Origin of the sequence: Mycobacterium sp. OAS707 (genome assembly GCF_014873705.1) — a bacterium.
Classification (GTDB): Bacteria; Actinomycetota; Actinomycetes; order Mycobacteriales; family Mycobacteriaceae; genus Mycobacterium.
On sequence record NZ_JADBDS010000003.1, the window covers coordinates 1 to 113,625 of the forward strand.

Here is a 113,625-nt window from a genome sequence, read left to right on the forward strand (position 1 = left end):
GTCCTTTCGTCACCCCGCGGCGCCGATCGCGTTCGGTGTCGTCGGGTTGCGGCCCGTCCTGATCCAACAAAAACAGGATCCGCTCGGCGTTGTCCTTCAACTCCTTGGGGCCCACCCCGATCGCGGTGCGCACCAGATCCACTTCGATCTGCGCGCGGGTCAACGAATCGACCCCGGCCGGGAGGCGGTCCATCGCCTCGCGCACCACCTTGACGTGTTCACGATTGATCACCCCGTTGGCTTGGGCCAGCGCGGTGCACGCCAACGCGGGGTCCAGTGGTTCGCCGGTCAGTGTGCGCCGTGGGCCTAATTGAGCGGCCTCCTCGAGGCGGCGGCCGGCCTCACTAGTGGAGATGCGCCACCGGATGGCCAACACCTCGCGCCACGACTTGGCACCCATCTCGATGGCCGTGGTCTGCTCCTGCAAACGCGCCAACAGGCGATGGCGCTGAGCGGGCAACTGACACGACAGTGCCTCCAACTCATCCAGCGCAGAAATCAACTCCGACGTGCCCAGCGCCTCCACGGGCAGCGCGGCCAGGCCCTCGTAGGCGGCGCGCAGCGCGGTGACCGCCGTCTGCACCGCACCCCCATCCATGACTCGAACATATGTTCGAACTCTAAGGATTCACGGAAGCATTTCCGAAGAAAACCATGAGAGATTGTCGCTAAAATGTCGCTGGCTAAAAGCCTTGCCGCACAACCCAATCAGTCATCCCGCAACACCGCGAACGGCGCGGTCGGCACCTCGGCAATCGCCAACTTCGCCGCGGAATCCATCGGGATCACGTCGCGCGCCAGCGCCGCAAGCGCCTGTTCGTGCCGACGTCGTGGCCGGCCTGTTCGCTGAGCAGCCACCTCACCTCGAGCAGGTCGCAGTAGGCCTGGATCGGAGTGCCCTTGTTGCCGACGACGTCGTGTGCCAACCGCTCGTACGGAGTGAGCACCTCGATGACCCACAACCGAGCGGCAGTCGAATCGTCGACGTCATGACCCGCCTCCCGGCACAGCGCAGCCTGATACGCCTGCAGGTCGCCGAGCAGGATCTGCGCTTGTCCCTCTCCGACGTCCAAACCGGTGAGCTCCTGCAGACGCTGCGCGTGGTAGCGCCGATCACCAACGGCGACACGGATTTTGAGTTGGCTCGGATTGTCGGCAACCGGCTGCAGGGCGACTTCGTCGACCGCGAAGCCGAGCTCGTTCAGCCTGCGCACGGTCCCCTCGACACGGTAGCGGTCGGCGAAGTCGAACATCGGCTCGGCGTGCAGCGCGTCCCACAGTCGCTCGTAGCGGTTCCTGGTCTGCTCCGCCTCGGCGATCAGCACGTCCTCCAACGCCGACTGTTCCAGCCGTTCGGCGAGATCGACCATGCCCATCGCGACGTTCTCGACCATGATGTCGAGATCGTGCGCACGCTGACCGCGACTCAAAACGGGGTGCACTTCCGAGGTTTCGGCGTCGACGAGCCAGGCCTGAAGGATCTGGCCGTCGCGGGAGAACAGCGTGTTCGCCAGCGAGCAGTCACCCCAGAACACCCCGTGCCGGTGCAGCTCCACGAGCAGGCCCGCCATCGCGTCCAACAGCCGCTCGCGGTGCTTGCTCTGATCGGGCGGCAACCGCATGAACAACCGGCGATACTGCCATGACCCTTCGAGGTAGCGCGTGACCAGAATCGCGGTTTCGAATTCGGGTTGCAGCACCAGGCCCGCAGGGCGCACGGCGGGCAGACCCATTTCTTCGAGCCTGCGCAGCACGTCGTACTCCTTGGCGGCCACGCGCGGTGGCATGTCCTTGACGGCCCACAGCGTGTCGTCGGCTTCGACGAACTTCACCAGGTGGCGGCTGGGACCGACGGCGATGTCGCGCAGTGGGACATCGGGGACCGTCCATTCCGACAGCGGCCGGTCCCACGGCAGACCGAGGAGGCCGGGAGTCGGTGTCCGGAGCCGAAACTCCGGCGCTTGCATGGTCAGTTGATGCGCTCGCCGGTTTCCGGATGGAACAGGTGCACGGCACCCTCGGGATGCCTGCGCAGCCGCACCGTGTCGGCCAGTCTCGGCGCCGTGCGCGGATTGCACCGCGCCACCAACTCGACGCCGGAACCCGCATGCGTGTACACGTACGCCTCGCTGCCCAGGTCCTCGACCAGGTCGACGACGACCTCCACACCGCCCGAATCCGTGAGTTCCAGTTGCTCGGGCCGAATTCCGAACGTGACCTCGGACAGGCCGAGATCGCTCAGCTTCGTCATCTGGTCGCGTTCGAGTTCCAGCGTAGAGTCGCCGATCTTGACGCCGTCGGACGTCACCGGCAATGTCACCAGGTTCATGGCGGGTGAGCCGATGAAGCCGGCGACGAACGCGTTGGCCGGCTTGTCGTAAAGCTCATTGGGAGAAGCGAATTGCTGCAACTTGCCGAACCGCAGCACCGCGACCCGGTCACCCATCGTCATGGCTTCCACCTGGTCGTGGGTGACGTAGACGGTCGTGGTGCCGAGACGTCGTTGTAGCGCTGCGATTTGGGTACGGGTCTGCACGCGCAGTTTCGCATCGAGGTTGGACAGTGGCTCGTCCATGCAGAACACCTGAGGCTCACGCACGATCGCGCGGCCCATCGCCACGCGCTGACGCTGACCGCCGGACAGCTTGGCGGGCTTGCGGTCCAGAAAGTCGGTCAGGTCCAGGATCTTCGCCGCCTCCTCGACCTTCTTGCGCCGCTCATCGGCCGATACGCCCCGCAACTTCAACGCGAAACCCATGTTCTCGGCGACCGTCTTGTTGGGGTACAGCGCATAGTTCTGGAACACCATCGCGATGTCGCGGTCTTTGGACGGCACACCCGTCATGTCCTTGCCACCGATCTCGATGGCGCCCTCGTCGATGTCCTCGAGCCCGGCGAGCATGCGCAGCGCGGTGCTCTTGCCCGAGCCTGACGGTCCGACCAGCACGACGAACTCGCCGTCTTGGATGTCGAGACTGAGCGAGTCAACCGCCAGTTTGTCCGAGCCTTCATAGATGCAGGAGGCGTTCTTGTAAGTGATTGCGGCCATTTGGGTTTAGCTCCTCTACTTGATGGCGCCGAAGGAAAGACCACGGACGAGTTTGTTTTGAGCGAACCACCCGCAGAGAATCACGGGCAGCGCGGCCATGGTTGCGGCCGCCGACAAGACGGCCCAGTACTGACCCTCACCGGCAATGAATCCGACGAGGTACACCGGCATGGTCTGCGCGTTCACCGCGGTGAGGTTCACCGCGAAGAAGAACTCGTTCCAGGCGAAGATGACACAGATCAGCGCCGTGGCCGCGATACCCGGCGACACCAACGGCAGGATCACCTCGCGCACGGACCGCCACAGGCTGGCACCGTCGAGGCTGGCTGCCTCGAGCAATTCACCGGGCACCTCGAGGAAGAACGACCGCATCATCCACACCGCGATCGGAAGGTTCATCGAGGTGTACAGGATCACCAGAGCCCAGATGTTGTCCAGCAGACCGATATTGGACACGATCACGTAGAGCGGCAGGATCGCGGCGACGATCGGCAGCATCTTCGTGCTCATGAAGAAGAACAATGCGTCCTGGGTCTTGCGGACGGGCCGCAGCGACAGTGCGAACGCCGCAGGCGTGCCGAGCGCCAGCACCAGCAACGTCGAAACACCGGTGGCCCACACCGAGTTCAGCATCGCCGGCCCGATGCCCTGATCGAAAACCGCCTTGAACTGATCGAGCGTCGGCGTGAAGAACAGCTTCGGCGGGCTGGTCGCCGCGTCGCCCTCCTGCTTGAACGCCGTCAGCACCATCCAGAACACCGGGAAGAAGAAGCCGAGGCCGACGAGCCACGCCACCACGCCCCATGGGCTGAACGTGCGCCCCTTCTTCTTCGGCGCCCCAGCTGAATCCGTTGTTGCTGTTGTCTTTTCGGTGCCTTTTACAAGTGGAGTTGTCATCAGGCTGCCTCTTCCTTGCCACTGAACGACTTGAATATCAACCGAAGCGCGAAGCTCGCGATGATCATCGTGAAGATCACCACCACCACGGCGTAGGCCGCAGCCTGGCCCATGTCGAAGCCGAGGAACGCGCGCTGGTAGATGTAGAACGGCAGGTTCGCGCTGGCGATACCCGGCCCGCCCTGGGTCATCATGTAGATCGCGTCGAAGGTGTTGACCAGGTAGATCGCACCCAGCACTACACCCAACTCGATGAACCGCCGAAGGTGGGGCAGCGTCAACTCGCGGAAGAGTTGGAACGCGCCGGCACCGTCGACTCGACCGGCCTCCAGGATGTCGCGAGGCATCGACTGGAGGCCGGCGAGGATCAACAACATCATGAACGGCGTCCACTGCCAGATCAGCACGACCATCACCATGGTCAGCGGGAACTGGCCGATCCAGTCGACCTTGTCGATACCGACCAGCGAGAGCACCCAGTTCAAGATGCCGTTCGTCGGGTCGAGGATCGTGGTCTTCCAGATCAGCGCTGCCGCAACGGGTGTCACGAGGAACGGTGTGATCAGCAGCGTGCGTACGACGCCGCGACCCAGGAATGCGCGATCGAGCAACAGGGCGAGCAGCAGGCCGAGCAACGCCGAGACCAACACCACGACGACGATCAGGACGACGGTGTTCAATGCCACCGTCCAGAACTGGCTGTCCTTGACGACCGCGATGTAGTTGTTCAGTCCGACGAACTGGCGTGACCCGGGTCGAACCAGGTTCCATGACAGCGTCGAGTAGTACAGCGTGAACACGAATGGAATCTGGGTGACCACGATCATGAAGATCAGTGCGGGAAGCAACGGCCCGCGCCTGCGCCACCCTTCGGCGCGGCTGACCCCCGCATCCTGAGCTTCACGGATCTTGCGGACCCGTTCGGCCACTCCAAGCTGGCCGGCGTCAGCTTCGGTATCAGCGGTAACAGTCATCACTTCTCCTGATAGGTCCGGCCGACAACCTCGGCGTATTCCTGTGCTTGGGCGAGCGCATCATCCACGGACTTCTGTCCGGCGATCGCCGCGCTGATCTGTTGGCTCACCCGGGTACCCAGATCCTGGAACTCGGGGATCCCGACGAACTGGATGCCGGTGTACGGAACGGGCTGCACCGTCGGCTTGTTCGGTGTGGCACCTTCGATCGACTTCAACGTCAACGGTCCGTACGACTTCGAGATCGCCTGGTACTGCGGCAACTGTGTGTAGGTCGAGGTCCGACTTCCCGGTGGGACCCGGGCCCAGCCCAGCTTCTCCCCGACCAGCTTCATGTAGTCCTTGCTGGTCATCCACGAGATGAACTTCCATGCGCCATCGGGATTCTTGGCACCCTTGGGAATGCCGAGCGACCAGGTGTAGAGCCAGCCCGAGTTCGGCTTCTCGACGATCGGCGCGGGCAGATAGCCGATCTTGCCCACCAGATCGGGGTAGGTCTTCGGGTCTTCGAGCACCGAGACCGCCGACGTCGCGTCGTACCACATGGCCGTCTGGCCCTGTCCGAAGAGGTTGGCGCACTCCTGGAATCCCGTTGAGGACGCCCCGAGTTCGCCTGCCTTGTTGATCAGGTCGACGTAGAAGTTGACGGCCTTGCTGACCTCGGGACTGTTGAGTTGCGCGTTCCACTTCTCGTCGAACCAGCGCCCGCCGAAGGTGTTGATGACGGTGTCCAGCGGGGCCAGCACCTCACCCCAACCCGGCTTGCCGCGCAGGCAGATACCCGCATCGGAAACGCCTTTCGCCTTGATGGTCTCCGCCCACTGAGCGACCTCTTGCCACTGGGGCTGGTAGTTCGGCGACTGGTCGACTTTGATGCCGGCCTTCTCGAACATGTCCTTGCGGTACATCAGGAACGACGACTCGCCGTAGAACGGAACCGAGTACATGTTGCCCTGATAGGACAGCGAATCCCGCAGCGACGGGATGAAATCGTTCGCGTCGTAGCCGGGCGTCTTCTTCGCGTAGTCCGAAAGATTCAGCAGCCAGCCGTCTTTCGCCCACTGCGGGGTTTCGAAGTTGCTGATCATGACGACGTCGAACTCACTGCCGCCCATCGCGGTCGACATCGTGATCTTGGCACGTGCCTGGTTCTCCGAAAGCGTGATGAACTTCAGCTTCGTGCCCGGATTGGCCTTCTCGAACTCCGACGACAACTTCTGTGCATCCGTCATCTGCGAGTTGGACACCAGGGCGATCGTCACCTCGTTCTTCGAGGCTCCGAGGCTGCCCGCGCCCGCACAGCCGGAGGTAACCAGCAGCCCGAGGGCCGCGACACACGCTCCTAATTTTTGTAGCGCTCTCACCTTTACCTCACCTTTCACTGTGCCAATAACCAACGGGCACAATCGATGTCACACACCAGAAGTCGGGCGAGTTTGCCGCGCAACGCTCCGAGAGTGGCGTGATGCTTTGTCGCTCCGCTGGAGATCAGGATCGTCTTCTCGCAGGCCCGGATGTCTTCAAGGGGAACCGACACCGCGCGCTGTTGCAGTTCGGTGTCGACGGGCGAGCCGTCGCCGTCGAAGAAGCGGCCGCCGATCTCGCCTACCGCACCGAGCGAGATCAGTTCGTCGAGCATCTTGGTGTCGACGAAGCTGCCCTCGAACAGCGTCGTCGAGGTCGAAACCGCGCCGACGCCGAACAGCATCACATCGGCCTGCCTGCCGGCCTCGAGCGTGCGCGAGATCAGCGAGTCGCTGCGCATGGAGACCACGGTCGAGGGGTCTGCGTACAGCGGAGCGGGAAGCCGAATCGTGGTGGCCCGCAACATATCCGCGCATCGGCCGAGGATGAACTCGGTGCCGGTCTGATAGGCCGCCGTCGACATCGCGCCGTCGAGTTGGACCACGGCACGGCAGCTGGCAACACCAGGCGTGAGCGCATCGGCCACCGCGACCTGTTCGGGGCCCCAGGTGAATCCGAGGACATCGTCGGGCGACAGCCGGCGCATCAGCAGCGCCGCGGCGGCGCGGCCGACGCTGGCGTATGCCGCAGGACGACCGTGTGCGCCCACGTCGACGCCGTGGCCGGCCACCACGGCTTCGGTCAGGCCGTAACGCTGCTCGAGTTCGCGTTCCTCATCGGCATGGAGGTCGTCGCGCATGTCCGGCGGGACGACGACATCGATCCGGACCAGTCCGCGCGCCTTGGCCCGCGCGACGAGTCGGCCCGCTGTCGGGCGGGACACACCGAGGCGGGAGGCGATCTCGGCCTGGGTCAGGCCGTCGAGGTAGTAGAGCGTGGCTGCACGCAACGCCAGGCGCAGGTCCTCGGGCGTGGCTCCGCGGTCCCGCGCGTTCGACACGACCTGGGCGCCGATGTCGGCGACCTTGCCATTCGACGTCGGTGTGGCCACTGCCCCTCCTGTCCGACCAGTGAGCATATGCTCAGGGGTGCGAGTAGATGCTCATCACGTTAGCATGGAGAATGTGACGCACACAACACCCTCGCCAGATACCCGAATGCGGTCGGCCGTACTCATCGAGCCAGGCCGGATCGAAATGGAAGAGCGGCCGATACCCACGCCCGGCGCCGGAGACGTGCTAGTCCGCGTGTCGTCGGTCGGCGTGTGCGGGTCGGATACGCACTACTACCGGCACGGCCGGATCGGGAACTTCGTCGTCGAAGCGCCGCTGGTGCTCGGCCACGAGGCAGCGGGCACGATCGTCGGTGTCGGCGCAGGCGTCGACTCCTCTCGGATCGGCGAGCGGGTGTCGATCGAGCCGCAGCGGCCCGACCCCGACAGCGCCGAGACGCGGCGAGGTCACTACAACCTGTGCCCGCACATGCGCTTCTACGGCACCCCGCCGATCGACGGGGCGTTCTGCGATTACGTGGTCATCGGCGCTGGGTACGCCCATCGGGTGCCCGATTCGGTATCCGACGATGCCGCTGCCTTGTGTGAGCCGCTGTCCGTCGGCATCGCCGCAGTCCGCAAGGCGGGCCTCGACGGCGGTTCGCGCGTGCTGATCACCGGCGCAGGCCCGATCGGCATCGTGCTCACTCAACTCGCGCGGGCCTACGGCGCCACCGACATCGTGGTCAGCGATCCCGATGAAGCCCGCCGCGCGCAGGCAAAGCAATTCGGGGCGACGGCGGTAGTCGACCCGTCCGCCCAGCCGATCGGTGAATTGGGCGTCGACGCGTTCATCGATGCGTCGGGCGCTCCTTCGGCAGTCGTCGACGGTATCCGGGCGGTGCGGCCGGCAGGCACTGTCGTCCTCGTCGGCTCGGGTGCCGAATCGATGGAGCTGCCCACGCAACTGATCCAGAACCGAGAGCTGGTCCTCACCGGGGTTTTCCGATACGCGAACACATGGCCGACGGCGATCGCCCTCGTCGAGTCGGGTCGAGTGGACCTCGACGCGATGGTGACTGCGCACTTCCCACTGGAGAAGGCCGCCGACGCCCTCGACTCCGACCGCACGCCGGGTAGCGTCAAGAGCGTGGTGAGGGTGTCATGAAGTTGACCAAGTCGACACTGGCGCAGCTCTCGATCGACAAGCCGACCTACGACCGCGATGAGATCGGCATCGGCATAGTGCATTTCGGAGTCGGCGGTTTTCACCGCGCGCATCAGGCGATGTATGTGGATCGGCTGCTGGAGATGGGGCTCGCCATGGACTGGGGCATCTGCGGTGTCGGCGTGCTGCCCGCGGACCGCAAGATGGCCGACGTGATGGCCGCCCAGGACGGCCTGTACACGCTGCTGCTGGAGAACCCGGATGGCAGCCGCGACGCCCGAGTGATCGGATCGATCGTCGACTACCGCTACGCACCCGACGATCCGGAAGCGGTCGTCGAACTGCTCGCGGCGCCGAGCACCCGGATCATCTCGCTGACCATCACCGAGGGCGGGTACAACATCGAGAACATCGATGGCGTCAATGTGTTCGGTCTGGTCGCCGACGCGATGGCGCGACGGCGCGACCGCGGCCTCGGATCGCCGACGATCGTGTCGTGCGACAACATCGAGGGCAACGGGAACGTGGCGCGGCAGGCGTTCACCACCTATGCCGAGCGTGTGCACCCCGGCCTCGGCGAGTGGATGGAAGCCAACACCCGCTTTCCGAACTCGATGGTCGACCGCATCACGCCGGTCACCACTCCTGACGTGATCGCTGTGCTGGCAGACGACTTCGGTGTCGAGGACCAGTGGCCGGTGGCCGCCGAGCCGTTCACGTCGTGGGTGCTCGAGGACGACTTCTGCGACGGCAGGCCGCCGCTGGAGAAGGCCGACGTGTTGTTGGTCGACGATGTGACGCCGTACGAATTGATGAAGCTGCGGCTGCTCAACGCCAGCCACCAGAGTCTGTGCTACTTCGCGTACCTGGCCGGCTACCGGTTGGTGCACGACGCGGCCGGAGATCCACTGTTCGCTGAATTCCTGCGCCAGTACATGGATTCCGAAGCGACACCGACGCTCAAGCCAGTGCCCGGCATCGACCTGCCCGACTACAAGCGCACGCTGATCGAGCGGTTCGCCAACCCCGGCGTCAAGGACACCATCGTGCGGTTGTGCTTCGGATCCTCGGACCGGATTCCGAAGTGGCTGCTGCCGGTCATCAGGGCGAACCTCGCTTCCGGCGGTCCGGTCCGGCTGTCGGCTGCGACGGTGGCGAGCTGGGCACGCTACGCAGAGGGCGTCGACGAAGACGGGCAGCCCATCGACGTCCAGGACCAGCTCGCCGAAACTCTTGTGCCGCTGGCCCGCTCACAGCACCAGCACCCGACTGCGTTCATCGAAAACACGGATGTATTCGGCGATCTCGCGACGCAGCCACGATTCGTCGAGGCATACCTGTGGGCACTGGATTCGCTGCACCGCGACGGAGCGCGCGCGACGCTGGAGACGCTGCTGAAGGAGACGACATGACAGGGCCTGGCGTGCCGGAGCGGGCGTTGGTGATCGGCGAGGCGCTGATCGACATCGTCGAGCGGGATGGCTCGGTGACAGGCGAACACGTCGGCGGCAGCCCGCTGAACGTCGCGGTGGGACTGGCGCGGCTGGGTCGCGGCGCAGACTTCCTGACCCACATCGGCGACGACCAACGTGGCCGCCGCATCGTCGAATACGTCAAACAGTCTGGTGTGCAATTGGTTTCGGGCAGCATGACGGCCGAACGAACACCGACGGCGCTTGCGACGCTGGACGCCAATGGTTCGGCGCAGTACGTCTTCGACATCGACTGGCAGCTGTCGGGAACGCCGGAGGTGGCGCCGCCGCTCGTCGCGCACACCGGGTCGATCGCGACGGTGCTCGAACCGGGTTGCCGCGCCACCGCCGCGCTGATCGACACGTACCGACCTTCGGCCACGGTGACATTCGATCCGAACGTTCGGCCTGCGCTCATCGAGGACGGCGACATCGCCCGCGGCCGCATCGACCGCTGGATCGAACGCTGCGACGTGGTCAAGGCCAGCGACGAGGACATGCGCTGGATCGACCCCAACCGCTCTCCCGAGCAGATCGCCAAGACATGGCTGGCGCTTGGCCCGTCGATCGTCGCAGTGACGATGGGCGACGCGGGCGCGTTCGCGATGTGCGCCGCGGGCACGGTGCGGGTGCCCGCGTTGCGGGTGAACGTCGTGGACACCGTTGGGGCCGGCGACGCGTTCATGTCGGGCCTGATCGACGCGTTGTGGTCGTTGGGCCTGCTCGGGGCCGAACGACGGCCGCACCTGGCCCGCATCGACGTCGACGCGCTGACCGGCGTGGTGCAGACGGCTGCGCTGTCGGCTGCGCTGACGGTGGCTCGCGCAGGCGCTGACCTGCCTGATCGCGCGACTCGCGACGCTGCGGCGGCCGGGTCGGGCCCGTTGTTGCCTCAACCGGGTTAACCTGGGCTTATGCGTTCCATATGGAAGGGTTCCATCGCCTTTGGCCTGGTGAACGTGCCGGTCAAGGTCTACAGCGCGACCGAAGACCACGACATCAAGTTCCATCAGGTGCATGCGAAGGACAACGGGCGTATCCGCTACAAGCGCGTGTGCGAGGTGTGCGGCGAGGTCGTCGAGTACCGGGACATCGCCAAGGCCTACGAATCCGACGACGGGCAGACGGTGGTGATCACCGACGAGGACATCGCCACCTTGCCGGAGGAGCGCAGCCGCGAGATCGAGGTGCTGGAGTTCGTCCCCAGGGGCGATATCGACCCGATGATGTACGACAAGAGCTACTTCTTGGAGCCCGACGGCAAGTCGTCGAAATCCTATGTGCTGCTGACAAAGACGCTCAAGGAGACCGATCGGGTTGCGATCGTGCACTTCGCGCTGCGCAACAAGACGCGGCTCGCCGCGCTGCGGGTGCAGGACTTTTCCAAACGCGACGTGATGATCGTGCAGACGTTGTTGTGGCCCGACGAGATTCGTGATCCCGACTTCCCGGTGCTGGACAAGGAAGTAGAGGTCAAGCCGGCCGAGCTGAAGATGGCCAGCCAGGTGGTGGAGTCGATGACCGACGACTTCAACCCGGACCGCTACCACGACGATTACCAAGAGCAGCTGCACGAGCTGGTCCAGGCGAAACTCGAAGGCGGCGAAGCGTTTACCACCGAAGAGCAGCCCAAGGAGCTCGACGAGACCGAGGACGTCTCCGATCTGCTGGCCAAGTTGGAGGCCAGCGTGAAGGCGCGCCGCAGCGGCGGCGGTTCGGACGGCGACAGACCGGCCAAGAAGGCAGCAGCCAAAAAGGCGCCTGCCAAGAAAGCCGCGAAGAAAGCTGCAGCCAAGAAGGCGCCTGCGAAAAAGGCCGCCAAGAAAGCCGCTGCCAAGAAGTAGCTAGGCGGGCAGATTTACCCGCAGCGCCAGGTGCTCGTCGAGTATTCGGCGCAGCGCGGCATCCATCGGATGAGCCGATGCGAGATCACGGCCGAACCCGCTGTCCACCACGACCACTTCGTCGTCGCGCAACTCTGCGGTGTCGATCTGATCGACGAACGGATCGAACAACCCGGGCGGCGTGGCGAGGTAATACAGTGCCCGGCGCGACTCGTTCAACATGGCGGCATAGACCAGTCCATGTTGGGTGATCATGAAGAGTTCCGAACTGCGCCTGACGTTCGGGGTTTCGACCCTGCACCATGCCATCGCCGCACGCCGAGGCTGGGCCAATCGATCCGAGACGTCGTCCGTGAGCGTGAGCAGCTTCGCGACAAGTGCTCCACCCACATGCGGATACGAGTCGACCGCGGGTCCGAAGTACCGGTGGAAGATCTCACCGAAGAAGTCGTACTGTTGCTCGCTCATCGCGGCTCCCCAGATTTCGGACGTGCCTCCCTATTGTGCGCCTGAAACCGTCACCGAAGAAGGCGTTCCTGAGAAAACTAGAACGTGTTTCAAAAACCTCTCCCGCTGGACGCCAAGCCCTGCTAGCGTTCGCCCGGCAAGGGAAGAGAGGCACACGTGATTCTTGACAGGTTCAGGCTGGACGACCAAGTCGCGGTGGTGACCGGAGCGGGCCGCGGTTTGGGCGCAGCGATGGCCGTGGCATTCGCGGAAGTCGGTGCGGACGTGGTGATTGCCGCCCGCACGCAGTCACAGCTGGAGGAGGTCGCCGAGCAGGTACAAGCGGCAGGCCGCAAGGCGCACATCGTCGTCGCCGACCTCGCGCATCCCGACGACACCGCCAAGCTGGCCGGCGAGGCGGTCGAGGCGTTCGGGAAACTAGACATCGTCGTGAACAACGTCGGCGGCACCATGCCGAACACCTTGCTGACGACGTCGGTCAAGGACATGAAGGACGCCTTCACCTTCAATGTGCTCACCGCTCACGCGCTGACGACCGCCGCGGTTCCGCTCATGCTGGAGCACTCCGGCGGCGGCAGCATCATCAACATCACCTCGACCATGGGCCGGTTGGCCGGCCGTGGTTTCGCCGCATACGCCACCGCCAAGGGTGCGCTCGCGCACTACACCCGGCAGGCCGCCCTCGATCTCTGCCCGAAGATTCGGGTCAACGCGATCGCGCCGGGTTCGATCCTGACCTCTGCGCTCGACATCGTCGCCTCCAACGACGAACTGCGCGAGCCGATGGAAAAGGCAACGCCCATGCGACGACTCGGCGATCCGGCCGACATCGCCGCGGCCGCGGTGTATCTCTCCTCGCCTGCAGGCAGCTTCCTCACCGGCAAGGTGCTCGAGATCGACGGCGGGCTCAATATTCCGAATCTCGACCTGCCCATCCCGGACCTGTGAGGAGCTAGCTCATGACCATCAGAGTCGCGCAGATCGGCACCGGCAACGTCGGCCGCCATGCGCTCACCCAACTCATCAACGATCCGCGCTTCGAGCTCACCGGCGTGTGGGTGTCCAGCGACGCCAAGGCCGGCAAGGACGCGGCTGAGCTTGCGGGCCTTGACAATTCGACGGGCATCGTTGCGACCACCGACCTCGACGCAGTGCTGGCGACCAATCCGCAGTGCGCCGTTTACACCGCGATGGCAGACAACCGCCTGCCCGAGGCGCTCGAGGACTACCGCAAGATCCTCGCCGCGGGCATCAACGTGGTCGGCAGTGCCGCCGTCTTCCTGCAGTACCCGTGGCAGACGCTGCCCGAGGAGCTGATCGCCCCGATCGAAGACGCCGCCAAGGCAGGCAACGCAAGCATTTTCATCAACGGCATCGACCCTGGCTTCGCCAACGACCTGGTTCCGCTCGCGCTGGCAGGCACCTGCCAGAGCATCGAGCAGATCCGCTGCATGGAGATCATCAACTACGACACTTACGACAGCGCGACGGTGATGTTCGACGTGATGGGCTTCGGCAAGCCGCTCGACGAGCTGCCGATGCTGTTACAGCCCGGTGTGCTGAGCCTGGCCTGGGGCTCGGTCGTCCGCCAACTCGCCGCGGGCATCGGCATCGAACTCGACGAGGTCAAGGAAACCTACGTCCGCGAACCGGCACCGGAGGACTTCGACATCGCGTCGGGCCACATCCCCAAGGGCAGCGCCGCGGCACTGCGGTTCGAGGTGCAGGGCATCAAGGACGGCAAGGTCGCCGTCGTGCTCGAACACGTCACCCGGTTGCGCGACGACCTGCGGCCCGACTGGCCGCAGCCCGCCCAGGAAGGCGGTTCGTACCGCGTCGAGGTGACCGGCGAGCCGTCCTACGCGTTGGACCTGTGCCTGAGCAGCCCCAACGGCGATCACAACCACGCCGGACTGGTCGCCACCGCCGCGCGAGTGGTCAATGCTATTCCCGCCGTCATCGACGCCGAGCCCGGTATCGCGACGACGTTGGACTTGCCCCTTATTACTGGAAAAGGGCTGTACGCTGGCGGGTAACCCGGGGGTTTGCAAAAGAAGGGCTTGCCTATGCGGAGGACCAGGCACTTCACCCCGCTGATTGTCGCGGCAGGCGCCGCAGCGGCTTTGATTTCCGCGCCCGCCGCAATCGCCGATCCCGGCGATTCGTCCACCCTGCCGTCGTGCACCAGCGTCGGCGGCGTGACGGATATGGGCGCCGGGACGACCGAATGCGCCACACCCGGCAACGTTCAGCTGAACGCCACCCCGCCCGAACCGGATTACCCGTATCCGTGGGATGACGAGTTCTGGGGTCCGGCGTTGATCATCGGTGGCGGCGGGGGCCGTCGCTAGCCAAGTTGTTTTTCCGCGGCCCACTGAGGAGGCCAACAATGCGGACCAAGATTCGCTCTCTCACAACGCTTTCGGCGGCGGCTGGCGTTTGCACAGCCGTCGCGCTCGCACCGGTCGCCGCGGCCACACCGCAATGCACGACCACCGCTCCCAATACGACGCAGTGCCAGACGAACGGCAGCACTGCGATCGTCACCTCACCCCAGCAGAACAACTGGAACGGCGGCTGGCCGTGGTGGGGCGGGGGCGGCATCGTCATCGGCCTCGGCGGCTGGGGCTGGTAACGCCGGCCCGGCGCTAGCCCTTCCGAGAGGTTTCGGCTAACCTAACTTTTCTATTCGCAGCCCCGGATAGAAAGTGAGTTAGTTGATCCAGGACACCGCGCCACGGCTGCGGCCCAGCTGGTTGCTGCTTGGCCCTGCCTTCGTCGCGGCGATCGCGTACGTCGACCCCGGCAACGTCGCGGCCAACGTCAGCGCAGGCGCACAGTACGGCTTCCTCCTCGTCTGGGTCATCATCGTCGCCAACGTGATGGCCGGGCTGGTGCAATTCCTTTCGGCCAAGCTCGGCCTCGTCACCGGCCGCAGCCTGCCGGAAGCGGTCGGCGACCACACCCGCACCCCGACGCGCATCTGCTTTTGGCTGCAGGCCGAATTGGTCGCGGTGGCAACGGATCTCGCCGAGGTTGTCGGTGGCGCCATCGCCCTGCACCTGCTGTTCGATCTGCCGCTTCTGGTCGGCGGTGTCATCACTGGATTCGTGTCGCTGCTGCTGCTGGCCATCCAGAACCGCCGCGGCCAGCGCATGTTCGAGCGAGTGATCAGCGGGCTGCTACTGGTCATCGCGATCGGATTCCTGACCAGCCTGTTCGTTGAGCCACCTGCCGTCGGAGAGGTGGCGGCCGGCCTACTGCCGCGGTTCGAAGGCGCCGAAAGTGTGCTGCTTGCGGCCGCCATGCTGGGTGCAACGGTCATGCCGCATGCGGTGTACCTGCATTCCGGGCTGGCCCGCGACCGGCACGGTCACCCCGAGCCGGGCAAGCAGCGCCGCTTGCTGTTGAAGGTGACGCGGCTGGACGTCGGACTGGCAATGCTGGTCGCGGGCGCGGTCAACCTGTCGATGTTGCTGGTGGCCGCCACCAACCTGCAGGGCCACGACGACACCGACTCGATCGAGGGTGCGCATGCCGCCGTTCGCGACACGCTCGGGCCGACGGTCGCGCTGTTCTTCGCGGTCGGACTGTTGGCTTCGGGGCTGGCGTCGACGTCGGTGGGCGCCTACGCGGGCGCGATGATCATGCAGGGCCTGCTGCAGCGGTCGTACCCGCTGCTGCTGCGGCGGCTCGTCACGCTGATTCCGGCGCTGGTGATCCTGGCGATCGGCATCGACCCCAGCCGCGCGCTGGTGTTGTCCCAAGTCGTGTTGTCGTTCGGCATTCCCTTCGCGCTGATCCCGTTGGTGCGGCTGACCAGTAACCGCGACCTGATGGGCGACGACGTCAACCACCGCGTGACGACGGCACTCGGATGGACGGTCGCGGGCGTGATCAGCCTGCTGAACGTGGTACTGATCTATCTGACCGTGCGGGGGTAGCCCTGCCCTGCACCGAGATTCGCGCGTAGGTCGCCGTAGAGCGAATGAGGACGCGGTCCTCCGCGTCGAACACCGAACACTCGGCACTCAGTAGCGTCCGGCCGTTGTGCACCATGGTGGCCTCGGCACGCAGCGGACCATCGCGCGGTTGCCGGTAGTAGCGGACATGCGTGTCGGTCGTCACGGTGGCCTCGGATTGATCGTCATAGCAGCCGACGAGGCAGGTGGCGCATGCCGTGTCCACGAAGGTGGCAAGCATTCCGCCGTGAACCGTGCCTTCGAAGAGTCCACTGATGTCGTCGCTGATCGGCATCGACAGCACGATGAAGCCCGGCTTGTACTCCACGACGCTCATCCCCAGGTTCTTGTGAACCGGCGACCTGTGCAACAGCGCATCATCAATCATGGCGACCCCCCATAGGAATCGTGACATGCCCGACGGCCCCGTGGCCGTGGTTGCCGCAAAAGCCCAGGTCGCGCATCTGGGACAATGGAGGTGATGCGGGCAAGTCACACTTACTTCGCGTACGGGTCCAACCTGTGCGTGCACCAGATGGCGCGGCGGTGCCCTGGCGCGGTCAACCCCCGCCCCGCGAAGCTCGCCGATCACGACTGGCTGATCAACCAGCGCGGCGTCGCCACCGTCGAACCGTTCGACGGATCAGAGGTGCACGGCGTCGTGTGGCAGGTGACCGACCACGACCTGGCCACCCTCGACAGCGCCGAGGGCGTTCCGGTGCGATACCGCCGCGACCGGTTGGTCGTACACACCGACGAGGGCCCGGCCGAGGCATGGGTCTACATCGACCACCGCGTCGATCCCGGCCCGCCGAGACCGGGCTACCTGGAGCGCATCGTCGACGGCGCAGTGCACCACGACCTGCCCTTCCGCTGGATCGAGTTCCTGCGGCGCTGGGATCCGGCGAATTGGCCCATGCGTGCCAGCAACCCGAATTCCGCTGCACCGCAGTCGCTTTCGGAACTGCTCGCCGAGTCAGGTGTCATCGAGGACAGCACGCTACGCTCGCGTTTCGGTTTCATGGCCATCCACGGCGGCGGACTGGAGCAGATGACCGACGTCATCGCCGCGCGCGCCGCCGACGCCGCCGACGCGTCGGTGTATGTGGTGCGCCACCCCGATCGCTATCCACACCATCTGTCGTCGGCTCGCTACCGCGCTGAGGAATCCGAGCGGCTGGCCGAATTCCTCGACCACGTCGAGGTTGTCGTGTCACTGCACGGGTATGGCCGCATCGGCCGCAGCACACAACTGCTCGCCGGTGGACGCAATCGCGAGCTCGCAAACCACCTCGCCCACCACGTCGACGTGCCTGGCTACCAAGTCGTCACGGACCTCGACGCGATCCCCCGCGAGCTGCGCGGCATGCATCCCGACAACCCCGTGAACCGGGTCCGCGGCGGGGGTACCCAACTCGAGCTGACCCCGCGAGTGCGCGGCATCAGCCCCCGTAGCGGTCTTCCTGGCGACGACGGTCTGACGCCTGCGACGTCGAAGTTGGTGCAGGGCCTGGTCGCGACCGCGCGGTCGTGGCCACTAGTCTCGACGTAGTGCGCATCCCGAGTCTCGGTGCCATCCTTCTTCTCGTCACACTGACTGCTGCATGCGGCCAGCCCAGCCACGGCGTCAGCGACGCGTTGCGTCATGCGGTGACTCAGAATCAGTTGTCCGGCGGCGTCGCCGTCGTCCGCGACGACAACCTCACGCGATCGTCGGCCGGATACGCCGACATCGACGGCAGGACGACCTTTGCGCAGCGCACCCATATCCGGGCTGCGAGTATCACGAAAACCTTTGTGGCTGCGGCGATTCTACAGCTCGTCGCCGAAGGCAGGGTCAGCCTCGACACGCCGATCGAGACATACCTGCCCGGCAGGATCCGGGGCCGGGGCATCGACGCGCACGCCATCACCGTGCGTCAGCTGCTCCGCCACCAGAGCGGTTTGCCCGAATACTTCGACGCCGACACCCCGATACCAACCGAACCCGTGACCGGCGACCAACTGCTCGACGCCGCGCTGAAGCGCCCCGCGCAGTTCGCACCTGGCACCGCGATCCGATACACGAACACCAATTACGTCGTCGCCGGCCTGCTGATCGAGAAGCTGACCGGGCACCCCGCGGCCGAGGAGATCACCCGTCGGATCATCACGCCGCTGGGACTGTCCGACACGTACTTCCCGGCGGCCGGTGACACCGGGCTGCGCGCCCCGTTCGCGCACGGCTACGAAGCGGTCGACGGAAAGCGCAAGGACGTAACGAATTTCAACGCCTCGGCGGCGGGCATGGCAGGCTCGCTCGTCTCAACGGGCGAGGACACATCGGCATTCATGACGGCCTTGCTGGACGGACGAGTCGTCCCCGCTGCGCAACTGCGCGAGATGATGGACACCGTAGACTGGCCCGCCGCCGGGCCTGACTTTCACTACGGTTTGGGCCTCACCGGCATCGACCTGGACTGCGGAGTGAGGGTGTGGGGGCACGGCGGAGACATCGAGGGCTTCCACAGCCTGATGGCGAAAGCGTTTGCCGGGCCTGCCGTTTCGATAACCTTCACTCAAGCGCCGCCGGAGACCGAGATGCTCTCCGACGACCCGAGGGCCGCAGTGCTGAACTCGGTTTACTGCGCCAAGTAGCCGGCTACTCCTCCAGTTCGAGCACAGGTGTCGGTCGCTGGAAGCCGCGCGTCACCCACAACAGCCACAGGAACCCGAGCGCGAACCAGATCAATCCCACCACCAGAGCAAAGCCAGACAGGCTGAACCACAGCCAGACCGTCAGGCCAAGGCCGATCAACGGCAACACGGCGTTGTTGAAGAAGCCGCCGCCGCCGCGCTCGCCCGCGTCTATGAAGTAGTGCTTGAACACGGTGAGGTTAACAGCTGAGAATGCAACCAGCGCACCGAAGCTGACGATGGAACTCAGTTTGGTCAGGTCGGCCCAGATAGCGGCCAGCGAGACCAGCGACACCACGAGGATCGCGTAGGTCGGGGTGGTGAACCGCGGCGGAATGTGCCCGAACACTCGTCGCGGAAGGATGCCGTCGCGACCCATCGCATACAGGATTCGGGCGACCGACGCCTGCGAGGTAATCGCCGACCCGAGCGCACCGGCGACGTATGCGGCGGTGAAGAACGTCGACAAGAATTGCCCGCCAGCGGTTTTCATCACATCAAGAGAGCCGGAGTCCACATTCTCGAAATGATTGGACGGGAACACCAACTGCGAGATGTACGACAACACCACGAACATGACACCAGCCGTGACCGTGGCGATCATGATCGCACGCGGCACGGTGCGGGTCGGCTCGTTGGCCTCTTCGGCCAGGGTGGACACCGCGTCGAAGCCGAGGAACGACAGGCACAGGATCGCTGCACCAGCGAACACCGGATGCCATCCGGGCGCACTACCGTCACCGGTGAACGGGGCACTCAAATCGACTGTGCCAGTGTGTGACAACGTGACAAACGCAAGGACCAGGAACACCACGATGAAAACGGCTTGCAGCGCGATGATCAGGATGTTGGCCCGCGCCACCGACACGATGCCGACGATGTTGAGCACCGTGACGATGATGATCATCACGAGGACAAACACCCACGCGGGAACGGCGGGGATCGCGGCGTTGAGATAGATGCCGATGACGAGGTAGTTCAGCATTGGCAGCAACAGGTAGTCCAGCAGCAGCGACCATCCGGCCAAGAAGCCGATAGGTGCGCCGAAGGTGCGCTGGGTGTAGGCATACGTCGAACCCGCCACCGGGTAAGCGGCGGCCATCCGCGCATACGACCGTGCGGTGAACACCATGGCCGCCAACGTCACAAGGTACGCCAGCGGCAGTCGCCCACCGCTTTTCTCGACGACGATTCCGTACGTGGTGAACACCGTCAGCGGAACGATGTACACCAGCCCGAACAGAACCAGCGCGGGCACACCCAGGACGCGGCGCAGGTGACCTTCGCCCGGCGGGGCCGACGACACTGTCGACATGGCAATCCCTTTCACACAGCGGCCGAGTAGACCGACTTTCCTGACAGATACGTCGCGCGGATGCCGACGTCCGGCAGTTCCTCCGGTGGCGTCGTGCGCGGATCGGAGTCCAACCACACCAAGTCCGCGCTGGTGCCGGGCACGATTGCGCCCCAATGCCCATCGGCAAAGGCCTGTTTGGCAACACCAGCGGTGTACGCGCTCAGCGCGTGCTCGACCGTGAGGAGCTCCAGCGGTGTCCACCCACCCCGTGACACGGCAACCGCGATCCCGTCCAATGGCGCGCCCGAAGACACCGGCCAGTCCGAGCCGAACGCCAGCGGTGCGCCCGACTCGACGAGACTGTGCATGCGGTACTGCTTCTCGCTGCGGTCGGGACCGAGCCGGGGAATCGTCAGCTCGACCATCAACGGATCCAGTTGCGCCCACAGCGGTTGCATGTTGGGTATCACGCCCAGCGCCGCGAACCGATCCAGGTCGGCATCATCAACCAACTGCGCGTGGGCGATCACCGGTCGCCGGTCGCGTTTTCCATTGGTGTTGACCACATACTCGATCGCGTCGAGTGCCTGGCGCGCCGCCGCATCACCGATCGCGTGAATGTGGATCTGAAAGCCGAGCTCGTCGACGGCGCGTGCGGCCTCGGCAAGGTTGTCCCACACCTGCATGCCATGGTTGTGCAGGCTTCCGCAATACGGCGCGAGCAGCGCTCCGGTCTCGTTCTCGATCACGCCGTCGGCGAAGAACTTGACGGTGTTCGCGGTCAGCAGTGATGACGCGGCGGCCTGCACCCGGCGACGCGCGTCGACGAACTGCTCGAGTTGCGCGTCGAAATACCGCGGGTCGGCATAGAGGCCGAGGTTGAACCGGATGTCGAGGGCATCCTGTTGTGCGGCGGCCAAATACGTGTCCACGTCGGCGGGCTCGACCCAGGCGTCCTGCACCCACGTCACGCCCGCGGCCAGGTAGTACTGGGCGGCCGTGCGCAGCGCCCCGACGCGGACCTTGGCGTCGCGTTCCGGCAGCACCTTGAAGACCAGATCGACGGCGCCCCACTCTCGCAACGTGCCGAGCGGCGTGCCGTCCTCGCGACGCGGAATCTCGCCGAGCTCCGGGTCAGGGGTATCGGCATCGATGCCCGCCCGCTGCAGGGCGACGCTGTTGCACCACACGGTGTGGTAATCCCACGCGCGCAGCACGACGGGCCGGTCGGGCACAGCGGCGTCGAGCCACCGCGCATCGAAAAGCCCGCCAGGCGCCATGCTGCTCTCGTAGGAGGCGCCCACAATCCATTCGTCGTCGGGATGATCGGCGGCGAATCGCTTCACCTCGGCGACGATCTCGTCGACCGAGGTGCATGGCCGCACCTGCGGCCCGACCGCCTCGAGTCCACCGGGCAACGGATGGGCATGACCATCGCCGAAGGACGGCATCAGGAAGCCGCCGTCGAGGTCAACCTGAGCGCCTTCGTCGGCCCTGGCGCGTGCGGCTTCGCCGAGCGCCTGCACCCTTCCGTCGACCACTAACAAGGCGTCGCTTTGCGTCCCGTTGACGCCGGTCCAGATCGTTCCGCCATCAAAGAACGTCGAAGACACTCGGGGAACGTACCGCACCAATCCGCGCGCCGCGCGGTTCCGAATACCTGCTGTGGAACGCTTCTCGACCCCAGCGCTGTACCGGACCAGGATCACGCATTTGCGCCGCGCTCCGGTGCACCATTACTTCGAGCACCGCGGCTACTGCTGGTATGTCGACGTCGACCGATTGCCCACGCTGCCGCGCTGGCTGCGGCCGTTCGCCAGGTTCGAGCCCGACGCTCATTTTGACGGTGAGGCTGACGATTCGCTTCGCAGGCGCATCGATGCATTCTTGGCTCGACAGGGCGTCGACTTACGTGGCGGCCGCATCACCGCGCTCCTGCAGGCCAATGTGCTGGGACACGCGTTCAACCCAGTGACGCTGTACTGGTGTCACGACGTCGATGACGCGCTGCGGCACGTGGTGGTCGAGATGCACAACAGCACCGGTGGGCGACACGCGTACTTGCTGCCACCAACCTCCCAGTCACCGGCGATGGCGACCAAGAAGCTGGCCATGTCACCGTTCAACGGGACCGATGGCTACTACCTGGTGCGAGCGCCGCAGCCGGGCAACGATTTGGATGTGATGGTGTCATTGCACCGCGCGAATCAACCGGCATTCGTGGCGACGCTGCGGGGAACCCGACGTGCTGCCACGATTCCCGAGATCGTGTGGCTGCAATGTATTGCGCCGCTGGCGCCTCGGATTGCCGCCGCCGAATACCGGCTTCAGGCCCTCACATTACGGCTGCGGCGCGTACCATTAGCGAGCGCCAGAAACCGGACTAACGAAACTACTTCTGGCTCAACCCTTTTCGAGACCAGTACCCCGAGATCGTCATTCTCGTGCCGTTATTGACGCCCGTGGCTAGGCTACCGTTCGTGACCGCCGAACTCGACGCGCTGTTGCGCCGGGTGGCCCACCGGGACGCCGATGCGTTTGCCACCTTCTATGACCGCACCCGCGCCAGGGTGTTCGGCCTGGTCACTCGCGTCCTGCGCGACCCCGGCTACAGCGAGGAGACCACGCAGGACGTCTACCTGCAGGTGTGGCGAACCGCCGACAGGTACGACCCGGCCGCCGGCTCGCCGCTGGCCTGGCTGCTGACGCTGGCGCACCGGCGCGCGGTCGATCGGGTGCGTTCCGAGCAGGCGGCAGGCCAACGCGAATCGCGCTACGGCGCCGCCAACGTCGACCCGCCTTCGGATCAGGTCGCCGAATCGGTCATCCTCAGCGACGAGCGGCGCCAGGTCACCGACTGTCTTGGCTCGCTGACCGACGCGCAGCGCGAGTGCATCCAGCTCGCCTATTACGACGGGTTGACGTATGCCCAAGTGTCGGAACGGTTGTCGGCAAATCTTGCGACGATCAAGTCACGGATGCGCGATGCCATCCGCGGCCTGCGCAGGTGTTTGGGGGCGGCATGACCGAACCACATGATCCCGATCTGATCGCGCTCGCGACACCGTACGCGCTGCATGCGGTGCCCGACGCCGAACTGGCCGAGATCGAGCGGCGCGTCGCCGCCGCTCCCCCGGACGTCGCGCAGGCGTTCGCCGACGAGGTGCGCGCCGTCCGGGAGACGATGGCCGTGGTGTCGGCGGCCACTGCAGTCGAGCCGCCGGATCATCTGCGGGCGAGCCTGTTGGCCGAAGTGAGCAGCGATCCGGTGCGGACGCTTGGCCGAAGGGTCAACCGCTGGCAGACGATCGGACTGGCCGCGGCCGCCGCGGTGATCATCGGCCTCGGCGCATTGGGAGTTGGCATTGCGCTGCAGCCGAAACCGACACCGTCGACCGCCGAGGAGGTTTTCGCCGCCCCGGACGTGCGGACGGTATCCGGGGAGATTCCCACCGGCGGAACCGCGACGGTCGTGTTCTCCCGCGAGAAGCACGCCGGTGTGCTCGTGATGAACAACGTCGCACCGCCTGCGCCAGGCACCGTCTACCAGATGTGGCTGATCGACGACAAAGGTGCGAAGTCGGCGGGCACGATGGACGCCAAAAACGTTGCGCCGTCAACCACTGCGGTGCTGCCCGACCTCGGCGACTCGCGGACGCTGGCGTTCACCGTCGAGCCGCCGGGCGGCTCAACGCAGCCGACCAGCGCGCCGTTCGCCAAGCTCACGCTGGCTTAAGACAAGGTGGCGGCAGCCAACTCGGCGATGACGTCCCTCACGTCGTGTCGTCGACGCCACGCGCGCCGCTGCCGCATCGCGCCGTTGCCGTCGCGGTCCAGGCGCGCCAGCGCACTGTTCACCGTTTGGTAGTCGCCGACGTCTTCCAGTGCCGGTCTGATGTGATCGACCATGCGCTGCAACAACTCTCGGGCCGGAACGGGCGCGTGGCTGTCGAGCAGGTCGATCGCCTCGCCTTCCATGCCGTCACGAGCCGACTTCCAGTAGGCCGCCTTGAGTGCGTGCGGCGACAGCGGCGGACTCGGCTCACCGCGGCGGTCATCCTCTAGCGCGGTCATCACGCTGCCCCGAATCAGCATGGCCAGCAATACGGTTTCTTCCACCGTTGCGGGTACATCGGCGACGCGCACCTCAACGGTAGGGAACGTGGCCGACGGCCGGACGTCCCAATAGACCATCCCGTCGTCGAGCGCCGCTCCCGCCTGACGCAGCATCCGCACCATGCCGTCATACTCGTCGACCGAATCGAAATGCGGTGGCGGACCGGCACTGGGCCAGCGCGCCCACACGATGCTGCGCCAACTCGCATAGCCGGTGTCGGCGTCGCGGTACACCGCGGAGTTGGCGGTCAGCGCCAGCAACAGCGGCAGCCATGGCCGCAGCCGGTTGCTCACCCGAACGGCGACTTCCCGACTGGGCACGGCGACATGCACGTGCGCGCCACAGATGCCTTCCTCGGCGATCCGCCCGAACTTCTCCGCGATTTGCCGATACCGCGGGCTGTCGGTGATCGGAAACTCGTGCGGCCGCGTCGGCGGCAGCGCGGCGGCAAGCAGTTGCGCGCCGCTGGACTCGGCGGCTTCGGCGGCGGTGCGCCGCAGCCGGGTCAGCTCCTCCAACAGATCGGCACTGCCGCCGACCACCGCGCTGGTCGTCTCGATCTGACAGCTCGTCAGCTCGAGCTGCAACTTGACGCCATGCTCGGCGGCGTGACTGGCGACAGCCTTGTTCACGGCGACGGGTTCTCCGGTCGTCGGGTCGACGAGAAGAAACTCTTCCTCGACGCCAAAGGTGGGGTGGCTGGCCATGATGACGATATTGATCCGGCCCGTCGGAGTTCTCTCACGACGGGCCGGATCTGGCGGTAAGTCCTTCTGCTCTGAGACCTCGGGATTCGAGGTCGGCGGATCATGTTTGCCCACTGGCGGCCGCCGCCAAACAAAAATGTCGGCTGCCTAGGATCGTGAAATGGTCAAGGACTTTCGATTCGGTGTGGGTCTGACAGCGGTACGCAGTCGAGGCACGCTCGAGGACAACGCGCGCCGCGCCGAGGACATGGGGTACGACGTCCTGCATATGGCCGATCACCTCTACACGACGGCCCCGTTCCCGATGCTGACCGCGGTTGCGATGGTGACCGAGCGATTGCGCATCGGCACCTTCGTGCTCAACGCGGGGTTCTACCGACCCGCTCTTCTCGCCCGCGATGTCACCTCACTTCGCGACCTCTCCGGCAACCGCTTCGAGCTGGGCCTCGGCACTGGATACAACGAGGTCGAATTCGAGCAGGCCGAGCTGCCTTACCCGAGTGCGGGCAAGCGCGTCGACTGGCTACGTCACGTGACCAAGCACATGAACGAAAACGTGCCCGATGTGCCGATTCTCATCGCGGGCGACGGCGACAGAGTGCTCACCCTTGCTGCACAGCGCGCCCACATCATCGGCCTCCAAGGTGGCGCCCCCGTGACCGCGGACAACGATCCGCTCGCCGACCGAATCGCATTCGTGCGCGACGCAGCAGGCGATCGCTTCGACGAACTGGAACTCAATATTTCGGTCACGGCGATGCCGACCGACGATTCGGGCACAGCTGACCTGACGATCCCCCGACGCTTCCTGCCCCATCTGTCCGACGAGGAGTTGTTGCGGGCGCCGTCGGTACTGTCCGGCTCGACCAAGGACATGGCGGACACCATCCGGGGCTACCGCGACACCTACGGCATCACCTACATCACCGTCCAGCAGCCGCATACGGAGGCGTTCGCGAAGGTGATCGCCGAGCTGCGCTGAAGATCCGGTTTGATCTTGTTCGTGCCGGGAATCGCAATCCCGTCATGGACGATGCCAGGATGCTGGACCGCGCGGAGGGCGTGCTGATGGCGCTGAGGCGCTGCACGATCGACGCCGCGTTCGCCGAGATCGTGCAGGCATCGAAGCGTCATCGGATCCCGACGTTGCGCATCGCTTCGGCGCTCGTCGCACTGGCTCTGGGCGCGCCGCCGGACGACGACGCCACCGCCGCCGCCCGATACGAGTGGGGCAAGCTCCTCGAATCCCTACCGGTAAGCTCCGAGCGGGTCACGCCCTCGTAGCTCAGGGGATAGAGCACGGCTCTCCTAAAGCCGGTGTCGCAGGTTCGAATCCTGCCGGGGGCACTTTGTGGCGGCCCGCCACCGTCGTTTGGCGGGGCCGCATCGTTCACGCCAGCACCGGAGAGAGCGATCTCGCCGGCTGTTCCATTAACCGGCGAGACCTGAGTCGGCGCGGGATGGCCGACCACCTCGCGAAACCTGTCCTCGACGCTACGCTTCTCATCGCCCCGGACGCGAGAGGGCCGGAGCTCGGTGTCGGCTGTGAGCCCGCTGACCGGCAACTTCGGGTTTCCGCAGAACTTCCCGCAGTTCGAATAAGCCGCTGACTCCAAGACGTTCGGCGTTGGTGTGAAGATCTTTGGAAAACGGCTGACGATCGCCGCGCTGGCCGCGTCGATGATCTGGGCCGCAGTCAGTGTGACCGGCAGCGTCGGCATCGCCTCTGCGTTTTCTCGCCCCGGCCTTCCAGTCGAATACCTGATGGTGCCGTCGCCGTCCATGGGACGCGATATCAAGGTGCAATTCCAAGGCGGCGGCAAGCACGCCGTGTTTCTGCTTGACGGCCTACGCGCACAAGACGACTACAACGGCTGGGACATCAACACCTCCGCTTTCGAGTGGTTCGACCAATCCGGACTGTCGGTCGTGATGCCGGTGGGCGGGGAGTCCAGCTTCTATTCGGACTGGTATCAGCCTGCCGTCGGCAACGGCGGAACGTCGACATACAAGTGGGAGACGTTCCTGACACAGGAATTGCCCGCCTGGCTTTCGGCCAACAAAGGCATCAGCCCCAATGGCAATGCCGCAGTTGGGCTTTCGATGTCTGGATCCGCGGCGTTGATCCTTGCCGCCTACCACCCGCAGAACTTCGCCTACGCCGCTTCGCTGTCCGGTTTCCTCAACCTCTCCAACGGAATCTGGCCGACGCTGGTCGGTTTCGCGATGAACGACGCCGGAGGCTTCAACGCCGGCGCCATGTGGGGCCCATCCAGCGATCCCGCGTGGGCACGCAACGATCCCACGGTTCAGGTCGGCAAGCTCGTCGCAAACCACACCCGTATTTGGATCTACGCCGGAAACGGAACGCCGTCCGACCTCGGCGGCGCCAACGTGCCCGCGGAGTTCCTCGAAAACATGTTGCACCAGAGCAACGTCGACTTCATGAACGACTACCAGGCTGCGGGCGGCAACAACGCGACCTTCAACTTCCCCGACAACGGCACGCACGACTGGCCGTACTGGGGTGCCCAATTGCAGGCCATGAAACCCGACCTGCAGCGCGTGGTGGGTGCCGACGCCACTTAGCCCAATGCGGCTGGATCTGCAGTGACGTAGCAGCGACGGGTGTTCGTCATGATCAGCACTTCGGAGACGGCGGACTTGTCGATGCCGGGAAACTCGAACAACCGCAACTCGCCGGGGCCGAGCACGGCGCGTTGGGCCTGATCGATTCCCGTTCTCGTGCGCACCAGGACCGTGACGGGTGCCGTGTCATCGGTCCAATGCGTGACGACGATGCCTGCGCCGAAGGGATCCGTTCCCCAGGCATCTGCTGCGGGGCATGGCGGGTCGCCGTCGTCGTTGGGTGGTAACGCGACCGGAGCGCGAACCGCGGCTGCCACGGTCGTCGCCTCTACAGTTGGCATCGGCTGCAAGGGCTGCGTCGCGGACTTCGGCCCGCAGGCGGCCGCCGCGACGACCGCCGCACCGACCACGACACACATTCCGACGCGCACCACGCCACCTCGCATCTTCTGATGCGAGGGGCATACCCGTTGACGTGCCCGTCAATCAACAGGCTTGCGCTAATTTTCGCCGAGCATGTTCATCGCCGTGCGACGCGCGAGCGCCATCGTGGACACCATCGGGTTCACTCCCGAACAGCTGGGCATTCCGCTCGCATCGGCGATCCACACACCTGTCGAGTCGTGCAGCTCGCCACTCGGTTTCGCGACGGAGGTCTGCGGGTCGCTGCCGAGCTTCGCACTGCACATCTGATGCGCACTGAACACAGGGATGCCGCCGGGTCCGATCGGGATATCGTTGACCTTCGCGATGAAGGCCTCCAGGTCCTCTCCGCGATTCCAGGGCGCGAAGGGTTGGCCTGCAACGAAGATCTGCTGCGCGCCCGCGGCTTCGTGCATGCGGATCGACGTGACGGCGGCTTCGCGGAAGTGACGACGGTCGAGCTCGTCGGAGAACGGATACCAGAACGTGGACTGACCGTTCTCGTCGAGTGTGACGCTGCCCGCGCCACGGTCCTTGACGATGAAGACCCAGTCGGCGCGATACCGGTATTTGCGGGTGAGCTCTTTGTGCTGGGCCCCGTCGAGCCACGGAACCACGGTGGTGAACAGCCCCGGCAGGTGCTGGACACACTCGATGAGATAGCCGAACCCCTCGTCGGCTTCCGCGAATTCGTTCATGATGCCGGCCATCGCAGGGCCGTACCACGGGTCTTGCGGCTCGTCGTACACCCCGCTGACCAGGCTGGCGGGATGCAGTCGCAGCTCGGCGCCGACCGCGGGCCCACCGATCCCCGACCGAAGCAGCAGCCCGGGCGTTTCGAGGCTGCCCGCGGCGGCCACCACCGCCGGGGCGTTGATGACGACACGAGACGTCTGTTGGGTCTGCGGGTCGGTGTATGTCGCCTGGACTCCGACGGCCACGCCGTCCTCGGTGAGGATGCGGTCGACCCAGACGTTGGGCAGCAGTTTCGCCCCTGCGTCGGATGCGTCCTGAAGATAGGTCCGCATCGTGCCCTGCTTGGCGCCGGTCTGATCGCCCATCCCGCTGTAGCCGATCAGGTTCGGGTCGTAGCGCTCCGGATCGATGTTCAGTGTGGCGACCCGGTAGGCGTACCCGAGCCTCGATGCACCATCCGACAGCCGCGCATGCGGGCCGTTCTGCGTGGCGACCTTGTCGTTGCACTGGATGCGCTCGAACACCGCCTGGAGGTGTTCGTCGAACGCGGGGGTGTCGACGTCGGTCAACCCGGCCTCGGCCCAATGGGAGCGCACGGTGCTGGGCGTGAGCAACGAGTTCGACCAGTTGACCGTGCTGCCGCCGCCTACCGTGCTGCCCGCGGCGATGCTCACCATGCCGTCGGCGGACGGGAAGAATCCGCCGCGCAGGAACAGATTTTGATAAGCCGCGACTTCGGACTGCACGAAATCGGATTCGGTGTGGTAGCTGCCCGCTTCGAGGATGATGACGCGCTTGCCCGCCTCGGCGAGCACTGCGGCGGCCACTCCGCCGCCGCTGCCGGAGCCGACCACGACCACATCCGCTTCGAGCGTCGTCTCACCGGAGACGGCGATGACCTCGAGCGTCTTGCGGGAGTTCGGCGGCGGATTTTGGGCCGGCCCCGGATACCCCATGCCTGCCCACAACCGATTGTGGCCATCCGGGCCCGGAAGGCTGTATGCGAACAACACCGAGAGCTGATTCAGCGCGGCGACCGCCCCCGCCGCCTCGGGTGAGATGGCCGCGACGTTGGCAAGGATTTCCTCCCGCGCGGCCTGGGGCTGATCCTTGAACTCGAAAAGGGCCAAGCCGTCGATCAGCGCCAGCATGCCGGCCAGCTGGACCTCGGGTAGGCGGGTGAGCAGGTACTGCTCCGTTGCCACATCGGCCCCGACGTCGCTGCCCTTGGCGGCGTAGAACCCATCCGGGTCGTCCTCCCGTGCGACCGAGGCGACATAGGTGTCGACGATCGCGGTCAGGGTTTCGCACTGCAGCGTGGTGAATTGTGTGGGCATGACGTGACCTCTCGGCTTGGCGTGGTGGTGATCAGGCGGTGCGGGCGGCGTGACGCCGGAGTCCGACGGCTCGCCGAAGACGACGGACGCCGGTGGACACCAGAGCAGCCACCGTGACGGTCACCGGAATGAAGAGTGGGCACAGAACCAGCAACATGACTGCAATGGCGCTGAGGTAGCTGCTCATCGGGGACTCGCTTTCTTTTCGCAGCGGAACTTGGGTGCGTCGGCGCGTTGTCGCGCCGCGGTCGCCATCAGAATCACGGAACCGGTCGGGGTGCCGCGACGTCCGCGGACGCCGAAGTTTCGCCGGTTTACTGGCTTGCGGAGCCAAAGAGTGGCAGCGAACCGCTCGGCGCGGGTAGCAGCGGGTTTATGGTCTGGTGATGGCGGAAGCGGGCCATGCCGAGCCGGTGGTCGTCGCGGAGTCTGCCGCGGCCATCGTCGACCGCCTGGATCATCGAATCGCGGAGCTGACGAGCTCGATCCAGCAGATCGTGGTCACCGAGATCGCCGAACTGCGCAGTGATGCGCAGCTGGTACAGCTGCTTCGGGACAGCATCGACGGAAACGTCGCAACGGTGTTCTCCGCAATCCGGCACGCCATCCCGATCGACAAGGTCGAGTTGCCCACCGCCGCCGTCGAACACGCACGGCGACTCGCGCAGCGCGGAACGACGGTCAACGCATTGGTGCGCGCGTACCGCCTCGGACACAAGGCGGTACTCGACGCGGTGCTCGAGGAAATAGGAGCCTCAGGGCTGGAGCCGCCGCTCAGCCTCGCCGTGTTCAGCCAGATCTCGGAAGTGACGTTCGGCTATATCGACTGGATCACGCAACAGGTGGTGATCACCTACCAGTGCGAGCGCGACCGGTGGATGGAGAACCAAAACAGCCTGCGCGCGCTGCGGGTACGCGAACTCCTCGACGGAGCCGACCTCGACATCGACAAGGTGACAACGGCGATTCGCTACCCGTTGCGGCGGACTCATCTGGCGGTCGTTGTCTGGCACGGCGAAGACGAATTCTGCGAAGACCCGACGTCGATGGAGCGCTTCGTCGCTCAACTCGCCGAGTCTGCCGGCGCCGGCGAGACTTCGTTGTTCATCTCGGTGGACCGCATGACGGGATGGGGTTGGATTCCGCTCGCCGCGCAGACTGGGCCAGCAGCAGTCGCGTGCATGCGCGCGTTCGCCGACACCCGAAGCGACGCCCCGCGGATCGCAGCCGGTAATCCGTTGCCGGGCGTCGAGGGATTCCGGCGTTCACATCAGCTAGCGGAAGAAGCGCATGCCGTCGCGATGGCCGCAGGCCCGAATGCTCAACGCTTCACTGCTGCAAGTGATCCCGGCCTTTCGGCCGCAGCGCTGTTCAACGGCAACCTCGGCGCGGCGCGGGTGTGGGTGAGCGAGGTGCTCGGACCGCTCGCGTCCGCCACGGAAAACGACGAGCGACTGCGCGAAACGCTGGGCATCTTCCTTCGCACCGGAGGAAGCTTCAAGGCCACGGCTGAGGAATTGCACTTACACACCAACTCCATCAAGTACCGGGTACAACGCGCAATCGAGCGGCGTGGCCGACCAATCACCGACGGTCGACTCGACGTCGAGATCGCGTTGCTGCTCTGCCACTGGTACGGCAGCGTCCTGCTGCAGGATCAATAATCAGCTGCGGCGGGTGTCAATGACCCGTTGCGCGACATCGACCAGCCGGGTGTTGCCGTCCTGGGAGAGCTTGCGCAGCATCTCGAAGGCCTGCACATCGTCGACGCCGAAACGCTCCATGATGATGCCCTTTGCCTGACCGATGCGATCCCTGGTCGACAGCGCCGACTCGAGCTGCTCGCCGTGACGACTGGCCAGGATCGCCGCCGCTGCGTGCGCGGCGAGCACCACGCCGGTGGTCTCGTCCTCGCCATCGAATGCGTGGGGCTTGAACGCGAACATGTTCAACGCGCCCGCGGTGCGCTCGGCGGTATACAACTTGATGGACAGGCCGCTCAGGATGCCGATCTCGACGACTGCCGGTGAGTACTTCGGCCAGCGCTCATCCGTGCGAAAGTCGTCCGTTCGCACGATCACCTCGTCGAGCGCCGCTTCCACGCACGGTCCCTCGTTGAACGTCATCTGCAACTCATCGAGCTGATGCGGCAGCTCAGAGGTGCCTGCGAGGGATTCGAACTTGCCGCCTCTGCCAACCAACAGGATGCCTGCGGCGTCGGTCCCGGGAATCAGTTCCCTCGTTGCCGCGGTGACGTCAGCCAGCACGTCATCGACGCTTCGCGGCGCTGCAGAAGCGCGCGCGAGCTCGGCCATGCGCTGTGCAAGGTCGTAATTTCGCGGCTTGGTCATCGTTAAGGGCTTCCCGTTGTGGACCCAGGCTATACGCGACGTTTGTCATTCGGCGCAGTGGGCAATGTCCCAGTACAGGCGAACGAGATGGTCGACCATCCTGTTCGCTGAGGTCTCGTCGGTTCAGACCGGAGCCGGCGGGGCCGCCTCTACGTCTGCCGAACGTGGCCGAGTGACTCTCTTAGTTGTAGTACCGTCTGGCCATGAGCACTGCCAACGTCTGGATCCTCGGCGGTCACCAGAGCGACTTCGCGCGCAACCTCAGCCGCGAACGCATCGACTTCGCAGGCCTGACGGCCGAAATCGTCGACAACACTTTGCGTGCGGCCAAGGTCGACGTGGCGGACATCGACGTCGTACATGTGGCCAACGCATTCGGCGAGTTGTTCGCAAGGCAGGGCCATCTTGGCGCGATGCCGGCAAGCGTCAACGACGGATTGTGGGACACCCCGGCAACCCGCCACGAAGCCGCATGCGCATCGGGAAGTGTGGCAACGCTCGCGGCGATCGCCGATCTGCGCTCCGGCGCGTACCGCACTGCGCTCGTCGTCGGTATCGAACTCGAGAAGACCGTCCCGGGCGACACCGCGGCACAACACCTCGGCGCCGCGGCGTGGACCGACCACGAAGGCACCGAGGCAAAGTTCATGTGGCCGTTCATGTTCGCCTCAGTGGCCGACGAATACGACCGCCGCTATGGCCTTGACGACGCACACCTGCGAGCGATCGCACAACTGAACTTCGCCAACGCCCGCGCGAATCCCAATGCGCAGACGCGGGATTGGACCGTGCCGGAACCACTGGCCGCCGACGACGCCAACCCTGTGATCGAAGGACGTCTGCGCCGCTTCGACTGCAGCCAGATGACCGACGGCGGCGCGGGAGTGGTGCTGGTGACCGACGAATACCTGCGTGACCATCCGCAGGCTCGGCCGATCGGGCGCATCGACGGCTGGGGCCACCGCACCGTTGGGCTCGGTCTGCAGCAGAAACTCGACCGTGCCGCCGGACAACCTTACGTACTCCCCCACGTCCGCGGTGCCGTGCTCGACGCGTTCGACCGCGCCCGCGTCACGCTCGACGACGTCGACGGCTTCGAAGTGCACGACTGCTTCACACCAAGCGAGTACCTCGCCATCGACCACATCGGGCTGACCGGGCCCGGTGAATCGTGGAAGGCGATCGAGAACAACGAGATCGAATTGGGCGGACGGTTGCCGATCAATCCCAGCGGCGGGCTGATCGGCGGCGGTCATCCTGTCGGCGCGTCCGGTGTGCGCATGCTGCTCGACGCCGCCAAGCAGGTCAGTGGGACGGCAGGCGGCTACCAGGTCGAGGGCGCAAAGACGTTCGGAACACTCAACTTCGGTGGCAGCACGGCCACCACTGTGAGCTTTATCGTGACGGGAGCCTGACATGACCCCAGAGATCGTCGGCAAGTATCTGTCGACCCTGCCCGAGGACGACGACCATCCCTACCGGACCGGGCCGTGGCGTCCACAGACCACCGAGTGGGATGCCGACGACCTGAGGCCGGTCGAGGGTGAAGTTCCCGCCGATCTCGACGGGGTGTATCTGCGCAACACCGAGAACCCCTTGCACCCGGCGCTGAAGGCCTATCACCCGTTCGACGGCGACGGCATGCTGCACGTTGTCGGCTTTCGGGATGGAAAAGCGTTCTACCGCAACAGGTTTGTCCAGACCGACGGCTTTCTCGCCGAGAACGAAGCGGGTGGGCCGCTGTGGCCGGGCCTTGCCGAACCGGTCTCGCTGGCCAAGCGCGACGACGGGTGGGGCGCACGCGGCCTGATGAAGGACGCGTCGAGCACCGACGTGATCGTGCATCGCGGGACCGCGCTGACGAGCTTTTACCAATGCGGTGACCTGTACCGCCTCGACCCGTATTCGGGTGTCACCCTCGGCAAGGCACAGTGGAATGGGGCGTTCCCGTTCGACTGGGGCGTCTCGGCGCACCCCAAGGTCGATGACAAATCCGGTGAACTGTTGTTCTTCAACTACAGCAAGCAGGCACCGTACATGCACTACGGAGTCGTCGACGACAACAACAACCTCGTGCACTACATCGACGTGCCGCTGCCGGGGCCGCGACTCCCCCACGACATGGCGTTCACCGAGAACTACGTGATCCTCAACGACTTTCCGTTGTTCTGGGATCCCGAACTGCTCGAGCGCAACGCGCACGTGGCGCGGTTCCATCGCGATATGCCGTCGCGATTCGCGATCATCCCCCGCCGCGGCAACAACATCCAGTGGTTCGAGGCGGAGCCGACCTTCGTGCTGCACTTCACCAACGCCTACGAGGACGGCGACGAGGTAGTGCTCGACGGGTTCTTCCAGGGCGACCCCGAACCGGCGGATAACGGCATGGGCAACAAATGGGAGCGCGCATTCCGCTTCCTCGCACTCGATCGCATGCAGGCCCGGCTGCACCGCTGGCGCTTCAATATGGTGACGGGCGACGTTGTCGAAGAACAGCTTTCGGACAGCATCACCGAATTCGGCATGATCAACTCCAGCTATGCCGGAGCGCCCTATCGTTACACCTATGCCGCGACCGGCAAGCCGTCGTGGTTCTTGTTCGACGGGCTGGTCAAGCACGACCTGCGCACCGGCAGTGAGCAGCGGTATGCATTCGAAGACGGCGTCTACGGCAGCGAGACTGCCATGGCGCCGCGCGTCGGCAGCACGGCTGAGGACGACGGATACCTGGTCACGCTGACCACCGACATGACCGCCGACGCCTCGTACTGCCTGGTGTTCGACGCCGCCAGAGTCGGCGACGGGCCGGTGTGCAAACTGGCTCTGCCGGAACGCATTTCGAGTGGAACGCACTCCACCTGGGCAGCGGGTTCCGAGCTGCGGCGCTGGCGGGAGACGGACACCCCGGCGGCCGCGATCGGGCTGTAGTGGCGCGGCCGCAACCCAACGCCGTCGCCCGCATGCTCGGGTTGCTCGGCGACGAGTGGAGCCTGCTGGTCGTTCAGCAGGCGCTGCTCGGCGCGACCCGGTTCGCGGAATTCAAGGCGCGGCTGCCGATCTCGAATTCCGTGCTGACTCGCCGCCTGCAGGCGCTGACACGCGACGGCCTGCTGGAGCGCCGTGTCTACCAGACGAACCCGACCCGATCGGAGTACCTGGTGACCCCGCGCAGTCGTTCGCTGTGGCCGGTGCTGTTGTCGATCTGGGAATGGGAGCGCCGGTGGGTGCCGGGCCATGCCGAAGGTTTGCCTGATATGCGGCACCGGGCCTGCGACGCCGACTTCGCGCCGCTGCTCATCTGCCGCGCGTGCGGTGAGCGCGCGAGCGAGAAAGACGTTGTCGCGCAATGGGGACCGAGCGGCTCGTGGGCGCGGTCGATTCCCGTCACGTCGACGCGGCGACGATCGGAAGCCGACCAGCGCGACGGGGCGGCGGGGCTGTTCCCTCAGACCATGAGCGTGCTCGGCAACCGCTGGGGCTTCGCGCTGTTGGTCGCGGCGTTCGTCGGTGTCAGTCGCTTCACCGATTTTCAAAGCCAGCTCGGCGCCCCGCCTGGATCGATCTCCGATCGACTGTCGATCTTCACGGCCAATGGCGTACTGGTGTGCGCAGAGAACCGATACCGGCTCACCGAGAAGGGCGGCGCGTTGTTCGCAGTGCTCGTGACGGCGCTGCAGTGGGCACAACGGTGGTTTCCGGCGGCCGAGGGTCCGGCCGTGGAACTGACTCACGCGGCCTGCGGCAGGCGGTTCGGCGCCGTTCTGGTCTGCGATCAGTGCACCGGGCCGCTGACCGGAGCGCAGGTCAGCGCGGTCTGAGCGCGTCTCAACCGGACGAAAAAGAACTGGCACTCTCGGGGTGAGAGTGCTAATCTTCGGGTTGCACAGTGATTGGCTGCCCGCCAGGGTGGCGGGCCTTGAGGCGACATAGGAGGTGGATTGCTGTGCTTCGCTTTGATCCGTTCAGTGACTTCGATGCTCTGACCCGGGGCTTGCTTACCGGCCAGACCGGATCAAATCGCGCTCCTCGGTTCATGCCGATGGATCTCTGCAAGATCGACGACCACTACGTGCTCACAGCCGACCTACCCGGCGTCGACCCGGGCTCGGTGGACGTCAACGTCGACAACGGCACCCTGACAATCGCGGCACATCGCACGGCCCGATCCGAAGACGCCGTCCAGTGGCTGGCCAGCGAGAGATTCTTCGGCTCCTACCGCAGGCAACTCTCGCTTGGCGAGGGCATCGACGCGTCGGCTATCTCCGCGACGTATGAGAACGGTGTGCTGACCGTGACCATCCCGCTGGCCGAACGTGCCAAGCCGCGCAAGATCGACGTCGCCCACGGCGGCGGACAACGTTCGATCGAGCCGACCGGAGTCGAATCCGAATAGCCAAGCGCCGCCTCGAAACTGCGGCCAGATCGCCAATCATCTCGAAACTGCGATCTGGCCGCAGTCTCGGCTAGTCGTTACGCTCCAATCGGTAGCGCAGATTGTTGCGCACAGCGGGCCATTCAATATCGAGGATCGAGTACACCACCGTGTCGCGGCGCGAGCCGTCGGGCAGCACCTGGTGGCTGCGCAGTATCCCGTCCAGCTTGGCGCCGAGCCGTTCGATCGCGGAGCGGCTGGTCGAGTTGAAGAAGTGCGTGCGGAATTCGACTGCGACACAGCCCAACTCGTCGAAAGCGTGCCCGAGCATCAGCAGCTTCGTCTCGGAATTGACCCCGCTGCGTCGCGCCGACGACACGTACCACGTATTGCCGATCTCGAGCCGGCGGTTGGACGCGTCCACGTTCAGGTAGCTCGACGACCCGACGAGCGTTCCGTCGAGGCTGCGCACCACGAACGTCAGACCTTGATCGGGTTTCTGCACCGCCAACCGTGTGTCGACCCACTGCTCGGCGATGCCCGCCTTCGGCGCGTGGGTGAACCAAAGCTTGCCCAACTCACCGTCGGCGGCAGCCTCGGCGATCTCCGGAACATGTTCGCGGCTAAGCGGTTCCAGCTTCACCCATCGCTGACCGGTCAACGAGACGGGTTCGACGAACCCGCTCATCGGCGCACCCTGGACCAGGCGGCGAACATCGCCCACACCGACAGCACCACCGCACACACCGCAGCTGCCGCACCGAGGAAAAGTCCGTAGCCCGCCGACACCGGCGAGTACACATACAGCCGGTAGTACCACATCGTGAGCACCACCAGCAGCACCGAAATGGCAAGGGCCGAACTCGATGCCAGGCGGTCGAACAGTCCGCGGGCGGCCATCGCGCCCGCAACGATCAACGTCGACGCCAGCAGCACGATCAGCTGGCCGACCCCGAACCCCGGCGGCGGCACCGGCATGGTGCCCACGATCCCGCCGATCGCATTGGCGCGTCCCCCGCCGTCGGCCCGACTGGTCAGCCACGGCAGCCAGGCGCTGATCGCAAGCACGGCCGCGCATAGCACCACCAGCCAACCGGGGCGCAGGCGAGCCATGCGCTCAGACTATCCGCTGTGCCCCGTCGTCCACGTCAACGCGTAGTCGGCCACGTCGGTCCAGCCATCCAGCGCGGCGGTCAGATGCGGCCGGTCGTCGAACAGCTTGAAATCCGTCGCGGCGGGCGATCGCCGGTAACGGTTGAAATTCTCGTACACCACCGACGCGGGCACGATGTGATCGCGGCCGCCCGCGATCAGGAGCAGCGGCGCCCGGTCGGGTTTGGTGAAGTCGACCACCGTCGCCGCCTTGGACCTACGGCTGAAGTTCGCCAGCGCGGCCTGGAACAGCGGCTTGCCCGGTGCGGGGATAGCCAACTCGGCGTGCCAGGCGTCGGACTCGGCCCGCGGCACAGTGTTGGCAAACGCGTAGTGGAACTCGGCGGGCGTGAGCGGCACGGCACGATGTCGGTTGGCCGGATTACGGAAGACCGGAAACGTCGACCTCAACACCGACCGCGGCAGCCGGTAGACGCCGCGCGGCGCGGCGGGATGAATCGCCACGGCGGACCGGCCAAGGCCCCGGCCGAGCAGCATCTGCGTGATCAACCCGCCGAACGAGTGGCCCATCAGGATCGGCGGCTCGGGCAGCGTCTGGATGAACGCGGCGTAATGATCCACCACTTGACCGACCCCGATCTCGGCGGGCGCCTTGGTGTGGTCGAGTTCATCGTCGAGCTCAGAGACCCCTGGCCATGCGGGTGCGTGAACCGTGTGACCGGCGGCGCGGTAACGCTCAATCCAGCCGCGCCAGCTGTGCGGCGGCATCCACAAGCCGTGGATCAGCACAATAGGTGCTTTGCCGGTAGCCATCGTCTCTATTGTGGAGTCGCCGAACCTATTAATGGGGGATTTGATGAGCGACCTTCCGGAGTGGGCGCGTCGGCTTGACCTGTCTCCTCATCCAGAGGGCGGCTGGTTCAAGGAGACCTGGCGCAGCGGGCTGACGATGCCCCAGTCCGCATTGCCGCCCGACTACACCGGACCCCGAAGCGCGGGCACCGCAATCCTGTTCCTGCTCATGCCCGGTCAGCAGTCAGCGTGGCACACGGTGCGCAGCGCCGAGCTGTGGCTGTTTCATTTCGGCGGTCCGTTGCTGCTGCAGGTCGGCGCCGAACAGGACAGCGCCACAACGCATTTGCTCGGCGCCGACATCCTCGCCGGGGAACAGCCGCAGTTCGTCGTGCCGCCAGGACATTGGCAGCGGGCCCGCCCCCGCGACGACCAGCCGTGCCTGGTCAGCTGTGTGGTGATCCCTGGTTTCGATTACGCCGACTTCGCGCTGGCCGCCCCTACCGACTGAGCAGCGCTACGGCCGCCGACACCAGCGCCGCATTGTCGGGCGCGGCGGAACCGTCGGGCATCCGCAGGGTGTCCTCCATGCCGATGCGGACCTGCACACCCCGCTTGCCCGCGTGTTCCAGTAGCGGCCAACAACTTTCGTCCATACCATGCAGTAGCACCGGCGCAGGCGACTGCCGGGCCATCACCTGGCTCAGTAGGTCGTCGGCGGTCGCGACATCGCCATCCCCGGGAAGTTCGATCATCACTCGCATGCAATGCTCGGCGATCCCCGAGGCCGCCCATGATTCGGCCGCCTCGGCGTTGAAGATGCCGACCTCGACGCCGATCCCCTTGCTCAACAGCAGCCGGGCCAGCTCCTCCGAGCCAGGTTCGTGCCAATTGACCGACGCGAAGTCGGGCAGCACGGTCCAGCCGTCGACGGCATGCAGCCTCGCGTCGGCGTCCGGCAGCGCCCAGAACCCCGTTGTCACCCCGAGCGGCAGACCCGGCACCGCATGGCGCACGGCATCCACCGCGGCGTCCACGTGCTCGCAAAGCAGTGAATCGACGCCGTCGGCGTTCTTCGGATGCAGGTGCACCGCCTTGGCGCCTGCGCCATGGGCCGCGAGCGCCGCTGCGGCCAGCTGATCGGGCGTCACCGGCAGGTTCGGATGCGCGTCGGGCGTGCGGGCGCCGTTGATACAGGCCTTCACGTAGACCTTGGGACTGGTGGGCATCTGATCATCTTCTGCGCTGTCCGGCGTTTCCGCAGTACCGTTCTGCGATATGCGGGGCCACATCATCGTTTGCGGTGACGATGCGCTCGGAATGCGAATCGTCGAGGAGCTGAACAACGCGGGCACGCGCGTGGTGATGGTGCAGGCCCCCGACGACCTCGCCGGGGCGGGCGTCGCGACTGCACAGGCCGTCATCTGCGCCGACGATGACGACGCGCTGAACCTCGAAATCGCCTTGCTGGCACGGCAAGCCAATCCCGATGTGCGCGTGGTGGCCCGGCTGGCCAATAGTGTGCTGCGCGAAGCCATGTCACAGGACAACGGCCCCGGCGCGATCCTCGACGTCGCCGATCTGGCGGCGGCCTCCGTCGTGGAGGCCTGCCTGGGCCGTACCGCTCACACGATTCCGGTGGCCGGCATCGATTTCGTCGTCTCCGGTGCGGAGGCCCCCCGCGACGCGACATTGCGCGACATCTTCGGTGATCTGGCGCCGGTCGCGGTGATCCACGCCGAGGACTCCGACGGGCGCGATGCGGTGGTCGCGTGTCCCGGTCGCGACTATCGGGTGAGCGCAGGCGACTGGACCGCGATGATCGGCACCGCCGAGGAACTCACCGAGCAGGGCATCGCGATTCCCCGGCCGCTGTCGCATTCGCGGGGACGACGGCCACCGTTGCGGCGGGTGGTCGACGCGGTGCGGTTGATCCGCGACGACATCAACCCGATGTTCTACCGGGCGCTGGCCGTGTCGATGTCCCTGCTCCTCGGCTCGACGGTGTTGTTGCGGTTCGCCTATCAACACCCGCCGGGGATGAGCTGGATCGATGCGTTGTACTTCAGCACCGAGACCATCGCCACCGTCGGCTACGGCGACTTCAGCTTCATGCACCAGCCCATGTGGCTGCGGATCTGGGGCATCGGGCTGATGTTCGCGGGTGTGACCACCACCGCGATCCTCGTCGCATTCATCGCCGACGTGTTGCTGTCGCGGCGCCTTGCGCAGTCGGCGGGCCGCAGGAAGGTGCGGCATCTACGGCATCACGTCATCGTCGTCGGGTTGGGTTCGTTCGGCATCCGAGTGGTCAGTGACCTGACCGCGGCCGGCTACGACGTGGCCGTCATCGAACGTGATCCCGAAAACCGCTTCCTGTCCACGGCCGCCCGTCTCGATGTGCCGGTGATCTTCGGCGACGCCACATTGCATGAGACGTTGGAGTCCGCGCGGCTGGACGAGGCGCGTGCAATCGCGGTGCTGACGCAAGACGACATCGTCAACATCGAGACGGGCATCGTGCTGGACGAGATGCTCGGGCCGCGCACGCTACCCGAACTCCACCGGACCGGCGTGCCGATCGTGCTGCGCATCTACGACCGCACCCTCGGCGCCGCGGTCGCTCAGCGTTTCGGGTTCGAAACGGTGCTCTCCACAGTCGAATTGGCGGCGCCGTGGTTCATCGGCGCGGCGCTGGGGCTGCAGGTGCTCGGCACGTTCTCGGTCGGGCAGCGCTCGTTCATGGTCGGCGGCATGTACGTGGCACCGGGCAGCGAGTTGGACGGAATGCGGATGTTCGACATGTCCACGCAGACCCGCGTCATCGCGGTCACCAGGGCCGATGCTCCGGTGCAACTGCATCCCCGGCGCGACGCCAGGCTCGCCGGCGGCGACACCGCTTACCTGGTGGGACCGTACCGCGAGTTGCTCGACGCCCTGCGCAAGGGCAAGGGCGTCCAGCAGCCTGCTGTCAGTACTGATCCAGCGACGACAGGTTGAAACCGGCGCCGGCCGGATCGGCCACGGCGGCCAACCGGCCGTACGGCGTGTCCTCGGCGCCGCGAATCACGCTGCCGCCGTTGTCCTTCACCAACTGCACGGTCTTGTCGACGTCGTCGGCGCCGAGGAATTCATCGCGAGATCCCCAGCACCCGCAGCGCGTTGTCTTTGTAGACCAGGGGCACCACCGCCGGGTCCATGTTCAGCTCCTCGAAGTCGCGCCGCCAGCGGTCCATCTTGATGTACGGGTAGTCGGTGCCGAAGAGCACCTTGGTGCGCAGCTGACGGTTGGCGGCGTGCACCAGTTGCGGCGGGAAGTACTTCGGCGACCAGCCACTCAGGTCGATGTAGACGTTGGTCTTGTGGGAGGCGATCGCGATCTGCGAGTCCACCCACGGCACCGCCGGATGGGCCATCACGATGGTCAGGTCGGGAAAGTCGGCGGCGACGTCGTCGAGCAGCATCGGATCGGAGTAGCGCAGCTTGATGCGATGCCCGCCGGGTAGCCCGGATCCGAGCCCGGTCTGCCCCGTGTGAAACAACGCAGGCACTTTCGCTTCGGTGATCGCCTCATAGATCGGGTAGAAGCGGCGGTCGTTCGGCTCGAAGGCCTGCACGCTGGGGTGGAACTTGAAGCCCTTGACGCCGTAGTCGCGAACCAACTCGTGCACGCGGTGCACGGCGCGTCGCTCGTGCCACGGGTCCACGCTGCCGAACGGGATCAGCACGTCGTTGTTGCGGATCGCGCCCGCGACGAGGTCCTCGACGGAGTTCGGCACATGCCGCATTGCCGTCCGCGCGTCGATGGTGAACACCACCGCGGCCGTGTTCTGCCTGCGGTACTCGTCGGCAAGCGCGTCCACGCTCGACAACGCGCCGGGCCCCCGCCTGAAGTACTTTCCGACGGCGTCGACCAGTTCGTCGTCGTAGGCCTTGTGGCCGTGGCCATCGACCTCCACATGGGTGTGGATGTCGATGGCCGCGACACGCTCGAAATCGATACCGTATTCGTACTTTTCGCCGGGCATGGCCGCAGTGTATTGCGATTACTCCGGCGCGTAGCCCAGGGCCGCCTTGGTCTCCAGATACTCGTCGAACGCGAACTGGCCCCACTCGCGCCCGTTGCCGCTGCGCTTGTACCCGCCGAACGGCGCGTTCATGTCGAAGCCGTGGTTGATCGCGACGGACCCGGCGCGGATCTTCCGCGCGATCGCGCGAGCCTGCTCGAGGTCCGCGCCCGAAACATAGCCGGCCAGACCATATTCCGTGTCGTTGGCGATCTCCAGCGCCTGATCCAGGTCGTCGTAGCCGAGTATGCACAGCACCGGCCCGAAGATCTCTTCGCGCGCGATGGTCATGTCGTTCTTCACGTCCGCGAACACCGTCGGCTTGACGTAGTACCCGGTGTCGAGTCCGTCGGGTCGGCCAGGGCCGCCCACCACCACGGTGGCGCCCTCGTCGATGCCCTTCTGGATCAAGCCCTGGATCTTGTCGTACTGGGCTTTGGACGCCACCGGCCCGATAGCGGACTTCTCGCCGGGGTCACCGACCTTGACCTGTTCGGCGGTTGCCTTCGCGACCGCAACGGCCTCGTCCCTGCGTGAGTTCGGCACCAGCATGCGCGACGGCGCATTGCAGCTCTGCCCGCTGTTCATCATCATCACCGAAACGCCCGCGGCCACGCTCTTGGCGAAGTCCTCGTCGTCGAGCACGATGTTCGGGCTCTTTCCGCCCAACTCCTGGCTGACCCGCTTGACCGTCGCGGCCGCATTGCGGGCGACCTCGACGCCTGCGCGCGTCGATCCGGTGAACGACACCATGTCGATGTCCGGATGGCTCGACAGCGCTTCGCCAACGCCGGGACCGTCGCCGTAGACAAGGTTGTACACCCCCGCGGGAACGCCTGCGGCATCGAGGATTTCGGTGAAGATCTGCGCGGAGTACGGCGCGACCTCCGACGGCTTGAGCACCATCGTGCAGCCGGTCGCCAGCGCGGGGTACACCTTGACCGCGATCTGGTTGATCGGCCAGTTCCATGGCGTGATCAACCCGCACACGCCGATCGGCTCCTTCACCACCAGCGTGCTGCCGTGCTGCTGTTCGAACTCGAAGTTCTTCAGCACGTCGATGGCCGTCATCAGATGGCCGAGACCGAGATTCACCTGCGGGCCCGCGGCAAGGGACGGCGGCGCGCCCATCTCCTCGGTCACCGCGTCGGCCAGGTCGGCTGTCCGCTTCTGGTATTCGCCCAGGATGGCCTGCAGCACGTCGAGGCGCTCCTCGCGGCTGGTCTGCGACCAGGTGCCGAAGGCCCTTCGGGCCGCGCTGACGGCCTTGTCGACGTCGGCCGCAGCGCCGAGTGCGATCTTGCCGGACACCTGTTCGGTCGCCGGGTTGTCGACGTCCAGCGACTTCGGCTCGACCGGATCGACCCACTGACCGTCGATGTAGAACTTCAAATATTCGCGCATATCGCCAACCTTTCCCTACTGAGTACCTTCGGCGTACCAGGTTCTGAATTCGTCGTATTTCGGCATTTCCTCCGAGTTGGCCTTCGGGTCGATGCAGACGTGCACGACGGCGGTCTTGCCGCTGGCGTACGCCCGCTCGATGGCCGGGCCGATCTCGTCGTCCTTCTCGACGTATTCGCCGTGGCAGCCGAAGCCCTCGGCGATCTTGTCGAACCGCACGTCCTTGCTCCAGTGCACGCCGGGCTGCGGCGACGGCTGTTCGAAGGTGCGCTTGTAGACGCCCACCTCGAGCCCCCACTGGTGATCGACGCCGACCACGCACACCAACGGCAGGTTCTGTCGCGCGGCGGTCTCGAGTTCGGCGATGTGGAACAGGAAGGCCGAGTCGCTGGTGAGCAACATGACCGGACGCTTGCCGCCGTCGGCGACCGAGGCGCCCACCGCATAGGGCAGCCCGGTGCCGAGATGGCCGAAGTTCTGGTTCCAGATCACGTCGCGCGGCTTGGCCTGCGAGTAGGTCCATTGAAAGATCACGGTGGCCCCGCCGTCGCGCACGAGTATGCCGTCCTTCGGGAACGCCTTGGTGGCCTCGACGACGTAGCGGGCGGGGTGCACCGGAGTGCTGCCCGTCGGCGCGTTCTCGGCCAGCTGCGCCAGTTCTTCGGCGTCTTTCTTGATCAGCACGTCCAGATTCGGGGCGGGGTGCCTGGGATTCTCTCTGAGCGCCTCGACCAGTTGCGGGACGACCCCACGCAGATCGCCCACCAACGGCACGTCGATCGGCCGGTTCACCCCGATGGCCGTCGGGTCCTGCTCGACGTAGATCCATTTGCGAATGTCGTTGCGCGGGGCCCAATGCCGGGTCCTGCCGTAGTGCACCGGCTCACCCAACTCGGTGCCAAGCGCGACGCACAGGTCGGAGTTGACGACCGCTTCGACGGCCGACGGCGAGAAGCCGTAGGCGAACGTCCTGTCCTCCAGCCCCGGAATGAACGAGGTGCCGCCGGAGGTCTGGATGACCGGGCACGCCATCAGGTCGGCCAGTTCCTTGACCGCGGCCTGGCTGCGCGACGTGTGAACGCCGTGGCCCACCAACAGGATCGGGCTGTCCGCCTCGCGAATCAGCTTCGCGGCCTCGGCCACCTCCGGCGCACCTGCGCCCTGGTTGACCAGGCGATAACGATGCGGCGGCGGAGCGTCGGCGACATCGAGTTCCTCCAGCAGCACGTGCGATGGATATTCGATGTAGGTCGGGCCAGGGGTGCCCGACATCGCCCGCCGGATCGCTTCGTGGACGATCTCGTCGGTCTGGTCGGCGTACTCGATCGACGCGCTGTACTTCACGGACGCCGCGAAAAGTGGCTCCTGACGGACGAATTGGATGCGACCGCGCCGAACCCGGCGCTCGGTGATGCGCGCTCGTTGACCACCGATGAAGATCACCGGGGAGTTCTCCACCTTGGCGCACATCATCGCACCCGCGATGTTGGCCATCCCCGGTCCGAGGGTGCCGATGCACAGGCCGGGCCCGCCGGTCATGCGTGACACCGCCTCGGCCATGAAGCCTGCGCTCAACTCGTGGTGCGGCGCGACGACAGACCAACCGCGCGCATCCGCCTCGGCGAACATGTGCACGAAGTTCGGGTCGGGTATCCCGAACAACGTATTGACACCCTCGGCCTCGAACAGGTCGAGAATGCGTTTGTACACGGGTACGGCCATTTATCGAAACTCCTTTTACAGATAGCGTTTAGCCAGTTCTTTGCGGTGATCCGCCGGCGAGCCGAACAGCGAACGATTGAGTGCGGCGCGTTTGAGGTAGACGTGGATGCCGCTTTCCCACGTGTAGCCGATGCCGCCGTGCAGTTGCATGGCTTTACCGACGACGTCGACGGCCGTGCCGCAGGCATAGGACTTCGCCATCGCGGCGGCCGCGTGGGCATCCGCACCATCCCCGGCGATCGCTTGCACCGCGGCGCCGACAAGTTGACGTGACACCGCGATGCCGACCGCCATGTCGGCGCACGCATGCTTGACGGCCTGGAACGATCCGATCGGCCTGCCGAACTGCTGGCGCACCTTCGCATAGCCGACCGTCGCGGAAAGCATTGCCTCACAAAGTCCCAGGCTGTCGCAGGCGACGGCGACGGCGGCACGGTCGAGCAACCCGCGGACGGTCGCGCCTTCGCGAAACCGGAGTCGCTCCGAGACCTCCACCTCACGGACCGAAGCCAGGCGGCGAGTCTCGTCGAGCACGGGTTGCGGCGTGACCGTCGCAGTGCCGACGTCGACCCCGTCGTCGGTGACCACCAGAACCCGGTCGGCGCCCTCGGCGTCGGGCACGAACTCCGACTCGAAGACAACGGCGATTCTGACTGAGCCAGACGCCACATCGGCCAGCAGCCGATCGCGGGTTTGACTGGGCTGCAATGCATTCAGGGCTCCGACGGCCAGCACGGCGCTGCCCAGGTAGTTGTTGGCGCTGGCGGCGCGGCCCATCTCTTCGCAGATGACGGCCACCTCGGCGAACGTCGCGCCCGCACCACCGAACTGTTCGGGCACCTCGAGCCCCACCCAGCCCGCGTCGACAAGTGACGACCAGTCCACGGCCCGGTCCTTGGCGAGCAGGTCGCCCGCGACCGACCGCAATTCGGCGTGGAACTCCGCGAAATCGGGCGCCATCACACCGCACTCGGTTCCCGGGGCAACCCCAGTCCGCGCTCGCCGATGATGGTCCGCTGGATCTCGCTCGAGCCGCCGGGGATCGTCCACTCCCACGAGCCGATGAAGTCCAGCATCCACGAACCGGACTCCCACCCGCTCGACATCGGCTTGGCCAGCCGGGTATGCGCGGCCATCCCGCCGATCTCGGCGCCGAAGTCGGTGAGGCGCTGCAGCAGCTCGCTGTAGAGCAGCTTGACGATCGACGCGTCGGCAGGACCCCCGGTGCCAGCCTCGCTGTCTTCGACCACTTTTCGGCACAGCCCCCGCAGGCCGGTGATCTCGATGTCGAACTGCGCCAGCCGGTCGGCGACGACAGGGTCGTCGACCGGGGCCGCCTGCACCAGCCAGCGGAAGCCCGCGTTGCCGAGGCGCTCGGCCAGTTCGAGCATGGTCAGGCCGCGCTCGGCGCCCAACGTCGCCTGCGCCACCTGCCATCCGGCGTTCTCGGCGCCGACGAGGTTGGCGGCCGGGATCTCGATGTCATTGAGGAAGATCTCACAGAAGTGTGAGTCACCGATGGCATTGCGGATCGGCCGCACCTCGACGCCGGGCGTGGTCATGTCGAGCAGGAAGTACGAAATGCCTTTGCGCTTACGGGCATCCGGGTCGGTGCGCGCCAGCAGCAGACACCAGTCGGCGTGCTTGCCGCCGCTGGCCCACAGTTTCTGACCGTTGACGACATACGAGTCGCCGACGCGCCGCGCCGATGTCCGCAGGCTGGCCAGGTCGGAGCCGGCCTCAGGCTCGGAGAACCCCTGCACCCAGATCTCGCCGTCGAGGATGGCAGGCAGATGCCGTCGGCGTTGCTCGTCGGTGCCTGCGGCGAGCAGGGTGGCGGCCGCGTGGTGGATACCGACGAACGCCAGCACCAGTCGGGGCGCGTCGTGCGCGGCCAGTTCCTGGTACAGCACGATCTGCTCGGACACCGACAGTCCGCCGCCCCATTCGCGCGGCCAGTGCGGCACCGCGTACCCGGCGCTGCGCAGTTCGGCGAACCACGACTTCTGGAAGCGGACGAACTCGTCGTCGTCGACGCCGGTCTGCTGCTCGCGCCAGTCCTGCGGTATGTGGTCCTCGCACCACCGGCGGACAGTCGCGCGGAAGGCGTCGAGATCGGCGGAGTAGTTCACGAGAACAGTCCCGTCAGGCCCGTGCCGCCGACTCGCCGGGTCAGCTCGTCGCGGGTGGCCGACAGTCCCAGCGGCAGCCGCCGCAGTGGTTGGCTGTAGCGCGACAGCCACGACAGTGTGGTCTCGTCACAGAAACCGACCGCGCCGTGCAGTTGATGGCAGACCCGGAAGACGACCTCGGCGGCCTCGATCGCCGACATCCGCAGTGCCAGAGCGTCATCGGTCGCCTCGGGCCGATCGGTCGCGATGCTCCACAGCGCGTATTTGGCGAGGATCTCCAAGCCGCTGCGCTCGACCTCGGCGTCGGTCAGCTGGAACTGCACACCTTGGAAGGACGACAGTGTCTGCCCGAATTGCTTGCGCAGGCTCACATGCGCGATGGTCAGCTCCAGTGCGCGGTCGAGCATGCCCAGCAGCGTCCAACATGGCAGCACCAGACCGAGCGCGACGTCGCCTGCCCCGTTGTCGTCGACGGAGGACAACTCGAGTTCGGCCACGAAGCCCGACGCCGCCGCGCCGTGGCCGGTCACTCTGCTGCGCACACCCGCCAAAGAAACTGCGGCCCAGGTCGATTCCAGGCCGGCGACTACACCGGACGGTCGATTGTCGGCCACGACGATCAGCCCGTCGACATCCAGATCGGTTGGTTTGGCGAGGCGCTCAGCGACCGGATACGGCAACGCCCAGTACCCCGCACTGCGGCACAGTGCCGCAGCGGCCTCGAGCCCGTCGACGTCGCTGCGAGCGTCGAGGTCCCATGCTCCGAGCTCACTGAGCACCGGCCCGGCAAGTAACTCGCGCAGATCCGGTTTGGCCTCGGCCTGCTGTACCAGCTGGTCGCCGCCCGCGGCTTCGAAAGCCCGAAGTGCTTGTCTACCATATTCTTTGGCGTCGTCGCCGAGGTCAAGCATCATTTCGCGCCCGCCAGCAACGCCCGCGACAGCAGGATGCGCTGCATCTCGATGCTGCCGGACGAGACCGTCGATGCCTGCGAATAGCGCCAGTGGTCCTCGACTTCGCCGAGGAACCATTTCGCTCGCGGGTCCTCGTGTCCCACCTCTGCCGCGATGTCCATCAACACTTCGGCGCTGTCCTGGTCGAGTTTGGTGACCGCGATCCGGTATGCCGCGGCGTCGCCCGGCTGGATGCGCCCGCTGCTCTGCAGATCGACGACCCGGTAGGCCATCAGGCGGGCGCGACGGCAGTGCGTGAGCATGCGCACCCAGCGTGCCCGCAGTTCTGCCGGCAGGCCGTCCCACCGGTCGCCGAGTACCGCTGGCGCGGCTGACAACAGCCGCTCGCAGCGCGCATAGCGTGCGATGCCGACGCGCTCGAAGGACATCACGTCCTGCACGATCGACCAGCCCGCATCGACGGTGCCGAGCACGTCGGCCTCGGTCACCCGCAGGTCGTCGAAGAACACCTCGTTGAGATGGTGCGGTCCCAACATGGCGCGGATCGGGCGGACCTGGATGGCCGGATCATCCATGGGCACAAGGAAAATCGTCAGGCCCTGCTGCTTCTTCTCGCCTTTGCTGGTCCGCGCCAGCAGGAAGCACCACTGCGCCATGGTGGCGTAGGACGTCCAGATCTTCTGTCCGCTGACCAGCCAGCCGTCGTCGTCGCGACGGGCGGTCGTGCGCAGCGAGGCGAGGTCCGATCCCGCCTCCGGCTCGGAAAAGCCTTGGCACCAGATCGCGTCGCCGCGGGCGATGGGCGGGAGGTGCTTGCGCTGCTGCTCTTCTGTGCCGTGACGCATGATGATCGGGCCGACCCAGTTCACGCCCATGTACTGCGCACCGCGGGGTTCGTGGTGCGCCCACATTTCCTCGCGCACCACCGTCTGCTCCCATACCGACGCGCCTGCGCCGCCGAACTCCTCCGGCCAGGCCAGGCACAGCAGATTGCGCTCGGCAAGCGTCCGGCAGAACTGCTGCGCGGTCTCGAGATCGGCGGGGTTGTCGGTGAAGGCGCCCAAATAGTGCTCAGGCACATGTGTTTTCACCAAGTCGCGTAGCTCACGGCGAAGGTCGCCCGCCTGCTGACCCATCTCGAAATCCATGCTCATACCGATTCCGCCGTCTCCACATCGACGAGCCCGAGCTCCCCGAGGACCTGGTCTGTATCGGCCCCCAGCATCGGAGCCGGACCCGCGACCTTCCCCGGGGTGCGCGAAAACCAGGTCGGCACACCGGGAAACCGCACCGGCCCGTGCGGGGTGTCGACGGTTTCGAACAACCCGACCGCCTTGAGGTGGGGATGTTCGAACAGGTCATCCGGCGTGTTGAGCGGGGCGGCCGGGATCTGCAGTTCGCGGAACAGTGCGAGCCACTCTTCGGTGGTGCGTTCCGTCATCGTCTCGGCCAGCAGGCCGTACACCGTGTCGATGTGGCGGGCACGCTGTTCGAGAGTGGCATGGCTGTCGGTCACCCATGCGGGCCGCACCGCGTCGACGAACGCTTTCCAGTGCTTGTCGTTGTAGATGAGCGCCGCGATGTAGCCGTCCTTGGTGCGGTACGGCTTGCGGTTCGGCGCGACCGTCCTGGGATAGACGGCGGGACCGAGCGGGGGATCGAACATCGCCCCATTAGCATGCTCGACCAGCATGAACGATGCCATCGTTTCGAACATGCTGACCTCGACTTCTTGGCCCTCGCCGGTGCGTTCCCGGTGGAAGAGCGCCATCATCGTGGCGTAGAGCGCCGTCAGCCCGGCGACCTTGTCGGCCATGATGGTGCCGACGTAATTGGCTTCACCGGTCAACTGTTCCTGCACGGCGGGGATCCCGCACTCGGCCTGGATGGTGTCGTCGTAGGCGGGCAGGTCGCGGTCCGGTCCGCGCCTGCCGTAGCCGTAACAGTTGGTGTAGACGATGCGCGGGTTCAGCGCGGCGACTTGTTCGTAGCCGAAACCGAGTTTGGCAACCGCCTTGGCGCGCATCGAGTGGATGAAGACGTCGGCCTCCACCACGAGCGCCCGAAGCGCCGTCTTGCCCTCCTCGGTTCGCAGATCCAGCACGACACTGCGCTTGCCGCGGTTGACGTTGACGAACACGCCGCTCATCCCCGGCGCAGGCCCCACCGAGATGAAACGCGTGTTATCCCCCTCGGGCGGTTCGATTTTGACGACGTCGGCGCCCATGTCGGCCATGATCTGCGTGCAGTACGGCCCCATCACCATCGCGGTGAGGTCGACCACCCGCACACCGGTCAGCGGGCCGCTAGACATTCTGCACCGCCATTGAAAAGCTGTAGCGGATGTGGTCGCCGTGGCCGTCGGGGACGACGGGAAACACGACGGGCGTAGACGTGTCGCGGATAGCGGCGAGGTGTTCGCCCACCTCCGCGATCGACCAGGACGGCCGGTACACCCCCGGCGTCTCGGCGACAACCGCCCTGGCCACCCGCCCCGCCAGGGCAATCAGCATTTCGCCAGTGACGGAACAGGATTCGTGTGCCAACCATCCGACGACCGGGGCGACCAACTCGGGACCCATCGGCGGATAGTTGGAGGTGTCGATGCCCTCGGCCATTCTGGTGACCGCGGCGGGCACGATCACGTTGCTCTTGACACCATGGTCGGCGCCTTCGATCGCGGCGACGTTCGAAAGACCGATCACCCCGGCCTTGGCCACCGCATAGTTCGCAACCTCGCGGTTCCCGTACAGGCCGCCGATGGAGGACGTGAGCACTATGCGGCCGTATCCGGCGTCGCACATGTGCGGAAACGCCGGACGGACCACATTGAAGGCACCGCGAAGGTGGACGTCGACGACTGCTTCGAAGTCGTCGTACGACATCTCTCTCAACGATGCGCGACGCACGTTTCCGGCGTTGTGCACCAGAATGTCGATGCGGCCGTAGCGCTGTAGCGCCGTATCGATGATCGCCTGGCCGCCCTCGCGGGCCGCCACCGAATCGACGACGGCCACCGCATCGCCTCCCGCAGCGACGATTTCGTGAACGACCTCTTCGGTAGGCGCCGCGTCGACGTCGTTGACGACGACCTTCGCCCCCTGCGCGGCCAGCAGCAGGGCGTACGAACGGCCCAGTCCTCTGCCGCCTCCGGTGACGACCGCGACCCGGCCGTCGAATCTCAGGTCGCCCATCTACGTTCCGAGCACCAAGCCGTCCAGGTCGCCCTTGTCGCGCCACTGCTGGAGCAGGTCCTCGAAGGCATAGAAACCGGGCGAGTAGGGGTCGCCGAGAGCCGACCGGGGACCTGCGCCGCTGCCTTCACCCTCGTTGAAGTAATAGCTGGGGGTACAGGACATCTCGAACTCAGAGTTGTCATATGCGAGCTCCCGGATCGTGCTCACCCAGGCGTCTTGAGCCTCCTGACTCGGCTCGACGGTCGTCGCCTTCCGCTTCACCGCCTCGCCGATGATGTAGGCGATGTGGCGCACCTGCTGTTCGAACATCGCGGTGGTATTCGCCGAGAGCGCGCCCTGGATGAAGCCGGTGTGGAACTGGTTGGGGAAGCCACGGGTCGTCATGCCGTGGAGGGTCTGGTAGCTGTCGCGCCAGTGGTCGAAAAGTGAAACGCCGTCACGTCCCTCGATGGCGTCGATCGCATAGCGGCGACTGAGCTCGGTGGAAATCTCGAAACCACTTGCGAAGACGACGCAATCGACTTCGTACTCGACACCGTTGGCGACGACGCCGTTCTCCGTGAGTTTCTCGACACCCTTGGTCTCCGAAACGTCCACCAGCGTGACGTTCGGCCGGTTAAAGCTGGGCAGGTATTCGTCGCTGCTGCAGGGCCGCTTGCACAGGAACCGGTAATACGGTTTGAGCGCTTCTGCGGTCTGCGGGTCCTCGACGATGGCCTCGACGCGGCGCCGCAGCTTTTCCATGACCTTGTAGTCCTCCTCCTCGCGCATCGCCATGATCTGCTCGATGCCGAGTGACGCGGGATCTTCGGAGGCGGCGACCCGCGCAGTCAGGTTGCGGGCCAACTCGGTCCAGAAGTCGCAGACCAGATCTGCCACACCGAACACCACGCCCTGCCCGAACGGGGACCACTCATGGAAATTCCGCTTGCGCTCCTCCTGCCAACCGGGCTGCAACGACGCCACCCACTGCGGATCGGTTGGCTCGTTGTTGCGCACGTCGACCGAGGAAGGTGTGCGCTGAAAGACGTACAGGTGCTGGGCATCCCTGCCGAGGTGGGGAACCAGTTGCACACCGGTGGCGCCGGTGCCGACGAGCGCCACTCGCTTGTCGTGCAGCTTGTGCAGCCCTCCGTTGGCATCCCCGCCGGTGTAGTCGTAATCCCAACGGGCGGAATGGAAGACGTGGCCGCCGGCATTCACGTAGTCCTTGATACCGGGAATGTCCGGCAGTTTGGGTCGGTTGAAGTTTCCCTGCGTCATGACCACGAAGCGGGCACGAATGTCGTCGCCGCGGTTGGTGGTCAGCCGCCAGCGGTCGATCGACTCGTCCCAGCGCATGGTGCGCACCTGCGTGGAGAAGATGGCTCCGTCGTAGAGCCCGAAGTGTTTGCCGATGTTGCGGCAGTGCTCATAGATCTCAGCGCCGTCCGCGAACTTCTTGCTCGGCATGAAGTCGAGTTCTTCGAGCATCGGGATGTAGCAGTAGGCATCGTTGTCACATTGGATGCCCGGGAAGCGATTCCAGTACCACACTCCACCGAAATCCCCACCCATCTCGATGATGTGGATGTCGTCGACGCCTGCCTTCTTGAGGTATGCGCCCGCTAGCAGTCCTGCTATGCCGCCACCGAGAACCGCGACCTCGACGTCCTCGTTGATCGGCGTGCGAGGGGTTACCGGCGTGTGGGGATCGACCTCTGCGAACTCGGCGAAGTCGTCCTTGAGTTCCAGGTACTGCCTCGACCCGTCGGGCCGCAGTCGTTTGTCGCGCTCGTGGAGGTACTTCTTGCGCAGCGCATCGATATCGATGTCGTCTGGGGTCTGCGTCGGACCACAGGTGTCAAACGTCGTCATTGAATCTCTCTTGGTTCGCCGATACCCATGTATTTGGACAGCTGGTAGTGAAGGTTCACGGTGCTGCGTTCGCGGTACGGGTTGGGTTTGGTGCCGGGAAAACCGGCCGACTTCATGCCCTGTTGCACCGCGGCCATGTTCGAGAAGTCCTGTGGCAGCACCGACAGCCAGCGTGGGTCGCCCACCGGGGTGTACACCCATTCGGTCTGCGGCTCTTGGCCTTTGGGATAGAGCTCGTAGGTGGCGACTTCGAAGATGCACTTGTTCGGGTCGTAGCTCGGGTGTGGGCGCGCGCTGTAGCACAGTGCACTGGTCAAGCCCTGGCCGATCTGGAAGTTCGGGAAGAGCTGCCATGCGGTGCCGCTCTGGCCGAGGATGTCGGCGGGGATGGTCGGCCAGACGACGCCGCGCGCCTCGTCGTCGCGGCGGGCCGAGGACAGCCAGTGTTCGAGCACCTTGTCCGCAGGTGTGCCTTCCGGCAATTCGTCGACCAATCGCTTCGCGGCGTTCACCAGTGTCTGCGTGGTGGTCGCGTTGGTCTCTTCCATTGTGTAGACCTGCATTTCGGCGGTGGAGATGCGCGGATCGCCGGTGCCGAGCCGGATCTTGGACTTCGTCTCCTCCAGGTCAGCCGGCGCGTCGTAGCCGATGTTGCTGTGCTTGCCCTGCGCTTTGGCCCAGCCCTTGAACTCGCCGAACTTGTTGAACTCCGGATGCGTGGTGAACACGTGGTAGGTCTCGTTGAAGGCCTCCATCGCGACTTTCCAGTTGCAGTCGAAGTAGAGCCATTTGCGCCACTTGTAGCGCATGTTCTCCAGTCCGAACGGGTCGAGGATCTTGGCCGCCGGGAACAGATAGTCGGCCAGCGGCTCACAGTCGGGATCCATGTTGATGAACAGCCAGCCGCCCCAGACGTCGACGTTGACCGTTGCGAGGTGGGTGTTTTCGGGCGTAAGGACGCCCTTCCAGTCGTCTTGTTCGCGAATGTGCGTGCAGGCTCCGTCGAGGCCGTAGGTCCAGCCGTGAAAGCCGCAGACGAACGACTTGCGCGTGCGGCCGCAGGCGTTCTTGGCGCCGTCGGGAGTGTCGATCAGCCGTCGGCCGCGGTGCATGCAGACGTTGTGGTGTGCCGCGAATTCATTTGGGCCCGTGCGCACCACAAGAATCGAGTCGTCGAGGATGTCGTAGGTCAGGTAGTTGCCGACCTCCGGTATCTCCTCGACGCGACCGACTTGTTGCCAGACCTTGCGCCACAGCTTGTCGCGTTCGGCGCGCGCGTAGTCCTCCGAGATGTACGCATCTACCGGTATGGTCACCGGCTCCGAAAGTTCTTCAGCGTCGCGGCTCACCGCTCTCTCCTAATGGCTGCCCGGAAGTTTTCGTCCTTGAGGAACAGGGAGGTGTTGTCGGCGCCGAGGTGGGTCCATTTGAGATTCAGCCCGCCGTCGACGAGCAGGGTCTGCCCGGTGATGTAGCTCGACAGGTCCGACAGCAGGAACAGGACGGCGCCGGCCTGCTCCTCTGGCCGTCCGCGCCGCCCCATCGCGATGGCCTGCCTGTCGCGATCGGGGTCGGCGTCGGTGTACGTGCGCGACGCCGCCGTCTCGGTCACTCCCGGCGCGACGGCGTTGACACGGATGTTGTCGGTCGCCAACTCGACGGCCATCGTGCGGGTCATCGCCACGACCGCCGCCTTGGCCGTTCCGTATGCGATGTGGAACGGCGCGGTGTTCATGCCGCTGATCGATGAGATCGAGACGATCGACCCTGGGTTGCCATGCTCCCGGATTTCACGGGCCACCGCCTGGCTCATGAAGAACGCCGTCTCCAGATTCTGAGTGAACAGATCGCGCCAGTCGTCGCGCGTGACCCGGGTGGACGGCATCCACGTCGACGGTTCGGCGCCGCCAGCCACGTTCACGAGCCCATACAGCGGGCCGTCGACGCGCCGCACCTGCTCGATCACGGTGGCGATGCCGTCGTCAGTGGAGGCATCGGCGGCGACCGGGATGACCGACAACCCCTCCTTCGCGAGCGGGGTCACGTGCTCGTCCAGGTTCTCCTTCGAGCGGCTGACCGCGACGACGGTGGCGCCTGCCTCGGCGGCCAGGCGCGTGACGGTGGTCCCGATACCGCCGCCGCCGGCACCCGATACGACGACGATGCGGCCGTCGAGGCGCAAGAAATCGGTCGCCGTCATCTTATTTGTCCGGACAACATACGTTGCTCTGCATATTGCAGAACACTATTCCGCAGCAGGAATACCGTCGTCAAGAGCCGTCAGGCCTCAACTCGTGGCTATTGTCTGGACTAATCCGGCTTGGTACCGTCCCAGGTCATGAGCTCGCCCGTGCTGCAGGCCCGCTACCTCGCCGCCAGTCCCGCCACGGCGGGCGGGTGGCAGTTGGAGCGGTTGACCGCGCCGAGTCGGTTGTTCGGCGCCAACGGCCTGCGCACCGGTCCCGACGGGCGCGTCTACGTCGCGCAAGTGACAGGCAGCCAGATCAGCGCGCTCGATGTTGACACCGGAGTGCTGGAGACCGTCAGCGCGAAGGGCGGCGACATCATCGCGCCCGACGACGTCGCGTTCGACCCGAGCGGCAACCTCTATGCGACCGAAGTGATGGACGGCCGGGTCAGCGTGCGCGAGGCAGGCGGCAACACCCGTGTGCTGCGCGACGATCTTCCCTGCGCCAACGGAATCACCGTGCACGAGGGCAGGCTCTTCATCAATGAGTGTCGCGACGGCGGCCGGCTGGTGGAACTCGACGGCACCGGGTCGATCACGCGTGTCCTCGCCGAGAACCTTCCATCGCCAAACGCGATGGAGGTCGGCCCCGACGGGATGCTGTATTTCCCGCTGATGACGGCGAACGAGATCTGGCGCATCGACCCGAACGGCGGTGAACCACAACGGGTTGCCGCCGGCCTCGGTGTGCCCGACGCGGTCAAGTTCGACTCCGCGGGCTTCATCGTCTCGACGCAGGTGGCCACCGGACAGGTGTTGCGCATCGATCCGCGCGACGGCTCCCAGAACGTGCTCGCGCAACTCACACCCGGCCTGGACAACCTGACGTTCGTCGGTGACCGGCTGCTGGTCTCGAACTTCACCGGCGAGATCACCGAGATACTGCCGGGCGGTCAGACCAGCACCGTGCTGCCCGGCGGGCTGAACTGGCCGCTGGATCTTGCCGTCGGCGATAACGGCAATCTGTACATCGCCGACGGCACGTACTTCTATAGGGTGGCCGCCGACGGGTCGTTGGAGACGGTGGGCATGCTGTTCTCGCCCGGTTACCCGGGGTTCCTGCGCGGGGTGGCGGCGACCGGAGCAGGCGAGTTCGTGGTGACGACGTCCGGCGGGCAGGTCGCCAGGTATCGGCCTGGAAGCGGTGAAACCGATTATCTGGCAACCGACTTCGACCAACTGTATGGCGTGGCCGCCGGATCGGGTGACGCCGTCGTCTTCGCCGAACTCGGGACCGGACGCGTGCACTGCGTTCGATCGGGCAGCGTGGAGACGCTGGCGTCGGGGTTGCAAGATCCGGTCGGCGTCGCGCTCGCTCCTGATGGCGCCCCCCTGGTTGCGGAGTCCGGCGCGGGCCGCGTGGTGCGACTGTCGGGATCAAGCGCGCAGACGATGGTGGACGGCTTGGAGTGCCCGCAAGGCATCGTCGTCGTCGGCGGTGTCCTTTACATCGTCGACGCCGGCGCCAAGGCGGTCGTCGCGTTCGACTTCGACAGCAAGGAGCGCCGCACGATCGCCTCCGGCCTGCCGATCGGACCACCTCCCGGCGTAACACCCAAGCCGCTGAAGGGAATGCCGCCGTTCTCCGGTCCGCAGGGGCCGTTCGCGGGCATCGCCGCTGGACCCGACGGCACGCTCTACGTCTCGGCCGACGGCGACGGAAGCGTGCTTGCCCTGCGACCGGTGGGCACATGACCGTCACGCCGGCCGACCACCGCTATTTGCAGGTCGCGCGCACGCTGCGCAAGGAGATCGTCGACGGGGTATACCCGGTTGGCTCGCAACTGCCGACCGAACACGAGTTGTGCGAGCGGTTCGCAGTGAGCCGCTACACCATTCGGGAAGCCTTGCGCCGGTTGCGCGACGACAATCTGGTCGAGTCGCGGCCTCGCGCCGGCACTCTGGTCGTTCCGCGACTTGCGGCGAATTCCTATGCGCAGGACGTGATGTCGATCAACGACCTGCTGGCCTTCGCGACCGGAGCGCCGTTCACGATCGAGTCGAACGCGATGGTGACGATCGACGACGAGATGTCGGCCAGCACCGGGCTGAAGGTCGGGTCGGAATGGCTGGCGGTCCGCGGCTATCGGCGCGCAGACGACAGCGAAGCCCCGGTGTGCAAGACCGAGTACTACATCAACCGTGCCTTCGCCGCGGTAGGCAGGCTGTTGCAACGGCACTCCGGCCCGATCTTCCCGCTCATCGAGGATCTTTTCGGCGTGAGCATCGTCGAGGTGCGCCAGGAAATCGCCGCGGTGGTGGTCACTCCGGAGGTGGCCGCGCTCCTCAAGATCGAAACGGGCAGTGCCGCACTCGAAATGCAACGCACGTACACGACGTCGGACGGAGAGATCGCCCAGGTCACCGTCAATACGCATCCGTCGGCGCGGTATCGCCATTCGATGACGATGCGCAGGGTCAAGGGTTAGGTTCGGGCCGTGAGGGTCGACGACATCCGCGCGGCCGAGGCGTATCGCAGCGGGCTGTGGGTTCGCACCACACTGGCCGATGCGCTGCGTAATGCCGCGCAACGCACGCCGGACCGAACCGTCTTGGTCGACGGCGACATTGGACTCGACTGCCGGACGCTGCATGAGCGGGCGAGCGCGCTGGCGCACACGCTGATGGCGCGGATGCCGCCGGGCAGCGTGGTGTCGTTCATGCTGCCGAACTGGCATGAGGCCGCGGTCATCTACCTGGCGGCGACGCTGGCCGGGATGGTGGTGAACCCCGTGCTGCCGTCACTGCGCGACCGCGAGCTGCGGTTCATCCTGGCCGACGCGGACAGTCGCGCGATCTTCATTCCCGCCGAGTTCGGCAAGCACGACTATGTCGGCATGCTCGACCGGGTCACCTCCGACATGGCCTCACCGCCCGCGGTCGTGGTGCTGCGGGGCAACGCCGGACGCCACACGCCCTACGAATCACTCTTCACCAACAACGCAGCGGCGGGCCTGCCGGTCTTGAACCCCGACGCCGTCCGCATGATTCTCTACACATCCGGCACCACCGGGCGGCCGAAAGGCGTTCTACACAGCCATAATTCGATCCATGCGCTGATTTCGCAGATCGGCGATCGCTGGCTGGTCAAGGACGGCGACGTCTTCCTGGTCCCTTCGCCGATCGCGCACATCGGCGGCTCCATCTACGCGTTCGAATGCCCGCTTCTGCTTGGCACCACGGCGGTGCTGATGGAGCGTTGGGACCCGGAGTCTGCCGTGCAGTTGATGCTCGGTAAGCGCTGCACACACATGGCCGGGGCGACACCGTTTCTGGTCGGTCTACTCGGTGCGGCCCGACAGGCCGAGACTCGATTGCCGGATCTCAAGGTGTTCATCTGCGGCGGCGCATCCGTACCGCCGTCATTGATTCGCGACGCCGCAGCCTATTTCGAGCGCGCTGCGGTCAGCCGGGTGTACGGATCGACCGAGGTGCCGGTCACGACCGTCGGCGCCCTGGGCGATGTCGAGCATGCGGCCGACACCGATGGCCAAGCAGGCTTCGCCGACATCAAACTCGTCGACGGCGAGATTCGGGCCCGCGGACCGCAGATGCTCGTCGGCTATCTCCATCCCGAAGATGAGACGGAGTCCTTCGACGAGGAGGGTTACTTCCGCACAGGGGATCTGGGCCGTTGGGTCGACGACGAGTATCTGGTGGTCACGGGCAGGGCCAAGGACATCATCATCCGCAACGGAGAGAACATCTCCCCCAAGGAGATCGAGGACATCCTGATCGGCCACGCGGGCGTTGCGGAGATCGCAGTCGTCGGTGTCCCCGACGAGCGCACCGGCGAACGCGCGTGCGCGGTCATTGTGGCCTCCGACGAGCCGGCGCCGGACCTCGACGGTGTACGCGAGTTGTTGATGCGCGAAGGCGTGGCCAAGTTCAAAGTTCCTGAACGAGTGGAGATCTGGGATTCCCTGCCGAAGAATGACGCGGGCAAGGTGTTGAAGCATCAGATCCGGACGAGGCTGACGAAAGTGGATGTGTGAGATGCAGGTAGCGATCGTGACGGGGGCGAGCAGCGGCATCGGCTTCGGATGCGCCACCAAACTCGCGGAGGCGGGGATGGCGGTGCTCGGCACCGGCCGCGACGAAGGCAGACTGGCCGATCTTCGGCAGGAGATCAACGACGGCGAGCGCATCGCCACCCTCGCCGTCGACCTGACCGCCGACGACGCGCCGCAACGGATTGTCGAGTTGGCAATCGAGCGGTGGGGTCGCATCGACTTCCTGATCAACAACGCGGGCGTTGGCAGCCCCAAACCGTTGCACGAAACCGATGACGAAAGTCTGGACTATTTCCTGGGTTTGATGTTGCGGGCCCCGTTCCGGTTGGCACGCGATGTCATCCCGCACATGCAGTCGGGCTCGGCGATCATCAACGTCACGTCGACGTTCGCGGTCGTCGGCGGCTTGCGCGGTGGGGCGTATTCCGCTGCCAAGGGCGGGCTGACGGCATTGACCACGCACATCGCCTGCCAGTACGGGCCGCAGGGCATCCGCTGCAACGCCGTGGCCCCCGGCGTCACGCTCACCCCGATGGTGGCGACCCGCCTGGAGGACGAGCGGTTCCGCAAGATGAACACCGAGATGACACCGTATCCGCGGCTGGGCAAAGTCGACGACATCGCGAGCACCGTCGCATTCCTGTGTTCGGAAGGCGCCAGCTTCATCAATGGCCAGACGATCGTGGTCGACGGTGGCTGGACGTCCACCAAGTACCTGTCGGACTTCGCGCTGAACTCACAGTGGGTGGCGCGGCGATGAGCGCTCGCGCGAAGAGCAGAGAGCAGTGAACCTGTTCGCACTGCTCGACCAGGCCGCCGCACGGTTCGGCGACCGCGGGGCACTGTATCTCGGCGAGCAGCAACGCAATACGTGGGCCGAGCTGCGGGATAGGGTGTTGCGGCTCGCGGCGTCGCTCAGCGGGCTCGGTTCGCCGGGCGCGCGAGTTGCGGTCGCCAGTGAGAACTGCCCGGAGATCGTCGAGCTGATGTTCGCGATCTGGGCCGCCGAACGGGTATTCGTCCCGATCAACTACAAGCTGCACCCGCGCGAGATGGAGCAGATCCTCGGCGACGCCGGGGTGACGCAGGTGTTCGCGTCGGCGAAGATCGCCGCAGGCCTGAAACCCGTGACCGCGGTGCCCGTCGAGATCATCGGCACAGAAACCTATGAAAGCCGGTTCGCCGCAACGCCGTTGACACCGTCCACGGACACCGATCCGGCGGAGTTGGCGTGGCTGTTCTACACCAGCGGCACCACGGGCAGGTCGAAGGGCGCGATGCTCTCGCACCGCAACCTGATGGCGATGACCGTCGCGCATCTCGCCGACTTCGATGCACCGGACGAGAACTGCAGCCTCATCCACGGCGCGCCGATGTCGCACGGGTCCGGGCTGTACGTACCGCCGTACGTCCTGCGCGGCGCACGGCAGGTGGTGCCCGCTTCAGGCGCATTCGACCCCGACGAATTTCTCGACCTCTGCGAATACCATCCCGGCTGCAGCGCTTTCTTAGCGCCCACGATGGTGCAGCGGCTGGTGGCGACAGGACGGTCGTGTCCGAGCAATCTGAAGACGGTGGTGTACGGCGGTGGGCCGATGTACGTCGACAGCCTGAAGAAGGCGATGGCGGCGTTCGGGCCGATCTTTGTGCAGCTATATGGCCAGGGAGAGGCGCCGATGACGATCACGGGCCTGCGTCGCGCCGACCATCTCGACGCCGACGACGCAATGCTCGGGTCGGTGGGCTACGCGCGGTCGGGCGTGGACGTCGCGGTGCTCGCCGAGGACGGCTCGCCCGCCGCGATCGGTGAGATCGGCGAAATCGTCTGCCGCGGGGACGTTGTGATGTCGGGATATTGGAAGAATCCCGCGGCCACCGCCGCCACCCTGCAAGACGGTTGGTTGCACACCGGCGACATGGGGTCATTCGACGCGCGGGGGTTCTTGACGCTTCGCGACCGCTCCAAGGATGTCGTCATCAGCGGCGGCAGCAATATCTACCCGCGCGAGGTGGAAGAGGTGCTGATGGAGCACCCCGGTGTTGCGGAGGCATGCGTCGTCGGGGCACCGGATCCCGAGTGGGGTGAGGTCGTCGTCGCGTTCATCATCGGTTCCGCTTCACCCGCGGAACTCGATGCCCATCTGCTGGAACGCATCGCGCGGTTCAAGCGGCCGAAGCGCTACGAGTTCGTCGACGAGATCCCCAAGAACAGCTACGGCAAGGTGCTCAAGCGCGAACTGCGAGATCGGCTGGTTCACTAGCGTGCCCCGTCCGTAGCATTGCCTCATGCGTGTGGTCATCGCCGGCGGGCACGGCAAGATTGCCTTGATCCTCGAACGTCTCCTCTCAGAGCGTGGCGACTCGGTAGCCGGATTCATCCGCAATCCTGACCACGCGGCAGACCTGCAAGCGGTCGGCGCGCAAGCATTGGTGGTCGACCTGGAGCAAGCCTCCGTCGACGACGTGGCTTCGCATCTACCTGGTGTCGACGCCGTGGTGTTCGCCGCCGGGGCCGGACCGGGTAGCGGCGCGGCCCGCAAGGAGACTGTCGATCGCGACGCCGCCATACTTCTGGCCGACGCCGCCGAGACGGCGAAAGTTCCTCGCTACGTGATGGTTTCGTCAATCAACGCCGATGCCAACGCGCCGCACACCCGAGACGAGGTATTCACCGCCTACCTGCGTGCCAAGGGTGCAGCCGATGACAACGTTCGCGCCCGGGCGGCGCTCGACACGACCATCGTCCGCCCAGGTCATCTCACCAACGATCCCGGGACAGGGCTCGTCAGACTCGCAACCCATACCGAACGCGGCGACATCCCCCGCGAGGACGTGGCAGCGGTCCTGCTGGCAGTGTTGGACACCCCCGCCACCGCAGGCCAGACCTTCAACGTGATCGCCGGCGATACACCGATAGCCCACGCCCTCAACGGGAATTGACTGTGGTGGACCGGCCGTCAACGCGAGAAACCAAGCGCTTGCAGACCCGGGAGCGCCTGATGGGGGCCGCCATCGCCGAATTCAAACGCTCGGGGACCGCCGCATCCGATGTCAGGGCGATCGTCGCGGCCGCCGGAGTCGCACACGGCACCTTCTTCTTCCACTTCCCCACCAAGGAACATGTGCTGCTGGAACTGGAACGTCGCGAAGAGGAGCGGATCGCCAAGGAGCTGCGTCGCTTCGCGGCGTCAGAGCACGACCTTGCGTCGGCGTTGCAGGAGTCCGTGCGCCTGATCGTGGGATTGGAACGGCGTCTTGGCCCCGTCCTCTTCAAAGACTTTCTCGCCCTGCATTTTTCGCCGACTCGTCCGGTCGACGAAAGTAAAGAACACCCGGTCATCGTCTTGGTCGCACAGCAGATCGAAGATGCCCAGGCCGACGGCGAGGTGGCTCCCGACGTCAACCCGATGAACAGCGCGGTGTTCTTTCTCCTCGGCCTCTACGCGTTGTTGACGACAACGCACGGCTGGCCAGGTCAACAAGCCATGCTCGACGACTACGTCAAAAGGACCCTGCGCAGCATCGAGCTCCACTAGTTGACTGGCTGACTATAGTCAGTCTGCATGAGCGTTTCCGGCACCTGGATCAGCCCTGACCGCACTGGCCTCGACGAGCACATGGAAGAGTCTCGGCTGGCCCAGCGCCGGGCCGACAAGTGGCTGATCTCGGGCAGCATCCTGATCGGGACCGCGGCGCTCGGCATCTTTGGCCTGCCGCTGTTCCTGCGCGGAGTATTCCTGCTGCGCCGCGCCCAGCGCGATGGACTTTCGGTGCGGCCGATGCTGGTCACACTGCTCGGCTATCTGGTGATCATCGATGCGGCGATCAACACCGTGGGGTGGGCGCTCGACATGGTCGCCAACCACTCCCTGCTCGCGCGCGTGCTACTTACCGGCTGGGGCAACATGTTTGACGCCGGTTACTTCTGGCACTTCAACGAATTGTGGATCGGTGGCGCAGCCGGACCCGGCGAGAAGGGCTGGGAGATCGGCCTCATTTTCACCGTGTTCACCATGCGCATCGCGGCGGCGATCGGCTTCCTGCAGATGAAGCGGTGGGGCCAGCAGTGGATGATCATCACCTGCTGGATGGGCGTGGTGATCTGGTGCGGCTATGTCTTCAACATGACCATGTACGCCGACGTCCGGTTCGCGGGGGTGGTGTTGCCGGTGGTGGGCTGGTGGCTGTACGACATCTTCTACATCACCCCGTTCCTCGCCATTCCGTACCTGCACACCGTGAACCGCGAGATCTTTTCTGACTGACTTGACTCATTGACTTTAGTCAGTAGCTAGGTTACAAAAGGCAGACCATGACGCCACAGGTGAAGCCGTCGGCGCGGGAAGCACGGCGGCTCCAGACTCGCGAACGGCTTCTCGGCGCGGCGGTCGCCGAGTTCAAGCGCGCGGGCATGGCAGGCGCCGACGTGAACGCGATTGTCACCGCCGCAGGAGTCGCGCACGGCACCTTCTTCTTCCACTTCCCGAGCAAGGAGCACGTCCTGCTCGAACTCGAGCGCCGCGAAGAGGCGCGCATGGCAAGAGAATTCGCGCGCTTCCTGGACGGCCCGTCCGACCACATCGCTGCGCTGGTCGAGGTCGTCCGACTAGTCACCGAGTTGGAACAGCGACTCGGATCACTGCTGTTCAAAGAGCTGCTGGCGCTGCACTTTTCGCCGTCGCGACCGACCAAGGATGACTGGACCGACCACCCGCTGATCGTGCTGCTGGTCCGCGAGATCGAGCGGGCACGAGGCGACGGCGTGGTGCACCTGGAAGTCGACGGTTTCTACAGCGCGACGTTCTTTCTGCTCGGCATCTACGGCGTACTCACCACCACGGCCAACGACAACCGCGACACCATGCTGAGCAAGCTCGTCGCGTCCGCTGTCCGTGGGCTGGAAATCCACTAGCCGGTCAACAAGAGAGGTCGATCATGGGTTATCTCTGGGAGATCCTTCGATACGTCGCCGCATGGGGCGGCACGATTTTGATCATCGCGTTCTGGTATTGGATGTTCTCCAACATCGGCACGTTCTGATCCGCGATGGCAGACCTGTCGAATGCCCATGCGATGGCGCTCGAACGCAGTTGCGCCGTCGCAGCGGTCGCATTGAGTGACCAGCGGCGCGAAGGTGCGCGCCTGGTCACCGGTGACAGGCGTGTCTTCGGGCTCAACGCGTCACTGCGCTACGTACACATTCCATATCCCGTGACCAGGGAATGGTCCCGGCGCACCCTGACATGTGGTGTGGCGCTGCAGTGTTCACCGTCGAAGGAGCGGGTGACGCAGTATCGCCTGAGCGAGTTGTCGGGCAGGGAACTGCGTGCGCTCACAATTGTCGAGGCCGGTGTCGCGGTCGGTTGGATCGCAGCGCGGTGGCCGGGTCTGCTCACCGAGGTGCGACGGGTGCTTCCGGATCTCGAACTCATCGCAGCGGATGCGGATGGCGGCGAAATACTAAACCGGGCAATCGCAATGGCGGCAACGAGCCAGCAGTTGAATGTCCATCCGCTGCTTGGCTGCCTGCCGATCGCCTACACCGCGCCCCACGGGCTGACCGACAGGTTGCGACGCACGTTCGGCAGGATGCCGTGGACCACAACGCAGAAGCGGCTGCCACGGCCGTACTCCGTGCCCGTCGGTGGCGACGGCGGCGTGCGGAACTCGAATCTGCCGCCACCGAGCCGGCCGCAAGACAACGACCTCGACATCACCCCGGAGCACCGGCCGGGAATCCCGTATCCCGAATGGAACACGTGGACAAAGAGCTTCATGCCCGACCACGTCGCGGTCCTGGAACGCTCCCTATCCAGTCGCACACGTCAGCCGGGCATGAGCTCGGCCGAGCTACGGAAATGGTTCGAAGAACACACGCATCGGGCCATGACAACTCGGCTCGAGGACGGCTCCGACATCGACGTCGACCAGTACGTCTCCCACTACATCGACATGAGGACTGGCGAGGCTGCCGAACCCCGCATCTTCCGCGAGCTGCTGCCGACCAGCCGTGACGTCACCACCGCGCTACTGCTCGACGGCAGTTCGTCGCTGGGGGTGCACGGCGGCCGGATCTTCCGGCTGGAACTCGCCTGCGCCGACGCGCTTTCCCGCGCAATGCAACTCGCCCGCGAACGGCACGGCGTGTTCGTGTTCACCGGAAACACCCGACACCGGGTCGAGGTGCGCTGCCTGAAAGACTTCGAGGACCGGCGATTCGTGCCGCCAAGCAAGTTGGGCCTGGAAACCGGCGGCTACACCCGGCTCGGTGCGCCCCTGCGTCACTTGACGAGCCGGCTGTTGGCGCAGCCGTCGGAGCGACGCCTGTTGATCGTCATCGGCGACGGGCTGATCTCCGACGACGGCTACGAGGGCCGCTATGCCTGGGCCGACGCCGCGCACGCTGTCGAGGAGGCTAACGACGCCGGTGTCTCCGTGTACTACGTCGGCGTCGGACCAACCCGCGTCGACCCACTTCCCGAGGTGTTCGGACCCCGACGGTCCCAACGGATCCGGCGCGTTGAGGAACTGCCGCGGGTGTTGGCCCATGTCCACAGGGAGTTGGTGGCCACATGACTGAGACGTATTTCGCGAACGGTAACGAGGTGAAGCTGTTCGAGCAGGCATTTCGTCGCCGCATCCCGGTGATGCTCACCGGCCCGACCGGCTGCGGTAAGACCAGGCTGGTCGAGCACATGGGTCTGCTGCTGGGCAGGCCCGTCGTCACCATCAGCTGCCACGACGATCTCACCAGTTCCGACCTCGTCGGCCGCTTCATGGTGACCGGTGGCGACGTGGTGTGGACGGACGGGCCGCTCACCAGGGCCGTGAAGGCCGGCGCCATCTGCTACCTCGACGAAGTCGTTGAGGCTCGGCATGATTCGTTGGCGATCCTGCATTCGCTGACCGATCACCGCCGCGCCCTGTATCTGGATCGGGCCGGCGAAGTCGTGCAGGCGCCGGAGACGTTCATGCTCGTCTGCTCGTACAACCCCGCCTATCGCAGCTCGCTCAAGGAGCTCAAACCGTCGTTCCGGCAACGGTTCGTCACGCTGCCGATGACGTATCTGCCGCCGGAGCGCGAGGCGGAGGTGGTTGTCGCCGAAACGGGTGTCGACGCCGGTACGGCGCGGCGGTTGGTGGACTGCGCGGTCGCGATTCGCACCGCGGACGAGGCGTTTCATTTCGAACCGCCGTCGACCCGGGTGTTGGTGACGGCCGGCCAGTTGATCGCCTCCGGGGCAACCGAATTGGAAGCCGCCGATGCCTGCATACTCGCGCCGTTGAGCACCGACGGCGCCATCACCGAAGGACTACGAGAAGTCGCGGCCGCCTGCCTGGCTGCCGCTGAAATCTAGGAGGGACGCGATCGTGGATCAGAAGGAACGCAAGCGCAAGAGGGCACTGATCATCCTGCAGATCGCCATCTACGGCTATCTGTTGACGATGTTCGGAATCCAGCTGTACATGTCGTTCGCACGCGGTTGGTGGGAATTGTGAACTCGCCCTTGCTCAATCGCTCCGACGGAGCGGTCAGCCTCGACGAACATCAGGACGAGTCGCGGCTGGCTCAGCGCCGCGCCGACAAGTGGATGATCGTCGGTGCGGCATTGATGGGGATGTGGGCGCCCGGGCTCATCGGGTTCCCCATCTTCATGCGGGGCGTCTGGCTGCAGCGCCAGGCCCTGCGCGCAGGCCTTTCGGTCCGGCCGATGATCGTCACGCTGATCGGCTATCTCGTGCTGATCGACGGCTGCCTCAACAGCCTTGGCTGGGCCCTGGACCTGGTCGCCAACCACACCTTGATCAACCGCGTGCTGATGGTCGGCTGGGGCAACATGTTCGACGCCGGCTACTTCTGGCATTACAACGAACTATGGGTCGGCGGCGCGGCCGGGCCCGGCGAAAAGGCTTGGGTCGCAGGACTGATTCTGACCGTCTTCTCGATGCGATGCGCCGCGGCGATCGGCTTCCTGCAGATGAAGCGGTGGGGCCAGCAGTGGATGATCATCACCTGCTGGATGGGCGTGGTGATCTGGTGCGGCTATGTCTTCAACATGACCATGTACGCCGACGTTCGTTACGCCGGGGTCGTCTTCCCCGTCATCGGTTGGTGGCTCTACGACATCTTCTACATCACCCCGTTCTTGGCCATTCCGTATCTGCACACCGTCAACCGCGAAATCTTCTCCGACTGAACAGCTTTGAGGAGCCATACTGTGACCACGACCGAAGAGCAGAAGACCGAGGATCTGCCACCAGGCACCACGCCCTACTACGCGCGGATGCACAAATGGATCAAGCGTGCGGTGCTGGTCTGTCTGATCGCGCTCGTCATCGAGGGCGCTTTCACGCTGCCGTTCATGGCTGTCTACTACGGCTATCCGACGCTGAGCCTCACCCAGATCTGCAGCGAGCTACTGAAGATCCGCTACTCGGATGACGCGTTGGAATGCAAGTACCCGTACCCGCCGCTGGGCCCACCCGAAGGCGCTGAGGGTAAGGACACCGCGCGGGACCAGTGGGGCATTCAGCCGGTGCCGAAATATCATCGGCTCGGTTTCCGCGAGCTCGTGCGCATCCACGACGAGCGCGTAGCGCGCCAAGCCGCGGGCGGCTAAGCCGGGGCGAACACCGACTTGAACTTGTCCAGTGATTCGCGGATGTCGCCCTTGAGCGCGCCTGCGACCACCATGCCGATCGGGCCGAACAACGCAGGGCCACCGAGATGTACGTCGAACGTGACCGTCGAACCGCCGGGGTCGTTTTGGGCCGGCTTCACCTTGCCGATGAGTTTGACCTTCACGCCGCCCTTACCGTCGCCGTTGAGCGTCATCGCCTCCGGCGGCCGGTAGTGGACGATGGTCCACTTGATTCGGTTGGGCATGCCCTTGACCTCCACGATGGACTCGATCTGGGTGCCCTTCTCCAGCGTTTCGGGCAGCTTCGAGCGCCACACCCGATGAATGGACAGCCATTCCTTGTACCGGGACAGATCAGAGGCGCACTCCCACGCCTTCTCCGGCGGAAGCGGAACGTCGACGGAGACGGAAAGTTTGGCCACCGCAGCTAGGTCTTCGGGTTGCTCTTGTCCACCGCGTTCTTGGCGGCGTCGGCCACTTTGTCGACCGTCGATGAGTACTTGCCCTGCGTCTTCTTGTCGACGATGTCACCGGCCTTGTCGATCGCGGTGTCCACCTTGTCCGCGTTCTTGGCCAGCAGATTCTTCACCTTGTCGAGGAATGCCATGCGTCCACCCTAACTAGCGCGCCACAAGCGGCGTCGTTCGCCCAACATCGCACCCTGTACCCACCACAGCACCTCGATAACCGCCCCGCCAACCAGGCCGATTGCCACCGCGATCGAGGTGATCGCCATGTTGGAGGGGTCGAGCATGAACGTCTTCTGCGCCGCCGGAATGGCGAAAATCACCACGTAGGCCAGCCCGGACGCCGCGACGAGCAGCACCCGCCACCACTCGTAGGGTCGCGCCACCACCGCCAGCACCCACACCGCGGTGATCAACAGCGTGATCAACGCCGCCGTCGACGCCTGCGTCTGCTCACTCGCCGTGGCGGCCCGGCCCTGGTATGCCGCCAGGTACGACACGAACGTCGCGATCCCGACCACGAGGCCCGACGGCAGCGCCGCCGTCATCACCCGGCGCACGAAGCCGGTATGCGCCCGTTCGGTGTTCGGCGCCAGCGACAGAATGAACGCGGGGATTCCGATGGTGAACCACGCCGCGATCGTCACGTGGATCGGCTGGAACGGGAACAGCAGCGGGTCGGACCCGAAGATCTTGGACGCCAGGCCCGCCAGCCCCACCAGGACCGCGAGCAGAACGGAGTACACGGTTTTGGTGAGGAACAGGTTGGAGACCCGCTCGATGTTACCGATGACTCTGCGGCCCTCACCGACGACGTATGGCAGCGTCGCGAACTTGTTGTCCAGCAACACAATCTGGGCAACCGCCCGCGACGCGGAGCTGCCCGAGCCCATCGCGACACCGATGTCGGCGTCCTTGAGCGCAAGCACGTCGTTGACACCGTCACCGGTCATCGCGACCGTATGCCCGCGCGACTGCAGTGCATGCACCATCGCGCGCTTCTGGTCCGGACGCACGCGGCCGAATGTCGTGTACTCCTCGAGGGTGTCAGCAAGCTCGTCGTTTTCGTGCGGCAACCGGCGGGCGTCCATCGTCTCCCCCTCGAGGCCGAGCGAGCCCGCGACGGCGCCAACCGAGACGGCGTTGTCGCCGGAGATGACCTTGACCGAAACCTGCTGGGACGCAAAATAATCAAGCGTTTCGCGAGCGTCAGGCCGGACGCGCTGCTCGAGTACCACCAGTGCCACAGGCGTGACGACACCGGGAGCGTCGGGGTGGTCGACCGGCAGGTCGCTGGAGCCGAGCAGCAGCACGCGCAGGCCAAGCGACCCGATCTGCTCCGCCTGGTCGGCGACGGTCGACCCCGGCTGGAGCAGCACGTCGGGTGCCCCGATCACCCAGTTGCCGTGTTCGCCGTACGACGCGCCGCTCCATTTGGTCGCCGACTTGAAAGGCGCAGTGGCCGTTGACGTCCAGCCCGGCGGCATTTTGTACGCCTCGGCGATGGCCTGCATGCTGGCGTTGGGGCGGGCATCGTCGGATGCCAGCTGCGCCAGTACGTCGCCGACCCCGGCCTCGGTCAACGGCTTGAGGTCCGAGACCCGCATGCCGTTTTCGGTCAACGTGCCCGTCTTGTCGGCGCAGACCACGTCGACGCGCGCCAAGCCCTCGATCGCGGGCAGTTCGTTCACGAGGCATTGCCTGCGGCCGAGCCGGATCACGCCGACGGCGAACGCGATCGACGTCATCAGCACCAGACCCTCCGGCACCATCGGCACCAGAGCGCCGACCATCGCAAGCACCGCCCGCCGCCAGCCGACGTCGGTGGTGAACAGCTGGGTGTAGATGGTGAGCAGGCCGGCCGGCCACAGCAGATAGGTGATGAACTGCAGGATCTTGTTGATCCCGCTGCGCAGTTCGGAATTGACCAGCGTGAACTTGCTGGCCTCTTCGGACAGCTTGGCGGCGTATGCCTCACGGCCGACCTTGGTGGCCCGGTACGCGCCGCTGCCCGCGACAACGAAGCTGCCCGACATCACGGTGTCGCCGGCATCTTTCGCGACCGAGTCCGCCTCACCGGTCAGCAGGGATTCGTCGACCTCGAGGTTGCTCTCCTCGAGCACTTCACCATCGACGACGATCTGATCGCCGGGGCCGATCTCGATGACATCGTCGAGCACCACCTCGCTTGGCAGCAGCGCTGCGGTGCCGGATCGCCTGCGCACCAACGGTTTCGCCTGCCCGACGATCGCGAGCTTGTCGAGCGTCTGCTTGGCCCGCAACTCCTGGATGATGCCGATGGCACTGTTGGCGATGATCAGCAGGCCGAACAGTCCGTTGATCAGCGAACCGGTGGACAGCACGATGACCAGCAGCACACCCAGAATCGCGTTGATACGCGTGAAGACATTGGCCCGCACAATGTCGGACACGCTGCGCGCCGCACGCGTTGGTACGTCATTGGCCTTGCCGTCGGCTACCCGTTCGGCGACCTCGGCATCGGTCAGGCCGGTCGCGATCAACGCGGTCACTTGGTGAACGTCCCGTTCTTGTCCGTGTCGTAATACTCCAGCGTGAGCTTGTTGCCGTCGAGCGTGGCCTTGGACACCGTTCCCGGCGGCGAGTTCTCGGCGACCCACGCATAGGTGAAGACGTTTCCCTCCCAATGATCCAGGGGGACATCGAGTTTCGTGCCGAGCGCAAGGTGCAGGCGGCCGTCATTCTCGGTGACTCGCGCGGCACCCCAGTAGTCGTTGGTGTAGGTGCCGACGTAGGACGCGAGCGGCGCAGCGGGCGCGGCGTTGGCCGGCGGCTTCTGCCCGACCAGCGAGCCCACCGGCTGCTCCATCTGCTTGAAGATGTCGCCGTAGAGCTTGTACCAGTCCTCGCGCACCTCGCCGAACTGCACCAGGTCGGCGAATTCGGCCGTCAGCGATTCGGGCACCCCTGATGGCGTCGCGTTGGTCAGCGCGACGATCGCGACATCCGCCGACGGAAGGACGACGAAATTGCTGCCCGCGCCCAGTTCGAACGCGCCGGAATGACTCAGCGACATCCGCGCCGCCGACGTCGTACCCACATTGAACCCGAAGCCGTAGAAGCCCGATCGCATCGCGGGCTCGCTCGCCGGACTCGCCACGATCTGCGGTGTGACTGCAGGCAACAACGCCTTCGGGTCGACGATCTGCTTGCCGTCCTGGCTGCCGTTGGAAAGCACCATGCTCAGCCACCGCGTCATGTCGTTGAGCGACGAACTAGCACCGCCCGCAGGCGATTCGGGGTCGGCGTTGCGAACGTAGAGCGGTTCATAGCGCCCGTCGACGTGAATATGACCGACGGCGCGGTCGGCCCTGGCTTCGTAGTCGGCGAACCGGAAGCTGGTCGACGTCATCCCCAGCGGGCGCAACAGCGCCTGGTCGGCGAGATCCTCCCAGGTTTGGCCTGCGCTCGCCGCGACGGCTTCGGCGCCGGCTGTCAGGCCAAAGTTGGTGTAGGCGTACGAGATTCGGAAAGCATCCAGCGGAAGCTGCCGCAGCCTCTCGAGCACATACCGCCGGTCGTAGCCGAGGTCTTCGAGCATGTCGCCTGCATGGTCGGGCAGCCCCGACCGGTGCGAGAACATGTCCCCGACCGTGACCATCGGCGTGACGGCGGGATTCGACAGCGCAAACCACGGCAGCTTGGACACGACCGGCGTGTCCCATCCGATCGCGTTGGCCCCGACCTGGTGGGCGACCACAGTCGCGCTCAGCGGCTTGGACAGCGAGGCCAACTGGAAGACCGTATCGGGGTCGATCTTGTCCCCGGTGCGCACGTCCTTGACCCCGAACCCCTTGGCGTACACGGTCTTCCCGCCATGCACCACCGCGACCGCCATCCCCGGGATGCCGGATTTCTTCATCAGGTCGCTGACGATGCCGTCGAGCTTGGCCACCGCGTTGTCGACGGCGTTGTCCGGCAGCGGCATCGCGGGCACCAACGGCGGCGGCGCGTCCGACAGCGTCTGCGCAGTCGGCGGGGGCGCCTGCTCAGCGGGTTTCGCGCAACCCGAGACCAGAGCCAGCATCAGCACGGCAACCGTCGCCCTGGCCAGTGCCTTCATGAGGTGAACGGTAGCCGGTTACAGCTGCCACCACGGGTCGACGGACGTCTCGGGATCGATTCGCTGCCCGGGTTTCGGCACCACCACATGTACACCGGCGGAATCGGCGGCCTTCAGCAACCGCTCGACCGGCTCAGCCCACGGGTGTGGGGCCAGCCGGAAGGTGGCCCAGTGGATGGGTACCAACAGCCCAGCGCCGGCGTCTGCGACATCGAGATGCGCGCGGACCGCTTCTTCCGGGTTCATGTGGATGTCGGGCCACGCGGGGTGATACGCGCCGATCGGCAGCAGGGTCAGGTCGAAAGGCCCGTGGTCCATTCCGATTTCGGAGAAGCTCTTCGTGTAGCCGGTATCGCCGCCGAAAAATGCGCGGTGCTGGGGCCCGGCGATCACCCACGACGCCCACAGCGTGGTGTCGCGATTGAAGAGCCGGCCTGAGAAATGCCTGGCAGGCGTGCAGACCAGCGTCAGATCGCCGATCGTGTGGCTCTCGTTCCAGTCGAGTTCGACGATGCGACTCTCCGGAATCCCCCACTTGCGCAGGTGCGCGCCGACACCGAGTGGCACGACGAACGGCGACCGCTGCGTACGGGCCAGTCCGAGAATCGTGTCCACATCGAGGTGGTCGTAGTGGTCATGGCTGATCACCACGGCATCGACTGCCGAGAGCGACTCCAGCGGCGCGGGCACCTCGTGCAGCCGTTCGGGGCCGACCGTCTGCGAGGGCGAGCAGCGGCGACTCCAGATCGGATCGGCGAGCACGCGGTAGCCGTCGACCTCGATCAGCGCCGAGGAGTGGCCGAACCAGCACACCGAAAGACCGGCGGCCGGGCCTGCTGGCAAGGGCTGAACGATCGGTATCGGAGCAGCGGGCCGGGATTTACCGCGCGAGCCGATCAAGTCCCAGATGATCCGCCGCTGTTCTTCGCGGTCGAGGCTGATACCCGAGGCCGGGTCGACGTTGACGAAGGCGCCGTCACGGAAGTTCGGCGATCGACGCGCGACGGCTTCGATCTCGGCGGGCGAGGCCCCCAGCGCGGCGGGCGTGCCGTGCAGCGCGCGTAACAGCCAGCTTCCGGCCAGCACGGACGCCGTGCCGAACCCGAACCGCAGGGCTGCCCGCACCACCATCAGGCTCCCTGGAACTTCGGCGGCCGCTTCTCGATCCTGGCCACCTGGGCCTCGATGACGTCCTGAGAAGCCCAGGCCCTGTCGAACAGGTCTTTGTGCTCGGGCCATGGCTCCTCGTAGGCGCCATCGTCGTTGAGGACCCGCTTGGCGTGCTGCAGCGCGAGCGGCGCGTAGCCGGCGATTTCAGCGGCCCATGCTTGCGCGTCGGCCAGCGTGCCGATGCGGTTGGCCATGCCGGTCTGCAGCGCGACGTCGGCAGTGAGCCGTTCGGCCGCTATCAGCATGGCCCTTGCCCGGCCTGCCCCGACCAGCGACGTCAGCCGGCGAATGCTCCAGTTGTCCAGCGCCAGACCATATTTCGCGACCGGGAACTGGAAGTAGGCATCGGGCGCGACGACGCGGAGGTCGCAGATCATGGAGAGGATCACGCCCGCCCCGATGGCGGGGCCGTTGATCGCGCCGATGACCGGAACCGGTGCCGCATCGATGGCCAGGTTCAGCGCCTTGGCCTTCTCGGGCAACTCCTCGGCCACGCCCGACGGGTCTGACAAATCCGCCCCCGCGCTGAAGACATGGCCTTGGCCGGTGAGGACGATCGCCCGGATGTCCTCGGCGGCGGCCTTCTCGACAGCTTCGCGCAGACCGTCGACGAGCGCGCTGTTCAGCGCGTTACGCCGCTCGGCACGCTGCATTTCCAGGGTCATCACGTGGCCGTCGCGGGTCACACCAATCATGGCGCCACCCTAGCGGCAACCGGGATCGGACCTTCGGGGTGACCAACGCCCGGCGACGAGCGTCAGCACGCGCACCCGCAAAGGATTTGCCTCCTGGTGCGTTTGCCCGGGTTCGCACCGGGTACTCAGCGTCGCTATTCACCAGGCAGGTGGGGGAAGGGGCAGCTCGAAATGACAAACACACAGTGGCGTCGGCGGCTGTGCTCGCTGCGAGTGTTGATCGTAGCCGCGGCCGCGGCGATGCTGACCGTCCCGGTCGGCTTCTTCGGGGGTTTGCCAAGTGCCACGGCATATTCGAGGCCAGGCTTGCCGGTCGAATACCTCATGGTGCCCTCGGCTTCGATGGGCCGCGATATCAAGGTCGAGTTCCAGGGTGGGGGTCGCCACGCCGTCTATCTGCTGGACGGCCTTCGTGCGCGAGATGACCAGAACGGCTGGGACATCGAGACCCAGGCATTCGACTGGTACTACCAATCCGGGCTGTCCATTGTGATGCCCGTCGGCGGCATGTCCAGCTTCTACACCGACTGGTACGCGCCCGCGGTGGGCAATGGGGACACCTGGACATACAAATGGGAGACCTTCCTGACGCAAGAACTGCCGCCATGGTTGGCGGCGAACCGAGGCATCAGCCCGAGCGGAAACGCCATCGTCGGCCTTTCCATGGGCGGCAATGCTGCGTTGACCCTCGCGGAGTGGCATCCGCAGAACTTCCGATATGCCGGCTCGCTGTCCGGCTTCTTGAACCTGTCCGATGGCGTCTGGCCGACCTTGGTCGGGTTTGCGATGCACGACTCCGGCGGCTTTGACCCCGGTCCGATGTGGGGGCCTGCCGGAGATCCGGCCTGGGCGCGCAACGATCCGACCGTCAACGTCGACAGGCTGGTCGCCAACAACACCCGCATCTGGGTGTACTGCGGCAACGGGACGCCGAGCGAACTGGGTGGTGCGGACTTCCCCGCCCAGTTCTTGGAGAACCTGACCCGCGCAAGCAACATCGCCTTTCAGGATCGCTACCTGGCGGCGGGCGGGCACAACGGCTCGTTCAGCTTCCCGGACAACGGAACCCACAGCTGGGGGTATTGGGGTGCACAGCTGCAAGCCATGAAGCCCGACCTGCAGCGTGTACTGGGCACGGGGTGATGCGCGTCTCGCGGGTTAGCCTCATGCGGTGAGCCGGATCGGTGCCCTGCAGCTGCGCGATGCCGTGCTGGACGAGGGTTCTTTCCGCAGCTGGGACAGTCCGCCGCTGGCGGTCGACGCCAACGAGGCCTACCGGCGCGAGCTGGCCGAGGCGTCGGCGAAGACCGGTCTGGACGAATCCGTCGTGACCGGCGAGGGCACGGTGTTCGGGCGTCGCGTCGCGCTGGTGGCGTGCGAGTTCGACTTCCTCGCAGGGTCGATCGGGGTCGCCGCCGCCGAGCGGATCACCGCCGCGGTGGCGTGGGCGACCGCCGAGGGGCTGCCGCTGCTGGCGTCGCCGAGTTCGGGCGGCACCCGCATGCAGGAGGGCACCGTCGCGTTCCTGCAGATGGTCAAGATCGCGGCGGCGGTCGAGCTGCACAAGCGCCAGCACCTGCCCTATCTGGTGTACCTGCGCCACCCGACGACCGGTGGAGTGTTCGCGTCGTGGGGGTCGCTGGGTCACGTCACGGCGGCCGAACCCGGCGCGCTCGTCGGGTTCCTCGGCCCGCGGGTCTACGAGCATCTGTACGGCGAGCCCTTCCCTGCGGGCGTCCAGACCGCGGAGAACCTGCACAGGCACGGCGTCATCGACGGCGTCGTCCCACTGGAGGCCCTGCGCTCGACGCTGGATCGCACGCTGAAGGTGGTCGCCGATCCGCCGGAGGCACCGCCGGCGAGGCCCGAGACCGGGCCGCTTCCTGACGTGCCTGCGTGGACGTCGGTCGAGGCATCCCGACGCCCGGATCGACCCGGCGTCGGATATCTGTTGCGGCACGGCACAACTGAACGGGTGCTGCTGTCCGGTACCGAACGCGGCGAAGCGGCCACCATGATGTTGGCGCTGGCCCGGTTCGGCGGTCAGCCCGCCGTGGTGCTCGGTCAACAACGCGTCGTCGGAGGATTGGTCGGCCCCGCAGCCCTGCAGGAGGCCCGCCGTGGCATGGCGTTGGCCGCGGGCCTGCAACTGCCGCTTGTGCTCGTGATCGACACGGCAGGGCCCGCCCTGTCGACCGAGGCCGAGCAGGGTGGGCTTGCCGGTGAAATCGCCCGCTGCTTAGCCGAACTCGTCACGCTGGACACGCCGACGGTGTCGGTGTTGCTGGGCCAGGGCAGCGGCGGACCCGCGCTGGCGATGGTGCCTGCCGATCGAGTGCTGGCCGCGCTGCACGGCTGGCTGGCGCCGCTGCCGCCGGAGGGGGCCAGCGCGATCGTGTTCCGCGACGTCGACCACGCCCCGGAACTGGCTGCCACGCAAGGTATTCGGTCGGCGGACCTGCTGCGCCACGGCATCGTCGACGCGATCGTGCCCGAACGTCCCGACGCCGCCGACGAGCCGATGGAGTTCACGCGCCGGCTATCGGCGACCATTGCCAACGAACTCGCGGCGCTGCGTGCCGCACCTGAGGACGAACGGATGGCCGCCAGGCTGGCGCGCTACCGCCGGATCGGGTTGTGACGACCCTGCTGTTCGTCCACAGCCCGGTGGCGGGACCGTCGACGTGGATTTACACCGCAGAAGTGTTGCAGCAGAACGATTTCGAATGTGTCGTGCCGGACCTGACCGCTACGGCGACGACGGGCCCACCGTACTACCCGAAGTATGCCAGCGCGGCGGCGGCCGCCGTCGACGCTGGCACTGACCCAGTCGTGTTGGTTGGACACAGCGCCGCAGGTGCGCTGCTACCTGCGATCGCCGAGGCCGTCGGCGACCGCACGGAAGGCGCGCTGTTCGTCGACGCGATGCTGCCGCAACCGGGCCGCAGCTGGTTCGACACCGCACCGCAGGGGCTGGAGGCGCAGTTGCGCGGCTTCGCCGTCGACGGCGTCCTTCCGCCGTACCACGAGTGGTTCCCGCCGGGGGCGTTGGCGGAATGGGTGCCCGACCCGGACCGACGACGGCGTCTCATCGCAGAGATACCGCGAATGCCGTTGGCCTATTTCGACGAACCCGCTCCGCCTGCGCGGTTCGCGGACTCAGTGGCGTGCGCGTTCGTCCGGCTTGGCGCACCGTTCGATGCCGCGGCAGACAAAGCCGAGCGGCTGGGCTGGTGGGTGGCGCGCCGCGATTGGGATCACTTGCGGATGCTCAGCGACCCGCAAGCGGTCGCCGACGTCATTGGCCAGGCGATTTCCGCCACCCAACCGCGCTGATGGCATGCTGGCGTTGTGGCGCCTCTCTTTGAAGTCGCGGGCCACTTCTGGTGGCTGGTCTTCCCGTTCATGGGTGCGATCGGCGGGGCCGTGCGGACGGTCGCGGTGGCCAATGAACGACGGGCGCAGCGTCGGCTCGAGCGATACCGCATCAAACAGGAGACGAAGGTCGCGCTCGCGGAGGCGTCGGGCAGGGCGCAGAAGAATCAGGCCGGCTATCGGCGCGAGATGAGCAAGGTTCTCGAGCGCCACAATCGCACCGACGCGCGCTGGCTGGAATACGAGATCGACATCGCCAAGCTGTTGGACTTCCCGTTGATGACCGACATGCGGGATCCGTTGACCATGGCCTTCCACAAGGCCAAGAGCCGCGCGGACTGGCTGCGACCCGACTCGGTGGACGACATCCTCGGTGATCGCAATGCGCAGCTCGAATACCGCGACGCCGTAGGCGAATACGTTGCCGCATTCGACGTCGCGGAGTCGGAGGCGATCAGGCGGCGCCGCAGTGATTTCTCGGCCGAAGCGCAGGAGCGGCTAGAGCGTGCGCAACATCTGTTGCGCCTCGCGTCGGACAACGGGGCCACGCCGCAGGAGCGACAGAGCGCATACGCCCGTGCGCAGCGGGAACTCGACGGGCTCCTCGTGCTGCCGGCGGCCACCCGCGCCAGCATCGAACGCAGGATCGCGGGCGAGATCGAAGCCTAGTTCGTACTCATGACGCCTGACGGCAGCCACGGCGAAAGGGCGAGCACCAGCACCGCGCCGCCGAGCAGGACAACGCCGGCCAACGGGACCACCCGCTGCCCGGCCCTCGCGGTCTTTTCGTAGACCATGAGCACCGTCAGCGCGGCCATCCAGATGAGGTTCGCAACGCCCGTCGCGAACATCACCAACATCAGTGCCCAACAGCAACCCAAGCAGAACAGCCCGTGGCCACCGCCGAGAGTAAATGCGGATCTGACGCCGCGCCGATAGCGTGGCAGCAGGTAGGCGCCAGGGTGCCGGCACTTGCTCAGGCAGCGATCCTTGAGCGGCGTGAACTGGAACAGCCCCGCCAATGCCAGCACTCCTGCAGCGATCAGCCACGAATGCTCCGAAAGCCACGGACTGGCGTCGACGGTGTGGTGCAGGACGATGTCGGCCACGAACGCAAACGCGCCAAATCCCGTCCATACCAACAGGTATCCCGCCAGGAATGCCGCGACCGTGGCGCGTGGATGAGGCGCGGCCGCCGACACCGCCGCGAAGAGCCGGAAGAAAGGCAGGCTCGACGGCAGCATCATGGCCGCGATCATCACCTGCCACGCCAGCAGGAAGAACCCAAGAGCGATGACCAGCGACTGATCGCCCTCGATCAACGCTCCGTGATGGAGGTGCCCGGCTCGCCCGGTGACCTGCGCCAGGATGACAAGCGCCCACGCACAAGCGATCACGACTATGACGACGGCAGGCACGCGGCGCCGCGGGGTGGTGAGGGCGCCCTGCGGCGCGCTCGTCACGGGGTGTAGGAGATGTGGTAGTCGGCCTGAATGGCATTGCGGCCGGTGAACGACCACACCATGTCGTATTGCGGAAGGTTCACGTCGTGCGAGTCGGCCACGGCGACATACGCGGGCGTGCCCGGCACCGTCGAGAACAGCGAGTCCCGCAACGTCGTGACGGTGCCGTCGGGCCCTTTGAAGGGACGCATCGTCGCCTGGACGACATCACCGATCTCGAGCATTCCGGTGCCATCACTGACTTCGTGCTTGATCGGCGCATCGTGGACAGCCACCGTCTCGCCGATCAACGCCGCCAGATCGGCGAGTGGTCCGCCCAGTTTTCCGTCGTAGGCATCGAGGATTGCTTGACGTTGGTCGCCGGTAGCGCCGTCGTCGATGAACACCACCTGCCGCCAACTGCCCGGTGTGAGCACGTTGCCAGGGATCTGCACGACGCGGACGAAGGTTCGGCCGCTGACGTCGACATCGCCGATGGTGCCGCGGTCGAAGTGGTAGGCGTTGAACGCATCACACGTTCCCTGGTCGGGATCCTCGCCAATCCAACAGGGGCACAGCACGCCACAAGAGCATGCCTCCAGCAGGGTTCCGTGAAGTTCGTATCCGTTTGCCATGAACCTGGCACCTCGAATTTCTGCTGCCGAAAATAGCAGCACATGAGTGTATAACGCGTAGTCACGCTTTCACAGGATCGATTGCTGGAGTCCTTGCGTTGGTCAACAACCGCATACCGTTACACGACACGCTGTCGATTCGATGATCGCCGACTCGTCATAGCCGTATGAACACACCACGCGTACTGCTGGACGGACTCGCCTACGTGGAATCACCGCGATGGCACGACGATCGACTCTGGTTCGCGCACTGGGGAACCGGTGAAGTCGTCGCGGTCGACATGGACGGGCGCAGCGAAGTCGTCGCGCAAGGACCGCCCGGATTGGGTTGGTCGATCGATTGGCTGCCTGACGGCCGGCTCCTCGTCACCGGCCCCGAGCTGATGCGGCAGGAACCCGACGGGTCGATGGTGGCGCATGCCGATCTCAAAGCAGTCGCCGACCAGAACTGGAACGAGATCGTGGTCGACGGCCGCGGCAACATCTACCTCAACGGCTTCGCATTCGATTTCCTCGGCGGCGCGCCGCCCGAACCCGGGATCATCGCGCTGGTCACGCCCGACGGCACCGCGCGTTGCGTCGCCACCGATATCGACTTTCCCAATGGGATGGTGATCACGCCCGACAATTCGACGCTCATCATTTCCGAGTCGTTCGCCGGTCGGCTGACCGCCTTCGACATCGAAGCCGATGGCGGCCTGTCGAACCGCCGGGTGTGGGCGGACAACGTGGGCCCCGACGGGATCTGTCTGGACGCCGACGGCGCGGTGTGGACGCAGGCCGCGGACACGCGCACGCACACCGGCCGCGCCGACGCCCCCGAGGGTGCCTGCATACGCGTCGAAGAAGGCGGCAGGGTGCTGCAGCGGATCGAACACGACCGCGCGATATTCGCGGCGATGCTCGGCGGACCAACTGGCAGAACACTTTTCATGATGGCGGCCGAATGGCGTGGCACCGACGGCGTGGAGAGCGCACTTGCCGCGCGAACCGGGCAGGTCCTCGTCGTCGACGCACCAGCGCCCGGTGTGGGCTGGCCGTGAGAGCTATCCGCCCATCTCGCTGACCGCCGAATCGAGCAAGGCTGCTTGTTCGGCCACATCGTGCTCGGATGGCGTGTCGCCCAACCGTTTCGCCAGGTCGTCGCGGGAGATGACTTCGAGCGCACCACGGTACTGATCCGAGGCGAGCTGGCCGGAGCCGATCACCTCGGTTCGCCCCTCCACCAACACCAGCACGGTGTCCGGCTCGTCGGACTGCAGCAGGCGGCGCACATCGTCGCTCGAGATCGTCATGGCTCACCTATACCCAACCAACGCCACGAGCATCGCGCCACACGTGATCACATCGAGCGGCAGTCGTAACAGGCTGCGGCGGGTCCACCGGACCGCGGCCGCCTCATCGATCGTGGCGGGGTCGGCTTTCTCGAAAGCAACTGCCTTCGGCACGAAGTCGGCCAACGACCACACTCGCATCGCGGCGTGGCTCACCAGCGCCACCAACAAGGCGGTCCGGACGTCGGCGTGACCCCAGGCCACCACCAGCGTGACGATCAACAGCACCTCGAAGACTGTGTGCACCGGCACCCAGAACCGCGCCCGCGAGACGCCGCCGTTGCGCGGTTGGATGATGCCGGGTCGCTTGGGCCAGACGGGGTCGACGACCAGGAATTCGTAGAGCCCTCCGCCGAGCGTGGCGCAGGCGACGAGCGTGGTGGTGGCGATCAGGACGAGAGCGATTGTCGAGCCGGCGTCACCACTTGGCACGGTGCCTAGGAGACCACAGCCATGACGGTGCCTGCCACCGAGGTCTCGGGCAGCGCCCAGAACCAAAGCGACCCCTGCCACCTAGGCAGGGGTCGCTCGGCCGCACTGAGGTCAGGGCGTCGGGTCAGATTGCGTGCTCTGACGGTTTCCGGCGAGTGCCGAGTTGTTCAACCCCGTCTGGAAGCCGTTGGCCCCGCCGCGCCAGTCATGCTGCACGTCGCCGAAGTTCCCGAAGGCGCCAAACGCACCCGAGCCCGCGCCCGATCCGCCCTGGGCGCCCGCATCAAGGGCTGCTTGGCATCCTCGTGCTGACTTGACGCAGTAACCGCCGGTCGTGTTGGCGTCGGCTGAACTCGTCGCCGCCAATGCGATTCCAGGCACGGCCAGGGCGCCCGACAGCGCGATGCCGGCGATGGCCTTCTTTGCAAATGACATAGGTCTCTCCCCTTTTGTTGGATTTAACTTCCTTTGCTGGCAAGCCGCTGTGATCGCGTCCGTTCCCAGCCCCAACGACCCCCCGCAGCCGTCGATACCCACCCTGCCGCCCATGTAAACAGGAGGAATCGGGTGTTTCCCTATGTTCCATTTGAGGCCGGCGCCATGAACCGCCCCGCGTTTCGTTTAGTGGACAGAATTTGCTCGCTATCACCAATCGAAACAACTCGCGATTAGTTATTGCGGCCCGTCGAGGTATCGCTGGATCGTCGGTCCGAGCCACCCGACCACTTCGCCGTGCGTCATCTCCACCACTGGAGGCAGCTGCAGAACGTAGCGGCACATGGCCAGCCCGATCATCTGCGTTGCCACCAACCCCGCCCGGCGTTCCGGCGCGTCCGGTTTCACCTTTGCGATCACTGGCATCAGCTGAGCCGCGAAGATCTCTCGCATGCGTTGCGCCGCTTCGGGATTGGTGGTCGCGGACCTCAGCAGCACCACCAGCGCTTCGTCGCGCTCCCATCGATCCATGAAGTACGTCACCAGCTTGGCGCCCAATTGATGCACGTCCACCTCGGAGAAATCGGGCAACTCGAGGTCGAAGTCGGCGGCCGCGGCGAACAGCTGGTCCTTGTTGCCGAAGTAGCGCATCACCATCGACGGATCGATGTTCGCGTCCGCCGCGATGGCCCGGATGGTGGCGCGTTCATAGCCCGACTCGGCGAACCGCTGCTTGGCCGCGGCCAAGATCACCGCCTTCGTTTCCGTAGAGGATCTGCGCATGCCAACAAGTGTAGGCCAACGCCTGTTGACATACGTCCGCGGCTGGCGCATAGTTATGCCAACAAGCGTTGGCATTGAACTGAAGGAGACGAAATGTACGACACGGATGTCCTGGTTGTCGGGGCGGGTCCGAGCGGATTGACACTGGCTGCGTCGCTGGTCAACAAGGGTGTGGCGACCACGGTGGTGGACGCACAACCTGCGGGCGCCAACACGTCGCGCGCCGCCGTGGTCAATTCGCGCACTCTCGAGGTCCTTGCGGGTCTCGACGTGTCGCGGCGACTGGTCAAGGAGGGTGTGCAGGCGCCGCGCTTCACGATTCGCGACGGCAGCCGCACCCTGATCCCTGTCGACTTCTCAGCGCTGCCGACCGATTATGCGTACTCACTGATGGTCCCGCAGGCGACCACCGAGCGGTTACTGCTCGATCGGTTGACCGAACTGGGCGGCACGGTCATCCGGCCGAAGCGGCTGGCGTCAGTACGGCAGGACGCCGACGGCGTGACGGCCACGTTCGACGACGGTGACGTGCTCAGGGCGCGCTATGTGGTGGGAGCCGACGGAATCCACAGCACCGTGCGCGAGCAGGCGGGCATCGGCTTCGAGGGCGACGTCTATCAGGAGTCGTTCACGCTGGCCGACGTCCGACTGCGGGGCGACGTACCGGCGGATGAGGTCATCCTGTTCTGGGCGAAGGCGGGTCTGACCGTGGTAGCCCCGCTCCCCGGCGACATCTACCGCATCGTGGCGCCAGTTCCCGATGCGCCCGAGGAGCCGTCGGCGGAGTTCGTCCAGCAGCTGCTCGACGAGCGCGGCCTCGGTGTCGGGCGGATGGTCGTCACCGAGGTCATCTGGGGCTCGCGCTTCCGGATCCACCACCGCGTCGCCGACACGTACCGCGCCGGGCGGCTGCTGCTCGCAGGCGATGCCGCCCATGTACACAGCCCCGCAGGAGGGCAGGGCATGAACCTCGGCATCCAGGACGGTGTCGCGCTGGCCGACGCCCTGGCCGCGGTGCTCGGCGGCGCTCCCGACAGCGTGCTCGACGAGTACACCGCGGCGCGGCGCCCCATTGCACAGCAGATCGTCGAAATGACCGACAGGCTAACGCGTTTGGCAACCCTGCCACGGGCACTGCGCCCTATTCGCAACGTGGCGATCAGTGCGGTGGGCCGGATCCCGGCGGTGCAACGTGCGCTGGCGATGCGGCTCAGCGGGCTGGTGTACCGATGACCAACGACGCGTTGCTGTTGTCCTACGAGGAAAGCCAAACCCGTTGGTTGACATCGTAAGTCACACTGCGATCAACGCGTTCTGGAAGCCGCTGACCGAGCCGCCACGGTTCAGGCATTGCAGCCAAGTCAACAGTTATCGAAGCCTGCGACACGGCGCCAAGCCATCCGCCCCAGGATGAGCTTTGCTCGATGAGTGTTTCCACTACCTCTGCGCCCGGATCTGATACGTCGACCGGCGACACATCTGCCAACGCCGAACCGACCAGCAGGGCCAACAGGCGACTGAAAACTGCCGGGGGCACTGCCGGTTCCATGGACTCGACAGTGACGTAGCAGTCGTCATGTCCGAAAAAACACACCCGCGAGCCGACAATCTCGGGTAGGACCGCGTCGCCGCGGTTCATCGTGCCAATGGCGAGAGCAATCTCATCGATGTGTTGGGGCGTCGGCGCGCCGGACACGTCAACCCACACCAAGTCGTAAGGCGTCCAACCATCGAGAAACTGAGGCAGATCGTCCCTTCGAATCACCAACGCTTCCTCACTCACGTCAGTGGACGTCAGCCCGTCGAGGCGGTGGACATGGTGGCTGATGCCCTGCGCTGCCGCGATCTGCGACGGCGAGAACAGCTGCTGCCCGTCATCCAGAAAGTAGGTGCCCCCCAGGCTCACCACCACGATCGTGTCGTTGGCCGCGCGCTGGAGCACATCGGCCAGTTCGGCAGCCTGCGCCGCGGTTGCGTCAACCACCCATGCCGCGCCGACCGTACGAACGGCGAAACTCAGCGGAAACGGTATCCGGTCGAACCCGATCTTGTTCACCGCGAACGCGCTATGCGGCCCAACCTCGACCATCATCGCCTCCTCCGTGGACAGTTTTCCTCGGCGGACCGGATCTCAACAACCGATTTGGCGTCAGCGGGTTCGTGTATCGATGACCAGTTGCGCGTGGCGGCGCGTGCGGTAGTACAGCACCGCCATCGCGACGGCCACCTCCACCGCGGCGATCCCGGTTGCCAGACCCATCAGCGTCGACTGCTGGCCCATGGACCCCATCTGCATGTGGTGATGATGGGCCGGCATCGGCAGATGCACCGCGATCATCGCGATGTTCATCAAGCCGACCACACACCATGCGCGCAGCGACCCCTGCGTCCACAGATCGCGCGCGCAGTACACGCAGGCCACGATCATCGCGGCCAGCAGACCACCTGCCAGGGCATTCGACGCGTGCCCCAGCATGGCGGCATGCAAGCCCGCTGAACTCAGTGCGAGCACCGCGCACGCCCGTCGCCCGAGGGTGGCGGACGTGGCGGTGAACATCTCACTCCTCATACAGGTGTAGACACATCGTTCGCGCGAAACTCATCCCTTTCGGCGCCGAAACTGTATTCCAGCAGGCCTCCACTCGGACTTTTCCTGCTGGAATACCGTTTCGGCGGATCTAGTAGTCAATCGTCGCAGCAGTGGGCCTGCGGCGCAGCGGGAACGTTCAGCGCCGGGTTGCGGTCGAAGAACCCCTGCGGCTTGAGCTTGAACCCCGCGTAGTCCACCGGCATCACGGGCCAGTCCTCCGGGCGCGGGAAATGCGTCAGCCCAAAGGTGTGCCATACGACGATGTCCTCGCCGTCGATGTTGCGGTCCCCGGCAGTGAATGCGGGCAGGCCCGCACCACCCGGATGCTGGTTGACGAACTGTCCGGCCGAATACCGTTCCGCTGGATCGTATTTCGTGACCCAGAGGTGCTTGGTGGCAAACGCTGCGCGCTGCGCGATCGAACTGGACGGGTCGGCGAGCAGCACAGGTTGGCCCTCGGGGTACAGCGCGTAGCCGACGTCCTGGCCCAGCCGGTTCTGTTTGGTCGGGTTCGTGACGTGCCAAACCCGCGCCTTGAGGTTGTCGGCTACCCGCTGCGCCTCCGACTCGCGAGTGAGTTTGGTCTTCTGCGCGCGGAACGCATTGCCCCACGGGTTGTCCGGGCCCATCGGCACGGGGACCGCGTCGACCTCCTCGACGACGTTGACGTTTCCATCGACCGCCATATCCAGCCGTGCCGAGAACAGATGCTGATGGAACGGTGCGCCAAGCCCGGGCGCCATCTCGGTGGCAAAGCCGTCGGGCCCCCGGTACGCCGACGTGAACACGATGCCGGTCGCTTTGGCCTCGAGTTGAATCGTGCCGTCGAGGTACAGGTACCAGTAGAACCCGTAGTCGTAGTTGCCGATGGTCAAGAAGAAGGAGATGACCAGTCGCCTGGAGCGACGGGTCTCGGCCATGCCGTTGAACATGTCGGTGTGCTTCCACAGCACGCCGAAGTCCTCCTCGTGCAGACAGATCGCATTCTTCAGCACCTTCGGCTCGCCGTGCTCGTCGGCGATTGTCACGTCGAAATGCTTGATCTCCCCGAGGCAGTCGCAGCCCAACTCGAGCGAGTTCGTGTAACGGCCGAACAGGTACTCGCCCTGGTCGAAGTAGTTCTGCCAGTAGCGCACCGGCGACGGATCGGCGTAGGGCACCACCATCTCGGCGATCGAGGCGCGGAAGACCACCGGCCGTCCTCCGATCGCGATCTGATGCAGCGTCAGGCCTTCGCGGATATCGAAGCCAAACCTGAAAGTCCAGTCCGCCCAAGTGATCTGGTTGCCATCGACGGAGAAGCTCGGGCCCTCGGGCTGGACGATATCGATCGGCTTCAGATCGGTGCGAGCGGGTACTGCGTGCGGTTCGGCGTCCCACTCCCCTCGTTCGGCGGGCACCGCGAGGTCGAACTCGTCGATGACCTTGGTCACTCGCCGCGCGGTGAGGTCGACGTAGGCGACCACCCCGTCGATGGGGTGCGCCCACGGCAGGTCGGCCTCGTCGTACTGGTAGAACGCGAGCACGCGCACCACGCGGCGGCCCACCTCGTCCTCGTGTCCGAATACGCCTGCCGACAACGGGACCGCGCGCACATCGGTCGGGTTGAGGTTGCGCTTGCGCATCGCGGCCAGCCATTCGGCGCTCTCGAGCAGGAACGCCTCGATGTCCTCGAATTCCTGGTCGAGGATCGGAACGTGGCCGTCGGCCCCGGCATCGATCGACTGCTGCGTGACGACGCGGTCGCCGGTGATGGACACGACGAGGTCGGCGCCGAGGCCGGTTGCCCTGTCCAGCAACAAGACTCGGGCACGACGCTCGATCGGGTCGCCGGGCGAGAAGGCCAGCACGGTTTCCTTGTGCGGCTCCTCGAGTGCGGTGTAGACGAATCGGACGCTCTCGCCGAGTAGGCCGTGGGCGTCGACGATGCGGCGCACCGCACGGATCTCGTCGGCGGTCAACGGCGTCAGCGGGTGATCCGGTGCCGCAGATGCGGTTTGGTCGACGGTCTCGACGGTGGCTGTGCTCATCGGGTGTACTCCTTTTCGATCGAAGGACGGCCGGCGTGCGGTCGCAGCGCCGCCAGTACGGCGCCACCTGCGAACGTGCCGACCAGCAGCACGCCGATCACGGCGGCCGTGGTGCTCGAGCCGCCGACGAGCAGCGGCAGGTTGACGGCGGTCATCACGAGTAGGACGGCGAGCCCGACCAATCCGAGGCCAGGCGCGACGAGGGTGTGCCAGGTTCTGGTGTCGACCTTGCTGCGACGGAAGTACACGACGACCGCGACGGACGTCAGCGTCATCAGCGCGATGATGCCCACCGACGAGATCCCGACGAACCAGGCGAACACCTGAGTGACGGGATCGAGGCCGGCCAGCGCCGACGCGACGACGAGGACGAGCGCCGAAACGGTCTGCACTGCCGACGCCACGTGGGGCGAGGCATGCCTGGTGTGGCTGCGGCCGCACTTCGACGGCAGGGCCGCGGTGTTGCCGAGCGAAAAGACATAGCGCGCAAGCACATTGTGGAATGACAGCAGCGCGGCGAAGAGGCTGGTGATCAAGAAGATCTGGACGAGGTCGCCCGCGATGGAGCCGACATAACGGGTCGCGGTCTCGGTCAACATGCCCTCGGGATTGTCGGTTGCGAGCTTGACTGCGCCGTCATCTCCCCACGCGCTGACCAGCGCCCAGCTCGACAGCGCATAGAAGCCGCCGATGAGCAGCAGTGCCAGATACGTCGCGCGTGGAATGGTGCGCGCCGGGTCGCGCGCCTCGTCGCGGAACACGGCCGTCGCTTCGAAACCGATGTAACCGGCCAGCGCGAAGATCAGTGCGATGCCCGGCGCGCCGGTGAAGAACTTGCCGGGATCGAAAGCTGCCGTGGATATTCCGTGGTCGCCGCCGTGGCCGATCACGGCCAGGTTGATCACCATCACGATGCCGACCTCACAGATCAGCAGAACACCGAGCACCTTGCCCGACAATTCGATATGCCGATACCCGAGTGTCGCGACCACGGCCATCATCGCCAGGCCGTAGACGTACCACGGCACCGACGGGCCACCGTGGGACGTGACGAGCTCATTGATCGCCGCGCCCACATAGCCGTAGACCCCGCCCTGCACCGCGGTATACGACAGCAGCGCGAGGAACGCGGCACCGAGCCCCAGGTGCCTGCCTAATCCGTGACCGACGTAGGTGTAGAACGCGCCCGCGCCGGGCACGTGTCGGGCCATCGCGGTGAAGCCGACCGCGAACAGGATCAGGACCGCGGTGCACACCAGATAAGACGCCGGGTAGGCGGCGCCGTTCCCGGCGGCGATCCCGATCGGGAAGGTTCCGGCGACGACGGTCAGCGGCGCGGCTGCCGCCACGACCATGAAGACGATCGCGGCCGGGCCGAGCCGGCCTGCGAGGCGGTGGGGTTCGCGATCACGGACCTGCGGTCCGGATGCGAGGGCATCTGTTGTCATGGCAATCAGGCTTTCGTCTCGGATCGGGTTGTGGGTTGCGGCGTCATGAAGCTTGAAATGAATGAAATGAGAATGGTTTCGGGGTGAATTCTCATTTGACGGCGTTTGGGGTTAGAGGGCCATATTGACGGCCTTCGTCTGCGTGTATTCGGCGATCGCTCCCTCACCGAGTTCACGGCCCCAGCCCGATTGTTTGTAGCCGCCGAATGGCAGGGCGGTATCGAATGCGTTATGGCAATTGATCCACACCGTGCCCGCCTTGATCTGGGCGGCGACCTCGTGGGCGGTCGACACGTCGCGGGTCCATACGCTGGCGGCCAGCCCGTACGGGGTGTCGTTGGCGGCCGCACGCACACCCTGCTCGCGGTTGAACGGGATCGCGACGGCAACCGGCCCGAAGATCTCCTCGCGGTACACGCTGAAGTCGGGTCGCACGTCGACGAGCAGGCTGGGCTGGACGTAGAACCCGGTGTCGCCGTGCCGGGCGCCGCCGGCCAGCGCACGGGCGCCGTCGGCGACGCCGGCGTCGAGATATCCGGTGACCTTCGTCAGCTGTTCGCGCGAGACCAACGGCCCGATGTCGTTGGTCGGGTCCAGCCCCGGGCCGATTCTCTGCGCACGCGCGAGTTCGGCCACGCCCTGCGTGAACTCGTCGAAGATACGGTCCTCGACGAGGAGCCGGGTGCCCGCCGTGCAGGTCTGGCCGTGGTTGAACAGGAAGCCGCTGGCCGCACCCGGAATCGCTGCATCCAGGTCGGCGTCGGCGAACACCACCTGCGGGCTCTTGCCGCCGAGTTCCAGCGAGACCTTCTTCAGGTTGCCTGACGCGGCGTTGACGATCTTGCGGCCGACCTCGGTCGACCCGGTGAACGCGACCTTATCGACGTCCGGATGCGCCGACAGCGCCGCACCGACGTCACCGAACCCGGTGAGCACGTTGACAACTCCGTCCGGCACGCCGGCCTCGGCGATGACCTCGGCGAGCAGCAGCGCGGTCAGTGGCGTCTGTTCGGCGGGCTTGAGGATCACGGTGTTACCGCACGCGAGCGCGGGTGCGACTTTGAACGCCGCCATCACCAGCGGAAAGTTCCACGGGATGATCTGCGCACACACGCCGACGGGCTCGCGCAGCGTGAAGGCGTGGAACCGGCCGCCCGGCGCCCACGGCACCGACACTCCGATGGTGCGGCCTTCGATCTTGGTGGCCCAGCCGGCGTAGTAGTAGAAGATCTCCGCGGCCCATGTCACGTCGACGGCCCTGGCGACAGCGACCGACTTTCCGTTGTCGAGTGTTTCCAGTTGCGCGAATTGGTCGGCGCGGGACGTGATGCCGTCGGCGATCCGCCAGATCATCTGCTGCCGCTGGGCCGGGGTGAGCGCTGGCCAGGGCCCGTCGTCGAATGCGCGCCGCGCCGCCCGCACAGCCTTCTCGACGTCCTCAGGCCCGCCGTGCGGCACGGTCGTGATGACCGCTTCGGTGGCGGGGTCGACGGTCTCGAAGCGGCGGCCGGAAAGCGCGTCGACCCACTGGCCGTCGACGAACATCTGCTTGGGCGCAGACACGAATTCGACGACGCGCGGATCAAGCATGGTGGCTTCGGCGGCAATAGTCATGCGGGCAAAAGTAACGCCGTGTTGTGAGTGAAGTCACTACTTATTTCGAATGGGAATTCGGCGAATTCACATTCTCATTCCAAATGCGCGCTGATTCTCATTCCACGCGTCGGTTCAGCCCTGTTGGCGTGCAATATCCGGCGGTTAGCAGCTGGACGATGATCGTGATTCTCATTTGACGATCCGCAAAGTTAACGTCCAGACGGCGGTGGACGCGGGAGGATGGGCGACGTGCGGCCGATCAGAAGCAGCTCACCGGTCTCGGGCCTGCGACGTGGACAGTTGTCGTTCGCGCAGGTCTTGGGTCAGTCGGTGTCTGCGGTCGCGCCTTCGGCGGTCATGGTGACGCTGCCCGCGCTGGTGATCCCGGCTGCGGGTGGCTGGACTCTCGGCGTGTTCGTCGTCACGGCGCTGCTGATGGCGGCCGTCGGCTATTGCGTCGGCCAATTCGCCACCCGCATGGTCGCGGTCAGCGGGCTCTACAGCTACACGGTCAAGGGCCTCGGCCCTGGAGCAGGGATCGCCGCGGGCTGGTCGCTGGTTGTCGGATACGCGGCGGCGGCGATGGCCAGTTCCGTCGGCGCGGCGAATTACCTCGCCGCACTGCTGAGCCGGCTCGGCGTGCCGAGCGGCGCGGCGACGATCACCGTGCTCGCTCTTGTCGTCGGCGCGGTGGCACTGACGTTGATGATCCGGGGTATTCGATTGTCCGCCAGGATCTCCCTGACCGTCGAGGTGTTTGCGATCGTGGTCGCGGCGGTGGTGTTGGTGATCGCATTCGGCGGCTCGATCGCCGGTGGCCGCGCTCCGCCCGATGCGGCTGAGGGGCAGTCACATTCGGCACTCGGCTTCGCTCTGCTGCTGGCGATCACGTCGTTCGTCGGCTTCGAAAGCGCGGGGACGGTGGCCCGCGAGGCCCGCAAGCCGTTCGTCACCGTGCCCCGCGCCATTCGGTGGACGCCCATCGCCGTCGGCCTGCTCTACGTCTTCGCCGCAGCCATGCAGTCGACCCAAACCATCAGGGCGGGAATCGGTTCCGTGCCGATTGTGCTGACACTGCCCGCCGGCGCGGGCGCGGGTTCGACGGCGTTGTCCATCGCGATGGAACTCGGCATCACGGCATCATGGTTCGCGTGCATCATCGGTTCGACGACCGCGCTGTCGCGCACCTTGTTCGCGATGGGCCGCGAGGGGGTGGTGCCCGGGGTCGTCGGCAGCACCAATCGCCGCTTCCACACGCCGCATGTCGCGCTCCTGCTCGCGATGCCGGTCATCGTGGTGGTGCCGCTGGTCTACCTGTGGGTGACCGGGTCGAGCAGAGAAGCGCTGATCGGACTGCTCGCGGTGTCGGCGCACGGGTATGTCGGCGCGTATCTGTTGGTGTGCCTGGCGACGCCGGCGTTCCTGCGTCGCATCGGCGAGCTGACCCGACTGCCGCTGGTGATCGGTGTCGCGACAGCGGTGCTGATGATCACGATAATCGTTTGGGCCGCATTGACATTGGAGTCGCCGGTGTGGATCGCGACCGCCGTATATGGCGGGCTGCTTGCCGCAGGATTTGCGCTGTACGCATTCCGGCTGCGGCGGGTGCCTGGACTGAGCGAGCGGGTCGGGGTGTTCGACGAGACAACCGAGGGCGACCTGCTCGCCGACTACAACCCCTGGATGGTACGGCGATGAGCCCGGCCGACGGCAGTCTGTCGGGTCGGCAGCCGAAGGCGGTGCAGAGTGCGCTGCGCGTGCTGGAGGAGGTGGCGCGGGCCGGCGTTGGTGTAACGGCCAAAGAGATCGCGGAGAACCTTTCCATGCCGTCGGCGACCGCGTATCGGCTGCTGAATCTGCTTGTGGCTGACGGGTATATCGTCCGGCTGCCCGACCTGTCCGGCTTCTCGCTCGGACATCGGATGGGTGTGCTGATCGATGCGGCGGTCGCGCCGACGGTGTGTACGGCCGCGCGTGAGGTGCTCGCCGAAGTGCGGCTATCCGTGCGGTTCGGCGTGCATCTGTTCTACTTCACCAACACCGCCGTGCGCGCCGCGGATCTGGACAGTGAGTTTCCGCCGCCCGTCGACGAGGCGACACTGAACAGGAATCTGCATCGTTCCGCCGTCGGCAGGCTGCTGTTGGCCGAGAAGCAGGATCTCGCCGGTTTGGCGCCGGTCAGCGACGAGTTACTGGCCCGGCTCGACGATGTGCGGCAAAACGGGTTCGCCACGCAGACCGGCGAGCTTCGCGAGGACTGCGCATGCGTCGCGGTTCCAGTCAGGGCACCCGCCGGCGGACTGGTCGCGGCGTTGAGCATGTCGGGCCGCTCAGACCAGGATGTGTTGTTGGCCAAGCAAGTACCGGCACTGAACGAGTGCGCGAAACGGCTGAGCCCCCTACTGGCCTAGTTGCGCCTGACGCATTCACTCTGCATTGACGGCGGTGCCCACTCGAACTTCCGCGCCGTGGACGCAGAGTCAACGAGATCAGAGGCCGAGGAGCTTCACCGTCTCGTCGCGCATCTCGATCTTGCGCACCTTGCCGGTGACCGTCATCGGGAAGTCGTCGACGACGTGTACGTAGCGCGGGATCTTGTAGTGCGCCAGCTTCCCCGTCGCAAAGGCCTTCACCGCGTCGGCGTCCAGCGGTGTCCGGCCGGGCTTCATCCGAATCCAGGCGCAGATCTCCTCGCCGTACTTCTCGTCGGGGACACCGATTACCTGAGCATCCTCGACATCCGGGTGGGTGTAGAGGAACTCCTCGATCTCGCGCGGGTAGACGTTCTCGCCGCCGCGGATCACCATGTCCTTGATGCGGCCGACGACGTTGCAGTAGCCGTCCTCGCGCATCACCGCCAAGTCGCCGGTGTGCATCCAGCCATCGGAATCGATTGCCTCTGCGGTCTTCTCGTCGTCTTCCCAATACCCGAGCATGACCGAGTAGCCACGCGTGCAGAACTCGCCCGGCTCACCACGCTCCACTTCGTCACCGGTCTCGGGGTCGATGATTTTGATCTCGACATGCGGGTGCGCCCGGCCGATCGATGCGGTCCGGCGCTCGAGATCGTCGTCGATGCGGGTCTGGCAACTCACCGGCGACGTCTCCGTCATGCCGTAGCAGATGGCGACCTCGGACATGTTCATGTCGTTGACGCAGTGCTTCATCACCTCGACCGGGCACACCGATCCGGCCATGATTCCGGTGCGCAACCGCGACAGATCGGTGTTCGCGAAGTCAGGGTGGTTCTGCATGGCGATGAACATGGTCGGCACACCGTAGAGACCGGTGCAGCGTTCCTGCTCAACAGCCTGCAACGTCAGCCCCGGATCGAAGCCGGGCGCCGGAATCACCATCGTCGCACCATGACTGGTACAGCCGAGGTTGCCCATCACCATGCCGAAGCAGTGATAGAAGGGCACCGGAATGCACAGCCGGTCATCGGGCCCAAGATTGATCAACTCGGTGGTGAAAAATCCGTTGTTCAGTATGTTGCGGTGCGACAGCGTCGCGCCCTTCGGGAAACCCGTTGTGCCCGAGGTGTACTGGATGTTGATCGGGTCCGTATTCGACAACTCGGCCATCCGCGCGTGCAGGTCGGCGCCAGACACTTCCTCGGCCCTGGCGCGCAACGCATCCCAGTCGGGTGTGCCGATGAACACCACATCGGCCAGCTTCGGCGTCTCGGGGCGCACTTGGTTCACCATCACGACATAGTCCGAAGTCTTGAAGGAGGTCGCGGCGACCAACATTCGCGCCCCGGACTGATTGAGCACATAGCCGAGTTCGTGCGTGCGGTAGGCCGGGTTGATGTTGACCAGGATGGCGCCGATCTTCGCCGCCGCATACTGGGTGATGGTCCACTGTGCGCAATTGGGCGCCCAGATACCGACCCGGTCCCCCTTCTCGATGCCCATCGCCATCAAACCCCGTGCGACAACGTCGATCTCGGCGTTGAGTTCGGCGTAGGTGTAACGAATCCCGTGGAAAACATCTACCAATGCGTCGGCATCAGCGTGGGTGGCCGCGATGCGCTCGAAGTTCTCCCCGATGGTCTCCTCGAGGATCGCAATGTCGGTGGGACCAGCGTCGTAGGACTTCATCTATCCACCAGATCCTCGTAGCGGTATTCCGTCTCGATCGGTTGAGAGTTCTCCTCACGACGGCGGAGTTCGACCCGGCGGATCTTGCCCGAGATCGTCTTGGGCAGTTCGTAGAACTCGACGCGGCGCACCTTCAGATACGGCGCGAGGTGGTCGCGTGCGTATTCCATGATCTGGCGTGCAGTTTCGGCGGTCGGCTGCCAACCCTCGGCCAGCGAGACGTACGCCTTGGGCACACAGAGCCGAGTCTCGTCCGGTTGCGGCACGACGGCGGCTTCCACGACGGCGGGATGCTCGATCAAGACGCTCTCCAATTCGAAGGGGGACACTTTGTAGTCCGACGATTTGAAGACGTCATCGGTTCGACCGATGTATGTGATGTAGCCCTCAGCATCGCGCTGTGCGACGTCACCGGTGTGGTAGTAGCCGCCGGCCGTCACGGTGGCATTGCGTGCGGGGTCGTCGAGGTACCCCGTCATCAGGTTGAGCGGATTGCGTTGCAGGTCAAGGCAGATCTCCCCCTCGTCGGCGAGCTCACCGGAGACCGGGTCGATCAACACGACGGGCACACCGGGCATCGGCCTGCCCATCGAGCCGGGCTTCACGGGTTGACCTGGCGTGTTGCCGACCTGCAGCGTCGTCTCGGTCTGACCGAACCCGTCGCGGATCGCCAACCCCCACGCCTGCTCGACCTGTGCGATCACGTCGGGGTTGAGCGGCTCACCCGCACCGAGCACCTCGCGCAGCCCGTCGGGTTTCTCGCCGAGGTCGGATTGAATCAGCATGCGCCACACCGTCGGTGGCGCGCAGAAGGTGTTGACGCCTGCGCGCCGAAGCTGGTGAAGCAATGCGGCAGCGTCGAATCGGCTGTAGTTGTAGACGAAGATGGTCGCCTCGGCGATCCACGGGGCGAAGAAGCAACTCCACGCGTGCTTGGCCCACCCCGGCGAGCTGATCGCAAGGTGGACGTCGCCGGGTCGCAGGCCGATCCACGCCATCGTCGACAGATGCCCGACCGGATAGCTGATCTGCGAGTGCTCAACCAGTTTCGGCTTACTGGTGGTGCCGGAGGTGAAGTAGATGAGCATTGGATCGTCGACGGCGGTTTGCGCGGTGAACGGGCCGGCCGATTCGACGCCGTATGCGTCGGCATAATGACGCCAACCTTCGACCGGTCGGCCGACAACGATTCGGGTGTACTCCCCGGCGACGTCGTCGAATTTGGTGGTGTCCACGTCGTTTGCGACGACGAACCGCGCGCCGCCGCGGGTGATGCGATCGACCAGATCGGTAGGGCCAAGCGCGCCAGTCGTCGGCATGATGACCGCCCCGAGCTTGGCGACGGCCAGCATCGCCTCCCACAACTCGACCTGGTTGCCGAGCATCAGGATGACGCGATCGCCCTTGCCGATGCCCAGCGTGGCCAGCCAGGTCGCGACCCTGTCCGAGCGGTCCGCCATCTCCGCGAACGTGACCTTCTGCTCGTCGCCGCCCTCCTCGACGATCCACAGCGCCGTCTGATCAGCGCGGGAGGGGCCCCTGGCGATGACGTCGAACCAGTCGATTGCCCAGTTGAAACTGCCGGTGAGCTGAGGCCATGCAAATGCCCCGACGGCCTTGTCGTAGTCGCCGATCAGGTCAACTAGCTGATCGCGTGCGGTGCGATACAGATCGGTGTTGGACGTCATGGCGGATAGGATCTACGTCACACTAGTCGCCCGATACCCCCGAAAGAGGGTGTTCAGATTGCATTCCGGCTCGCCACTGCTGCGCCCGCGTGACGCGGACGCGCTGCGTGCCGAGCTGAGGCGAGTCGCCGACCAGGCGGGCATGCCGCTCACGTTCGGCGGCGAGGTGCACGAGGAGACGCTGTTGCTGACGGAGTTCGTCGGCGCACGCACCAACGGCATGCGCGGGCTGGCGGTCATGCCCAGCGCAGGCCTCGGCGGCGCGAGCGTGGTGTCCCGGCGGCCGTTGTCCGTCTCCGATTACCGAAAGGCGTCCTCAATCACCCACGATTACGACGGTCCGGTGCTGCAAGAGGGGATCAGGTCGATCCTGGCCGTGCCGGTCGTGGTGGACGGCAGGGCGCGCGCCGTTCTCTACGGCGCCTATCGGGCGCCGGCGCCGATCGGGGGTCGCACCGCGGACCTGATGATCGCGTCGGCGCGACGGCTCAGCCGCGAGCTCAGCATCCGCGATGAGGTCGACCGCCGGCTGCGGCTGCGTGACGCGCACGTCGCGGGAGGGGCCGCAACCGAAGAGATCCGGGAAGTGCACGCCCAGCTGCGCAGGCTGGCCGCGGATCCGGCCGCACCGCCTGCGTTGCAGGCCCAGTTGCGGGTGCTCGCTGAGCGGCTGGCCCGGGGCCGATCGGCTGGGCCCGCTGCGGCATTGTCGGCGCGCGAGCTCGACGTGCTGGCTCAAGTCGCCCTCGGCTGCACCAATGCCGAAGCGGCCAAACGCCTTTCGCTGAAGCCGGAGACGGTGAAGAGTTACCTGCGCAGTGCGACGGCCAAGCTCGGTGCGCATACTCGCCATGAGGCGGTCGCCAAGGCTCGCCGCGCGCGGTTACTGCCCTGACCGAAGGCCGGCCCCCCGGAAATATATGGCGGCAGAGATAGGTTATCTATGCCACAAAAATAGATCTACGGTTGGCATCGGAGGTGATCAACATGCTGAAGTTCGACCCGTTCTTCCGTGATCTTGATCGGCTGACCCAACAGCTGTGGGGCGGCGAGGTGAGCCGCCGCGCCATGGCGAAGATGGACGCATGGCGCGACGGCGACAACGTCATCGTCGAACTTGATCTGCCGGGAGTCAGTCCCGACTCGATCGACGTCACGGCCGACCATGACGTACTGACCGTGACAGCCCGACGGCCAGAACCCACTGAGGGTAACTGGCTGCTGGCCGAGCGACCGCACGGTGAGTTCACCCGGCATCTGACGCTGGGCAAGAACCTGGACGTGGACGGAATCAGCGCCGACTTCACCGATGGCGTGCTGCGTCTCACGATCCCCGTCGCGGATCCCGTCAAGCCGCGCAAGATCGAGGTCCTCCCCAGCGCACAGCAGGCCATCAGCGCCTGACCTGGCTGTGGGGTTCGGGTCAGGCCGTCGCGGGGCCGCCCACGCGTTTGTCCGCGGGCGGCCCCATCTTGACCAACGGAGAGTGGAAGATGAGGCAGCAGACGTGGGGTGCTCTACTGGACCGGAGAAACGGATAACCATTGGAGACGCTTTGAGCGCTACGCCATTGCCGCGGGAAACCGTGATGGAAGTGGTCGCCGCGCACGGCGCATTGACGTCCGCGGTGGCACAGACCGCTCGGCTGATGGCCGCGGGCGGTTACGGCCAGTACGCCGAACATCTGGACAACCACCGTGCCGAACTGAACGTCGCCATTGGCGAATTCGCGCTGTGGGTCGAAAGTTTCGGCATCTGGGCCCAGCTCGATCTCACCAACCAGATGCATCCGCCGGTGGTTGGCGCGGCAGACGCGCCGCCGCCCGGTGCGCTCGATGACGCGCTGCTGAACGCGCGCGAAACGCTCAAGGCCGAGCGTGCGAACTTGCTGAGCAGTTTGGCCCAAGCACGCGCGGCCCTGAACGCGGTCGGATTACCCGCTGACGAATTGACCGCTTATCGTCGCCTGGTTCGACTGTGGGCAGGCGAAGCCATCGATGTGGTGGCCGCGGTGCATCGATTGACATTGGCCGACCGCTACATTCGCCACTTGGCGCATTTGAGCGGCCGCCGTGACGACGCGCTTCATCAAAAGGCGGCGAACCTGCTGCACGAATGGATGCACCGTCTGGAAGAAGTCGACCGCGAAGGAGAACTCGCACTGGCCGAATCGTGCGGGTACGGCAGCCTCGTCGACTTCTATCGCGCAAGGATGTAGTGCATGGCCCAGATCAATCGCTTTCGCATCGCGGTCCCCGACGCCGACCTGGCCGACCTGAAGGACAGGCTGGCCCGCACACGATGGCCGGAGGCCGAGTGCGTCGACGACTGGACGCAGGGCATCCCACTGAGCTATACGCGTGAGCTGGCCGACTATTGGGCAAACGAATACGATTGGCGCGCACAGGAAGCCGCGCTCAACAGGTTCGACCACTTCACCACCGAGATCGAAGGCCTCGACATCCATTTCATTCACCAGCGGTCGTCGGTCGAGGACGCCTTTCCGCTGCTGATCACCCACGGCTGGCCCGGCTCCGTCGTGGAGTTCCACAAGGTGATCGAGCCGCTGACCGCAGCGGGGTTCGACGTCGTGTGTCCCTCGCTGCCGGGATACGGCTTCTCCGGTAAACCGTCGAGCACGGGCTGGGGCGTCGAGAAGATCGCGCAGACGTGGGAGACGTTGATGGGCCGCCTCGGCTACGAGCGCTACGGCGCGCAGGGCGGTGATTGGGGAGCAGCGGTCACCACACAGATCGGCCGAAACGGTGGACGCTGCGTGGGGATTCATCTGAACGGACCGCTGGCCCGGCCGATCGGCGACCTGAAGAACCCGACCGAGGAGGAGAAGCGCGCCCTGGAGCGCGGCCACCATTACCGCAAGTGGGACAACGGCTATGCCAAGCAACAGTCGACCCGACCGCAGACCGTCGGCTACGCATTGGTGGACTCTCCTGTCGGGCAGCTGGCATGGATCGTCGAGAAATTCTGGTCGTGGATGGACTGCGACGGTCATCCCGAGAACGTGCTGACCCGGGACGAGCTTCTGGACAACGTGATGCTGTATTGGCTGACCGGGTCTGGAGCGTCATCGGCGCGGCTGTATTGGGAAAGCTTCCGCGTCTTCGGTGGTGCCAAACGAAAAAAGGTTGAGCTGCCGACCGGCATCGCCGCATTCCCCAAGGAGATCCTCTGCGCGCCGCGCAATTGGTGCGAGGCCGCCTACCACATCACGCATTGGACGGACATGCCGCGCGGCGGGCACTTCGCCGCTTTCGAGCAGCCTGAGCTGTTCGTCGACGACGTGCGGAAGTTCTTCGCTACGGTGCGCTAGATGGGGAGGACGATCGAGGCCGACTACCTGGTGGTCGGCGCGGGTGCGATGGGACTGGCATTCGCCGACACGCTGGTCAGCGAGTGTGATGCGACGATCGTCATGGTCGACCGCAATGACCAGCCCGGCGGTCACTGGACTCGCGCCTATCCGTTCGTCCGGCTGCATCAGCCCTCGGCGTACTACGGCGTCAACTCGCGCGAACTGGGCAGCGATGCCATCGACCAGGATGGTTTCAACGCGGGGTACTACGAGTTGGCCAGCGGCGCCGAGGTGTGCGCGTACTTCGATGCGGTGATGCGCCGGGATCTCCTGCCTTCGGGCCGGGTGACCTATCTGCCGATGAGTGAATACCTCGGCGAGGGTCGAGTGCGCACGCTCGGCGGACAGGACATCACGGTGACCGCGCGCCGCGTCGTGACCAGTCACGTGGAGATCGTGGTGCCGTCGATGCGTACGCCGTCCTACGCCGTCGACGGCGTTGACTGCGTGCCACCCAACTCGTTGCCCCGTATCCACGAGCCCAAAGACCGCTATGTGATTGTCGGCGCGGGCAAGACCGCGATGGACGCCTGCCTGTGGCTGCTGCGGCACGGCATCGCGCCGGAGCGGTTGACGTGGATCAAGCCCCGGGATGCGTGGGTGTTGGATCGTGCTGCGGTGCAGCCAGGTTCGCAGTTCGCCAAGCGCGTGCTGCGCGACTTCTCCAGTCAGCTTGGGGCGGTGGTCGAGGCGGAGTCGCTCGGCGATCTGTTCGAAAGGTTGGAGGCCAAGGGCTGCCTGATGCGCATCGACGAATCCGTCGACCCGACGATGTATCGCTGCGCGATCCTGTCGCAGGCCGAACTCACCGAACTGCGTCGCATCGAGGACGTCATCCGCATGGGCCACGTGCAGGCTATCCAGCCGGGCCGCATCACGCTCGAAGGCGGCGTCCGCGACATCGACGGGTCAGCGCTTTACATCGACTGCACCGCAGACGGTTTCGCTCACCGAGAGCCGACACCGGTGTTCAGCGACGGCCACATATCGCTGCAGGCGGTCCGCACGTGTCAGCCCGCGTTCAGCGCAGCCGTCATCGCCCACGTCGAAGCGGCCTATCCCGACGACGAGACACGGAATGCGTTCTGCGGTCCGGTGCCGTATCCGCGCGAGCCCATCGACTGGTTGCGAATGATGTTGGCCTTCAACAAGAATCAGCTTCAGTGGTTCACCGACCCCGACATGATGGCGTGGGTCGACGCGTCGCGGCTCAACGTCTTGCACCATGTTTCGGCCGCAGTCAGTGAGCGGGCCCGCGAAAAGATCATCTCGGTGTTGAATTCGCAGATGCCGGCGATCAACGCCAAGCTGGAAACACTGCTGGCCCAGGCCAACACGTGATTTGTGTGCGTTATGGAGCCGTGAGCGCTCCCGAACGCACACAAATCGCAGATGGCTAGGCCAGCGACTCCACCCACGCGCGATGCAGTGCGGCATACCGACCGCCGGTGCGGCCGATCAACTGCTCGGGTGCACCGTCTTCCACAATGCGGCCGTGCTCGAGCACCAGCACGCGGTCGGCCACCTCGACCGTCGACAAGCGGTGCGCAATCACCAAAGCGGTGCGGTCGGCCAGCACGGTTTCCAGCGCCCGCTGCACCATCCGCTCGCTCGGAATGTCCAGCGACGACGTGGCTTCGTCGAGGATCAGCACCGCAGGGTCTGCGAGGAAGGCCCGCGCGAAGGCCACCAACTGCCGCTGCCCCGCCGAGAGCCGGCCGCCACGCTTGGCGACGTCGGTGTCGTAGCCGTCGGGCAGCGCCTCGATGAATCGGTCCGCGCCGACGGCGGCCGCCGCTGAGCGGACCTGCTCATCGGTGGCATCGGGGCGACCGAACCGGATGTTGTCGGCGACGGTGCCCTCGAACATGAAGTTCTCCTGCGTCACCATCACGACGTGGCGTCGCAGCTCACTCTGCGAAATATCCCTCAGGTCAATGCCGTCCAGCGTCACAGCACCCGACGTCGGGTCGTAGAACCGCGCGATCAGCTTGGCGATCGTGGTCTTGCCCGCGCCGGTGGTGCCCACCAGCGCGACCGTCTGCCCCGCAGGCACCGAGAAACTCAGGTCGGGCAGCACCAACCGGTCCTGCACATAGGAGAACTTCACGTCGTTGAAGACGACGTCGCCGCGCACCTTACCGAGCGCCACCGGATGCGCCGGATCCTTGATCCCGGGGCGCTGGGCGAGCACACCGGCCAGTTTCTCCAGCGCCGACGAGGCGGACTGGAATGTGTTGAAGAACTGCGAAATCTCCTGCATCGGTTCGAAGAACATCCGAAGATACAGCAGGAACGCGGCCAGGGTGCCGATGGTCATCTGACCGTGCAACACGCGATAGCCGCCGTAGAGCAACACCACACCGGTAGTCAGGTTGCCGACCAGCTTCACGCCGGGCATGAAGATCGCGAGCAACCGGAAGGTTCGCTCGTTGTCGGTCTTGTAGCGGTCGGCGATGTCTTCGAAGATCTCTTGGTTGCGCGGCTCACGCCGATAGGCCTGGACCGCCTTGATGCCGGTCATCGTTTCGACGAACTGCACGATCACCAGTGCCGCGCTCTCGCGAACCCTGCGGTACGTCTTGGCCGACTCGTTGCGGAACCACCACACCAGCGCCACCAGAATCGGGAACGCCGCCAGACACATCAGGCCAAGCCGAACATCCAGTGTGACAAGAAGAATGGCCGTGCCGATCAGCGTGAGCGCAGCGGTGATCAGGCTGTCGAAGCCCGTCTCCAGCATGTCCTGGATGGCCTCCACGTCGTTGGTGGAGCGGCTGACCACCCGCCCCGACGTGTAACGCTCGTGGAACGCGATGTCCAAGCGCTGGAAGTGCCGGTATATCCGGCGGCGCAACTCGAGCAGCACCTTCTGGCCGATGCGACCGGAGCGCTGCAGGAAGAACATCCGGCTGGTCGCCTGGATCACCACCACCCCGCACAGCACCGCGACGACGACCATCAGCGTGTGTGCCGAGCCGCCGGCAAGGATCGGCGGGATGCCGTGGTCGATGCCGCGTTGCACAAGGATCGGAACCGAAAGGCGGGCAAGGTTTTCCACCACGACGACGATCGCAAGCAACGCGACCGTCACCTGGTATGGGCGCAACAGCGAAAAGAGCAGGGCCCGGGCTTCGCGGCGGCGCGGCACGCTTTCGTCGATCGGCAGGCTGTCGTCGTTGTCCTCGTCGAGGCGGCCCCGCCACTCGGTAGTGGTCATCGGCGCTCAGCCTCCGAGGAGACGTAGTCGCGCGGCTCGTGCTCTTCCACGAGGTGCTCCAGCCGACCGCGGTCCTCGTCTTCTTCCCATGCGCAACTGCGTTCAGCGCCGTCGTCGAGTTCGTCGTCTGCGGCCAGCAGGTAGCGATACTGCGGCACGGTGGCCAGCAGCTGCGCGTGTGTGCCGATGTGGGTGATGGTTGCCCCGGCAGAATCGACCCGGCTCAGCAGCGCCACCTTGTCGGCCAGCAGCACCGTCGACGCCCGGTGGGCGACCACGATGCCGGTCACCGAGTGCAGCACCCGGCGCAGCGCTTCCTCGACGACGGCCTCGGTGTGCACATCGAGCGCGGACAGCGTGTCGTCGAGCACGAGGATCTTGGGCGCGGCGAGGATGGCGCGCGCCAGCGAGAGCCGTTGCCGCTGACCGCCGGACAGGCTCATGCCCTGCTCGCCGATGCGAGTGTCGAGCCCGAACGGCAGGTCGTAGACGAACTCCGCGGCGGCCACCTCGATGGCCTGCGCCAGCTGTTCGTCGGTGGCTGGGTTGTCCGCGGATCTGCCGAGCCGAAGGTTCTCGGCCACCGACATGGAGAACAGGGTCGGGTCCTCGAACGCGGTGGCCACCGCCTGCCGCAGTGCCGGCAGTGTCAATTCGCGGATGTCCTGGCCGTCGATGCGGATCTCGCCCTCGGTGACGTCGTAGAGGCGGGACAGCAGCGAGGCCAGCACCGACTTGCCCGAACCCGTCGTACCGACCAGCGCCATCGTCTCCCCTGGCTCGACAGTGGCGTTGACGTGTCGCAGCGCCCAGTCCTGAGAGTCGGGAAAGCGGAAGCCGACGTCGATCAGTTCCAGCCGACCGCCACGAGGAGTCCGATTCGACGGGCCATCGGTGATTTCCTGTGGCGCGTCGAAGATTTCGGCGATCCGGTTGGCGGCGGTGAACGACTCCTGCGTCATCGACAGCAGAAAGCCCAGCGACGCGATGGGCCACACCAGCGACAGCATCATCGTGATGAACGCGACCAACGTGCCCATCGTCACGTAGCCGTGACCCGCGGCATACGCGCCGAAGCCGAGCACGACGATGAGGGTCAGGTTGGGGATGACCTCCAGCAGGGTCCAGAACTTCGCGGATACCGACACCCTGCCGACCTGGGTGTCGTACAGGTCGGTCAACTGCTTGTCGAACCTGTCGTAGGTGTAATCCTCACGGCCGAACGACTTGACCACCCGTACACCGAGAGCGGACTCCTCGACGTGTGTTGCGACGTGGCCGGCCTGATCCTGCGCCAGCCGGGAAAGCTTGGTGTAGGTCTGCTGAAAGTGCAGGACAGTCAACGTGATCGGCACAATTGACACCACAACGACTACGCCGAGCGGCCAGTACATCCCCAACAGGATGGCCGTCACCACGGCGATCTGGATGGTGTTCAGGAGCAGGAACAGCATGCCGAAGGACATGAATCGACGAATGGTGCTCAGGTCGTTCATGATTCGCGACAGCAGTTGACCTGATTGCCAGCGGCCGTGAAACGACATCGGCAGAATCTGCAGGCGCGCGTAGAGGTCCTTGCGGATGTCGGCCTCGACACCCATGGTGGCGCGGGCGACCAACCACCGACGGATGAACCACAGCACAGCCTCCGACACGCCGACGCCCATCGCGGCGGCGCCGAGTATCCACAGCCCGTGCTGGTCCCGGTGGGCCACCGGCCCGTCGATGACGGCCTTGGTCATCAGCGGAATGGCCACGGTGGCAACGAGGCTGGACAGCGCGATGAGCACCATCGCGATCCACCGCGCGCGGTACGGCAGCAGATAGGGCATCAGGCGCCACAGATCCGAACCGGTACGTTGACGCGCCGGCGGTCGTGCGATCGCCGGCGCCGAGCGCAACGTATCTATGGTCGATTCAGTCAAAGCGGTTCCAGGGTCTCATGCCGCTACGACATCCTCGGGATCCTTTTTGGTGCCGAACTGCGTCCGATAGAGCTCGGCGTACCGCCCTCCGCGGCGCAGCAGCTGCTCATGCGAGCCGCGTTCGACGATCCGGCCGTCTTCGACCACCAGGATCACGTCGGCTGCACGGATCGTGGAGAGCCGATGGGCGATCACGATGGACGTCCGACCGGCCAACGCCTCGGCCAACGCCTGCTGGACCGCGGCCTCCGAAGCCGAGTCCAGCGATGCGGTGGCCTCGTCGAGGACGACCACCCGCGAGCGGCCGAGCAGTAGCCGGGCGATGGTGAGCCGCTGCCGTTGACCGCCCGACAAGCGGTACCCGCGCTCACCGACGACGGTGTCCAACCCGTCGGGCATGTCGGCCACGACGTCGGCCAGGCGGGCCCGGTCCAGTGCACACCAAAGCTCTTCGTCGGTCGCGTCCGGAGCGGCCAGTTTCAGGTTGGAGCGGATGGACTCGTGGAACAGGTGGCCGTCCTGGGTGACCATGCCGACGGTTTCCTTCAGCGAGGCGAACGTGGCATCACGGACATCGACGCCGTTGAGGCGTACCGCACCCGAGTCGACGTCGTAGAGCCGCCCGAACAACGACGCGATGGTCGACTTGCCCGCGCCGGACGAGCCGACGAGGGCGACCATCTGACCCGGCTCCGCGGTGAACGAAACGCCGTGTAGCACTTCGTCTCCGCCGCGGTCGTCCAAGACGGCCACCTCTTCAAGCGAAGCAAGCGAAACTGCCTCGGCAGACGGATAGGAGAACCGCACGTCGTCGAGTTCCACCGTCACGGGTCCGTCCGGTACAGCTACCGCGTCCGGCTTCTCCTGGATCAGCGGCACCAGGTCCAGCACCTCGAAGACCCGCTCGAAACTGACCAGCGCACTTGCGATCTCGACGTGGGCGTTGGCCAGGGCGGTCAGCGGTGAGTACAGCCGGGTGAGCAGTAGCGCCAGCGAGACGATCGCACCCGTCTGAAGGTGTCCACCGATCGCAAGCACGCCGCCGAGCCCGTACACCAGCGCCAGCGCCAGTGCCGACATCAGCGTCAACGAGTTCATGAAGACCGACTGCAACATCGCGGTCCGCACGCCGATGTCGCGTACGCGCCCGGCCCGCGCCCCGAACTCGCGCGACTCCGTTGCCGGGCTGCCGAACAACTTCACCAGGGTTGCGCCCGGAGCCGAAAAGCGTTCGGTCATCTGGGTATTCATCGTCGCGTTGTGGACGGCGGCTTCGCGGGCCAGCTGCGCCATGTTGCGACCCATCCAGCGGGCGGGGATCAGGAACAGCGGCATCAGGATCAAAGACAGCAGGGTGACCTGCCAGGAGATGCTGAGCATGACCACAAGCGTCAGCGTCAGCGTGACGATGTTGGTGACGACTCCGGAGAAGGTATCCGAGAAGGCGCGTTGTGCCCCCATCACGTCGTTGCCGAGTCGGCTCACCAGAGCGCCGGTCCTGGTGCGGGTGAAGAACGCGATGGGCATCCGCTGCACGTGATCGAAAACGGCGGTCCGCAAGTCGAGAATGAGACCTTCGCCGATGGTCGAGGAGAGCCAGCGGGTCACCAGCGATATGACCGTCTCAGCCACGGCGACCGCTGCGATCACCCCGGCTAGCGCAACGACGGCGCCGAGCGCGCCTCGGCCGATCTCGTCGATGACCTTGCCCGCCAGCAGCGGCGTCGCCAAACCGAGCAACGCGCCGACGACGCTGACCGCGACGAAGGCGCCAAGCCGGCGGTGGTGCCGTCCCGCGAAGCGCCAGATGCGGCCCACCAACCGGCGGTCGGCCAACAACCGCAAATCGCCGCCACGCGCGCGGACCTGGCGGTAGAGACTTTGCCGCGCCACAGTTTCAAAGGTCATCAAATCACCGTAGAACCTCAACAATGGATGAGGTCAACGGCTTCCCCGCACCTCAGACGATGCCGAAGTACCCCAGTACGCCCGCAGCGAAAACCACGAGCAGCGGATTGGCCTTGGTGCGGATGAAGATCAAGGTGCAGATCGCTGTCAGCGTGTATGCCCGCCAGTCGTGGTCGGCGGCGCGGCTCATCACCAGCGACGTGGCCATGATCAGGCCGACGGTCAGCGGCGCGAAGCCCTTCTCGACAGCGATTCGCCACTTCGATTGCTGAGCCTTCTTCCAGAACAGCGTGACGGCGTACATCAGCGATGCGGCGGGCAACAGCATCGCGACCGTCGCGATCAGCCCGCCGACGATGGCACCGGGAACGCCGCCAACCGTCAGTCCCGCCCCGTAGCCGACGAGCGTCACGATCAGAATGCTTGGCCCCGGCGCGGTCTGCGAGATCGAGAAGATGTCGGCGAACTGGCTGTCGGTCATCCAGTGGTGACCCTTGACCGCCTGCAGATGCATCTCGGGAAGGACCGCGTTGCCGCCGCCGATCGACAGCAGCGAAAGCGACGCGAACAACCCCGCGACTTGCAGGTAGGTGTGGATCATGCGGGCCGTTCCCTCGGCCACGCCCAAAACAGGCTGACCGGCGCGAGGATGGCCAGCACCACCGGAAGTGGCCATCGCACAAGGCCGTTCAGCACGAAGGCCGCCGCGAAGAGCAGCACCGGCATCAGCCCCGTCAGGCACTTGCGGCCAGTTTGGATCACCATCGCCAGCGTCAACGCCACCGCGGCCGCCGAGGCGCCGTGCAGGACGCCCTTGACCGCGGGTATCTCCTTGAACCGGAAGTAGAAGAAGCCGGCCACCATGATCAGAACGACGGGCAGAAGGCAGAGGCCGACAACCGCGGCCACTGCGCCGGGCAAACCCCGCATCTTCGAACCGGCGAACACCGCCATGTTCACCTGATTGGCGCCAGGCAGGATCCGGCACATCGTCATCGCGGACAGGAACTCCGCCTCGCCCATCCACTCCTTTTCGACGACGAGCACTTCGCGTGACCACGCCGAGAGCCCACCGCCGAACGATGCGAGCGCAATGTGGTTGAACGTCCACGCGAGCTCGAAGAGCGAGACCTTGACGGGCCCCGCGTCGACATCACTCATGCATCAGATCGTGGTCGTGCGGGAAGTCGTCCTCGTGGTGCTGGGCCGGATCGAGTGGGTCCGGCGCTTCGTAGTGGTGCGAGGTGTCCCAGTCGCTGTCGAAGACCTCTTTCAGCCGCCCGACGATGGCCGGGTCCTCGGTCATGATGCCGAGCTCGCGACGCAGGTCGAAGGCGCTACGGTCGATGTTCATCGACCCCACCAGGGCCCGTCGGCCGTCGACGATGATCAACTTCGCGTGCACGCGCAGATTCTTTTGTTTGTGCACCTTGACGCCGAAGCGCCGTAGCGTCCGCAGCGACGCGAAAGTGTCGAGAATGTCCCATTCACTGATGCCGTGCTTACCGCCGCAGAGCACATGCACCTTGACGCCACGATCGGCCGCGGCGGCGAGGCGCTCCATAATGACCGCGTCGACGTACTTCGGGTGCTGCACATCCAGGCGCTCCGTGGCCGTGTCGATGAATTGCGCCATGTGATAGCGCGAATTCGAATTACTCCACAGCAGACCCTCATAAGCCGAGCAGTCCCAATCCCGATGCTCCCAGTCGGCATTGAATACTTCGACGATCTGCGCGACGTGATAGGGGTTATCGGTGATTACCCCGTAGTCGCGGGTCAGCGTGAAATACTTTTCCATCAGATTGAACGTCGCGACCAGCGCAACTTTTTCGTCGACCACAATCGATTTCTCGTGGGTCACGTAGAACTTCGGGTTGGCCCACTGCACCGCGATCCCGGCGTTTTGAAATTGCTCGAAGGTCTCATCATTGGCTCGATCGCCGCCTGATCGTGCCGCATTGAGCTGCACCCTCACATCGACGCCTGCGTTCTTCCGGTCAATGACGGCGGCGACCAAACTCGGCTCGGTGAACGTGAATTGCTTGATCAAAAGGGAATTTTGCGCGGAATTGATGAATTCGCGGACCGGATCCAAGCCGTCATCGGGCTCGACAATCAGACGCGGAGATAGCGGGAGCATGATTTCGCAGATGCTAGCACCGGGGCATTAGCGTCGCTTTGCTATCGCGTGAACGTTCAGCCGGCCGTGACACGGCGGTGATAAGACCGCAGCCACGGTGATACCGCGTCGCTTGGGTACCTGGCACATCGGCGGCAGGTCTTCAGGCAAGATTGCGGGCATGGACAGTGGAGCGGCTTCGCCCCGCGTGCTTGTGGTGGACGACGACCCCGACGTGTTGGCGTCGCTCGAACGCGGGCTGCGGCTGTCCGGATTCGATGTGGCGACGGCCGTCGACGGCGCCGAGGCGCTGCGCAGCGCCACTGAGACCCGGCCCGACGCGATCGTGCTGGACATCAACATGCCGGTGCTCGACGGCGTCAGCGTGGTGACGGCGCTGCGGGCGATGGACAACGACGTGCCGGTCTGCGTGCTGTCGGCGCGCAGTTCCGTCGACGACAGGGTGGCCGGCCTGGAGGCTGGCGCCGACGACTATCTGGTCAAGCCGTTTGTGCTGGCCGAACTGGTCGCGCGGGTCAAGGCGCTGCTGCGCCGGCGTGGTGCGACCGCGACGTTCTCGTCGGAGACCATCACGGTGGGCCCGCTCGAGGTCGACATCCCCGGCAGGCGTGCCCGCGTCAACGGTGCCGACGTCGACCTGACCAAGCGCGAGTTCGACCTGCTCGCCGTGCTCGCCGAGCACAAGACGGCGGTGCTGTCCCGCGCGCAGCTGTTGGAGCTGGTGTGGGGTTACGACTTCGCGGCCGACACCAACGTCGTCGACGTGTTCATCGGTTATCTGCGTCGCAAGCTGGAGGCCGGCGGCGCGCCGAGGCTGCTGCACACCGTCCGCGGCGTGGGGTTTGTGCTCAGGACGCAATAGGTCATGAACCTGCTGTCGCGGATCTTCCGCAGCACGCCTTCGCTTCGAACCCGAGTGGTGGTCGCGACAGCTATCGGCGCCGCGATTCCGGTCCTCATCGTCGGGACCGTGGTGTGGGTCGGCATCACCAACGACCGCAAGGAGCGGCTGGACCGCAGGCTCGACGAGGCCGCGGGCTTCGCGATCCCGTTCCTCCCCCGCGGGCTCGACGAGATTCCCAAGTCGCCGAACGACCAGGACGCCGTCATCACGGTGCGCAAGAACGGCCAGGTGTCGTCCAACTCGGATGTCGTGCTGCCTGAGCTGCCGGCCGGCTACGAGGACACCTTTGTCGACGGTGTGCGGTATCGCGTCCGCACCGTGGAGATTCGGGCACCGGAGCCGATGGCGGTCGCGGTCGGGGACACCTACGACGCGACCATCGGCGACACGAACAATCTGCACCGGCGGGTGATCATCATCTGCTTCTTGGCCATCGTCGCGTCGACCGTGTTCGGTTGGATGCTGGCCACTTTCGCGGTGCGCCCGTTCAAACGGCTGGCCCAACAGACGAGCCAGATCGATGCGGGCGACGAACCACCCGAGATCGAAGTGCGCGGCGCCACCGAAGCCGTCGAGATCGCCGACGCCGTCAAGGGCATGCTGGGCCGCATCTGGGAAGAGCAGGGCCGCACCAAGGCGGCACTCGCGTCTGCCCGCGACTTCTCCGCGGTGTCCGCCCACGAACTGCGCACCCCGCTGACCGCGATGCGGACGAATCTCGAGGTGCTTGCCACGCTGGATCTTCCCGAAGAGCAGCGCAAAGAGGTGGTCAACGACGTCATCCGCACGCAGTCCCGCATCGAGGCCACCCTCGGGGCGCTGGAGCGGCTGGCGCAGGGCGAGCTGTCGACCTCCGACGACCACGTGCCCGTCGACATCACCGAACTGCTCGACCGCGCCGCGCACGACGCGATGCGGGTGTACCCGGACCTGGACGTCTCTCTGGTGCCTGCACCGACCGTCATCATCGTCGGGCTGCCGGCCGGGCTGCGGCTGGCCGTCGACAACGCGATCGCCAACGCGGTCAAACACGGTGGCGCGACACGGGTGCAATTGTCGGCGGTCAGTTCACGCGAAGGCGTTGAGATCGCGATCGACGACGACGGCGTCGGCATCCCAGCCGAAGAGCGTCGACTGGTGTTCGAGCGGTTCTCGCGCGGCTCGACGGCGTCGGTCTCCGGCTCGGGGCTTGGCCTGGCGCTGGTCGCCCAGCAGGCCGAATTGCACGGCGGCACAGCCTCATTGGAGGACAGCCCGCTTGGCGGCGTCCGGCTGCTGCTGCGGCTGCCAGGGCCTCGCTAGCGGGTGGCCAGCAGGTCGATGACGAAAATCAGAGTCTTGCCCGACAGGCGGTGCCCGCCACCGGAGGGACCGTAGGCCTGTTCCGGCGGGATGGTGAGCTGGCGACGGCCGCCGACCTTCATGCCGGGAATGCCGTCCTGCCAGCCCTGGATCAGGCCGCGCAGCGGAAACTCGATCGACTCGCCGCGATTCCACGAGCTGTCGAACTCTTCTCCGGAGTCGTACTCGACGCCGACGTAGTGCACCTCGACGGTGCCGCCTGGCACGGCCTCCGCGCCGTCGCCGACGACGATGTCTCTGATGACGAGGTCCGTAGGAGCAGGCCCGTCGGGAAACTCGATCTCTGGCTTGGTAGTCACCGCACTCACCGTAGTCTGGATCCGTGGCCAAAGATGAAGACATTCTCGCGCAGGTCAACAAGCTCGTGGCTGAGGAGCAGGACCTACGGGCCAAGCTGCAGAGCCACCAGATCGACGAGTCCGAGGAACATCAGCGACTGCGTGCGGTCGAGGTGGCACTCGATCAGTGCTGGGACCTGCTGCGGCAGCGCAGAGCACTGCGCGAGACCGGCGGCGACGCGCGCGAGGCCAAGGTGCGACCGGCCGATGAGGTCGAGGGCTACCTGAGCTGAAGCAGCACTTCGACGCCGTGATCGTCGGCGGCGGGCACAACGGTCTGGTCGCCGCTGCATACCTGGCTCGCGCCGGTCGCAGTGTGCAGGTGCTCGAGAGGCTGGACCACGTCGGTGGTGCGGCGGTGTCCGCGCATGCCTTCGACGGTGTCGACGCCCGGCTGTCGCGCTACTCGTATCTGGTCAGCCTGCTGCCGCAGCGCATCGTCGACGAGCTTGGCGTGCGGGTGCGGTTGGTCCGCAGGCGCTACTCCTCCTACACCCCCGATCCGGCAACGGCCGGCCGCACCGGCCTGTTGATCGGGCCCGCGTCGACGTTCGGCGCGGTCGGGGCTTCCGGCGACGAAGCCGGGTTCGCGCAGTTCTACCAGCGATGCCGCGCTGTCACATCCCGGCTGTGGCCGACGTTGTTGCAACCGCTGCGCACCCGCGACGAAGCCCGCAAGCTCGTGGGCGCCGACGACGCGTGGCGGTTCATGTTCGACGAGCCGATCGGGCAGGCGATCACCGCGGCGGTGGGCAACGATCTGGTGCGCGGCGTGATGGCGACCGATGCGTTGATCGGCACTTTCGCCAGTACCGACGATCCGACTCTGGTGCAGAACGTGTGCTTCCTCTACCACCTGCTCGGCGGCGGCACCGGCGACTGGGACGTCCCTGTCGGCGGCATGGGTGCCGTCACCGGCGCACTGGCCGCGTCGGCCGCAGGACACGGGGCCGAAATCCTCACGGGTGCAGATGTTTACGCACTCGCTGAAGACGGCGAAGTGAACTACCGCCGCGACGGCCAGGAACACAGCGTGCACGCCGACGTCGTATTGGCCAACGTAACGCCCGTGGTTCTGGCGCGACTGCTTGGCGAATCCGAACCGGCGTTGACGCCAGGCGCGCAGGTGAAGGTGAACCTGATGCTTCGCCGACTGCCGCGACTGCGGGACGACAGCGTCACACCCGAGCAGGCGTTCGGCGGCACGTTCCACATCAACGAGACATACAGCCAACTCGACGTCGCATACCAGCGCGCCGAGCACGGCGTGG

112 protein-coding genes, 1 tRNA gene and 2 pseudogenes (1 of these 115 only partly in view) are annotated in these 113,625 nt (G+C 65.6%); 56 read left to right on the forward strand and 59 right to left on the reverse strand.

Annotation, left to right across the window (positions count from 1 at the left end):
- The 7 genes and pseudogenes from GGC64_RS18055 to GGC64_RS18085 form a co-directional block, all read right to left on the reverse strand.
- Positions 1-598, reverse strand: a 598-nt coding sequence (locus GGC64_RS18055; protein ID WP_192723947.1) for a DUF222 domain-containing protein, incomplete at its 3' end; no start/stop codon positions are given.
- Positions 599-708: 110 nt separating this feature from the next.
- Positions 709-1,967 (reverse strand): annotated as a pseudogene (locus tag GGC64_RS18060) (DUF4032 domain-containing protein).
- A 2-nt stretch (positions 1,968-1,969) separates the two neighbouring features.
- On the reverse strand, positions 1,970-3,049 hold the full coding sequence (locus GGC64_RS18065; RefSeq protein ID WP_192723948.1) for an ABC transporter ATP-binding protein: 1,080 nt from the start codon (positions 3,047-3,049) through the stop codon (positions 1,970-1,972).
- A 15-nt stretch (positions 3,050-3,064) separates the two neighbouring features.
- The gene (locus tag GGC64_RS18070; RefSeq protein ID WP_192723949.1) at positions 3,065-3,946 is read right to left on the reverse strand and encodes a carbohydrate ABC transporter permease; all 882 of its coding nucleotides are present in this window, start codon (positions 3,944-3,946) and stop codon (positions 3,065-3,067) included.
- Entirely contained in the window at positions 3,946-4,920 is a 975-nt protein-coding gene (locus tag GGC64_RS18075) for a carbohydrate ABC transporter permease (protein WP_192723950.1), read from the reverse strand. Before GGC64_RS18075 ends, GGC64_RS18070 begins: the two co-directional genes overlap by 1 nt.
- Positions 4,920-6,284: a sugar ABC transporter substrate-binding protein gene (locus tag GGC64_RS18080; RefSeq protein WP_192723951.1), complete on the reverse strand. Its 1,365-nt coding sequence runs from the start codon at positions 6,282-6,284 to the stop codon at positions 4,920-4,922. The genes GGC64_RS18075 and GGC64_RS18080 overlap by 1 nt, the downstream gene beginning before the upstream one ends.
- 14 nt (positions 6,285-6,298) lie before the next feature.
- Positions 6,299-7,336 (reverse strand): sugar-binding transcriptional regulator, encoded by a 1,038-nt coding sequence (locus tag GGC64_RS18085; RefSeq protein ID WP_370582174.1) that lies wholly within the window; start codon positions 7,334-7,336, stop codon positions 6,299-6,301.
- Positions 7,337-7,442: 106 nt separating this feature from the next.
- Between GGC64_RS18085 and GGC64_RS18090 the strand changes: the two genes are divergently transcribed.
- Genes GGC64_RS18090 through GGC64_RS18105 form a run of 4 tightly spaced genes read left to right on the forward strand, consistent with a single transcriptional unit; the run spans position 7,443 to position 11,760 of the window.
- Positions 7,443-8,444, forward strand: a complete 1,002-nt coding sequence (locus GGC64_RS18090) for an NAD(P)-dependent alcohol dehydrogenase (RefSeq protein ID WP_192725157.1) — start codon at positions 7,443-7,445, stop codon at positions 8,442-8,444.
- The gene (locus tag GGC64_RS18095) at positions 8,441-9,856 is read left to right on the forward strand and encodes a mannitol dehydrogenase family protein (RefSeq protein ID WP_192723952.1); all 1,416 of its coding nucleotides are present in this window, start codon (positions 8,441-8,443) and stop codon (positions 9,854-9,856) included. The genes GGC64_RS18090 and GGC64_RS18095 overlap by 4 nt, the downstream gene beginning before the upstream one ends.
- On the forward strand, positions 9,853-10,821 hold the full coding sequence (locus GGC64_RS18100; RefSeq protein WP_192723953.1) for a carbohydrate kinase: 969 nt from the start codon (positions 9,853-9,855) through the stop codon (positions 10,819-10,821). The genes GGC64_RS18095 and GGC64_RS18100 overlap by 4 nt, the downstream gene beginning before the upstream one ends.
- A 9-nt stretch (positions 10,822-10,830) precedes the next feature.
- Positions 10,831-11,760, forward strand: coding sequence for a Ku protein (locus tag GGC64_RS18105; RefSeq protein WP_192723954.1), 930 nt, complete (start codon positions 10,831-10,833; stop codon positions 11,758-11,760).
- On the opposite strand, the gene GGC64_RS18110 is transcribed toward GGC64_RS18105, so the two are convergent.
- Positions 11,761-12,228 (reverse strand): glucose-6-phosphate dehydrogenase, encoded by a 468-nt coding sequence (locus GGC64_RS18110; protein ID WP_192723955.1) that lies wholly within the window; start codon positions 12,226-12,228, stop codon positions 11,761-11,763.
- Positions 12,229-12,384: 156 nt separating this feature from the next.
- Between GGC64_RS18110 and GGC64_RS18115 the strand changes: the two genes are divergently transcribed.
- The 5 genes from GGC64_RS18115 to GGC64_RS18135 all read left to right on the forward strand — a co-directional run bounded on the left by GGC64_RS18115 (position 12,385) and on the right by GGC64_RS18135 (position 16,172).
- Positions 12,385-13,176, forward strand: a complete 792-nt coding sequence (locus GGC64_RS18115) for an SDR family oxidoreductase (protein ID WP_192723956.1) — start codon at positions 12,385-12,387, stop codon at positions 13,174-13,176.
- 11 nt (positions 13,177-13,187) lie between these two features.
- The gene (locus GGC64_RS18120; RefSeq protein ID WP_192723957.1) at positions 13,188-14,264 is read left to right on the forward strand and encodes a diacylglycerol kinase; all 1,077 of its coding nucleotides are present in this window, start codon (positions 13,188-13,190) and stop codon (positions 14,262-14,264) included.
- 30 nt (positions 14,265-14,294) lie between these two features.
- On the forward strand, positions 14,295-14,579 hold the full coding sequence (locus tag GGC64_RS18125) for a hypothetical protein (RefSeq protein ID WP_192723958.1): 285 nt from the start codon (positions 14,295-14,297) through the stop codon (positions 14,577-14,579).
- A gap of 38 nt (positions 14,580-14,617) precedes the next feature.
- Positions 14,618-14,863 (forward strand): hypothetical protein, encoded by a 246-nt coding sequence (locus GGC64_RS18130; RefSeq protein WP_192723959.1) that lies wholly within the window; start codon positions 14,618-14,620, stop codon positions 14,861-14,863.
- An 82-nt stretch (positions 14,864-14,945) separates the two neighbouring features.
- Positions 14,946-16,172 carry an Nramp family divalent metal transporter gene (locus tag GGC64_RS18135; RefSeq protein ID WP_192723960.1) on the forward strand — a complete coding sequence of 409 codons (1,227 nt, stop codon included), beginning with the start codon at positions 14,946-14,948 and terminating at the stop codon, positions 16,170-16,172.
- Here the strand turns inward: GGC64_RS18135 and GGC64_RS18140 are convergent.
- Complete coding sequence (locus GGC64_RS18140; RefSeq protein ID WP_192723961.1) at positions 16,126-16,578, reverse strand: PaaI family thioesterase; 453 nt, start codon at positions 16,576-16,578, stop codon at positions 16,126-16,128. The two genes, GGC64_RS18135 and GGC64_RS18140, sit on opposite strands and share 47 nt — an antisense overlap.
- Positions 16,579-16,671: 93 nt before the next feature.
- Between GGC64_RS18140 and GGC64_RS18145 the strand changes: the two genes are divergently transcribed.
- Positions 16,672-17,742: a poly-gamma-glutamate hydrolase family protein gene (locus GGC64_RS18145; protein ID WP_192723962.1), complete on the forward strand. Its 1,071-nt coding sequence runs from the start codon at positions 16,672-16,674 to the stop codon at positions 17,740-17,742.
- Positions 17,742-18,827 carry a serine hydrolase domain-containing protein gene (locus tag GGC64_RS18150; protein ID WP_370582175.1) on the forward strand — a complete coding sequence of 362 codons (1,086 nt, stop codon included), beginning with the start codon at positions 17,742-17,744 and terminating at the stop codon, positions 18,825-18,827. Before GGC64_RS18145 ends, GGC64_RS18150 begins: the two co-directional genes overlap by 1 nt.
- A 4-nt stretch (positions 18,828-18,831) precedes the next feature.
- Here GGC64_RS18150 and GGC64_RS18155 read toward each other — a convergent pair whose 3' ends face one another.
- A complete protein-coding gene (locus GGC64_RS18155) occupies positions 18,832-20,181 on the reverse strand; it encodes an APC family permease (RefSeq protein ID WP_192723964.1) in 1,350 nt (449 codons plus the stop codon).
- A gap of 11 nt (positions 20,182-20,192) precedes the next feature.
- Complete coding sequence (locus tag GGC64_RS18160; protein ID WP_192723965.1) at positions 20,193-21,776, reverse strand: amidohydrolase; 1,584 nt, start codon at positions 21,774-21,776, stop codon at positions 20,193-20,195.
- 43 nt (positions 21,777-21,819) lie between these two features.
- Between GGC64_RS18160 and GGC64_RS18165 the strand changes: the two genes are divergently transcribed.
- From GGC64_RS18165 to GGC64_RS18175, 3 genes are read left to right on the forward strand one after another with little or no spacing between them, the layout of a single operon-like run.
- Positions 21,820-22,620: a DUF1365 family protein gene (locus GGC64_RS18165; RefSeq protein WP_192725158.1), complete on the forward strand. Its 801-nt coding sequence runs from the start codon at positions 21,820-21,822 to the stop codon at positions 22,618-22,620.
- Positions 22,608-23,189: a sigma-70 family RNA polymerase sigma factor gene (locus GGC64_RS18170; protein WP_369434769.1), complete on the forward strand. Its 582-nt coding sequence runs from the start codon at positions 22,608-22,610 to the stop codon at positions 23,187-23,189. Before GGC64_RS18165 ends, GGC64_RS18170 begins: the two co-directional genes overlap by 13 nt.
- The gene (locus GGC64_RS18175; RefSeq protein WP_192723967.1) at positions 23,186-23,899 is read left to right on the forward strand and encodes an anti-sigma factor domain-containing protein; all 714 of its coding nucleotides are present in this window, start codon (positions 23,186-23,188) and stop codon (positions 23,897-23,899) included. The genes GGC64_RS18170 and GGC64_RS18175 overlap by 4 nt, the downstream gene beginning before the upstream one ends.
- Here the strand turns inward: GGC64_RS18175 and GGC64_RS18180 are convergent.
- Complete coding sequence (locus GGC64_RS18180) at positions 23,896-24,987, reverse strand: glutamate--cysteine ligase (protein ID WP_192723968.1); 1,092 nt, start codon at positions 24,985-24,987, stop codon at positions 23,896-23,898. The two genes, GGC64_RS18175 and GGC64_RS18180, sit on opposite strands and share 4 nt — an antisense overlap.
- Positions 24,988-25,147: 160 nt before the next feature.
- On the opposite strand from GGC64_RS18180, the gene GGC64_RS18185 reads away from it, so the two are divergent.
- The 4 genes from GGC64_RS18185 (at position 25,148) to GGC64_RS18200 (ending at position 27,576) form a co-directional block, all read left to right on the forward strand.
- Positions 25,148-25,969: a TIGR03621 family F420-dependent LLM class oxidoreductase gene (locus GGC64_RS18185; RefSeq protein ID WP_192723969.1), complete on the forward strand. Its 822-nt coding sequence runs from the start codon at positions 25,148-25,150 to the stop codon at positions 25,967-25,969.
- Positions 25,970-26,013: 44 nt separating this feature from the next.
- Positions 26,014-26,271, forward strand: coding sequence for an ANTAR domain-containing protein (locus GGC64_RS18190; RefSeq protein WP_192723970.1), 258 nt, complete (start codon positions 26,014-26,016; stop codon positions 26,269-26,271).
- Positions 26,262-26,334 (forward strand) — tRNA-Arg (locus tag GGC64_RS18195). The genes GGC64_RS18190 and GGC64_RS18195 overlap by 10 nt, the downstream gene beginning before the upstream one ends.
- A 333-nt stretch (positions 26,335-26,667) precedes the next feature.
- Positions 26,668-27,576: an esterase family protein gene (locus GGC64_RS18200; RefSeq protein WP_225952172.1), complete on the forward strand. Its 909-nt coding sequence runs from the start codon at positions 26,668-26,670 to the stop codon at positions 27,574-27,576.
- On the opposite strand, the gene GGC64_RS18205 is transcribed toward GGC64_RS18200, so the two are convergent.
- The 3 genes from GGC64_RS18205 to GGC64_RS18215 all read right to left on the reverse strand — a co-directional run bounded on the left by GGC64_RS18205 (position 27,573) and on the right by GGC64_RS18215 (position 30,219).
- Positions 27,573-28,007 carry a hypothetical protein gene (locus GGC64_RS18205; RefSeq protein ID WP_192723972.1) on the reverse strand — a complete coding sequence of 145 codons (435 nt, stop codon included), beginning with the start codon at positions 28,005-28,007 and terminating at the stop codon, positions 27,573-27,575. The genes GGC64_RS18200 and GGC64_RS18205 overlap by 4 nt on opposite strands.
- 69 nt (positions 28,008-28,076) lie before the next feature.
- A complete protein-coding gene (locus GGC64_RS18210; protein ID WP_192723973.1) occupies positions 28,077-30,032 on the reverse strand; it encodes a GMC family oxidoreductase N-terminal domain-containing protein in 1,956 nt (651 codons plus the stop codon).
- A gap of 31 nt (positions 30,033-30,063) precedes the next feature.
- Complete coding sequence (locus GGC64_RS18215; RefSeq protein WP_192723974.1) at positions 30,064-30,219, reverse strand: hypothetical protein; 156 nt, start codon at positions 30,217-30,219, stop codon at positions 30,064-30,066.
- A 199-nt stretch (positions 30,220-30,418) separates the two neighbouring features.
- On the opposite strand from GGC64_RS18215, the gene GGC64_RS18220 reads away from it, so the two are divergent.
- Positions 30,419-31,696, forward strand: coding sequence for a CdaR family transcriptional regulator (locus GGC64_RS18220; RefSeq protein ID WP_192723975.1), 1,278 nt, complete (start codon positions 30,419-30,421; stop codon positions 31,694-31,696).
- On the opposite strand, the gene GGC64_RS18225 is transcribed toward GGC64_RS18220, so the two are convergent.
- Positions 31,697-32,383 carry a GAF and ANTAR domain-containing protein gene (locus GGC64_RS18225; RefSeq protein WP_192723976.1) on the reverse strand — a complete coding sequence of 229 codons (687 nt, stop codon included), beginning with the start codon at positions 32,381-32,383 and terminating at the stop codon, positions 31,697-31,699. It abuts the gene before it with no gap.
- A 203-nt stretch (positions 32,384-32,586) separates the two neighbouring features.
- Here GGC64_RS18225 and GGC64_RS18230 point away from each other — a divergent pair, with 203 nt between their 5' ends.
- The 4 genes from GGC64_RS18230 (at position 32,587) to GGC64_RS18245 (ending at position 36,776) form a co-directional block, all read left to right on the forward strand.
- The gene (locus GGC64_RS18230; RefSeq protein WP_192723977.1) at positions 32,587-33,798 is read left to right on the forward strand and encodes an acetyl-CoA acetyltransferase; all 1,212 of its coding nucleotides are present in this window, start codon (positions 32,587-32,589) and stop codon (positions 33,796-33,798) included.
- A gap of 1 nt (position 33,799) precedes the next feature.
- Positions 33,800-35,311 (forward strand): carotenoid oxygenase family protein, encoded by a 1,512-nt coding sequence (locus GGC64_RS18235; protein ID WP_192723978.1) that lies wholly within the window; start codon positions 33,800-33,802, stop codon positions 35,309-35,311.
- A 32-nt stretch (positions 35,312-35,343) separates the two neighbouring features.
- Positions 35,344-36,201 (forward strand): helix-turn-helix domain-containing protein, encoded by an 858-nt coding sequence (locus GGC64_RS18240; RefSeq protein ID WP_192725159.1) that lies wholly within the window; start codon positions 35,344-35,346, stop codon positions 36,199-36,201.
- A gap of 125 nt (positions 36,202-36,326) precedes the next feature.
- A complete protein-coding gene (locus GGC64_RS18245) occupies positions 36,327-36,776 on the forward strand; it encodes an Hsp20/alpha crystallin family protein (RefSeq protein ID WP_192723979.1) in 450 nt (149 codons plus the stop codon).
- Between the two features lie 70 nt (positions 36,777-36,846).
- On the opposite strand, the gene GGC64_RS18250 is transcribed toward GGC64_RS18245, so the two are convergent.
- From GGC64_RS18250 to GGC64_RS18260, 3 genes are read right to left on the reverse strand one after another with little or no spacing between them, the layout of a single operon-like run.
- Positions 36,847-37,443: a GNAT family N-acetyltransferase gene (locus tag GGC64_RS18250; protein WP_192723980.1), complete on the reverse strand. Its 597-nt coding sequence runs from the start codon at positions 37,441-37,443 to the stop codon at positions 36,847-36,849.
- Positions 37,440-37,868 (reverse strand): hypothetical protein, encoded by a 429-nt coding sequence (locus GGC64_RS18255; RefSeq protein ID WP_192723981.1) that lies wholly within the window; start codon positions 37,866-37,868, stop codon positions 37,440-37,442. Before GGC64_RS18255 ends, GGC64_RS18250 begins: the two co-directional genes overlap by 4 nt.
- Positions 37,869-37,877: 9 nt before the next feature.
- A complete protein-coding gene (locus GGC64_RS18260) occupies positions 37,878-38,681 on the reverse strand; it encodes an alpha/beta hydrolase (RefSeq protein WP_192723982.1) in 804 nt (267 codons plus the stop codon).
- Positions 38,682-38,724: 43 nt separating this feature from the next.
- Here GGC64_RS18260 and GGC64_RS18265 point away from each other — a divergent pair, with 43 nt between their 5' ends.
- Entirely contained in the window at positions 38,725-39,171 is a 447-nt protein-coding gene (locus GGC64_RS18265) for a cupin domain-containing protein (RefSeq protein ID WP_192723983.1), read from the forward strand.
- On the opposite strand, the gene GGC64_RS18270 is transcribed toward GGC64_RS18265, so the two are convergent.
- Positions 39,161-39,889: a 3-keto-5-aminohexanoate cleavage protein gene (locus GGC64_RS18270; RefSeq protein ID WP_192723984.1), complete on the reverse strand. Its 729-nt coding sequence runs from the start codon at positions 39,887-39,889 to the stop codon at positions 39,161-39,163. The two genes, GGC64_RS18265 and GGC64_RS18270, sit on opposite strands and share 11 nt — an antisense overlap.
- Before the next feature lie 49 nt (positions 39,890-39,938).
- Here GGC64_RS18270 and GGC64_RS18275 point away from each other — a divergent pair, with 49 nt between their 5' ends.
- A complete protein-coding gene (locus tag GGC64_RS18275; protein ID WP_192723985.1) occupies positions 39,939-41,660 on the forward strand; it encodes an NAD-binding protein in 1,722 nt (573 codons plus the stop codon).
- On the opposite strand, the pseudogene GGC64_RS18280 reads toward GGC64_RS18275, so the two are convergent.
- The 13 genes and pseudogenes from GGC64_RS18280 to GGC64_RS18340 all read right to left on the reverse strand — a co-directional run.
- Positions 41,632-41,790, reverse strand: a pseudogene (locus GGC64_RS18280) (VOC family protein); the annotation flags it as partial. The gene GGC64_RS18275 and the pseudogene GGC64_RS18280 overlap by 29 nt on opposite strands.
- A 1-nt stretch (position 41,791) precedes the next feature.
- The gene (locus GGC64_RS18285; RefSeq protein WP_192723986.1) at positions 41,792-42,688 is read right to left on the reverse strand and encodes an amidohydrolase family protein; all 897 of its coding nucleotides are present in this window, start codon (positions 42,686-42,688) and stop codon (positions 41,792-41,794) included.
- A gap of 18 nt (positions 42,689-42,706) precedes the next feature.
- Positions 42,707-44,131, reverse strand: a complete 1,425-nt coding sequence (locus GGC64_RS18290) for an aldehyde dehydrogenase family protein (protein WP_192723987.1) — start codon at positions 44,129-44,131, stop codon at positions 42,707-42,709.
- Positions 44,132-44,146: 15 nt separating this feature from the next.
- Entirely contained in the window at positions 44,147-45,853 is a 1,707-nt protein-coding gene (locus GGC64_RS18295) for a thiamine pyrophosphate-binding protein (protein WP_192723988.1), read from the reverse strand.
- Positions 45,854-45,868: 15 nt separating this feature from the next.
- Positions 45,869-46,813: an acyl-CoA dehydrogenase family protein gene (locus GGC64_RS18300; RefSeq protein ID WP_192725160.1), complete on the reverse strand. Its 945-nt coding sequence runs from the start codon at positions 46,811-46,813 to the stop codon at positions 45,869-45,871.
- Positions 46,813-47,985 carry an acyl-CoA dehydrogenase family protein gene (locus GGC64_RS18305; RefSeq protein WP_192723989.1) on the reverse strand — a complete coding sequence of 391 codons (1,173 nt, stop codon included), beginning with the start codon at positions 47,983-47,985 and terminating at the stop codon, positions 46,813-46,815. Before GGC64_RS18305 ends, GGC64_RS18300 begins: the two co-directional genes overlap by 1 nt.
- On the reverse strand, positions 47,982-48,899 hold the full coding sequence (locus GGC64_RS18310) for an acyl-CoA dehydrogenase family protein (RefSeq protein ID WP_192723990.1): 918 nt from the start codon (positions 48,897-48,899) through the stop codon (positions 47,982-47,984). Before GGC64_RS18310 ends, GGC64_RS18305 begins: the two co-directional genes overlap by 4 nt.
- Positions 48,896-50,047: an acyl-CoA dehydrogenase family protein gene (locus GGC64_RS18315; protein WP_192725161.1), complete on the reverse strand. Its 1,152-nt coding sequence runs from the start codon at positions 50,045-50,047 to the stop codon at positions 48,896-48,898. The genes GGC64_RS18310 and GGC64_RS18315 overlap by 4 nt, the downstream gene beginning before the upstream one ends.
- Before the next feature lie 2 nt (positions 50,048-50,049).
- Positions 50,050-51,213 carry a CaiB/BaiF CoA-transferase family protein gene (locus GGC64_RS18320; RefSeq protein WP_192723991.1) on the reverse strand — a complete coding sequence of 388 codons (1,164 nt, stop codon included), beginning with the start codon at positions 51,211-51,213 and terminating at the stop codon, positions 50,050-50,052.
- Complete coding sequence (locus GGC64_RS18325; RefSeq protein ID WP_192723992.1) at positions 51,206-52,093, reverse strand: SDR family NAD(P)-dependent oxidoreductase; 888 nt, start codon at positions 52,091-52,093, stop codon at positions 51,206-51,208. Before GGC64_RS18325 ends, GGC64_RS18320 begins: the two co-directional genes overlap by 8 nt.
- Positions 52,094-53,953, reverse strand: coding sequence for an NAD(P)/FAD-dependent oxidoreductase (locus GGC64_RS18330; protein WP_192723993.1), 1,860 nt, complete (start codon positions 53,951-53,953; stop codon positions 52,094-52,096).
- Positions 53,950-55,302 (reverse strand): aromatic ring-hydroxylating dioxygenase subunit alpha, encoded by a 1,353-nt coding sequence (locus GGC64_RS18335; protein ID WP_192723994.1) that lies wholly within the window; start codon positions 55,300-55,302, stop codon positions 53,950-53,952. The genes GGC64_RS18330 and GGC64_RS18335 overlap by 4 nt, the downstream gene beginning before the upstream one ends.
- Positions 55,299-56,153: an SDR family NAD(P)-dependent oxidoreductase gene (locus tag GGC64_RS18340; protein ID WP_192723995.1), complete on the reverse strand. Its 855-nt coding sequence runs from the start codon at positions 56,151-56,153 to the stop codon at positions 55,299-55,301. Before GGC64_RS18340 ends, GGC64_RS18335 begins: the two co-directional genes overlap by 4 nt.
- Positions 56,154-56,291: 138 nt before the next feature.
- On the opposite strand from GGC64_RS18340, the gene GGC64_RS18345 reads away from it, so the two are divergent.
- The 14 genes from GGC64_RS18345 (at position 56,292) to GGC64_RS18405 (ending at position 68,835) form a co-directional block, all read left to right on the forward strand.
- Complete coding sequence (locus GGC64_RS18345; RefSeq protein ID WP_192723996.1) at positions 56,292-57,896, forward strand: SMP-30/gluconolactonase/LRE family protein; 1,605 nt, start codon at positions 56,292-56,294, stop codon at positions 57,894-57,896.
- Positions 57,893-58,630 (forward strand): GntR family transcriptional regulator, encoded by a 738-nt coding sequence (locus tag GGC64_RS18350; RefSeq protein WP_192723997.1) that lies wholly within the window; start codon positions 57,893-57,895, stop codon positions 58,628-58,630. Before GGC64_RS18345 ends, GGC64_RS18350 begins: the two co-directional genes overlap by 4 nt.
- 9 nt (positions 58,631-58,639) lie before the next feature.
- On the forward strand, positions 58,640-60,196 hold the full coding sequence (locus GGC64_RS18355; RefSeq protein ID WP_192723998.1) for an AMP-binding protein: 1,557 nt from the start codon (positions 58,640-58,642) through the stop codon (positions 60,194-60,196).
- A 1-nt stretch (position 60,197) separates the two neighbouring features.
- Positions 60,198-60,974: an SDR family NAD(P)-dependent oxidoreductase gene (locus GGC64_RS18360; RefSeq protein ID WP_192723999.1), complete on the forward strand. Its 777-nt coding sequence runs from the start codon at positions 60,198-60,200 to the stop codon at positions 60,972-60,974.
- A 25-nt stretch (positions 60,975-60,999) separates the two neighbouring features.
- The gene (locus GGC64_RS18365; protein WP_192724000.1) at positions 61,000-62,475 is read left to right on the forward strand and encodes a long-chain fatty acid--CoA ligase; all 1,476 of its coding nucleotides are present in this window, start codon (positions 61,000-61,002) and stop codon (positions 62,473-62,475) included.
- A 25-nt stretch (positions 62,476-62,500) separates the two neighbouring features.
- Positions 62,501-63,154 (forward strand): SDR family oxidoreductase, encoded by a 654-nt coding sequence (locus GGC64_RS18370; RefSeq protein WP_192724001.1) that lies wholly within the window; start codon positions 62,501-62,503, stop codon positions 63,152-63,154.
- Positions 63,151-63,750, forward strand: a complete 600-nt coding sequence (locus GGC64_RS18375; protein WP_210082686.1) for a TetR/AcrR family transcriptional regulator — start codon at positions 63,151-63,153, stop codon at positions 63,748-63,750. The genes GGC64_RS18370 and GGC64_RS18375 overlap by 4 nt, the downstream gene beginning before the upstream one ends.
- Before the next feature lie 27 nt (positions 63,751-63,777).
- On the forward strand, positions 63,778-64,479 hold the full coding sequence (locus tag GGC64_RS18380; protein WP_192724003.1) for a hypothetical protein: 702 nt from the start codon (positions 63,778-63,780) through the stop codon (positions 64,477-64,479).
- A gap of 47 nt (positions 64,480-64,526) precedes the next feature.
- Entirely contained in the window at positions 64,527-65,126 is a 600-nt protein-coding gene (locus GGC64_RS18385; RefSeq protein WP_192724004.1) for a TetR/AcrR family transcriptional regulator, read from the forward strand.
- Positions 65,127-65,260: 134 nt separating this feature from the next.
- Positions 65,261-66,790, forward strand: a complete 1,530-nt coding sequence (locus GGC64_RS18390; RefSeq protein ID WP_192724005.1) for a nitric oxide reductase activation protein NorD — start codon at positions 65,261-65,263, stop codon at positions 66,788-66,790.
- A complete protein-coding gene (locus GGC64_RS18395; protein ID WP_192724006.1) occupies positions 66,787-67,572 on the forward strand; it encodes a CbbQ/NirQ/NorQ/GpvN family protein in 786 nt (261 codons plus the stop codon). The genes GGC64_RS18390 and GGC64_RS18395 overlap by 4 nt, the downstream gene beginning before the upstream one ends.
- Positions 67,573-67,585: 13 nt before the next feature.
- Entirely contained in the window at positions 67,586-67,714 is a 129-nt protein-coding gene (locus tag GGC64_RS35060; protein ID WP_255528915.1) for a hypothetical protein, read from the forward strand.
- Positions 67,711-68,412, forward strand: coding sequence for a hypothetical protein (locus GGC64_RS18400; RefSeq protein WP_370582180.1), 702 nt, complete (start codon positions 67,711-67,713; stop codon positions 68,410-68,412). The genes GGC64_RS35060 and GGC64_RS18400 overlap by 4 nt, the downstream gene beginning before the upstream one ends.
- Before the next feature lie 21 nt (positions 68,413-68,433).
- Positions 68,434-68,835 carry a hypothetical protein gene (locus tag GGC64_RS18405; protein ID WP_192724008.1) on the forward strand — a complete coding sequence of 134 codons (402 nt, stop codon included), beginning with the start codon at positions 68,434-68,436 and terminating at the stop codon, positions 68,833-68,835.
- Here the strand turns inward: GGC64_RS18405 and GGC64_RS18410 are convergent.
- From GGC64_RS18410 to GGC64_RS18435, 6 genes are read right to left on the reverse strand one after another with little or no spacing between them, the layout of a single operon-like run.
- Positions 68,832-69,278 carry an SRPBCC family protein gene (locus GGC64_RS18410; RefSeq protein WP_192724009.1) on the reverse strand — a complete coding sequence of 149 codons (447 nt, stop codon included), beginning with the start codon at positions 69,276-69,278 and terminating at the stop codon, positions 68,832-68,834. The two genes, GGC64_RS18405 and GGC64_RS18410, sit on opposite strands and share 4 nt — an antisense overlap.
- A gap of 5 nt (positions 69,279-69,283) precedes the next feature.
- Entirely contained in the window at positions 69,284-69,463 is a 180-nt protein-coding gene (locus GGC64_RS18415) for an antitoxin (RefSeq protein ID WP_192724010.1), read from the reverse strand.
- Positions 69,464-69,472: 9 nt separating this feature from the next.
- Positions 69,473-71,854, reverse strand: coding sequence for a cation-translocating P-type ATPase (locus GGC64_RS18420; RefSeq protein WP_192724011.1), 2,382 nt, complete (start codon positions 71,852-71,854; stop codon positions 69,473-69,475).
- Entirely contained in the window at positions 71,851-73,425 is a 1,575-nt protein-coding gene (locus GGC64_RS18425) for a serine hydrolase (RefSeq protein WP_192724012.1), read from the reverse strand. Before GGC64_RS18425 ends, GGC64_RS18420 begins: the two co-directional genes overlap by 4 nt.
- A gap of 18 nt (positions 73,426-73,443) precedes the next feature.
- Positions 73,444-74,553 (reverse strand): MBL fold metallo-hydrolase, encoded by a 1,110-nt coding sequence (locus tag GGC64_RS18430; RefSeq protein ID WP_370582181.1) that lies wholly within the window; start codon positions 74,551-74,553, stop codon positions 73,444-73,446.
- Positions 74,554-74,555: 2 nt separating this feature from the next.
- A complete protein-coding gene (locus tag GGC64_RS18435) occupies positions 74,556-75,290 on the reverse strand; it encodes an enoyl-CoA hydratase (RefSeq protein WP_192724014.1) in 735 nt (244 codons plus the stop codon).
- 171 nt (positions 75,291-75,461) lie between these two features.
- On the opposite strand from GGC64_RS18435, the gene GGC64_RS18440 reads away from it, so the two are divergent.
- Genes GGC64_RS18440 through GGC64_RS18455 form a run of 4 tightly spaced genes read left to right on the forward strand, consistent with a single transcriptional unit; the run spans position 75,462 to position 79,334 of the window.
- Positions 75,462-76,433 carry an esterase family protein gene (locus GGC64_RS18440; RefSeq protein ID WP_192724015.1) on the forward strand — a complete coding sequence of 324 codons (972 nt, stop codon included), beginning with the start codon at positions 75,462-75,464 and terminating at the stop codon, positions 76,431-76,433.
- Positions 76,434-76,461: 28 nt separating this feature from the next.
- A complete protein-coding gene (locus tag GGC64_RS18445; protein ID WP_192724016.1) occupies positions 76,462-77,931 on the forward strand; it encodes a carboxyl transferase domain-containing protein in 1,470 nt (489 codons plus the stop codon).
- Positions 77,928-78,626: an alpha/beta fold hydrolase gene (locus GGC64_RS18450; protein ID WP_192724017.1), complete on the forward strand. Its 699-nt coding sequence runs from the start codon at positions 77,928-77,930 to the stop codon at positions 78,624-78,626. Before GGC64_RS18445 ends, GGC64_RS18450 begins: the two co-directional genes overlap by 4 nt.
- Before the next feature lie 15 nt (positions 78,627-78,641).
- A complete protein-coding gene (locus GGC64_RS18455) occupies positions 78,642-79,334 on the forward strand; it encodes a hypothetical protein (protein WP_370582182.1) in 693 nt (230 codons plus the stop codon).
- Here the strand turns inward: GGC64_RS18455 and GGC64_RS18460 are convergent.
- Entirely contained in the window at positions 79,331-80,128 is a 798-nt protein-coding gene (locus tag GGC64_RS18460; protein ID WP_370582183.1) for a DUF2182 domain-containing protein, read from the reverse strand. The two genes, GGC64_RS18455 and GGC64_RS18460, sit on opposite strands and share 4 nt — an antisense overlap.
- Entirely contained in the window at positions 80,125-80,742 is a 618-nt protein-coding gene (locus GGC64_RS18465) for a DUF1326 domain-containing protein (protein WP_192724018.1), read from the reverse strand. Before GGC64_RS18465 ends, GGC64_RS18460 begins: the two co-directional genes overlap by 4 nt.
- Before the next feature lie 167 nt (positions 80,743-80,909).
- Between GGC64_RS18465 and GGC64_RS18470 the strand changes: the two genes are divergently transcribed.
- Positions 80,910-81,785: an SMP-30/gluconolactonase/LRE family protein gene (locus GGC64_RS18470; RefSeq protein ID WP_192724019.1), complete on the forward strand. Its 876-nt coding sequence runs from the start codon at positions 80,910-80,912 to the stop codon at positions 81,783-81,785.
- A 3-nt stretch (positions 81,786-81,788) separates the two neighbouring features.
- Here the strand turns inward: GGC64_RS18470 and GGC64_RS18475 are convergent, their stop codons facing one another.
- The 4 genes from GGC64_RS18475 to GGC64_RS18490 all read right to left on the reverse strand — a co-directional run bounded on the left by GGC64_RS18475 (position 81,789) and on the right by GGC64_RS18490 (position 83,726).
- Positions 81,789-82,037, reverse strand: coding sequence for a hypothetical protein (locus GGC64_RS18475; RefSeq protein ID WP_192724020.1), 249 nt, complete (start codon positions 82,035-82,037; stop codon positions 81,789-81,791).
- A 3-nt stretch (positions 82,038-82,040) separates the two neighbouring features.
- A complete protein-coding gene (locus tag GGC64_RS18480; RefSeq protein WP_370582184.1) occupies positions 82,041-82,508 on the reverse strand; it encodes a hypothetical protein in 468 nt (155 codons plus the stop codon).
- Positions 82,509-82,619: 111 nt separating this feature from the next.
- Complete coding sequence (locus GGC64_RS18485; protein ID WP_192724021.1) at positions 82,620-82,943, reverse strand: hypothetical protein; 324 nt, start codon at positions 82,941-82,943, stop codon at positions 82,620-82,622.
- Between the two features lie 237 nt (positions 82,944-83,180).
- Entirely contained in the window at positions 83,181-83,726 is a 546-nt protein-coding gene (locus GGC64_RS18490) for a TetR/AcrR family transcriptional regulator (RefSeq protein ID WP_192724022.1), read from the reverse strand.
- A gap of 93 nt (positions 83,727-83,819) precedes the next feature.
- Between GGC64_RS18490 and GGC64_RS18495 the strand changes: the two genes are divergently transcribed.
- A complete protein-coding gene (locus GGC64_RS18495) occupies positions 83,820-84,959 on the forward strand; it encodes an NAD(P)/FAD-dependent oxidoreductase (RefSeq protein WP_192724023.1) in 1,140 nt (379 codons plus the stop codon).
- Between the two features lie 22 nt (positions 84,960-84,981).
- Here GGC64_RS18495 and GGC64_RS18500 read toward each other — a convergent pair whose 3' ends face one another.
- The 5 genes from GGC64_RS18500 to GGC64_RS18520 all read right to left on the reverse strand — a co-directional run bounded on the left by GGC64_RS18500 (position 84,982) and on the right by GGC64_RS18520 (position 91,408).
- A complete protein-coding gene (locus GGC64_RS18500; RefSeq protein WP_192724024.1) occupies positions 84,982-85,818 on the reverse strand; it encodes a hypothetical protein in 837 nt (278 codons plus the stop codon).
- Between the two features lie 57 nt (positions 85,819-85,875).
- Positions 85,876-86,283, reverse strand: a complete 408-nt coding sequence (locus GGC64_RS18505; protein ID WP_192724025.1) for a hypothetical protein — start codon at positions 86,281-86,283, stop codon at positions 85,876-85,878.
- Between the two features lie 128 nt (positions 86,284-86,411).
- Positions 86,412-88,346 (reverse strand): primary-amine oxidase, encoded by a 1,935-nt coding sequence (locus GGC64_RS18510; protein ID WP_192724026.1) that lies wholly within the window; start codon positions 88,344-88,346, stop codon positions 86,412-86,414.
- Complete coding sequence (locus GGC64_RS18515) at positions 88,343-89,794, reverse strand: APC family permease (protein WP_192724027.1); 1,452 nt, start codon at positions 89,792-89,794, stop codon at positions 88,343-88,345. The genes GGC64_RS18510 and GGC64_RS18515 overlap by 4 nt, the downstream gene beginning before the upstream one ends.
- A 111-nt stretch (positions 89,795-89,905) precedes the next feature.
- Positions 89,906-91,408: an aldehyde dehydrogenase family protein gene (locus GGC64_RS18520; protein WP_192724028.1), complete on the reverse strand. Its 1,503-nt coding sequence runs from the start codon at positions 91,406-91,408 to the stop codon at positions 89,906-89,908.
- 222 nt (positions 91,409-91,630) lie between these two features.
- Between GGC64_RS18520 and GGC64_RS18525 the strand changes: the two genes are divergently transcribed.
- Positions 91,631-93,088, forward strand: a complete 1,458-nt coding sequence (locus GGC64_RS18525) for an APC family permease (protein WP_192724029.1) — start codon at positions 91,631-91,633, stop codon at positions 93,086-93,088.
- Positions 93,085-93,801 (forward strand): IclR family transcriptional regulator, encoded by a 717-nt coding sequence (locus GGC64_RS18530; protein WP_192724030.1) that lies wholly within the window; start codon positions 93,085-93,087, stop codon positions 93,799-93,801. Before GGC64_RS18525 ends, GGC64_RS18530 begins: the two co-directional genes overlap by 4 nt.
- A gap of 78 nt (positions 93,802-93,879) precedes the next feature.
- Here the strand turns inward: GGC64_RS18530 and GGC64_RS18535 are convergent, their stop codons facing one another.
- The gene (locus GGC64_RS18535; RefSeq protein WP_192724031.1) at positions 93,880-95,493 is read right to left on the reverse strand and encodes an AMP-binding protein; all 1,614 of its coding nucleotides are present in this window, start codon (positions 95,491-95,493) and stop codon (positions 93,880-93,882) included.
- Positions 95,490-97,181 (reverse strand): AMP-binding protein, encoded by a 1,692-nt coding sequence (locus tag GGC64_RS18540; protein ID WP_192724032.1) that lies wholly within the window; start codon positions 97,179-97,181, stop codon positions 95,490-95,492. The genes GGC64_RS18535 and GGC64_RS18540 overlap by 4 nt, the downstream gene beginning before the upstream one ends.
- A 58-nt stretch (positions 97,182-97,239) precedes the next feature.
- Here GGC64_RS18540 and GGC64_RS18545 point away from each other — a divergent pair, with 58 nt between their 5' ends.
- The 5 genes from GGC64_RS18545 to GGC64_RS18565 all read left to right on the forward strand — a co-directional run bounded on the left by GGC64_RS18545 (position 97,240) and on the right by GGC64_RS18565 (position 101,895).
- Complete coding sequence (locus GGC64_RS18545; RefSeq protein ID WP_192724033.1) at positions 97,240-98,076, forward strand: helix-turn-helix transcriptional regulator; 837 nt, start codon at positions 97,240-97,242, stop codon at positions 98,074-98,076.
- A gap of 83 nt (positions 98,077-98,159) precedes the next feature.
- Positions 98,160-98,585 (forward strand): Hsp20/alpha crystallin family protein, encoded by a 426-nt coding sequence (locus GGC64_RS18550; protein ID WP_192725165.1) that lies wholly within the window; start codon positions 98,160-98,162, stop codon positions 98,583-98,585.
- Between the two features lie 151 nt (positions 98,586-98,736).
- Positions 98,737-99,399 carry a hypothetical protein gene (locus GGC64_RS18555; protein ID WP_225952087.1) on the forward strand — a complete coding sequence of 221 codons (663 nt, stop codon included), beginning with the start codon at positions 98,737-98,739 and terminating at the stop codon, positions 99,397-99,399.
- A 3-nt stretch (positions 99,400-99,402) separates the two neighbouring features.
- Positions 99,403-100,512 carry an epoxide hydrolase family protein gene (locus GGC64_RS18560; protein WP_192724034.1) on the forward strand — a complete coding sequence of 370 codons (1,110 nt, stop codon included), beginning with the start codon at positions 99,403-99,405 and terminating at the stop codon, positions 100,510-100,512.
- Entirely contained in the window at positions 100,513-101,895 is a 1,383-nt protein-coding gene (locus tag GGC64_RS18565) for an NAD(P)-binding protein (RefSeq protein ID WP_192724035.1), read from the forward strand.
- A 55-nt stretch (positions 101,896-101,950) separates the two neighbouring features.
- Here the strand turns inward: GGC64_RS18565 and GGC64_RS18570 are convergent, their stop codons facing one another.
- Genes GGC64_RS18570 through GGC64_RS18595 form a run of 6 tightly spaced genes read right to left on the reverse strand, consistent with a single transcriptional unit; the run spans position 101,951 to position 109,750 of the window.
- Positions 101,951-103,774 carry an ABC transporter ATP-binding protein gene (locus tag GGC64_RS18570; protein ID WP_192724036.1) on the reverse strand — a complete coding sequence of 608 codons (1,824 nt, stop codon included), beginning with the start codon at positions 103,772-103,774 and terminating at the stop codon, positions 101,951-101,953.
- Entirely contained in the window at positions 103,771-105,699 is a 1,929-nt protein-coding gene (locus GGC64_RS18575) for an ABC transporter ATP-binding protein (RefSeq protein WP_192724037.1), read from the reverse strand. Before GGC64_RS18575 ends, GGC64_RS18570 begins: the two co-directional genes overlap by 4 nt.
- Positions 105,700-105,714: 15 nt before the next feature.
- Positions 105,715-107,607, reverse strand: a complete 1,893-nt coding sequence (locus tag GGC64_RS18580; RefSeq protein WP_192724038.1) for an ABC transporter ATP-binding protein — start codon at positions 107,605-107,607, stop codon at positions 105,715-105,717.
- 52 nt (positions 107,608-107,659) lie between these two features.
- A complete protein-coding gene (locus tag GGC64_RS18585) occupies positions 107,660-108,208 on the reverse strand; it encodes a chromate transporter (RefSeq protein ID WP_192725167.1) in 549 nt (182 codons plus the stop codon).
- Positions 108,205-108,768, reverse strand: a complete 564-nt coding sequence (locus tag GGC64_RS18590) for a chromate transporter (protein WP_192724039.1) — start codon at positions 108,766-108,768, stop codon at positions 108,205-108,207. The genes GGC64_RS18585 and GGC64_RS18590 overlap by 4 nt, the downstream gene beginning before the upstream one ends.
- Positions 108,761-109,750: a phosphatidylserine/phosphatidylglycerophosphate/cardiolipin synthase family protein gene (locus GGC64_RS18595; RefSeq protein ID WP_192724040.1), complete on the reverse strand. Its 990-nt coding sequence runs from the start codon at positions 109,748-109,750 to the stop codon at positions 108,761-108,763. The genes GGC64_RS18590 and GGC64_RS18595 overlap by 8 nt, the downstream gene beginning before the upstream one ends.
- A gap of 151 nt (positions 109,751-109,901) precedes the next feature.
- Between GGC64_RS18595 and prrA the strand changes: the two genes are divergently transcribed.
- Positions 109,902-110,612: a two-component system response regulator PrrA gene (prrA, locus tag GGC64_RS18600; protein WP_192725168.1), complete on the forward strand. Its 711-nt coding sequence runs from the start codon at positions 109,902-109,904 to the stop codon at positions 110,610-110,612.
- Between the two features lie 3 nt (positions 110,613-110,615).
- Positions 110,616-111,956, forward strand: a complete 1,341-nt coding sequence (locus GGC64_RS18605; protein ID WP_192724041.1) for a HAMP domain-containing sensor histidine kinase — start codon at positions 110,616-110,618, stop codon at positions 111,954-111,956.
- Here GGC64_RS18605 and GGC64_RS18610 read toward each other — a convergent pair.
- Positions 111,953-112,315: an FKBP-type peptidyl-prolyl cis-trans isomerase gene (locus GGC64_RS18610; protein ID WP_192724042.1), complete on the reverse strand. Its 363-nt coding sequence runs from the start codon at positions 112,313-112,315 to the stop codon at positions 111,953-111,955. The two genes, GGC64_RS18605 and GGC64_RS18610, sit on opposite strands and share 4 nt — an antisense overlap.
- A 23-nt stretch (positions 112,316-112,338) precedes the next feature.
- On the opposite strand from GGC64_RS18610, the gene GGC64_RS18615 reads away from it, so the two are divergent.
- Both GGC64_RS18615 and GGC64_RS18620 read left to right on the forward strand, forming a co-directional pair.
- Positions 112,339-112,587: a DUF2630 family protein gene (locus GGC64_RS18615; protein ID WP_192724043.1), complete on the forward strand. Its 249-nt coding sequence runs from the start codon at positions 112,339-112,341 to the stop codon at positions 112,585-112,587.
- 17 nt (positions 112,588-112,604) lie between these two features.
- Positions 112,605-113,625 carry the 5' portion of a phytoene desaturase family protein gene (locus tag GGC64_RS18620; RefSeq protein WP_370582185.1) on the forward strand. Its footprint extends 497 nt past the window's final position, so only the first 1,021 of its 1,518 coding nucleotides appear in the window; it begins with the start codon at positions 112,605-112,607; the stop codon falls past the right edge of the window.

What these genes read in the sequence shown, in the direction of transcription:
- GGC64_RS18470 (WP_192724019.1), top strand. Translation starts at nt 80,910, where the DNA reads ATGAACACACCACGCGTACTGCTGGACGGACTCGCCTACGTGGAATCA.
- GGC64_RS18325 (WP_192723992.1), bottom strand. Translation starts at nt 52,093, where the DNA reads ATGGGCGACCTGAGATTCGACGGCCGGGTCGCGGTCGTCACCGGAGGC.
- GGC64_RS18200 (WP_225952172.1), top strand. Translation starts at nt 26,668, where the DNA reads ATGATCTGGGCCGCAGTCAGTGTGACCGGCAGCGTCGGCATCGCCTCT.
- GGC64_RS18265 (WP_192723983.1), top strand. Translation starts at nt 38,725, where the DNA reads ATGAGCGACCTTCCGGAGTGGGCGCGTCGGCTTGACCTGTCTCCTCAT.
- GGC64_RS18125 (WP_192723958.1), top strand. Translation starts at nt 14,295, where the DNA reads ATGCGGAGGACCAGGCACTTCACCCCGCTGATTGTCGCGGCAGGCGCC.
- GGC64_RS18140 (WP_192723961.1), bottom strand. Translation starts at nt 16,578, where the DNA reads ATGATTGATGATGCGCTGTTGCACAGGTCGCCGGTTCACAAGAACCTG.
- GGC64_RS18295 (WP_192723988.1), bottom strand. Translation starts at nt 45,853, where the DNA reads ATGGCCGTACCCGTGTACAAACGCATTCTCGACCTGTTCGAGGCCGAG.
- GGC64_RS18270 (WP_192723984.1), bottom strand. Translation starts at nt 39,889, where the DNA reads ATGCCCACCAGTCCCAAGGTCTACGTGAAGGCCTGTATCAACGGCGCC.
- GGC64_RS18240 (WP_192725159.1), top strand. Translation starts at nt 35,344, where the DNA reads ATGCTCGGGTTGCTCGGCGACGAGTGGAGCCTGCTGGTCGTTCAGCAG.
- GGC64_RS18495 (WP_192724023.1), top strand. Translation starts at nt 83,820, where the DNA reads ATGTACGACACGGATGTCCTGGTTGTCGGGGCGGGTCCGAGCGGATTG.
- GGC64_RS18120 (WP_192723957.1), top strand. Translation starts at nt 13,188, where the DNA reads ATGACCATCAGAGTCGCGCAGATCGGCACCGGCAACGTCGGCCGCCAT.
- GGC64_RS18110 (WP_192723955.1), bottom strand. Translation starts at nt 12,228, where the DNA reads ATGAGCGAGCAACAGTACGACTTCTTCGGTGAGATCTTCCACCGGTAC.
- GGC64_RS18235 (WP_192723978.1), top strand. Translation starts at nt 33,800, where the DNA reads ATGACCCCAGAGATCGTCGGCAAGTATCTGTCGACCCTGCCCGAGGAC.
- GGC64_RS18070 (WP_192723949.1), bottom strand. Translation starts at nt 3,946, where the DNA reads ATGACAACTCCACTTGTAAAAGGCACCGAAAAGACAACAGCAACAACG.
- GGC64_RS18385 (WP_192724004.1), top strand. Translation starts at nt 64,527, where the DNA reads ATGACGCCACAGGTGAAGCCGTCGGCGCGGGAAGCACGGCGGCTCCAG.
- GGC64_RS18315 (WP_192725161.1), bottom strand. Translation starts at nt 50,047, where the DNA reads ATGGATTTCGAGATGGGTCAGCAGGCGGGCGACCTTCGCCGTGAGCTA.
- GGC64_RS18065 (WP_192723948.1), bottom strand. Translation starts at nt 3,049, where the DNA reads ATGGCCGCAATCACTTACAAGAACGCCTCCTGCATCTATGAAGGCTCG.
- GGC64_RS18145 (WP_192723962.1), top strand. Translation starts at nt 16,672, where the DNA reads ATGCGGGCAAGTCACACTTACTTCGCGTACGGGTCCAACCTGTGCGTG.
- GGC64_RS18525 (WP_192724029.1), top strand. Translation starts at nt 91,631, where the DNA reads ATGGGCGACGTGCGGCCGATCAGAAGCAGCTCACCGGTCTCGGGCCTG.
- GGC64_RS18320 (WP_192723991.1), bottom strand. Translation starts at nt 51,213, where the DNA reads ATGTCTAGCGGCCCGCTGACCGGTGTGCGGGTGGTCGACCTCACCGCG.
- GGC64_RS18595 (WP_192724040.1), bottom strand. Translation starts at nt 109,750, where the DNA reads ATGCTCCCGCTATCTCCGCGTCTGATTGTCGAGCCCGATGACGGCTTG.
- GGC64_RS18330 (WP_192723993.1), bottom strand. Translation starts at nt 53,953, where the DNA reads ATGACGACGTTTGACACCTGTGGTCCGACGCAGACCCCAGACGACATC.
- GGC64_RS18100 (WP_192723953.1), top strand. Translation starts at nt 9,853, where the DNA reads ATGACAGGGCCTGGCGTGCCGGAGCGGGCGTTGGTGATCGGCGAGGCG.
- GGC64_RS18490 (WP_192724022.1), bottom strand. Translation starts at nt 83,726, where the DNA reads ATGCGCAGATCCTCTACGGAAACGAAGGCGGTGATCTTGGCCGCGGCC.
- GGC64_RS18415 (WP_192724010.1), bottom strand. Translation starts at nt 69,463, where the DNA reads ATGGCATTCCTCGACAAGGTGAAGAATCTGCTGGCCAAGAACGCGGAC.
- GGC64_RS18485 (WP_192724021.1), bottom strand. Translation starts at nt 82,943, where the DNA reads ATGTCATTTGCAAAGAAGGCCATCGCCGGCATCGCGCTGTCGGGCGCC.
- GGC64_RS18190 (WP_192723970.1), top strand. Translation starts at nt 26,014, where the DNA reads ATGGACGATGCCAGGATGCTGGACCGCGCGGAGGGCGTGCTGATGGCG.
- GGC64_RS18300 (WP_192725160.1), bottom strand. Translation starts at nt 46,813, where the DNA reads ATGGCGCCCGATTTCGCGGAGTTCCACGCCGAATTGCGGTCGGTCGCG.
- GGC64_RS18390 (WP_192724005.1), top strand. Translation starts at nt 65,261, where the DNA reads ATGGCAGACCTGTCGAATGCCCATGCGATGGCGCTCGAACGCAGTTGC.
- GGC64_RS18180 (WP_192723968.1), bottom strand. Translation starts at nt 24,987, where the DNA reads ATGGCCAGCCACCCCACCTTTGGCGTCGAGGAAGAGTTTCTTCTCGTC.
- GGC64_RS18175 (WP_192723967.1), top strand. Translation starts at nt 23,186, where the DNA reads ATGACCGAACCACATGATCCCGATCTGATCGCGCTCGCGACACCGTAC.
- GGC64_RS18560 (WP_192724034.1), top strand. Translation starts at nt 99,403, where the DNA reads ATGGCCCAGATCAATCGCTTTCGCATCGCGGTCCCCGACGCCGACCTG.
- GGC64_RS18515 (WP_192724027.1), bottom strand. Translation starts at nt 89,794, where the DNA reads ATGACAACAGATGCCCTCGCATCCGGACCGCAGGTCCGTGATCGCGAA.
- GGC64_RS18250 (WP_192723980.1), bottom strand. Translation starts at nt 37,443, where the DNA reads ATGAGCGGGTTCGTCGAACCCGTCTCGTTGACCGGTCAGCGATGGGTG.
- GGC64_RS18260 (WP_192723982.1), bottom strand. Translation starts at nt 38,681, where the DNA reads ATGGCTACCGGCAAAGCACCTATTGTGCTGATCCACGGCTTGTGGATG.
- GGC64_RS18185 (WP_192723969.1), top strand. Translation starts at nt 25,148, where the DNA reads ATGGTCAAGGACTTTCGATTCGGTGTGGGTCTGACAGCGGTACGCAGT.
- GGC64_RS18075 (WP_192723950.1), bottom strand. Translation starts at nt 4,920, where the DNA reads ATGACTGTTACCGCTGATACCGAAGCTGACGCCGGCCAGCTTGGAGTG.
- GGC64_RS18370 (WP_192724001.1), top strand. Translation starts at nt 62,501, where the DNA reads ATGCGTGTGGTCATCGCCGGCGGGCACGGCAAGATTGCCTTGATCCTC.
- GGC64_RS18570 (WP_192724036.1), bottom strand. Translation starts at nt 103,774, where the DNA reads ATGACCACTACCGAGTGGCGGGGCCGCCTCGACGAGGACAACGACGAC.
- GGC64_RS18350 (WP_192723997.1), top strand. Translation starts at nt 57,893, where the DNA reads ATGACCGTCACGCCGGCCGACCACCGCTATTTGCAGGTCGCGCGCACG.
- GGC64_RS18535 (WP_192724031.1), bottom strand. Translation starts at nt 95,493, where the DNA reads ATGAAGTCCTACGACGCTGGTCCCACCGACATTGCGATCCTCGAGGAG.
- GGC64_RS18220 (WP_192723975.1), top strand. Translation starts at nt 30,419, where the DNA reads ATGGCGGAAGCGGGCCATGCCGAGCCGGTGGTCGTCGCGGAGTCTGCC.
- GGC64_RS18210 (WP_192723973.1), bottom strand. Translation starts at nt 30,032, where the DNA reads ATGCCCACACAATTCACCACGCTGCAGTGCGAAACCCTGACCGCGATC.
- GGC64_RS18590 (WP_192724039.1), bottom strand. Translation starts at nt 108,768, where the DNA reads ATGAGTGATGTCGACGCGGGGCCCGTCAAGGTCTCGCTCTTCGAGCTC.
- GGC64_RS18520 (WP_192724028.1), bottom strand. Translation starts at nt 91,408, where the DNA reads ATGACTATTGCCGCCGAAGCCACCATGCTTGATCCGCGCGTCGTCGAA.
- GGC64_RS18395 (WP_192724006.1), top strand. Translation starts at nt 66,787, where the DNA reads ATGACTGAGACGTATTTCGCGAACGGTAACGAGGTGAAGCTGTTCGAG.
- GGC64_RS18230 (WP_192723977.1), top strand. Translation starts at nt 32,587, where the DNA reads ATGAGCACTGCCAACGTCTGGATCCTCGGCGGTCACCAGAGCGACTTC.
- GGC64_RS18475 (WP_192724020.1), bottom strand. Translation starts at nt 82,037, where the DNA reads ATGACGATCTCGAGCGACGATGTGCGCCGCCTGCTGCAGTCCGACGAG.
- GGC64_RS18425 (WP_192724012.1), bottom strand. Translation starts at nt 73,425, where the DNA reads ATGAAGGCACTGGCCAGGGCGACGGTTGCCGTGCTGATGCTGGCTCTG.
- GGC64_RS18215 (WP_192723974.1), bottom strand. Translation starts at nt 30,219, where the DNA reads ATGAGCAGCTACCTCAGCGCCATTGCAGTCATGTTGCTGGTTCTGTGC.
- GGC64_RS18435 (WP_192724014.1), bottom strand. Translation starts at nt 75,290, where the DNA reads ATGATTGGTGTGACCCGCGACGGCCACGTGATGACCCTGGAAATGCAG.
- GGC64_RS18105 (WP_192723954.1), top strand. Translation starts at nt 10,831, where the DNA reads ATGCGTTCCATATGGAAGGGTTCCATCGCCTTTGGCCTGGTGAACGTG.
- GGC64_RS18580 (WP_192724038.1), bottom strand. Translation starts at nt 107,607, where the DNA reads ATGACCTTTGAAACTGTGGCGCGGCAAAGTCTCTACCGCCAGGTCCGC.
- GGC64_RS18565 (WP_192724035.1), top strand. Translation starts at nt 100,513, where the DNA reads ATGGGGAGGACGATCGAGGCCGACTACCTGGTGGTCGGCGCGGGTGCG.
- GGC64_RS18155 (WP_192723964.1), bottom strand. Translation starts at nt 20,181, where the DNA reads ATGTCGACAGTGTCGTCGGCCCCGCCGGGCGAAGGTCACCTGCGCCGC.
- GGC64_RS18275 (WP_192723985.1), top strand. Translation starts at nt 39,939, where the DNA reads ATGCGGGGCCACATCATCGTTTGCGGTGACGATGCGCTCGGAATGCGA.
- GGC64_RS18540 (WP_192724032.1), bottom strand. Translation starts at nt 97,181, where the DNA reads ATGACGTCCAACACCGATCTGTATCGCACCGCACGCGATCAGCTAGTT.
- GGC64_RS18530 (WP_192724030.1), top strand. Translation starts at nt 93,085, where the DNA reads ATGAGCCCGGCCGACGGCAGTCTGTCGGGTCGGCAGCCGAAGGCGGTG.
- GGC64_RS18095 (WP_192723952.1), top strand. Translation starts at nt 8,441, where the DNA reads ATGAAGTTGACCAAGTCGACACTGGCGCAGCTCTCGATCGACAAGCCG.
- GGC64_RS18340 (WP_192723995.1), bottom strand. Translation starts at nt 56,153, where the DNA reads ATGACGGCGACCGATTTCTTGCGCCTCGACGGCCGCATCGTCGTCGTA.
- GGC64_RS18225 (WP_192723976.1), bottom strand. Translation starts at nt 32,383, where the DNA reads ATGACCAAGCCGCGAAATTACGACCTTGCACAGCGCATGGCCGAGCTC.
- GGC64_RS18345 (WP_192723996.1), top strand. Translation starts at nt 56,292, where the DNA reads ATGAGCTCGCCCGTGCTGCAGGCCCGCTACCTCGCCGCCAGTCCCGCC.
- GGC64_RS18440 (WP_192724015.1), top strand. Translation starts at nt 75,462, where the DNA reads ATGACAAACACACAGTGGCGTCGGCGGCTGTGCTCGCTGCGAGTGTTG.
- GGC64_RS18605 (WP_192724041.1), top strand. Translation starts at nt 110,616, where the DNA reads ATGAACCTGCTGTCGCGGATCTTCCGCAGCACGCCTTCGCTTCGAACC.
- GGC64_RS18380 (WP_192724003.1), top strand. Translation starts at nt 63,778, where the DNA reads ATGAGCGTTTCCGGCACCTGGATCAGCCCTGACCGCACTGGCCTCGAC.
- GGC64_RS18510 (WP_192724026.1), bottom strand. Translation starts at nt 88,346, where the DNA reads ATGAGCACAGCCACCGTCGAGACCGTCGACCAAACCGCATCTGCGGCA.
- GGC64_RS18500 (WP_192724024.1), bottom strand. Translation starts at nt 85,818, where the DNA reads ATGATGGTCGAGGTTGGGCCGCATAGCGCGTTCGCGGTGAACAAGATC.
- GGC64_RS18130 (WP_192723959.1), top strand. Translation starts at nt 14,618, where the DNA reads ATGCGGACCAAGATTCGCTCTCTCACAACGCTTTCGGCGGCGGCTGGC.
- GGC64_RS18255 (WP_192723981.1), bottom strand. Translation starts at nt 37,868, where the DNA reads ATGGCTCGCCTGCGCCCCGGTTGGCTGGTGGTGCTATGCGCGGCCGTG.
- GGC64_RS18090 (WP_192725157.1), top strand. Translation starts at nt 7,443, where the DNA reads ATGCGGTCGGCCGTACTCATCGAGCCAGGCCGGATCGAAATGGAAGAG.
- GGC64_RS18310 (WP_192723990.1), bottom strand. Translation starts at nt 48,899, where the DNA reads ATGATGCTTGACCTCGGCGACGACGCCAAAGAATATGGTAGACAAGCA.
- GGC64_RS18290 (WP_192723987.1), bottom strand. Translation starts at nt 44,131, where the DNA reads ATGCGCGAATATTTGAAGTTCTACATCGACGGTCAGTGGGTCGATCCG.
- GGC64_RS18285 (WP_192723986.1), bottom strand. Translation starts at nt 42,688, where the DNA reads ATGCCCGGCGAAAAGTACGAATACGGTATCGATTTCGAGCGTGTCGCG.
- GGC64_RS18585 (WP_192725167.1), bottom strand. Translation starts at nt 108,208, where the DNA reads ATGATCCACACCTACCTGCAAGTCGCGGGGTTGTTCGCGTCGCTTTCG.
- GGC64_RS18360 (WP_192723999.1), top strand. Translation starts at nt 60,198, where the DNA reads ATGCAGGTAGCGATCGTGACGGGGGCGAGCAGCGGCATCGGCTTCGGA.
- GGC64_RS18465 (WP_192724018.1), bottom strand. Translation starts at nt 80,742, where the DNA reads ATGGCAAACGGATACGAACTTCACGGAACCCTGCTGGAGGCATGCTCT.
- GGC64_RS18505 (WP_192724025.1), bottom strand. Translation starts at nt 86,283, where the DNA reads ATGTTCACCGCCACGTCCGCCACCCTCGGGCGACGGGCGTGCGCGGTG.